Annotated in this window: 84 protein-coding genes, 1 other RNA gene and 1 pseudogene (2 of these 86 cut by a window edge); 28 read left to right on the forward strand and 58 right to left on the reverse strand. The window is 42.7% G+C overall.

Annotated elements, in window-relative coordinates; all coding sequences use genetic code 11:
* Positions 1-1844 carry the 3' portion of a right-handed parallel beta-helix repeat-containing protein gene (locus NG22_RS11265; protein WP_157601025.1) on the forward strand. It extends 166 nt beyond the left edge of the window, so the window shows 1844 of its 2010 coding nt (coding positions 167-2010); its start codon lies off the left edge, out of view; the stop codon is at positions 1842-1844.
* Between the two features lie 287 nt (positions 1845-2131).
* Here NG22_RS11265 and NG22_RS11270 read toward each other — a convergent pair whose 3' ends face one another.
* From NG22_RS11270 to NG22_RS11295, 6 genes are all read right to left on the reverse strand, one after another.
* Positions 2132-2560, reverse strand: a complete 429-nt coding sequence (locus tag NG22_RS11270; protein WP_053405820.1) for a DUF4279 domain-containing protein — start codon at positions 2558-2560, stop codon at positions 2132-2134.
* Positions 2547-3074: a hypothetical protein gene (locus tag NG22_RS11275; protein ID WP_053405821.1), complete on the reverse strand. Its 528-nt coding sequence runs from the start codon at positions 3072-3074 to the stop codon at positions 2547-2549. The genes NG22_RS11270 and NG22_RS11275 overlap by 14 nt, the downstream gene beginning before the upstream one ends.
* A gap of 54 nt (positions 3075-3128) precedes the next feature.
* Complete coding sequence (locus NG22_RS11280; protein ID WP_053405822.1) at positions 3129-3665, reverse strand: GNAT family N-acetyltransferase; 537 nt, start codon at positions 3663-3665, stop codon at positions 3129-3131.
* Positions 3666-3980: 315 nt separating this feature from the next.
* Positions 3981-5009, reverse strand: coding sequence for a tyrosine-protein phosphatase (locus NG22_RS11285; protein ID WP_053405823.1), 1029 nt, complete (start codon positions 5007-5009; stop codon positions 3981-3983).
* Positions 5010-5133: 124 nt separating this feature from the next.
* Positions 5134-7989, reverse strand: a complete 2856-nt coding sequence (locus tag NG22_RS11290) for a TonB-dependent receptor (RefSeq protein ID WP_053405824.1) — start codon at positions 7987-7989, stop codon at positions 5134-5136.
* Between the two features lie 212 nt (positions 7990-8201).
* Entirely contained in the window at positions 8202-9257 is a 1056-nt protein-coding gene (locus NG22_RS11295) for a helix-turn-helix domain-containing protein (RefSeq protein WP_053405825.1), read from the reverse strand.
* 184 nt (positions 9258-9441) lie between these two features.
* Here NG22_RS11295 and NG22_RS11300 point away from each other — a divergent pair, with 184 nt between their 5' ends.
* Positions 9442-10131, forward strand: coding sequence for a hypothetical protein (locus NG22_RS11300; protein WP_053405826.1), 690 nt, complete (start codon positions 9442-9444; stop codon positions 10129-10131).
* Positions 10132-10208: 77 nt separating this feature from the next.
* On the opposite strand, the gene NG22_RS11305 is transcribed toward NG22_RS11300, so the two are convergent.
* The 4 genes from NG22_RS11305 to NG22_RS11320 all read right to left on the reverse strand — a co-directional run bounded on the left by NG22_RS11305 (position 10209) and on the right by NG22_RS11320 (position 13380).
* Positions 10209-10652 carry a cupin domain-containing protein gene (locus NG22_RS11305; RefSeq protein ID WP_053405827.1) on the reverse strand — a complete coding sequence of 148 codons (444 nt, stop codon included), beginning with the start codon at positions 10650-10652 and terminating at the stop codon, positions 10209-10211.
* An 89-nt stretch (positions 10653-10741) separates the two neighbouring features.
* Positions 10742-11131, reverse strand: a complete 390-nt coding sequence (locus NG22_RS11310; protein ID WP_053405828.1) for a hypothetical protein — start codon at positions 11129-11131, stop codon at positions 10742-10744.
* A 228-nt stretch (positions 11132-11359) separates the two neighbouring features.
* Positions 11360-11881 carry a DUF4269 domain-containing protein gene (locus NG22_RS11315; protein WP_053405829.1) on the reverse strand — a complete coding sequence of 174 codons (522 nt, stop codon included), beginning with the start codon at positions 11879-11881 and terminating at the stop codon, positions 11360-11362.
* Between the two features lie 146 nt (positions 11882-12027).
* On the reverse strand, positions 12028-13380 hold the full coding sequence (locus tag NG22_RS11320) for a sulfatase-like hydrolase/transferase (protein WP_172674368.1): 1353 nt from the start codon (positions 13378-13380) through the stop codon (positions 12028-12030).
* A 370-nt stretch (positions 13381-13750) separates the two neighbouring features.
* Between NG22_RS11320 and NG22_RS11325 the strand changes: the two genes are divergently transcribed.
* The 3 genes from NG22_RS11325 (at position 13751) to NG22_RS11345 (ending at position 23251) form a co-directional block, all read left to right on the forward strand.
* Entirely contained in the window at positions 13751-18568 is a 4818-nt protein-coding gene (locus NG22_RS11325) for a RecQ family ATP-dependent DNA helicase (RefSeq protein ID WP_053405831.1), read from the forward strand.
* Positions 18569-19286: 718 nt separating this feature from the next.
* A complete protein-coding gene (locus NG22_RS11340) occupies positions 19287-21275 on the forward strand; it encodes an alpha-amylase family glycosyl hydrolase (RefSeq protein ID WP_172674369.1) in 1989 nt (662 codons plus the stop codon).
* Entirely contained in the window at positions 21158-23251 is a 2094-nt protein-coding gene (locus tag NG22_RS11345; RefSeq protein ID WP_072159064.1) for a starch-binding protein, read from the forward strand. The genes NG22_RS11340 and NG22_RS11345 overlap by 118 nt, the downstream gene beginning before the upstream one ends.
* A gap of 330 nt (positions 23252-23581) precedes the next feature.
* On the opposite strand, the gene NG22_RS11350 is transcribed toward NG22_RS11345, so the two are convergent.
* Positions 23582-23857, reverse strand: a complete 276-nt coding sequence (locus tag NG22_RS11350) for a DUF3781 domain-containing protein (protein ID WP_053405836.1) — start codon at positions 23855-23857, stop codon at positions 23582-23584.
* 19 nt (positions 23858-23876) lie between these two features.
* Positions 23877-24161: a hypothetical protein gene (locus NG22_RS11355; protein WP_157601026.1), complete on the reverse strand. Its 285-nt coding sequence runs from the start codon at positions 24159-24161 to the stop codon at positions 23877-23879.
* Between the two features lie 56 nt (positions 24162-24217).
* On the opposite strand from NG22_RS11355, the gene NG22_RS11360 reads away from it, so the two are divergent.
* Complete coding sequence (locus NG22_RS11360) at positions 24218-24427, forward strand: hypothetical protein (RefSeq protein WP_053405838.1); 210 nt, start codon at positions 24218-24220, stop codon at positions 24425-24427.
* A 716-nt stretch (positions 24428-25143) separates the two neighbouring features.
* Here NG22_RS11360 and NG22_RS11370 read toward each other — a convergent pair.
* The 8 genes from NG22_RS11370 to NG22_RS11405 all read right to left on the reverse strand — a co-directional run bounded on the left by NG22_RS11370 (position 25144) and on the right by NG22_RS11405 (position 35980).
* A complete protein-coding gene (locus NG22_RS11370; RefSeq protein ID WP_053405840.1) occupies positions 25144-26118 on the reverse strand; it encodes a hypothetical protein in 975 nt (324 codons plus the stop codon).
* A gap of 555 nt (positions 26119-26673) precedes the next feature.
* A complete protein-coding gene (locus NG22_RS11375) occupies positions 26674-28023 on the reverse strand; it encodes a nuclear transport factor 2 family protein (protein ID WP_082305066.1) in 1350 nt (449 codons plus the stop codon).
* Between the two features lie 103 nt (positions 28024-28126).
* Positions 28127-28591: a nuclear transport factor 2 family protein gene (locus NG22_RS11380; protein WP_053405841.1), complete on the reverse strand. Its 465-nt coding sequence runs from the start codon at positions 28589-28591 to the stop codon at positions 28127-28129.
* A gap of 123 nt (positions 28592-28714) precedes the next feature.
* On the reverse strand, positions 28715-29629 hold the full coding sequence (locus NG22_RS11385) for a helix-turn-helix domain-containing protein (RefSeq protein WP_053405842.1): 915 nt from the start codon (positions 29627-29629) through the stop codon (positions 28715-28717).
* 283 nt (positions 29630-29912) lie between these two features.
* Positions 29913-30191 (reverse strand): hypothetical protein, encoded by a 279-nt coding sequence (locus NG22_RS11390; protein WP_157601027.1) that lies wholly within the window; start codon positions 30189-30191, stop codon positions 29913-29915.
* A gap of 287 nt (positions 30192-30478) precedes the next feature.
* Entirely contained in the window at positions 30479-34096 is a 3618-nt protein-coding gene (locus NG22_RS11395; RefSeq protein WP_072159065.1) for a M1 family aminopeptidase, read from the reverse strand.
* Between the two features lie 13 nt (positions 34097-34109).
* Positions 34110-34994, reverse strand: coding sequence for an ABC transporter ATP-binding protein (locus NG22_RS11400; protein WP_053405845.1), 885 nt, complete (start codon positions 34992-34994; stop codon positions 34110-34112).
* A 491-nt stretch (positions 34995-35485) separates the two neighbouring features.
* A complete protein-coding gene (locus tag NG22_RS11405; protein ID WP_157601029.1) occupies positions 35486-35980 on the reverse strand; it encodes a hypothetical protein in 495 nt (164 codons plus the stop codon).
* Positions 35981-36788: 808 nt separating this feature from the next.
* Between NG22_RS11405 and NG22_RS11410 the strand changes: the two genes are divergently transcribed.
* Positions 36789-40235 carry a DEAD/DEAH box helicase gene (locus NG22_RS11410; protein ID WP_053405847.1) on the forward strand — a complete coding sequence of 1149 codons (3447 nt, stop codon included), beginning with the start codon at positions 36789-36791 and terminating at the stop codon, positions 40233-40235.
* Between the two features lie 413 nt (positions 40236-40648).
* On the opposite strand, the gene NG22_RS11415 is transcribed toward NG22_RS11410, so the two are convergent.
* The 3 genes from NG22_RS11415 to NG22_RS11425 form a co-directional block, all read right to left on the reverse strand.
* Positions 40649-41743, reverse strand: coding sequence for a J domain-containing protein (locus tag NG22_RS11415; protein ID WP_216597622.1), 1095 nt, complete (start codon positions 41741-41743; stop codon positions 40649-40651).
* A 714-nt stretch (positions 41744-42457) separates the two neighbouring features.
* The gene (locus NG22_RS11420) at positions 42458-42949 is read right to left on the reverse strand and encodes a GNAT family N-acetyltransferase (RefSeq protein ID WP_053405849.1); all 492 of its coding nucleotides are present in this window, start codon (positions 42947-42949) and stop codon (positions 42458-42460) included.
* A 123-nt stretch (positions 42950-43072) separates the two neighbouring features.
* Complete coding sequence (locus NG22_RS11425; RefSeq protein ID WP_053405850.1) at positions 43073-46564, reverse strand: starch-binding protein; 3492 nt, start codon at positions 46562-46564, stop codon at positions 43073-43075.
* 381 nt (positions 46565-46945) lie between these two features.
* Between NG22_RS11425 and NG22_RS11430 the strand changes: the two genes are divergently transcribed.
* A complete protein-coding gene (locus tag NG22_RS11430; RefSeq protein ID WP_053405851.1) occupies positions 46946-48640 on the forward strand; it encodes an AraC family transcriptional regulator in 1695 nt (564 codons plus the stop codon).
* A gap of 819 nt (positions 48641-49459) precedes the next feature.
* On the opposite strand, the gene NG22_RS11440 is transcribed toward NG22_RS11430, so the two are convergent.
* The 3 genes from NG22_RS11440 to NG22_RS11450 all read right to left on the reverse strand — a co-directional run bounded on the left by NG22_RS11440 (position 49460) and on the right by NG22_RS11450 (position 52180).
* The gene (locus NG22_RS11440) at positions 49460-49990 is read right to left on the reverse strand and encodes a hypothetical protein (protein ID WP_053405853.1); all 531 of its coding nucleotides are present in this window, start codon (positions 49988-49990) and stop codon (positions 49460-49462) included.
* A gap of 106 nt (positions 49991-50096) precedes the next feature.
* A complete protein-coding gene (locus tag NG22_RS11445) occupies positions 50097-50933 on the reverse strand; it encodes a leucine-rich repeat domain-containing protein (protein WP_053405854.1) in 837 nt (278 codons plus the stop codon).
* Positions 50934-51493: 560 nt separating this feature from the next.
* On the reverse strand, positions 51494-52180 hold the full coding sequence (locus tag NG22_RS11450; RefSeq protein ID WP_053405855.1) for a hypothetical protein: 687 nt from the start codon (positions 52178-52180) through the stop codon (positions 51494-51496).
* A 345-nt stretch (positions 52181-52525) separates the two neighbouring features.
* Here NG22_RS11450 and NG22_RS18140 point away from each other — a divergent pair, with 345 nt between their 5' ends.
* Complete coding sequence (locus tag NG22_RS18140) at positions 52526-53518, forward strand: DUF4276 family protein (protein WP_253275684.1); 993 nt, start codon at positions 52526-52528, stop codon at positions 53516-53518.
* A 38-nt stretch (positions 53519-53556) separates the two neighbouring features.
* Complete coding sequence (locus NG22_RS18145) at positions 53557-54243, forward strand: RluA family pseudouridine synthase (RefSeq protein WP_253275685.1); 687 nt, start codon at positions 53557-53559, stop codon at positions 54241-54243.
* Between the two features lie 67 nt (positions 54244-54310).
* On the opposite strand, the gene NG22_RS11460 is transcribed toward NG22_RS18145, so the two are convergent.
* The 5 genes from NG22_RS11460 to NG22_RS11480 form a co-directional block, all read right to left on the reverse strand.
* Positions 54311-55765 (reverse strand): hypothetical protein, encoded by a 1455-nt coding sequence (locus NG22_RS11460; protein ID WP_053405856.1) that lies wholly within the window; start codon positions 55763-55765, stop codon positions 54311-54313.
* A gap of 81 nt (positions 55766-55846) precedes the next feature.
* The gene (locus tag NG22_RS11465; RefSeq protein WP_216597623.1) at positions 55847-56761 is read right to left on the reverse strand and encodes a hypothetical protein; all 915 of its coding nucleotides are present in this window, start codon (positions 56759-56761) and stop codon (positions 55847-55849) included.
* Positions 56762-56796: 35 nt separating this feature from the next.
* Positions 56797-57591 (reverse strand): hypothetical protein, encoded by a 795-nt coding sequence (locus NG22_RS11470; RefSeq protein WP_053405858.1) that lies wholly within the window; start codon positions 57589-57591, stop codon positions 56797-56799.
* A gap of 3 nt (positions 57592-57594) precedes the next feature.
* Complete coding sequence (locus NG22_RS11475) at positions 57595-58167, reverse strand: hypothetical protein (protein WP_053405859.1); 573 nt, start codon at positions 58165-58167, stop codon at positions 57595-57597.
* A gap of 7 nt (positions 58168-58174) precedes the next feature.
* The gene (locus tag NG22_RS11480; RefSeq protein ID WP_157601035.1) at positions 58175-59629 is read right to left on the reverse strand and encodes a hypothetical protein; all 1455 of its coding nucleotides are present in this window, start codon (positions 59627-59629) and stop codon (positions 58175-58177) included.
* A gap of 1209 nt (positions 59630-60838) precedes the next feature.
* Here NG22_RS11480 and NG22_RS11485 point away from each other — a divergent pair.
* Complete coding sequence (locus tag NG22_RS11485; RefSeq protein ID WP_253275723.1) at positions 60839-62353, forward strand: family 16 glycoside hydrolase; 1515 nt, start codon at positions 60839-60841, stop codon at positions 62351-62353.
* Positions 62354-62492: 139 nt separating this feature from the next.
* Here NG22_RS11485 and NG22_RS11490 read toward each other — a convergent pair whose 3' ends face one another.
* The 9 genes from NG22_RS11490 to NG22_RS11530 form a co-directional block, all read right to left on the reverse strand.
* Positions 62493-63590 carry an ISAs1 family transposase gene (locus tag NG22_RS11490; protein WP_053405862.1) on the reverse strand — a complete coding sequence of 366 codons (1098 nt, stop codon included), beginning with the start codon at positions 63588-63590 and terminating at the stop codon, positions 62493-62495.
* Between the two features lie 216 nt (positions 63591-63806).
* Positions 63807-64691, reverse strand: coding sequence for a hypothetical protein (locus NG22_RS11495; protein WP_053405863.1), 885 nt, complete (start codon positions 64689-64691; stop codon positions 63807-63809).
* A 193-nt stretch (positions 64692-64884) separates the two neighbouring features.
* Positions 64885-65289, reverse strand: a transfer-messenger RNA (tmRNA) gene (gene ssrA / locus NG22_RS17425).
* A gap of 490 nt (positions 65290-65779) precedes the next feature.
* A complete protein-coding gene (locus NG22_RS11505; protein WP_053405865.1) occupies positions 65780-67132 on the reverse strand; it encodes a DUF58 domain-containing protein in 1353 nt (450 codons plus the stop codon).
* Positions 67133-67146: 14 nt separating this feature from the next.
* Positions 67147-68127 (reverse strand): MoxR family ATPase, encoded by a 981-nt coding sequence (locus NG22_RS11510; protein ID WP_053405866.1) that lies wholly within the window; start codon positions 68125-68127, stop codon positions 67147-67149.
* Between the two features lie 2 nt (positions 68128-68129).
* A complete protein-coding gene (locus NG22_RS11515; protein ID WP_053405867.1) occupies positions 68130-69308 on the reverse strand; it encodes a DUF4350 domain-containing protein in 1179 nt (392 codons plus the stop codon).
* 1 nt (position 69309) lies between these two features.
* Positions 69310-69975, reverse strand: a complete 666-nt coding sequence (locus NG22_RS11520; RefSeq protein ID WP_053405868.1) for a hypothetical protein — start codon at positions 69973-69975, stop codon at positions 69310-69312.
* A 36-nt stretch (positions 69976-70011) separates the two neighbouring features.
* Positions 70012-70797, reverse strand: coding sequence for a hypothetical protein (locus NG22_RS11525; protein ID WP_053405869.1), 786 nt, complete (start codon positions 70795-70797; stop codon positions 70012-70014).
* Positions 70769-71806, reverse strand: a complete 1038-nt coding sequence (locus NG22_RS11530) for a stage II sporulation protein M (protein ID WP_157601039.1) — start codon at positions 71804-71806, stop codon at positions 70769-70771. The genes NG22_RS11525 and NG22_RS11530 overlap by 29 nt, the downstream gene beginning before the upstream one ends.
* A 59-nt stretch (positions 71807-71865) precedes the next feature.
* Here NG22_RS11530 and NG22_RS11535 point away from each other — a divergent pair, with 59 nt between their 5' ends.
* Positions 71866-72612, forward strand: a complete 747-nt coding sequence (locus tag NG22_RS11535) for an RDD family protein (RefSeq protein ID WP_053405871.1) — start codon at positions 71866-71868, stop codon at positions 72610-72612.
* A 274-nt stretch (positions 72613-72886) separates the two neighbouring features.
* On the opposite strand, the gene NG22_RS11540 is transcribed toward NG22_RS11535, so the two are convergent.
* Entirely contained in the window at positions 72887-73858 is a 972-nt protein-coding gene (locus tag NG22_RS11540; protein ID WP_157601041.1) for a hypothetical protein, read from the reverse strand.
* Between the two features lie 194 nt (positions 73859-74052).
* Between NG22_RS11540 and NG22_RS11545 the strand changes: the two genes are divergently transcribed.
* A complete protein-coding gene (locus NG22_RS11545) occupies positions 74053-75873 on the forward strand; it encodes a DNA polymerase III subunit gamma/tau (RefSeq protein ID WP_053405873.1) in 1821 nt (606 codons plus the stop codon).
* Between the two features lie 789 nt (positions 75874-76662).
* Here NG22_RS11545 and NG22_RS11550 read toward each other — a convergent pair.
* Positions 76663-77928: a leucine-rich repeat domain-containing protein gene (locus tag NG22_RS11550; RefSeq protein WP_053405874.1), complete on the reverse strand. Its 1266-nt coding sequence runs from the start codon at positions 77926-77928 to the stop codon at positions 76663-76665.
* A 160-nt stretch (positions 77929-78088) separates the two neighbouring features.
* Between NG22_RS11550 and guaA the strand changes: the two genes are divergently transcribed.
* From guaA to NG22_RS11580, 6 genes are all read left to right on the forward strand, one after another.
* On the forward strand, positions 78089-79618 hold the full coding sequence (gene guaA, locus NG22_RS11555) for a glutamine-hydrolyzing GMP synthase (RefSeq protein WP_053405875.1): 1530 nt from the start codon (positions 78089-78091) through the stop codon (positions 79616-79618).
* 199 nt (positions 79619-79817) lie between these two features.
* Complete coding sequence (locus NG22_RS11560) at positions 79818-81605, forward strand: ABC transporter substrate-binding protein (protein ID WP_053405876.1); 1788 nt, start codon at positions 79818-79820, stop codon at positions 81603-81605.
* An 11-nt stretch (positions 81606-81616) separates the two neighbouring features.
* Positions 81617-82909 carry a glutamate-1-semialdehyde 2,1-aminomutase gene (hemL, locus tag NG22_RS11565; protein WP_053405877.1) on the forward strand — a complete coding sequence of 431 codons (1293 nt, stop codon included), beginning with the start codon at positions 81617-81619 and terminating at the stop codon, positions 82907-82909.
* A 268-nt stretch (positions 82910-83177) separates the two neighbouring features.
* Positions 83178-84164, forward strand: a complete 987-nt coding sequence (locus NG22_RS11570; RefSeq protein WP_157601043.1) for a hypothetical protein — start codon at positions 83178-83180, stop codon at positions 84162-84164.
* A gap of 247 nt (positions 84165-84411) precedes the next feature.
* Positions 84412-85044 carry an SIMPL domain-containing protein gene (locus tag NG22_RS11575; protein WP_301280976.1) on the forward strand — a complete coding sequence of 211 codons (633 nt, stop codon included), beginning with the start codon at positions 84412-84414 and terminating at the stop codon, positions 85042-85044.
* A 79-nt stretch (positions 85045-85123) separates the two neighbouring features.
* Complete coding sequence (locus NG22_RS11580) at positions 85124-85354, forward strand: hypothetical protein (protein WP_053405880.1); 231 nt, start codon at positions 85124-85126, stop codon at positions 85352-85354.
* A gap of 765 nt (positions 85355-86119) precedes the next feature.
* Here the strand turns inward: NG22_RS11580 and NG22_RS11585 are convergent.
* Positions 86120-87739, reverse strand: coding sequence for an MFS domain-containing histidine kinase (locus tag NG22_RS11585; protein ID WP_172674372.1), 1620 nt, complete (start codon positions 87737-87739; stop codon positions 86120-86122).
* Between the two features lie 346 nt (positions 87740-88085).
* Between NG22_RS11585 and NG22_RS11590 the strand changes: the two genes are divergently transcribed.
* Positions 88086-90449 (forward strand): TonB-dependent receptor, encoded by a 2364-nt coding sequence (locus NG22_RS11590; RefSeq protein ID WP_053405882.1) that lies wholly within the window; start codon positions 88086-88088, stop codon positions 90447-90449.
* 476 nt (positions 90450-90925) lie between these two features.
* Here NG22_RS11590 and NG22_RS11595 read toward each other — a convergent pair whose 3' ends face one another.
* The 7 genes from NG22_RS11595 to NG22_RS11625 all read right to left on the reverse strand — a co-directional run bounded on the left by NG22_RS11595 (position 90926) and on the right by NG22_RS11625 (position 96858).
* The gene (locus NG22_RS11595; protein ID WP_053405883.1) at positions 90926-91789 is read right to left on the reverse strand and encodes a fructosamine kinase family protein; all 864 of its coding nucleotides are present in this window, start codon (positions 91787-91789) and stop codon (positions 90926-90928) included.
* Positions 91786-92262: a low molecular weight protein-tyrosine-phosphatase gene (locus NG22_RS11600; RefSeq protein WP_053405884.1), complete on the reverse strand. Its 477-nt coding sequence runs from the start codon at positions 92260-92262 to the stop codon at positions 91786-91788. Before NG22_RS11600 ends, NG22_RS11595 begins: the two co-directional genes overlap by 4 nt.
* Before the next feature lie 6 nt (positions 92263-92268).
* A complete protein-coding gene (locus tag NG22_RS11605; protein ID WP_053405885.1) occupies positions 92269-92985 on the reverse strand; it encodes an RluA family pseudouridine synthase in 717 nt (238 codons plus the stop codon).
* Positions 92986-92997: 12 nt separating this feature from the next.
* Positions 92998-94074 carry a cell wall metabolism sensor histidine kinase WalK gene (locus NG22_RS11610; RefSeq protein WP_053405886.1) on the reverse strand — a complete coding sequence of 359 codons (1077 nt, stop codon included), beginning with the start codon at positions 94072-94074 and terminating at the stop codon, positions 92998-93000.
* A 100-nt stretch (positions 94075-94174) separates the two neighbouring features.
* Entirely contained in the window at positions 94175-94864 is a 690-nt protein-coding gene (locus NG22_RS11615; protein WP_053405887.1) for a response regulator transcription factor, read from the reverse strand.
* Positions 94865-94981: 117 nt separating this feature from the next.
* A complete protein-coding gene (locus NG22_RS11620) occupies positions 94982-95812 on the reverse strand; it encodes a DUF3108 domain-containing protein (protein ID WP_053405888.1) in 831 nt (276 codons plus the stop codon).
* A 17-nt stretch (positions 95813-95829) separates the two neighbouring features.
* Positions 95830-96858 carry an aminopeptidase gene (locus tag NG22_RS11625; RefSeq protein WP_053405889.1) on the reverse strand — a complete coding sequence of 343 codons (1029 nt, stop codon included), beginning with the start codon at positions 96856-96858 and terminating at the stop codon, positions 95830-95832.
* A 281-nt stretch (positions 96859-97139) separates the two neighbouring features.
* On the opposite strand from NG22_RS11625, the gene recA reads away from it, so the two are divergent.
* On the forward strand, positions 97140-98180 hold the full coding sequence (gene recA, locus NG22_RS11630) for a recombinase RecA (protein WP_053405890.1): 1041 nt from the start codon (positions 97140-97142) through the stop codon (positions 98178-98180).
* A gap of 692 nt (positions 98181-98872) precedes the next feature.
* Here the strand turns inward: recA and NG22_RS11640 are convergent.
* Complete coding sequence (locus NG22_RS11640; protein ID WP_053405892.1) at positions 98873-100120, reverse strand: ABC transporter permease; 1248 nt, start codon at positions 100118-100120, stop codon at positions 98873-98875.
* Positions 100121-100273: 153 nt separating this feature from the next.
* Here NG22_RS11640 and queA point away from each other — a divergent pair, with 153 nt between their 5' ends.
* Together queA and NG22_RS11650 are read left to right on the forward strand one after the other, a co-directional pair.
* Complete coding sequence (gene queA / locus NG22_RS11645; protein ID WP_053405893.1) at positions 100274-101326, forward strand: tRNA preQ1(34) S-adenosylmethionine ribosyltransferase-isomerase QueA; 1053 nt, start codon at positions 100274-100276, stop codon at positions 101324-101326.
* 65 nt (positions 101327-101391) lie between these two features.
* Positions 101392-102069: a 2-C-methyl-D-erythritol 4-phosphate cytidylyltransferase gene (locus NG22_RS11650; protein WP_053405894.1), complete on the forward strand. Its 678-nt coding sequence runs from the start codon at positions 101392-101394 to the stop codon at positions 102067-102069.
* Positions 102070-102130: 61 nt separating this feature from the next.
* Here NG22_RS11650 and NG22_RS11655 read toward each other — a convergent pair whose 3' ends face one another.
* Entirely contained in the window at positions 102131-102352 is a 222-nt protein-coding gene (locus NG22_RS11655) for a DUF2795 domain-containing protein (protein WP_053405895.1), read from the reverse strand.
* Between the two features lie 158 nt (positions 102353-102510).
* On the opposite strand from NG22_RS11655, the gene NG22_RS11660 reads away from it, so the two are divergent.
* On the forward strand, positions 102511-103398 hold the full coding sequence (locus tag NG22_RS11660) for an N-acetylmuramoyl-L-alanine amidase-like domain-containing protein (RefSeq protein WP_053405896.1): 888 nt from the start codon (positions 102511-102513) through the stop codon (positions 103396-103398).
* Positions 103399-103785: 387 nt separating this feature from the next.
* Here the strand turns inward: NG22_RS11660 and NG22_RS11665 are convergent, their stop codons facing one another.
* The 4 genes from NG22_RS11665 to NG22_RS11680 form a co-directional block, all read right to left on the reverse strand.
* Positions 103786-105060: an MFS transporter gene (locus tag NG22_RS11665; protein WP_053405897.1), complete on the reverse strand. Its 1275-nt coding sequence runs from the start codon at positions 105058-105060 to the stop codon at positions 103786-103788.
* 17 nt (positions 105061-105077) lie between these two features.
* Positions 105078-105881: an N-acetylmuramic acid 6-phosphate etherase gene (murQ, locus tag NG22_RS11670; protein ID WP_053405898.1), complete on the reverse strand. Its 804-nt coding sequence runs from the start codon at positions 105879-105881 to the stop codon at positions 105078-105080.
* A 4-nt stretch (positions 105882-105885) separates the two neighbouring features.
* The gene (locus NG22_RS11675; protein ID WP_157601044.1) at positions 105886-106740 is read right to left on the reverse strand and encodes a hypothetical protein; all 855 of its coding nucleotides are present in this window, start codon (positions 106738-106740) and stop codon (positions 105886-105888) included.
* A gap of 135 nt (positions 106741-106875) precedes the next feature.
* Positions 106876-108129: a DUF349 domain-containing protein gene (locus tag NG22_RS11680; RefSeq protein ID WP_053405900.1), complete on the reverse strand. Its 1254-nt coding sequence runs from the start codon at positions 108127-108129 to the stop codon at positions 106876-106878.
* Between the two features lie 209 nt (positions 108130-108338).
* Between NG22_RS11680 and ettA the strand changes: the two are divergent.
* The 3 genes and pseudogenes from ettA to radC all read left to right on the forward strand — a co-directional run bounded on the left by ettA (position 108339) and on the right by radC (position 111369).
* Positions 108339-110020: pseudogene (gene ettA, locus NG22_RS11685) on the forward strand (energy-dependent translational throttle protein EttA).
* A gap of 271 nt (positions 110021-110291) precedes the next feature.
* Entirely contained in the window at positions 110292-110543 is a 252-nt protein-coding gene (gene rpsT, locus NG22_RS11690; protein ID WP_053405901.1) for a 30S ribosomal protein S20, read from the forward strand.
* A gap of 121 nt (positions 110544-110664) precedes the next feature.
* The gene (gene radC, locus NG22_RS11695; protein WP_053405902.1) at positions 110665-111369 is read left to right on the forward strand and encodes a DNA repair protein RadC; all 705 of its coding nucleotides are present in this window, start codon (positions 110665-110667) and stop codon (positions 111367-111369) included.
* A gap of 354 nt (positions 111370-111723) precedes the next feature.
* Here the strand turns inward: radC and ltrA are convergent, their stop codons facing one another.
* Positions 111724-113013 carry a group II intron reverse transcriptase/maturase gene (ltrA, locus tag NG22_RS11700; protein ID WP_053405903.1) on the reverse strand — a complete coding sequence of 430 codons (1290 nt, stop codon included), beginning with the start codon at positions 113011-113013 and terminating at the stop codon, positions 111724-111726.
* Positions 113014-113694: 681 nt separating this feature from the next.
* On the opposite strand from ltrA, the gene NG22_RS11705 reads away from it, so the two are divergent.
* Positions 113695-114588: an IS1595 family transposase gene (locus NG22_RS11705; RefSeq protein WP_053403861.1), complete on the forward strand. Its 894-nt coding sequence runs from the start codon at positions 113695-113697 to the stop codon at positions 114586-114588.
* 139 nt (positions 114589-114727) lie between these two features.
* On the opposite strand, the gene NG22_RS11710 is transcribed toward NG22_RS11705, so the two are convergent.
* On the reverse strand, positions 114728-115343 hold the 3' portion of the coding sequence (locus NG22_RS11710) for a NeuD/PglB/VioB family sugar acetyltransferase (RefSeq protein WP_053405904.1). Its footprint extends 20 nt past the window's final position; 616 of the gene's 636 nt are visible here — the last part of the coding sequence; the start codon falls outside the window, past its right edge; its stop codon occupies positions 114728-114730.

Here is a 115343-nt window from a genome sequence, read left to right on the forward strand (position 1 = left end):
ATGCAGAAAAAGGGAAAGACAAAAACAACGGTCTTTCCGAAGGAAAAGCGATCAAATCGTTAGCGAAGCTGGCCAAAATGAATCCCACTTTCGGAGATCAGATTCTTCTAAAAGGTAATCAAACGCATGACGGCACCATCGAATTGATCAACCTGAACAAGGCAGGTAAAAGCAAGAAAAAAATCCATATCGGTAGTTACGGTTCCGGAAAAGCCACTATCAATTTCAGAGGCTATCCGGCCGGAATTTGGGTTCAGAATACCTCCAATGTCATCATTACCGACCTGAAAATGACAGGAGATGGTGGACCGAACAAAAACACCTTGATGATCCGCAAGAATGAAAAAAACGGGCAACAACGTTATGCGATCCGCATTCAGTCGGATAACACCCACCCGAATAGCCTGATGGAAAACTTCCTGATCTATAATGTGGATATTTTTGATGTGTTTTTATTAAATGATGCCGAGCAGTCACGTGCATGCCGGCAATGGAACATGAATGATAATGCTGGCTGGGGCTGGGGGATCTTCGGTCAGGTATTGAAAAAAGGACAGGGAATAAGTAATGTTGCCGTGCAGCACGTCACGGTGAGCAATGTCAGCCAAATGGGTATTCGCTTCAAGGGCGCCGGAAAAATCGACGGTTCTGCACCACGAAATGTGAGTGATGTGCGCATTGAGCACTGTACCGTTTACCAGTCCGGCGGCCCGGGTATGCAATTCAACCGATGCAATAACAGTCACTTGAAATACAGTCGTATCACCGAATCGGGCAACCGCAATGACAAAAGAAAATGGGGTCGTGGTAGTGGCATGTGGACCTGGGGATTGCAGAACTTCCTTTTCGAATATAATACTTTCGAAGGCGCACAGGGAATTGCCGATTGTTGCGGCGCACATATCGATTTTAACTGCAAAAACGTGGTGATCCAGAAATGTTTGAGTCGTTATAATGCCGGTGGATTTATTGAAGTTCTTGGACTAAACTATAACTGTTCCTACCGATATAATGTCAGCATCAACGACGGATGGAGAAACCTGAAAGATCCGGAGCAGAAATTCTGGGGCAAGGTTGGAACACCGGGTTGTATCGTCACCGTAAACGGACATAATCACGATAAGCAGTATAAAGGTCCTTATCAAACTTATATCTACAATAACACTATAATTAGCACCATAGAAGGAAATAAACCTTACCAAAACCCGAATGTATTCAATATCTCCACTTCCAATGAAGGGTTGGTAATGATGAATAACATTCTGTGGTTAGAGGAAAAAGCCAATAATGGCTGGTCGATGCACCGCTGGAAAGATGGCGCTGCCTACGATGCCGCTTTTGACTTTAAAATTTCCGATGGTCCTCGTAAAAACGGAAAAATCAGCAAAGGCATGGGACAGTCCTATCCTGCAACCGTGCGTCCGATGAATGAGGCCGAACTGACCAAAATGGAATTGATCATGCGTGGAAACCTTTACCGCTTGTACAATGAAAACGGCACCGACAAATACAGCAAGGTTTCCAATGCACTGGCAGAGGGCTATTGGGATGAGAATGCCCACGGCGGATCTCCGGAATTCGTGAACGAAAGCGGTTCTGAAGCGGCGGACTTCGTCCCACAAAACAAAGCACTGATCTCCCTAGGAGAAGCGATTCCAAAGCTGAAATCCGACAAAACTTCCTATGGCATTTATTTCGACGGACTGGAAATGAAGACCGACTTCTTCGGCAACCCGATCAAAGGTAATATTATTGGGGCAATTGTTCCGAATGCTAAAATCAGAGACTGGACGAAAGTCTATGAGCAAAACGACAAAGTGGATGATAAAAAAATGTCGAAATAATATCTAATTATTAACGAACAACTTTTTCATAGTTATATAGAACAGAAAGCCCTTACGGAATGGTAGGGGCTTTTCTTTTGGATGACTGTTGATTATAGGATAAATGCAGGGGGCAATACTGGCAATTATCAATATCTCCTACCGGATATTTCCGGAATAATCCGTTGAGTATATGTAAAATAGGCAATTGCCAGCTACAAACTTGTCAAACCGTTACGATTTTGAAGCGGACTACAACCGTTGAATTTACTACTATTTTGCATATTCATTGTTGTGCGGTCTTTTTTTTAGACCCTTGAATCAAACCTATAAATATCAACGTCTGTTTTTGTTTTAGTTTTGAATAGAAAATCTATAGTTTCTAAATCATGTCCTAAATATGGAGTTGGTTGGTCAGGATTCATGTCAATATCTAATACAATCTGCAATACAGAATCAAGCCGATACTTTTGTTTCAATCCATTAATTATGTCTATTTTATCTTTCAACTGATAAACAATCTCATTAACAAGTTTATCAACATCAAGATATTCTTTCCCTTTCTCTGTTGATAGTTTCCAACAGGAAAATGCTAACTCTTTCTTATATTTCCCTTTATCACCAGTCTGCCAAGATTCAGTTGGTTCAATAGCTAATTCCGATGAAACCTTGTCAGGAGAAAAATTATCTCCAACAAGCGAAAAGTACACATGTGTATTATACTTATTTTTGCTCATCCTTAATTTCAATTGTTAGTTTATCAGCATCAAGTTCCATTACCAAATGTCTGTCCCAATTTGTAAACTCATCACAAGTAAATTCAAGTTTTCTCTCCTTCCACTTTCTGAATTTAATCATATCCATCTCAATCGGACTTGAAATGTTTACTGTTTCCTTTAATCTATTGTTAATCAGATTAATATTATAATGATCAGCTAATATAAAATCACCAGCCGGTGAAGTAGTCAAGTTATGATATTGAGGTTGGTCTTCAAATTCAATCAGGTCACCATTTTTATTTTCAAGTCGGAACAAATAGTCCGATGTTAAAACTAAAGTTTCATTCTTATTCTCCGATATCGCAACTTGTATTGGAGCACCTCTAAATTGTCCAACCCACTCATTATAGTCCGAATCAGTAAATTTAATCCATGTCCAGTTGGAGGAATTCCAAGGACTCGCATTATCATATATTCTTTCCTCGAATTCTCCTGAGTATGGTTTATTTACTATTTCAGCTTTTTTAATCATTTTATTCTAAGTGACTCGCTCTCCCTTAAATGCCGCACAACGCTACTATATAATTTACTTTTGAACTAACCACTCCTCCCTTGTCAGATTATACCAATGATGCGGTTCGCTATCATACTCAAAAGTATCGACAAATTTAAGTCCGGATTTTTGTAAAACGTAATTAGAGACCGCATGTCGGATATCCGCCGCCCCACCAATAGCCGCATAGCCCAGGGTTTCAAAACCATAATCGACAGACATCTTCGCGGTAAGAGAGGCAATTCCTCTTCCCCAAAATTTACGACGCAGGCGATAACCCAAATCATAATAAGGTTGTCCCGGGCGCAAAACATCTTCATACTTCAGGCCGGTCCAGCCGACAAATTCCTGACTGGCTTTTTCAATAATGGCCCAGCGGCCAACGCCAAATTGTTCATACTGCCCCATGATATAGGCCACAATATCCTCCGCTTCCGCCATGGTTTTTATGGGATTGTTACCGAGGAATTGATGTACTTGCGGATCGGAATCCAACAGGAAAATCCCCTCCACATCGGAAGTTTCAAAGCGTCGAATTTGATAAAGCGGAGTTTCAAAAATTGGGGCCATAGCATTTTAATTTGGGAAATGATCTCATAAAAAAAAGGCCTCCTGAATAAGAAGACCTTTTATAAATATAGATAATTCCTTTTGCTTAGCGCGAGTTTAAAGCTGAATTATTCACCGATTGATATTTCTAGCCCCCACCTTAAGCTATGCATTACTTACGCCATTCGGGTGGATTTTTTAATCAGCCAGCCCAGACTTGGGTGAGCATATTTTTTCTGAATTCATCTGCTTCCATGTAAAAATTCCAAACAGGAAAAATTCTTTCATTTTTTCCCTTATGCGGCCAAATGAGGATTATAGCATGAATAAGCCGGCTTAATACAGATACTTCGCTTTAAGAGACAAGATATCCTCCTGCGAAACCTCCAGGGCTTCTGCCATAAATTGCTCTACGCTGCCATACTCCAATGCCATCTGATCAAAAGCCGCCGCTAAACAGTCTCTTCTCACGCTCATCATCACACGCATCAAATCCTGAGAAACTCCTGTAAATGCAAATCGCTTTATCAATTCTTCATTCTTCCCATGACGATAGTGATTAGACATTTCGTACTCATCCAAAATGGTTTCCATATCCACTCCCAAAGCATAAAGCGTGAGCGCGGAGCAAAGTCCGGTGCGGTCCTTCCCTGCAGTACAGTGAAAAACCAATGGCTGCTCAGTGTCTTTCAACAATTGAAAATACTCTTTGTATCGGTAGGCCCAGTCTTTTACCAAGTGGCGGTTTACATCCGTCAGCATCTGAATACCATCCTCAGCGGTTAAAGTATTATCTTTCAACATCGCCTTAAATTCCTCCATATTCCCCGGACTTATCCAAAGACTATGCTCAGTGGCTCCCAGCTTAGCTGAAAACTCATCCTGACTTTCTTCCCGCTCTTCTAGGCTTCTGAAGTCCACCTTGGTGGCAATATTCAAAGAGGAAAGCTTTTGCCAGCCCTTCTTGTCCACATTCTTTAACTCTCCGCAACGATAGATTGCCCCCCATCTCACCTGGCGACCATCCTTGGTTTTTATGCCCCCAATATCACGAAAATTGGGCTCTCCGCTTATGGCCAGGTTACGCTCGGAAACCCAAAGAGAATCATTGCCGGATACTGCTAAAAAAACAGCCCGCTTTTCCGGCGCATAAGCAAAATCCTGCTGGTTTTTCAGGCTCCCAATCGCCTTGCCATTCAGGAACAATTGCCATTCTTGTTTGCCGAAATTTTCGAAATGGTAACCTTCTGCTGTTCTGCTCACATAGATCTCTTCAAAAAGCGTTCGTTCCGGTGTCTCCTCTGCAGTATATCGTCCGCAAGCCATCATCGTCAGGGCAGTGATTGCCAATAAAATCTTTCTCATTATAAATTAAATCAGGGATAAAAATTCAGGTAATAGCACCTGCGCATCAACGCAAAACGAAAAGGCAGGTGAAGTGCCGGACGGAAGCATGCTCCATCCGGACTGACCATTAAATATGGTAGGATTAGAATAAATTGAATCGCATTCCCAGCTGACCGCGAATACCGTAGTACTCCACTTTCTCCGGTCTATCGGATACCCCGTGGAAATACACCAATGGAGAGTTGGTCAGGTTATTCAGCTCGGCATAGATCTTCACGCGATCGCTCACCGAATAGGCGGCGGAGAAATCCAACATGAAGTTTTTATCATACCACTGGTAATGCGCCGCTCCGGCTTCCAGGCGATATTCTGAAATAAAGGCACCCTTATAGTTGGCGGCCATGCGCAACATCAAGCCATTGCGCTCATAATAAAGAGAGGCATTGTAAATGTGTTTGGGTTGGTTTTTCAGTGGCTCATACACCATGGTACCATCTGCCAATGGCATCTCCAGCTCCGAAGCCGTATAGGTGTAATTCATGTCAATGCCAAAGCCACTGGCCCAACCGGGCAGGAAGGTCAATCGCTTGGAAAAAGCCAATTCTAAACCGGCTAACCACCCACCATTGGAGTTCTCCGGACGATGGAAAGTGGTTAGGGTACCATCGACCATTTCCTGTGATGCATTGGTATAGATTACATCATCCAGTTGCTTGAAGAAAACACCTGCCGACATCAGCCCAATATCCTGAAAGAAATGCTCCACCATCAGATCAAAATTATGCGCATAGGTCGGACGCAAATTCATATTTCCACCAGAGACCATCGGTAAGCCATTCTGCCCCATATTCGTGGAAGTAGAAGGATTCAATTGGGAGAAGTTCGGACGGGCAAAGGTGCGAGTGTAGGCGGCACGAAGATTCGTTTGCTCATTGGCCGCATATTTCAAATGCCCCATTGGCAATAGAGAATGATAGTTATTTTTCGGGCTTACCGCCGTCAGTTGTCCTTCTTCATCCATATCGTAGCCATCCATCTGAACGGCCGTGTGCTCATAGCGCATCCCTCCAACAAAGTCTAACTTGGAATTGATATGCCATTCTCCCATCATATAACCTGCCGTCACCTGCTCGCGGGCAATCGTATTGGAAAGTAATAAATTATCCGTATTCGTCAGATCCATAAATGCTGCCTGACCTTCAGGGCTATTGACCCAGTTGGCCGTTTGATCCAGCTCTCCCATCGTCATATGTGGCAACAAAACATCGCCATAGGGAGAACCCATTTCTCTAAGGTAACTATTGCGTTGCGGCAGAGCCTCCGTCTCAAATCCGGACAGCGGATACACCGGCATACCTGGGATTCCCAATCCTGCCATGGAAAGGTAAAGCGCCTGACCGGTGGTCATCTCATGCTCCTTGACTCTGTACTTACCGCCAAATTTAATCTTGAAGTTCTCCGTTAATTGATTCTGTAAATTCATTTGGAAAACCTGATCTGCCTCACGCCCTTCAACGCCCATTAGGATCAGCATATTCAAATTCATCAATTCAGGATCCAGCGCCACTTCATTATGAGGTAAAATGCTTCCGGCGCGGTCACCCACCCCATTCGGAGAATCCATCGCCAAGTATTTGAAACCATCATTGGAACGCCCACCATAGCTCACATCATTCTGACGGAAATAAGTAAAAGGCAATCCGTAATCCATATACTCATTATCCAAAGGCGTCCCCATCAATGAACCTGTTTCGTAGTAGGAACCTTTCCAGTCCAGCTTCCAGCCCTTGCCCAATTGGTGCTCTCCTTCAATTTCTCCTCCAAATAAATCCGTATAAGCATCATTACGTCTGGTTAGCATTTCTGCATAGTCTCCATCAAAATTGAAGGTGTACTGACGCGTTTTATAATCTTCTCCCATGCGGTTAAAGGTTCCGCGGGCATATAAATGGTGATCTTCATTGATTTCATAATCTGTGGCCAGATAAGCACCGATCGTGGTACGTTGGCCACGGTATTGACGCAATTCCATATTGCTAATGGAGTAAGTTGGCGCCTCTTCCACCATATAATTATAGTTGATGTTTTGGTTATCCTGCGTCACCCCGCGACTCCAGGATGAAGCCGAGGCGATCAGGCCCAACTTCCCATCTAAATAACGATCCTGAAATACTGCAGAGAAATTATAGCCCGGTTGCTGTCCTTTTTCGTTATAGCCTGCGCCCAAACTAATGTCCAGACTCTTCTCCGCAGCCATTCTGCGTGTTTGCAAATTAATGCTTCCGCCAATGGCATCTCCCTCCATATCCGGTGTCAGGGCTTTCGTCACGGAGGCAAATTCAATCAATTCCGAAGGAAATACATCCAGACCTGTGGAGCGGGTACCTCCGCTGTAAGTAGAACCGGCCGGCAACCTGCTACCATTAATCAACATGGCATTCCACTCCATGGGCGTACCACGTACGATGGCCATTTGTCCCTCACCACGGTAACGGGTAATGGAAACCCCCGGAACACGTTGCACCGCCTCTGCCGCATTTCTGTCGGGCAACTTCCCGACCGCATCCGCTGCCAAAACATTACCGATCGCCAACCCTTTCTTTTGCATACTCAAAGCACGCATTTGGGAAGGCAAATAATTACTTTGTACAATGACGCCCTCCAGTTCCATGGAAGCTTCATCCATTCTGATTTCTCCAAGGTTCACGCGATCGCCCGCCGGTATGGTAACCTGCTTTTTCAGTTCCTCATAACCGATAAAGCTGAAGATGATCACCTGCTCGCCGGCAGGAACATTACTAAAATAGAATTTACCCGAAGGATCTGTAATTGTCCCCATAGCGGCGCCCTCCAGGCGAATACTTACTCCCGGCAAGGCACCAGTGGCATCCTGTACATCTCCAATCACGGCTCCTTTATCCTGGGCGAAGGCAAAATTACGCCCCGACAGGAAGGTCAATAGTAAAGTTAAATAGTAGAAATACTGCTTCGATTTCATCTTATTTGGTTTTAAATGATGCCCGAAATAAGGATCATCATTTAAAAAAATCGTCCATTTTAATTATCACCCTCAAAAAAGGTAAAACCCAATCAATAAACACCTACTACCCGCTAAAAATCAGAAACTTACACCATATTACGAAAGCATTAACAAATCATTTTGACAATGTACTTTTACCTTTTCCGGCAAAATGTAACCCAAAATTCTGCTTAATTTCTCGCCGACATCCGGTAATGACTTGGGGTATGTCCTGTCATTTTTTTGAAATAAGCATTGAAAGTCGCCTTAGTATTGAAGCCACAATCAAAGGCCAAATGCAGCAGCTTTCTGCCAGGGTTTTCTTCAATCAGACGCATGGCCTCCCGGATTCGATACTCATTGACAAACTGATAGAAATTTTTACCTAAATGCAGATTCAAAGACTCCGACAAATGGTGCTTGGGAATGCCGGTTTTTTCAGATAAATCCGCCAGGGAAAGCTCCTGATTTAAAAATATTTTTTGTTTGGTCATTAATGCTTCAAGCTGCCGGACATATTGCTGCGCCTGTTGCGGAGTCAGGGCCGAGCGTTCATACTTTTCCACCTTTTGCACGGGTACTTCCTTATCAGGCATGGGCTCCTGCGCTGACTTCCATTTCTGCACCTGTTTCCGTACTCCCAGTTCATATCGCAAATACTGAACAGCCAGTGTAATAAAACAAATATAAAACCCCCATCTCAGATAGGAATCGGGAACCAGGTGCGTCCAGCTAAATAATAGAAAAAAAACAACCGTGCCGAAAATGGGGATCATCCCTTTTAAAACCTTTGCAGGATAATGGGATTGCTTCAGAAGAAAAAAAAACAAGTAGGAAAAATAGCCGAATAAAGAAACAAACATCAAAAGAACTACATAGGACCGGTAAAACTCTATATACATTATTTCTTTGGTCAATAACGTCATGGCTCCCACAAAGAGGTAAATCACACCAAAAAATAAAGCTGGAAAAAAATGAAGTCGGTTTAAGCGCTTTTTTTGATATTGAATTCTCACAAAGTCAAGAATCAAGGGGCCATAGGCAAAATTAAAGCAGGTGGCGAAATAGTGAAACATATATTCATTATGCAGAACATACAGCAGAAAACCCTTTATTGTAAAATGAAAGGAAAGAAAGATGAGTAAGATGATCATGGGGCTTTCCTTCAGCCGGACCGGTCCGCGGTCAAAAATCAAAAAAAGCGAAAAGATAAACTGAAATATTCCGATGGTTAATAAGGTCTGCATAGTCTTGGTTTTGAAAAGGCAAATTAACCAATGAAGTTTACCTGCATTTTATGATGATGTTGTCAAGTGGATAATGTCGCGAGCTCAGGTACTTTCCTTCCATTTTAGCTATCAATTTTAAAAATATCATTTCAGTGGATATTTTCATTAATTTGGCCCACCTAAATCACCCTACTTTCTGTTCATGAAAAATTTCCCGGCAGTCAGGCCACTTCCTTTTGAGGTTTATCTTTATACGCTGATTTTCCCAGCTATTTTGATCGGGGCATTCATCAACAACGAGCCTCAGTTAATTCCCCTGCTCCTGCTCCTCCCGCTAGCTTTTTATCGGCTCAAACGAAACACAGGGGTTCGGGAGATCCCCTTTTCAGGTGGAAAAAGGAGAATGAAAGAGGTGATCAGACGCACAAATTGGGAATTACTAGCCTTTCCCCCTACTGAAAAAGAAGGATGGACAAGCCTGAATGTTTATGAACGAACACCAAGAATATCAGAGGTATGCCGGGTAAAAATACTGGAGAAATCATTTTTAATTCAGCCTTATTCGGAAGGGCCTAAAGCATTTGTGATACTTTTCCGCCGCCCCAAATTAATTGAATCGAGCCTAATCCGTCAGGCCCGTGAAGTCGAGAATGGCAGACCGTTCGACGAACGGCTACCCGAAATCCGGGCGACAAAATTAGCCAAAGCAAGGCGCAGATCCTTTGATCTGTTCTTCCTTTCGGTCATTGCCTTCTTCCTGTTCATCATCATTTATGCCCTGACCTGTCATCCAGATAACCCTGATACTGTTTTAGGGATTCTACTTTGCCTGATTGGCATTTTCATTATGATTTTAGTCAAATATCAACTAATAAAAACAAGGGATTATTAGTAGCCCAACAGTATCCTTTCACCAAAAAAAGTCCGGCGATCAAACCGGACTCCTGTGTATCATAGATTTATTATCACCTAACTTTTCTCCTGCTCATAAATATCAAATTCCGCCGATACCGATGTCATCAATTCTGCATCCGCAAAATCACTGTCAGACATTTTGGAGAGTTTTTCCAAATACTGGTCAAAACGACCGTTCTTGAAAATCGTCAGCATCTTCCCGCCTTCCTTACAACTCGCTGCATGCCATACATGAGGTGGCACCGTAATCGAATCTCCGGCCACAAGATCCACCGTTTCATCATCAAAAATCAATTGTACTTCCCCTTCCAGTATATAAAATACCTCCGTCATGATTTTATGATGGTGACGCCCCAGGTAAAAACCCGGCTTCAGCGTATCCTCCACAAAACACAATTCTCCATTGGTCTTCAGGGAAGATAATTTCACATAACAATGGTCCTGAGCATAATCATAATTATCGCCTTCTCCTTTTCTGATAAGTTCCTTTTCCTTCATAAAGTGTTTTTGTAATGAGTAATGAATCGGTCCGCATGTCTATTCATTATACGAACCTCATTACTTACTACCACCCGTCCCTTGAATTGTTACTGAACAAAAGTCAACCGATGGTCTTCCTCAAAATCGGCAATGCTGATCGGCGCCTTACTTTTTAGTAGTTGAATCGCACGCTCATCCCGCTTATACTTCACGCCCACGGTATAATTTTCGAATTGATAGACAAAAACCGAGCAATCGTACAACTCATACTTCATCTCCAATGGCTTTCCCCAGCTCCCCACATCCTGCACCACCTTGAAAGTTTTATAATAAGCCTCCTCTTCCGTCTCAAAGCGTGTCGATTCCAAATAATAAGCATGCCCGTTAAGCTCCAAATGCCGTTTACTGCTTAACTTCCCATATTTCATAAGGCCCTGTCGATCCCCATAAACCAGCACGAGGACCATGATCAAAACTAAACCTACAAACCACCACATACCTTATTATCTTCTGGCAACCTTTTAATTTGTATATACAAACATGACGCCAAAGCGAGCTAATTCAAAAAGCTATTTTGGGGCGCCTCACAAGTTCGGCCGGGCTGGCGCAGCTCGCTCTTTTTCCGAGCCGCTACGCTTGAAGGCTGGAAAAAGGAGCTCAAACAAACCTGCTTCATCCCTTCGCCAAAGTGCTTCGATCTTCCATTCCGCAAAACGAACAAACACCTATTTTTCCAACTCCAACAAAGCTAGATAAGGATCGCCCGCTAAACCCAGCAAATACGCAAAAGCCGGCTCCGTCTTCATGCCCTCCGCTTTCATGCGAATCACTTCTGCTTTAAAGCGCGCGCCCCTTTCCTGTAAAATTCGATATTCCACCAACATATGGCGAAAAGCATGTTGCAGCGCGGAAGGATATTGTTGTCCGAAGATTTCAACGGGAATGCCTTCCAGGGTAAAATTCGCGATCGTCGAAGTCCTGCCCTGGAACATTTTCGTTTTTATTTCAAAGCCTTCCATCCTCCCAAAGGTCTCCTTCAAAAAAGAGGCAAAGTCCTCATGATCCCCGCACTCACAAATGATATCTAAATCACTGCCGGGCAAATCAATTTCAATAGGAATTGTTCCAGCCAGTAAAGGCGCATAGGGTTTCAGTTTTTCGAAAACCTGAAAAGCCGTCAGGGCATCATAAGCCCTTTGCTGCCTCGAATTTCCCGTCTTCAAATAATCGATCTGCTTAAAGTCCATCCAACAAATATTTTCGACCTCACTAAACTACAAAAATATTTTCCCCCTTCATTTCTCTCCCAAATGTGCGCTGCCATTTTCATAAAAAAAGCCTATCAGACATGTTCCATCTGATAGGCTTTCTATTTTACAACATTCCAAAAATGCTATTTGGCTCTACTATTAAAAGCCTCCAAATCTCTCTTACATGGCCAGTCAATATCTTCATAAACCCCAATCTCCCGACTTCCCGGATAACCCGTCGCCACTTCTTTCTGCCAGTCATCCCCGGCCTGAATCAACTCCTCCACCAAGTTCGCATAGGCGGGATCATTCCCCAGGTTATGTTTTTCAAATGGATCTGTTTTCATATTATAAAGCTCCACTTGCTGATTGCGTAGACGCAACAATTTCATATCTCCACGGCGAAAAGCCATTTTCTCCCGATGCATCCACACCATATCACGCGCTTCCGCTGGCTTATCCTCCACCAAATTAGACCAAAAAGACTGCCCGTCGCTTTCCCACTTTTCCGGATAGGGAACCTTCACTGCCTCACAAATCGTAGGGAACAAATCCTGAATAAACATGGGCGTATCATTGGTCAGTCCGGCCTGCAGTTTTCCTTTCCAATAGAAAATCGCCGGTACGCGAATGCCGCCTTCATACAGCAATTCCTTATGTCCACGGAAAGGACCATTCACCTTACCCTGCTTCATGCCAATGCGCTCGCCACCATTATCGGAAGTAAAAATGATCAGCGTATTCTCTTCCAGATCGTGCTTCCGCAGTGTCTCCATAATTTGTCCCACTCCTTCGTCCATGGCTGTCACCATTTCGGTATAACGGCGCATATAATCGGTGGAATCCATTTTCCCATCTGCCCGATAAGCATAGAAATCATCTGTTCGGAGCGCAGGATCATCCGGCCCCTGCATGGGTACATGTACTGCCGCATGCGGAATGTAAGCGAAGAAGGGTTTGTCCTTATTCTCCTCAATAAAATCCACCACCGCATCATTCAATAAATGGGTCACATAACCCTCCCGGTCTACCGGCTGGTGATGCTCATACCAGTCCACTTCGCTTTCAGTATTATGCTTGGAAATAAAATCTATATTACCATCTAAAAATCCGGTAAATTCATCAAATCCAGCGGAGGAAGGCAAGTACTTTTCTCCGGACCCCAAATGCCATTTCCCAAAAATTCCGGTCGTATATCCGGCCGTCTTAAAGGCTTTTTGCATCAAAGGATTCTCTTCCGGATCCAGCCCCTTATCCCGTTCACAATAATAGTAAATGTGATCCAGCCCAACGCGCTGCTGGTACCTTCCGGTGAGCAGGGCCACACGCGTAGGGGTACATACCGAACTGGCCGCATAAAATTGCTCACACTTCACCCCATTTTTAGCCAAGGCATCCAGTTCAGGTGTTTTCACGCCTATGCCGCCATAGCTACTTAAACCGGCCCAACCGAGGTCATCCGCTAAAATAACGATTACATTCGGGGGATTATCCACCTTATTCACACAGGAACACAGAAATAGGAATAAACAAAAAAATTGAGATAAACGCTTTAATAACAACATCGCTAACAGTCTTATTTTCAATTAAAAACAAAATCGAAACTTACGAATAAATCATCCCACTTGCGTTAAAAAACAGTAAAAAAAACATTGACATATTCATGGATAAAATTTACGCCTACTTAATGAATTTTGAAAAAATCCATACCCCATATGGATATATCCAAGTCAACAAGAGCAGGTCTTCCTCACGCCGGTCTCCTTCAGAATAAAAAAAGAAAGCTTACTTCCAGACCCTCAATGCGAACCGCTTCAAACCCTAAAAAATATTAATTAAATTGACAACGAGATTGAAGATTTACCCATGGAGCAGCTCACATTTATAGACTTAGAAATCAGCCCGCAGCAAAATAAAATCCTAGATATTGGCGCTATCAATACGGAAGGACAACACTTTCACGAGGGCGCAATTGGGCCATTTTTCCATTTCCTCTCCAACGCCAAATTTATTGTGGGCCATAACATCCTCCGTCACGATTTCCCCTATCTTTCAGGAGCTTTGTCAGACTTCAGTATTTATCAGTCAAAAATCATTGACACCCTTTTTCTTTCTCCACTCCTATTCCCAAAAAGACCCTATCATGCCCTTTTAAAAGATGATAAACTGCAAACGGAAGAATTAAACAATCCCCTTAATGATGCAAAAAAGGCCCGGGATTTATTCTGGGAAGAAGTAAATGCTTTCCGACTCCTTCCAGCGGAACTGCAACAAATTTACTTTCAGTTACTGCAAGCACTGCCGGAATACGCTGCCTTTTTTCAATACATTAAGCTGGAGTTCGAACCCTCCTCCCCGCTTATTCCATTAATCCGGGAATACTTCCGGGATTTGATCTGCGAAAACAGTACACTGGAATACCACATTCAGCACCACCCCCTGGAACTGGCCTTTTGCCTGGCGCTGATTCAAACTCGTAGCAGACATTCCGTCAGTCCGCCCTGGGTGCTCAAAAATTATCCAAAAGTGGAACAAATCATGCGACGCCTACAAAGCACGCCCTGCCTTTCCGGTTGTGCTTATTGCCATCAACAGCTGGATATACACCGCGGACTGAAGGAGTTCTTTGGCTACGATGAATACCGCACTTTTGATGGAGAAGCCCTGCAGGCCAAAGCCGTTCAGGCAGCGGTATATCATCAGTCATTATTGGCCGTCTTCCCCACAGGAGGAGGGAAATCCATCACCTTTCAGGTTCCCGCCCTGATGGCCGGAGCTAATGAAAGGGCGCTTACGGTAGTCATCAGCCCGCTGCAGTCGCTGATGAAAGATCAGGTCGATAATCTGGAAAAATCAGGCATCACCGTCGGGGTCACCATCAATGGACTGCTGGACCCTATCGAACGCGCCAAATCCATTGAGCGGGTAGCTGATGGCTCGGCTTGTCTGCTGTATATCTCCCCGGAATCCCTTCGCTCCAGGACGATCGAAAATCTTTTGCTGGGTAGAAATATCAGCCGGTTTGTCATTGATGAAGCCCACTGTTTCTCCTCCTGGGGGCAGGATTTCAGGGTAGACTATCTCTATATCGGTGATTTTATTCAAAAATTACAGCAGATCAAAAATCTGGAAGCGCCCATAGCTGTTTCCTGCTTCACCGCTACGGCCAGACAAAAAGTGATTGAAGATATCCAGCAATATTTTGAGGATAAACTAGGACTGGAGCTGGAACTCTTTACCGCCGGAACAGGCAGAAAGAATCTCCACTATCAGGTATTTGAAAAACCTGAAGAGGAGGAAAAATACCAGGCGGTGCGTGATCTTTTGGCTGAAAAAAAATGCCCCAGCATTATCTATGTTTCCCGTACACGTCGCGCCTATGAATTGGCCGAGCGCCTGAGTCGGGATGGTTTTCCTGCTTTGGCTTACCATGGGAAGATGCCGGCAAAGGAGAAAACCACCCATCAAAATGCCTTTATTGCCGGGGAAATTCCCACCATCGTAGCGACTTCCGCTTTTGGTATGGGAGTGGACAAAAAGGATGTCGGCATGGTGATCCATTATGAAATTTCCGATTCCCTGGAAAACTATGTACAGGAAGCAGGCCGGGCCGGAAGGGATCAGTCCATGGAAGCGGACTGTTTTGTACTTTTCAATGAAGAAGACCTGGGCAAGCACTTTGTTTTGCTTAATCAAACCAAACTTTCCATACGGGAAATACAGCAGGTATGGAAGGCGATCAAAGACATTACCCGCTTCCGGGGAACAGTATCCAACTCTGCATTGGAAATTGCCCGAAAAGCAGGATGGGACGATAGCGTTATGGAAATCGAAACGCGTGTCACCACTGCCATTGCGGCATTGGAGGAAGCCGGATATTTACGCCGCGGCCAAAATATGCCGCGCGTATTTGCCAATAGTATTCGCAGCAAAAATGCCAATGAAGCCATTGAGAAGATTAATCAATCTGAAAAATTCAATCCCAGACAAAAAGAAAAAGGAGCCCGGATCATTAAAAAACTCATTTCCAGCAGAAGTCGAAAGGAGGAAGATGGAGCAGAATCCCGCATCGACTATATCAGTGACCACCTGGGCATTGTAAAGGAAGAGGTTATCAATATCATTAACCTGCTAAGGGAAGAAGACATCCTGGCAGACGCCAAAGACCTGACCGCCTACGTACCGGTAAAAAATGCCCAGCGGGGCCCGACAGCTCTCTTAAAGTCATTTAGCAAAATTGAACTATTCCTATCCAAACAAGTCAGTCAGGAGGAACAAATCCTGCACCTCAAAAACTTAAATGAAGAAGCTGAGCTTGCCGATATAAAAGAAATTTCCCCACAGCGAATCAAGACCATCCTTAATTTTTGGGCGATAAAAAACCGGGTACAACAAAAGCGATTACCCACCTCGGCCAACCACATTGCTACCCTTAGTCTTTACCCGCCGAAAGAGCTGAAGCAGTGGATTGAAAAACGCCAGCAGCTGGCAGCCTTTATCCTGTCCACCCTTGTCAAAAAAAGCCTCCAACTACCTGCCACTTCAGATCAGAGGGAAGTCCTGGTAGAATTTTCCGTGCAGGAGCTTCGGGATCAGTACGAATACAGTCAGCTTATTTTTGGACAAAAAACCAGTATTGCAGAAGTGGAAGAAGCCCTGTTTTTTCTTAGCAAAATCAACTGCCTGCAAATTGAAGGCGGCTTTATGGTGGCCTACAATCGCCTGACCATTGAGCGGCTGGAAACGGACAACCTTAAACGATATACCAAAAACGACTACCAGAAGCTGCAACAGTTTTACGACAGCAAGGTGCAGGCCGTGCACATTGTGGGGGAATACGCCCGAAAAATGATCGACAACTATCACGATGCGTTGCAGTTTGTCGAAGATTATTTCCAACTGGAATACCGCAAATTTCTCAAAAAATATTTCCCCGGTAGCCGCCTGGATGAGCTTCAGCTGAAGATGACTCCCAAAAAATTCCGGGAACTATTTGGGGAACTCTCCCCCGCACAACTGGACATTATTAAGGACAACGAAAGCAAACACCTGGTAGTGCCTGCCGGGCCAGGCTCCGGAAAAACCCGCCTGCTGGTACACAAGCTGGCTTCGCTATTGCTGATGGAGGATGTCAAACATGAGCAATTATTAATGGTCACTTTCTCACGGGCTGCGGCTACCGAATTTAAAAAACGGCTGCTCAAGCTTATTGGCAATGCCGCCGGCTATATTGAAATCAAAACCTTTCACTCCTTTTGTTTTGACCTGTTGGGAAAAATGGGAGACCTGGAAAAATCACAAAATATCATTCAACAGGCGGTTGAAAAAATTAATGCCGGAGAGGTAGAACCCAGCCGCATGACTAAAAGTGTGCTCGTGATTGATGAGGCCCAGGACATGGATGAACAGGAATTTCAGCTGATTCAGGCACTGATGCGCCATAATGACGAAATGCGCGTCATTGCGGTAGGAGACGATGATCAGAATATCTACGAGTTCCGTGGGGCAAGTGCCCAATACCTGGAGCAGTTTATCCATGACAACAAAGCCATCCGTAAAACACTGCTGCGAAACTACCGCAGCAAAGCCAATCTGGTAGATTTCAGCAATCAATTTGCGCAGACCATCGGCCATCGGCTGAAGCAACAGGACATCGTCGCACATCAGACCGACTTCGGCGAAATCAAGCTCACCCGCTACCAACATCACCACCTTTTCCAACCGGTGACCGAAGCCCTCATCAATGGAGATATTCAGGGCAGCACCTGCCTGCTTTGCATCAGCAATAAGGAAGCCCTTCAGCTCACTGGCCTACTGCGTGCTGCCGGCCTGAGCGCCAGTCTTATCCAGACCAATGAACATTTTCACCTCCAGCATCTGGTAGAGATTGATGCTTTCCTCCAACTTCTCAAAACCCATCCCGGCCAACACTTCATCGCGAACGAGCATTGGGAACAGGCCAAAACAAGCCTAAAACACCGCTTTTCAAAAAGTGACAAGCTTGGACTGTGCCTCAACATATTGAAAGACTTCGAGGCCACCAATCCCAAAACCAAATACCTGACCGATCTGGAAGTTTTCCTGAAGGAGTCTCGTTTGGAAGATTTTTATAGCAGCAAGGGCAGTAATATTTATGTCTCCACCATTCACAAAGCCAAGGGAAAGGAATTCGACAATGTCTTCCTGATGCTGGACCATTTCGTCCCTAAAACCGATGCCGACAAACGCATGCTTTATGTCGGGCTAACACGCGCAAAAAAACGACTGGAAATCCACTACCATGGGGATTATTTTGAATCCATTCAAACGGCCAACTTGCAAAAACATTTTGACCGCCAGCAATACCCGCTCCCTAAAAAGCTCATCAAGCAGCTCAACCACAGGGAAATTTGGATCAGCTTCGCCGCAAATTGCCAGCCGGCCATCAACAGGCTGCAAGCCGGTGATACTTTATTACTTCACCCTCAGGGTTGCCATAGCCCACAGCAGGATACGGTAGTGCGCTTTTCCAAAAGCTTTCTACAATTTCTACAAGACCTTCAAAGCAAAGGCTACAAGCCACATGCCGCCAAAGTAAATTTCATCGTCCATCACAAAGAGGACAACCGTAGCTATAAAATTGTGCTACCCGAAATTACCTTCAAAAAAAATATGCCTGTAGCAGCATCCATTCCGGTCACCTAAAGCCCAAAAAGCATTCGGGGCCCTCGCATGCGCTCGCCGGGCTGGCGGCAGTCGCTCTTTCCGGCGGGCAGTTTTCCTGAAATCCACCAATGCCTGCCCGCCGGAAAGGAGCTCCAACAACCGGCTTCGCCGCTGCCTTCATCCCTTCGCCGGGGGGCGGTGAACTGGTATAAATTGTGCCATGATCATTCATAGGGTGCACCGGGGTTATGCTTCGCCGGCAGCGCTGGCGCTGCCGCATTGGAGTGAGCTCCTTAGGTAGAGATTAGTTATGATGTGGAGACAAGGCATGCCTTGTCTGTACCCATTTTGAGAGGAGGGGTAGTATCGTATGGAATTTGGATCTTATTGCGGGAGAGAAAAAATCGGAATCCTTCCGATGTGGAGGCGGGCGCCGGCCCAAGGATAGAGGCGGAGGCGAAGCCGGTTGTTGGAGCTCTTTATGGGCGGGCCAGGCATTTGGAAAATTCAATCCAACTGGCCCGCCCATAAAAGCGACCGCCGAAAGCCTGGCCGAGCGGATGCGAGGGGGCCCCTGCAAATAATCCACAATACGAGAGTGTCGCGTCCCTTTTTATGAATTGGGACGTGTCAGATTACGCCTGAAGGCTGTTTTTTTGAATTCAGTGCGCAAGGAGGATGGAAACTGAATTAGGTTAGGCCCATGATTTTTTCGTCGGAAAGTTCCGGCACTTACCTACCCAAAAAAATTATGAAGATGAAATGTTTACGTTTTTGCCTGTTGCTGCTAGGCAGCTGGATGCTGAGCGCTCCGCTCTCCATGGCACAGACCGACTTCCGGGAAGAGACAATTTACTTCCTGCTCACCACCCGCTTTTTTGACGGGGACCCGTCCAATAACCGACCGAATGAGTGGAGCTCCTACAATGAAGATCCGGAGGTAAATCCGGGGATTACAGATCCGCAGGATGTCACCTGGCGGGGAGATTTCAAAGGGCTGATTCAGAAGCTGGATTACATTCAGGACCTGGGCTTTACGGCCATCTGGATTACGCCGATCGTGCAGAACTGGAGTCCGCTGGATTATCATGGTTATCATGCCTATGATTTCACGAAGGTGGATCCGAGACTGGAATCTCCAGGCGCTACCTTTCAGGACCTGATCAATGCAGTACATGCCCGGGACATGAAAATTGTGCTGGATGTGGTGACCAACCATTCCGGACGGTTCGGAGTAAAGGGCCTGTCGGAGATTAAATACAATACGGACCCTACACAGCCCTGGGGACAGGACAGCAATGGCAATGTCCTGCAGCCCAACCCGAATTGGGAATATGACGGGATGACGCCCAACCCTGCGGACGGGAAAATCTGGAGCCGCGCCAATATCCCAACCATGCCGGCCCCTTATAATAATGACTTGTCTCAATTCAACTGGCCCTCGACCGAATCCTATGTAAACACTACGGATCCGGACTGGTACCACCACAGTGGCAATGGCTTTGCGCAGGGCTGGGACGATACGGAGAACTTATACAACCGTGCCCTGGCGGGAGACTGCCCGGACTTTAACACCAGTAGCCCGGTAGTCAGGGAATATTTGGTGAATGCTTACAAAACTTTCATTGAGATGGGCGTGGATGGTTTCCGCTGGGACACCATCAAGCATATGGACCGGGAGGATGTGTTGTACTTTCTGGACGCCTTCAAAGCGATTAATCCGGATTTATTTGTCTTTGGAGAGGTGGCACAGAAGCGACATGAATTGCATAATGTGGAAGAGATCAACCCGCATTGGTATACCTGGCGGGGAGCGGTGAATAATTCCGCACCTTCCGGCATGGCGGTGATCGACTTTTATGCCCAGGCCTCTTTCCACGATCCTTTTGAATATGGTGGAAGCTTCTCCGGTGTGCAGGCTGCCGACCGCTATGATCACCTTTATGCCGATGCTTCCACCAACTTACTTTGGCTGGACAATCACGATTTCGGGCCGAATAATGACTGGAACAAACGCTATGGGGGCACTGATGAAAATCTGGCGGCCTGCCTGAATTTCATGTTCACCTGGCGCGGCATTCCGATCGTGTATTACGGCACCGAGATGCGCTTTAAATCCGGGACCTTTGCTGACATCCATGACTCGGAAGGCATCAAAAAATCCATCAATGAAACCGGCCGGGCCTACTATGGCGACGTCATGGATCAGGCACCCGGCCATAAAATCTACCAGCATATTAAAAAGCTGAATGCCATGAGAAAGGCCGTACCGGCATTGCAAAAAGGAAGCTGGCGATGGGATGGCAGCCAAAGCGGCAATGGCGTTGGCTTTGTGCGGGTACATGGCGACAGCGAAGTGGCGGTAGGTCTGGCCAAAGATGGTTCGGCCTCCTTCCATTTCAGCGGACTGACCGACGGCCTGTACCGGGATGCGGTAACCGGCAAAGAGTATATGGTTTCCGGTGGAAGCCTGAGCTGTACCGTTGCTTCCGGTTCTGCCGCAGTGTTTGTGCGCAATGGTCCGGGAATGATCGGGGCCAATGGTCCTGGATTCTTTGAGGCGGGAGAAGGCGGACCGGGCAAACCTTTTGTAAGTGCCAGCCCTTCCCCGGTCGCTATGCTGATCCGGTGTCCGTCAGCCTATCTGCCAGCCTGGGTGCCGGTGGCCCTTACCGCATTTATTATACGACAGATGGCAGTCTTCCTACCACCGGCAGCGCGTCCTTCAGCAGTGCGATTCCGGTGAATGCTGACACGGACATCAAGGCCATCGCCATTGACGGGGAAGGACAACAATCTGAAGTCATGACCTTCAGCTACCGCATCGGGGAAATTCAGGGACTGGAAGTTTATTTCAAAAAACCTTCCGACTGGAATCAGGTGAATGTCCATTACTGGGAAGAAAGCCCGGCCGGAACTTTGCCTGCCAGCAACTGGCCCGGTCCGCTGATGACTGCCCTGCAGGATGACTGGTACCAGTATGTTTTCGAAGATACGGAGTCCGTAAATTTACTTTTCAGTGATAATTCCGCCAATAAAACCGCCGACCTGTTCCGTGATAAAACCGGCTGGTATAAAGAGGGGCAATGGTACGATAGTTGCCCGGATTGCAGCCCGGGACCCGTGGATCCTCCGGTACTAAGCCTTTCCGGCAGCGGAGCCACAGTAACGCTTTCCACTACCAACGGAGGACAAATCTATTACACCACCGATGGCAGCACGCCGACCAATCAAAGTATGGCCTACACCGGAACGGTGCAGTTGAGCGGAAGCCCCGGCAACACCGTTACGCTGAAAGCCATTGCCATCAACAGCGCCGGCAATTCTGATATCGAAAGTTATAGCTACACCTTCCCGCAAAATGGCGATGGCATGACGGTTTACTTCAAAGCAGATTGCAGTAATCCCGGTATTTATTTCTGGAGTCTGCAAGGAGGCAGTATGACCACCAGCTGGCCCGGCGAAAGCATGAACCCTTCCGCCAAATACGAAGGCTGGTATGAATTTTATCTGGATGGAAGCTGTACAAATTTGATTCTGCTTTGCGGTGACAGTAAAATCACCGGAGATGAAATGAATATCTGCGGAAATGTATGGTATGATAACGGCTGGGTACCGGAGCCCGTGCCGGTTGAAGATACCCTTGCCCCGACAGTCAGCATCTCACCCGATGGCGGACAATTCAGTGGGTCCGGAACTGTAACCATCACGGCCACCGACAATATGGATCCGAACCCCACCATTTACTACACCCTCAATGGCAGCGAGCCGGATACGGGATCTTCCAGTGCGCAAAACAGCATCAGCCTGAGCATTGATCAGAATACCACCGTCAAAGCCATGGCTGTGGACAATGCCGGAAATGCTTCTTCCATTTACAGCGCGGACTTTACAGTAACTACGCCAGAGGGCGAATTCACGGTTTATGTAAAGGGTTACCCTATGATCCACCATTGGAATGCCAGTCCGGAAGGGAGCCTGGCGAATAGTAACTGGCCGGGTGAAAACATGTCCCAAAGCAACGGCTGGTATGCTTTCACCTTCCCGGAGAGTGTGAGCTCCACCCAACTGCTGTTCCATGATAACAATGGAAACCAAAGCGAGGACTTGAGCAGGGACCGTAACGGCTGGTACCGGAACGGCCAGTGGTATGATACCGAACCCGATGACACCACACCCAACGGCCTGACCCTACACCTGAAAACAGACTGGACCAGCCCGATGCTGCATTACTGGAATGCTTCTGACGGCTCTGCCTCCAACTGGCCCGGTGTCCCTATGAATGCCGAAGGCAACCAATGGTTCAGTTATACCATTGCTGATATTACTTCCACCCAATTGCTTTTCCATGATGGCAATGGCAACCAGACCGCTGACTTAAACCGCAGTACAGAAGGCTGGTATTTTAACGGGCAATGGTATGACAGCAATCCGGAGGCGAATAACCGCATACTGACGGTAGAACCGGCCACCGCTGTTGACCTTTTCCCCACGCAGGTACGACAGTATTTCTATCTGCAGGTGGAAAGTAAGCAGGTGCAAACGCTTAGTGTGGAAATCCTTAGCCTGAACGGCGCAAGATTACTTCCCGCCCGGCAAATGCAACTCAAAGCCGGCACTAACCTTCTCAAGCTGGATCAGCTACAACTTCCAAAAGGATTGCAGCTGGTGAAAATACAGATGGGCAATGAGGTGATCCTGAAGAGAATCATCGGACTGTAAAACTTTATTAGTGTTAAATTTTGATTGGCGTCACCTCGTGAGGGGTGGCGTTTTTTTTGGGCCCTCGCAATCGCTCGGCGGGCTGGCGGCAGTCGCTCTTTCCGGCGGGCAGTTTTCCTGAAATCCACCAATGCCTGCCCGCCGGAAAGGAGCTCCAACAACCGGCTTCGCCGCTACCTTCATCCCTTCGCCGGGGAGCGGTGAACTGGTACAAATCGCGCCAGGATCATTCATGCGGTGCGCCGGGCTTATGCTTCGCCGGCTGCGCTGGCGCTGCCGCCTCCCTTTTCGTAATCCTGCGAAAAGAAGGAGACCAGGCGTGCCTTGTCTCTACCGGAGGTCATCCAGGCGATCCACCGTAATCACGCGATAAGTATAAGCATTAATAGTAATCCGGATATTATGCTGGGCATTGGACACATAAAAATTCTTCCCTTTCCTATGAAAATTTTCTTCCGGGCTGTCTTTTAGGATGGCATAGAGCTTTTCCTCTATCTCTGAATTTGAATCGGTGGTTCCAAGTTTTTTATTGATACGACCGTAGACTAAGGGCGTGTAGCATATGCCCCTGATAATCAAACGCTTCGCAAATGTAATTACAATCATTATTACTATACCGCTAATTTTACTTTACATACTTTTGAAATATAGCATAACCTGACATCACCAATAGCATCCCTATCCCAAAATCCAATAAGAGATTTGCAAGGGACCAATGATAGTTGAAATCAGGACAATCCACCAGCATCTCCTGATAGTAAACCAGGGGGAATCCGATTTTGAATTGAATTCTGTCAGGTCGAAAAAGAAAGCTATGCAATTGAGGAATAACCGTCATGAAAGAAATCGAAAAGAACAACATAAAGGAGGCGATCAAGCCTGACAAAAACTTCACTAATATATTTTTCATAGACGGGGACTAATCAGGAGCTAATACACAGGACTTTTTGGGTTACACTAAATATCATGCGTTCTTCTTTTATGCTGTATTTCAATTTAGGAAAATTTAAAGGAGGACGTGCTGAATATGAGAATCATTTTACCGGAATAAGGGGTGGGCATGAATTAGGTTCATATTTAATCATGCCGGCAAGGAGCATGTTTTCCCGAATAAAGGAGCGTAGCCATATTCCCCGTGGTTGGGTAGAGCCAAGGCATGCCTTACCTCAGGGATAAAAGATAGTTCCCCGTCCATTATTATTATTTCCTGAATAATGGTTTTGCCTGGAAGCCAGATTAGTTGTGGTGTGGAGACAAGGCATGCCTTGTCTGTACCGATATTGAGAGGAGGGGTAGTATCGTATGGAATATGGGTTTTATTGCGGGAGGAAAATTATCGGAGTCATTCAGATGCAGAGGCAGGCGCCGGCCCAGGGATAGAGGCGGAGGCACAGCCGGTTGTTGGAGCTCTTTAGAGCATATTTAAAAGCACTCCATCCGGCTGCAAATTGAAATTATTGGAAGCGATTTTGGATAATTTCTCAACAATAGCGATGCTATTCTCTCAAAATATTCCTTTATCGCTTCTGCAATAATCAAATTTTCGCTGCGAATTTAGGCTTTTAAACATGCTCTTATGGGCGGGCAGGCATTGGGGGGAACTACCTCATTGCCCGCCCATAAAAGCCACCGCCGAAAGCCTGGCCTAGCGGATGCGAGGGGGCTCCTATTATTAACCCGGATTATTCAGGCTTAAATCCTCGTTTAGCTGTAAGGCGGAAAAAATGAAGGAATAGTTTCCTATTCCGAGTTTTTTCCAACGAAACAGATGAATGAGGAGAAAACAAGCTTCCCCAAATTTGGGCTATTATAAACCAAAGAAAATAATTTATAACAAACTAAAAATAAGCCAATTACGCTTAACCGGTTAATTTAGCGGTGAATAATTCGGGTTAGGGAGTCACCTCCATATATTGACGAAAAAAAGTGGCAATTTCCTGATTCATTTCCAGACTGGTCGCATGCCCGATATCAGGATAAGTTTTAAAAACCGCCTGTACCCCCTGCTGTTGATACAGGGTTTGTACTTTTTCCCAACGGGGCATCATTTCTTCCCCCAATAGCTGAAAAATCAGCTGACGTTCCTTTTGAGAATAGGCATCATCATATTGAGCGGCATCATTATTATCCTGTCTCCCCATAAACCAAAACTGGGGTAATTCCCTGAAAGTCATTAAATCCAGGGAAGGATAATCAGCTTTATCGATATCAGAAATCCCCATAGGAAATGACAATAAATCACCCTCTAATTCATGAATTGGCAACATTAATAGACTATTCATTCCACCACCACAAACAGCCTTCAACCGATCCGGATGAAGCATCGAAAACCGATTTGCAAAGGTAGCAGAAGCTGAAAAACCTGTCATAAAAAACTTTGATTCCATAGAATAGTCCGCGGACTTTAATACTTCAAGCGCATGATGAACCATCGCCAACAATTGAAGGTCCAATCGTGCCAGATTTCCTTCCTTTAATAAAAAAGTTTCCTGATCGTAGGCATGCGTATAAACTGTCCAATCCGTAGCGGAACGCGGAAAAACGGGCACGAGCAAGGGAATCTTTAACTGCTGAGAAACGAAATTCCCCACAGAACTTTTTGTTGCCGCTCCATAAGCATGATGCAGGTGATGTTCATAATCATCACTTAATCCGGTATTGGTCCCTTCCACCAATAGCACGTTACTTTTACTTTTTTGCGTATCCTTAGGAATAAATAGATAATAATCAAAATTAAACCCCTCTTTCGGGGCGGCCTTAATATGATATAAGGAGTCTTTTCCTATTTTGACCTCCGGGGTCTTCCCAATGGCACTGGCAGAGTGAAGTAGCAGCCAACCGATGAAGATCACAATAATTCTGTTCATGATGGGGTGGGAGTGATGGTTAATGTTAATTGATGAGAAATAATCTATCTACATAATACCGAAAAGTGACCATAAGGTCTAAAGGTATATGATTAACGGTTAAAATGGCATCCTATTTCCAAAAATTACCCCTCTTTAAAATAGGTATGTCGTTTACCCATGAAGTGGCAGGCGCTAGATAGTTTTAATTTAAACAGCAAGGAATTTCCACGAACTGATGAATCTATTGAAGATTAAAAACAGGAAATTGATTTGGAAAAAATTACAGGAGTGGTCAATAAATGCAACCACAAATTACAGCAAAACCTATAAAAAACAACACAAAGTCATGATCATCAAAATCATACAATACCCCTATTCGTATTTAAGCAGCTACATTTCATATCAATAAAAACCCGATAATGCCCAATGTCGGAGTATTTTTAACTGGCAAGTCACAACTCCCTCAAATTAATACCGTCTATTACCAGCCCGGGTGGATTCTATAAAAAATCCCGCAAGCGCATCGCCCACGGGATAATATTCTTCGTAATGCTGAACACAGCATGAGGTTCCTTATAGTTTAGCGCCGAACCAATCTGCTCCCTTTTCTACTGCCAGGCTCACTTCTTCCGGCTGATCATAGAAGTTAAACTGTTGCATGGGCGATTCCAGATCGGTATCTATCCAAACCAATTCTTTATCGGTTGTTTTGATGTCGTTGAAGAAATTTTTGGTATACTGTGGCAATACGCAACCGTCCGAATGAATCATCAGGGTAGAGGCGGCCAGATTTGGCGCGTAAGGCATGGGATCCAGTGTCAACCAATCTTCCCAACTCATGACGGCGAATTTGTCATTACTCCATTCCTTCACTGCTCCACGCTCGGGATTCAGATAATAATCGAAAGGACCGTACATGGCAGCTACAGGATTGGTAGTGGAAATGGTTTCGATATATTCCACAAATCCTTCTTTGGCAAAAACTTCTTTGGCCTTTCTTGCCGCGGTGACTTTCTCATTCACGCCTTCTTCCCCTCCATAGAATAGTTTCACTGCTTCCGCATCATGCAACCAGGAAGCTGCAGTCACTACCGCTTTAATGCGGAAATCCTCTGCGGCCGCCATCAAAGTATACATAGAACCCGCACAAACGGCAAAAGCTCCGATACGATCATTATCTACTTGCGGGAGCGTTTCCAGAAAGGATACCGCATTTTTGATATCCTGCACCTTCATCGTCGGATTCTCCCAAAAGCGTGGTTGACCTTCACTTTCTCCATAATTTCTGAAGTCAAATGCCAAGGTGATAAATCCTTTTTCCGCGAATTTTTCCGCATATAAACCTGCCATTTGTTCCTTTACTGTTGTCCAGCTTCCGGATACGACAATGGTAGGATATGCTTTTCCTTCCTGATAATCTGCAGGGTAATACAGGTTCCCCACTAAATTAAGTCCTTCGCTATTGAAATTTACCTTTTCCATTTTGGTTTCGTTTTGAGATTTAATTTGATCAATAAGTCCAAAGCCCTGAGCGGCCACTATGGGATTAAAGATTTCTACATATTCTTCGATCAAGCCGGCTTCATTGAATTTGAAAGTGGCGTAATAATCATTTTTATACCACCCGGCATCACCCTTCAATTTGATTCTTCCTTCAAATTTCACCAGCACCATTGCCGGATCTTCCATGGCATAATTGTACTCGATTGGGAATTCCATCCCATCAAAATTGGGGAAAACGGGCTCCCAATAGGCTTTAATAGCCTCCTTTCCCACCGCACCCTCAGAAAATAAGCCTGAAGCATAAGGGTTACGATGGACCCCGTTTTCCGCAAATAGTTCGGCTACTGCCCCGGCATCTTCTGTCTCCAGGGCCTGGAAGAATTCCTTTACCTGTAGTTTATTTCGCGCTGCTATTTCCATTTTATTTTTGCTTTTTTCCCTGAGAATTTACGATTGAAAGAAGTCACTGATGCCAACACCACTGCTAATAACAGCAGCCCGGTGGAGGTTAATATTTTCATGCCTACTTCGCTTTTTCCATGGCTTTGACCGGTAGCCCGGTATTACCATCCTGATATTTAAAATTGAACTTCATTTTGATGATTTTCCAGGCACCGGCCTGCTTATGAAGATCAAAATCATAGGTCCCGACCACCGTCCATACATTGCCGGCTTCATCAGTCAGAAAGTGTGTGGCGGTGCCATAACAAAAAACATGTGCATAGCCCCCCTCCACTGTGGTTAAAATATTGCCCAACTGATGATGAGTATATTCAAAGCCCGGTAGAATGGCTTTCCAGCTATCAGCAATTTCCTGCGGACTAAGTTTAGCGGCAGGGCTGCCACTCATACTCGAATAGTCCAATTCAACTTCTGGAGCGAAAAGCTGATCTAGTGCATCCCAATCCCTTTGATCCGTGGCGATGAAAAGTTGCACCACCGTATTATTGACTGTTTCCATTTCCTGTGCCTTTAGTGTGAATGACATCAAACTCAAAAATAGAATCCCGAATGTCCTCATAAGTGTTTGATTTGGTTAACATTTCAAAGGTCAGGAAACCGGAAGGAAAGGAGCTTAGGAAATCAAAGCAAAAAGTATGAATTTCAAAGGTTAATGATTTTTTCTGTAGCTCAGGGGTGTTTTTCCAGTGTGCTTCTTGAAAAATGCGCTAAAATTGTTGGGAGCGTCAAAATGAAGGCTGTAGGCAATTTCCTTTACACTTGCGGTGGTTTGTAAGAGTTCTGCTTTGGCCAATTTTAATACATGGAAGTGAATATGATGAATAGCAGTTTGCCCACTGATGGATTTGACTACCGCATTTAAATGGTTGGGATGCACATTTAGAATCTCGGCATAATAAGAGGGGGAATGCAAATTGGCGCCAGCCTCAAGCGCAGCATCGGGGTAAAAGCTGGTTTTGATTAATTTTTGAAAACGTGCTAAAAGTTTAATATCCGCAGATCTGATTTTTTCATGAGCGCTCTCCGCATCAAATTTCTGATTGAATAATCGCTTCACTTGATTGAGCAACAGCAGGATATAAATCTCAATAAAATTAAATTTATCTTCTCCACTACCTTCGTATTCTTTCTGAATTTTCTCGTAGATGGGCAACAGATTATTCAGGTCTTCTTCCTGAATTTCAAAAGGGATGGATTCATCAATTTTCAGAAAAGGAAATTCATCCAAAAGCTTTTCAAAATGATGTGAGCCTGCGATAAAATCCTGCGATATCATCACATAATAACCCGACCAATCCGGTACGATATCCCAGGAAAGAATCTGGAAGGGGGAGTTGAAAAAAATGGTAACACCCTCCGGAAACTGATCATGATAACCCGTAATGGCTTTTCCCCCACCATCCGCCTTTAAGGCAATGGAGTAGAATTCATGTCGAAAAGGCTTCATTTGGGGAATGACCTTTCCCATATTATCTTCAAAACTGCGAATGTCAAAATGCGGGTGAAGCGGAGCAGACAAGCCTATCGCCTCACAATATTCGGTAATGGTTTTGAAGTGTTGCAAATCCTGATCTTTTGACCGAAGGTAATAATATTTCTATTATTAAAACAACATTAAGGAATAAAGGACTATTTCTGAAAGGCTATTCCATACAAAAATTCAAATGTAAAACAAGGCGAAAAAACATTAATCGAAACTATGAAAACTTCAATTGAAAGGGCTTCTGTTAAATTTATGTTTCCCGAATTAATAACATAGAAGACACCATGTAAGGCGGAGCATACAATGCTATATCCATCGCCTTAAATGAGAAGCACCAGGCCCTATTCTTCCTCCAATTACTCGCTTAATTTTCAACAGCCTCGAATCGAGCTAATCCGAAAACGGCAAAATCCTTTTGGCTTTTCTGTTTATAGACCACTCTTAAACGTCCCAAATCCATGCCATTATCTGATAACATTTCATATCTGATGACCTCCTCTCTTTGAATTTCCAACACCTTATATCGTCCAAAAGCATTCAATAGGATCAGATTCAAGGAATTTTCTGTGAGCTTTATTCCGACCACATAGGACAACTTCAGTCCAGAGAGGCTTACCAAGGTGGAGATTATATAGGCTTCCATTGAATAAGTGGCGTCCAGAAAGCGTTGGGAAAATAAGTAGAAAAGTCCAGTCAATAACAGGGGTAGGAAAAAGCACCTTTTCCAGAAATAGATCAGGAATTGATTTTTGATGTTAGGCGTCATAAGCATTCAATGATCAGTGCTAATGATATTTTATAAGTTATCATATTCACCAAAAAAATAAAATTTCCTATTCAAATAATTCCACCGTAGTCATTACCACAATCAAAAAAAAGAGTGGCTAAAATACATAACCACTCTTTTTAAAATGCATTCTATCCGTATGCTTAAATATCGTTTTCCACGATGAGATCAGCCTTCTCCTTGAGCTGATTCACCCTTTTGACATTATCATCCACCACCTTTTCAATCATGATCTGTCGAGGATCAACCGCTGCCTTTAAAGGCTGCTCATCCAATATCAGACGAACCTCGTTCTTTCCTTCCTTCACTTTTACCCGTTTTCTGAACGCCAGCTCCTTTTGCGCCTCATCGGCAAATACCCCCACATCAATCCAATCCTGCATCGGTACTTCCAGCTCATTACCTAAAGAATCCGCCTTGATCTTTTTGGCCGTGAAAGTCAAATCCAGTTGATACTGATCATCACCATATGGCTTTGCCTCTGCAGTTTCCATACGGAAATCATAAAGCGTAATTTCTTTTAACAGATCCGTTACTAAATACTGCAAGGAGTCCGGCGTATAATTTTCTAAATGTCTTAAAAAGTCCAGTGAGGTCGGATACGGAGGTTCCGCATAGCGAAATTCTGCCAGAAAATCCCGCAGGGCATTGTTAACCTGCTCTTCCCCCAAATAATCCTGCAGCGCATACAAAACCACAGAACCTTTACGGTAATGCAAATAGCCCTGATTCTCCACCTTATACAAAGGCAATTCCTTTTCTCTCTCCATAGACCTTCCCCCCAGGTAACGGTCCATATTGTATTTGAGGAATTCCTTCATTTCCATATCTGTGGAAGCTTGCTTCATCACCATTAATGCAGAATATTCCGCAAAGCTTTCGGTAAGCATTGTTCCTCCTTGCATAGGAGCAGAAACAAGCTGATGCGCCCACCACTGATGTGCCATTTCATGGGCTACCACTTCATTCACAAAATTATTCTCGCCTTCTTTTTCCAAATCGATGATGAATCCCATGGATTCGGAATAAGGCATCGTTCCGGGATAGGCCTGAGCATAATCTCCAAAGCGGGGAAATTCTATAATTCGAGCTTGTTTATGGGTATACGGACCGAAATTTTTACTGTAATAATCTAAAGAATTCTGAACAGCGGTAATCATACGGTCTACATTCTCTGGATGCTCTTCATTGTAGTAAATTTCGATATCAATACCATTCCATTTTTTACTACGCACCGCATAATCAGCAGAAATGAAAGCATTAAAACGCTGAGAAGAATGATCCACCTTATAATGATAATGATTTCGGCCATCCCTTTCTTCCTTAGCAATCAAACTTCCCGCAGCTATCGGAATCTGGTCCGCCGAAGTGGAAATGAAGGTTTCCATAGGAATCCAGTCGGATTGTCCATTGGTGAGGTAATTCTTGTTCCGCGTTTCGATATCATTTTGATCCAAAACTGCTGCCCGAAGTCGTTCCGGAAGTCCTTTCTCTTTCCGGGTATGGCGATCCTGCAATTCCTTTTGCGCATCATATCCAATGGTTGGTATAAACTGGAAATTCATGATAAAGGTCCCGTTTTTCAAAATGCCTCCATTCGACACACTATTCTCAAATCCCCTAGCCGCATAGGACGTGTTGATTTGAATTTTCATGCTGTCTCCCGGTGCCAAAGGCTGCTGTAAAGTATAAATACAGAAACCATTTTCATCCATAAAGGATAACTCAGCATGAGGAATATTGAATACCGGATGATACGATTTATCGAAAGTAAAAATCAAGCTATCTACCGGGGCTTCATGAGCATTATAAATCGTCCAGTCTACCTTCGCCTTCATCGCTCGCTCATGGGGAAATAAATCTACATGATAAACAACATCTGAAATCTTGGGCTGAGGAAAACCGCGGTATTTGCTATATTCTTTTTCATAATTCACTGCCAATTCCTCCAGCTCGTCACTTGTTTTATAGGGGTTTAAAATTTGTGTATTATAATAGATCCATCCACCAACAAAAACCCAAATCACGAACAAAGAAGCGCCACCCATCATTACCCTAGCCGATAATTGTTTACTGGCAAAAATCATCCTCTGCTTAAATGTCTGCCCTACTTTATCCTGAAAGAATAAAGACGCTTTCCAAAGGATGATACCGGAGAGCAATAACCAAAATGCCGAAAACCAAATATTGGCTTCCAGAGAAGGACCGAAGCCACTTAGGTCTGAATACTTGACATAAGGCAGCCCGCCAATACTCAACATCTTACTTTCCACTTTCAAAATGGCCAGGATAATATCGGTACAAAAATAAAGCATCACCGTAATAAAATAAGCAAAATACTTATTGCTCATCATCACCTGAATAAAAATCGCAATCACCAACCAAATCACATTAGAAGCGAGCATATTGAAAATCAGACTTCCAAAATAAACGGAGGGCTTAATCAGGTAATAGCCGGAGATCAACTGATAGGCGATTGCCAGCAACACTAAAGTCGTGGCCAGTAAAACATACGTTCCCAATACAGCGGAAACCTTGGCCAATAGATTGACAAAATTCAATTTGGGGCTGGCCCCCATTACCTCATTTAGTCTGGCATCACGGTCCTTCCAAATTAATTCCCCGGAGTAAAAAATGGAAAATACAATTAACATTAAAGCCAACGAATTCTGAACCAAGCCTGCCATTTTATAAGTCACTGGAAAACTCTGCAATCCATAGTATTCAAAGCCCTGCAAAAGGTCCGCCACAAAGAGAGAGAGACTGAACAATACCATCACCTTAAATAAGGTGCTCTTCATCAGACTTTTAAAATCCATTTTAAACGTACTGATAAATTGCGAAATAGCATATCCTTTATAAAACTCCTGATGAAAAACCGGCATGCTCAATGCTTTTGCTGACGGGATCTTTTCCTCCTGTGTCTTTTTTGAGGATTTTTTACCGCTGGCCACCGTTTTAAAGCTGAAGAAATAATAGCTGATCAGCAGCACCAAAACACTGACTCCGGCCCACAAAAAGCGATTCAACACTAACCACTTTTCCAGTGGCACCCCGATGGCGTTTTTATCGGCAGGTGTGAAATAGCGGGTTGCATGGAAATAGGATCTCACCCCTAAAATATCGAATAAAGACGCCAGATTTTGATTCTCCAAATCAGACATCAAAGTACCGGCGACCAGATAAGCCACTAAAATCACAATAATTCCAATAAAGGAATACATGGTATTTTTGAACCGATGTGCGAGCGCATACACCACAGCGCCGGCCATTAGCATATTCGGAACCGCGAAAATCAAAAAGCCAGATGAAAAGGCAGCCCATGGCACCGGCCCCAGGCGGTCTGCATCTGTCCAACCAACTGCCGGCCCCATAAAGGTTCCGATGATCACCCCCAGGTAAATCCCCAATATCGGAATCACGGACAAACTCCAGGCGGCTAAAAATCGCCCCCAGTAGTAGGCCCCGCGATTGATGGGCTTGGAAAACAAAATTTCATGAAAGCCATTGTTATAATCCCTTAGTGCCGCATTATTGAAAAAAGCCGCCGCTACCACCAGTGCAAAAACACTGAGTACAAGGGTAAAAATCACCACCGTAGTGGGGCTGTTGCGGTATACATTTCCAATTCCACCACCGATCATCACCTTATCACTCATGACAGCAGTGGCGCTCAACAAAGCAAAAAGAGAAAAGAAGATGTACACCATCGGTCGCTTTACAGCCGACCGAAACTCTTGTTTAAAAAAAGTATAAAACATGATCTATTCGACTTTATAATGCGACCTCCTGTTCTAATAATTCAGCAAAAAAGGCGTCTTCCAAAGAAGCTGGAATCGACTTGAAGCCCGCTCCAGGATTTACCTCGGACAGCACATGCACCAAGGGCTTCCCGGCCACCATTTTATGAGAAATCAACTGATATTGAGATTCGTAAGCCTCCAATTCCTTCCGGTCAATTTGTTTCTGCCAAACCTGACCCTCCCATTTGCCCAAAGCCTCCTCCGGTGCACCATCAAAAACGATCCTCCCTTTATTCATAATGGCCATTTTGGTGCATAATTCTCGGACATCCTCTACAATGTGGGTGGATAAAATCACAATGACTTCCTCTCCCACATCCGCCAATAAATTATGGAATCGGTTACGCTCTCCAGGGTCCAGACCGGCAGTAGGCTCATCGACAATCAACAGCTTCGGACTACCAATCAATGCCTGGGCAATCCCGACTCTCTGTTTCATTCCACCGGAAAAACCCTTTACATACTTATCCTTGTGCTCATATAAATTAACCTTATTCAAAAGATAGTCTACCAACTCCTTTCGTTCCTTTTTATGGCCAATCCCCTTGAAAACGGCAATATGCATTAACAACTCCTGCGCGGTAACACGCGGATAAACCCCGAACTCCTGAGGTAAATACCCTAGCACCTGCTTCAATTCCTGCGGTTGTTCGAAAATGTTGATATCATCCAGCTTTGCACTGCCGGAATCGGCATCCTGAAGCGTTGCCAGGGTTCGCATTAAAGAAGACTTCCCTGCTCCGTTAGGTCCCAAAAGACCAAACATTCCGTTTTCAATCTCCAAAGAAACATTATCCAGGGCTTTTACCCCATTCGGGTAAACCTTGACCAGGTTTTCAATTTGTAATTTCGGCATAAGTATTAAAGGTTAAGTCCATAGCAGGTCAATTAGTACTTGCTATAAGATATATATAATTATAAATGTAAAAAATAGGACTTAACAATAGGCCAATTAGTACACTAACGGTAAACTCCTAGTGACTAACGGTCTACTTAACCCCAATTATTTAACGCGTGATTTCGTTGTCCAATCTTAACAACTTATTATCAGCTCATTAGGGTTGTATTTTCTGAATCTTTAATAACCCAAATTGGGTAAATGGGCTCTCTCCCCAATCATATGCATCATTTCAAAAAACTCGAAATAGGTACCTATTCCGTCATTTTTCCTGCCCTCAAGCTAAACGTGGATGTATGCTGATTAATCGAAGTTGAACAAAAAAGCCTGTCAGAATTCCCAACAGGCAGTGTTAAACTCAATTTTTTTGACAGCTTCCAGCACTAGAAAGGCACATCTTCCTATACTCATTTATAAGCTTGACTTTTATATATGCTTGAAAACGGTTTTTAATCTTCTTGTGGTTCCTCCTCAAGCTTTCCTACTAGTCCATCTTCTGTTTTACAACCATTATAATTTATCTGATAAATATAATTATTATAATCTTCTTTAAAGATTCCACTTTCCCGGACATCCGGCTTCCAGAAGGCTCCATTTATCCCATCAACAGCTATTCCCCAAGGCAATGGAATGCCATTGAGCAAACCAGTCCATCCTAATAAAGACCCAGTAAATGCCCAACCACGAAAAACTTTCCGGTGGTAGTTCACCATTTGAGCCTCACAGTCCTTTTCACTTATTTTCAGAGACAGCTTATCCGCATCCTTACGAGGTACCAGCACTGTGGCGTCTCCCATACCCCGAACGCTGCCCATATATTCAATTTTAGCATTAGGGTGATCAGGCACCACAATTCTAGCACGGTATTTCCCACCTCCAAACATTGTGGCACAACTAGAAAAAAATAAAGGAATCAAAAACAGTAGGTAAAGTAGTCTTTTCATGGCTTTAATAATTAAAAACATAAAATATATAATTACATAATAAAAACCAATGCTGCTATTAGGATTGGAACCAAATATGCAGGAAATCCACCTCACACTGACCTGTTACCATCGACTAAATAAATGAAATGATTGATGGCACATTTTTATACGGAAATTGGACATCACCCCCAAATTACTATTTAAGTATACTTTAGGTGAATATTACTTTTTTTATCCCCTCAATTTTCAAAAGTCTTTGAGAGAAATTCAAGTTTGTGCTGTGCCCCCAATTATTCACCGAAAAACCCCAACTCTTAACAAAATAAACTCTCTACTAAGGCATTACATCTGGATTTGCTGATTTTTAAAATATCCAAAATTTGGTTAAAATTGCTACCCCCTCATTCATCTGCTTCCTTGAAATAAAAAGAAATAGGTGACTATTCCTTCACTTTTCCGCTATGTAGCTAAAGGAGAATCAAAGCCAAAATAATTCGGCTTAACACGCTCTCATCATACTGATTTCGGATTTTTGCTCTACTTAGAGCATATTTAATACCGCACCATCCGACTACAAATTCGAATTATTGGAAGCGATTTTGAATTATTTCTCAACAATAGCGCTGCTATTCTCTAAGCATTCTGAAAACAAGATCATATTGAAAATACCTATGAATTTTCCCAGAAATACCCGCCTAATAATTCTTATGTCCAGCAAATATTGAGCAAAATCTAAAAGGATGCTTATTTTTGAATATTCATTAGGTATTAGAACTCCTTTCAATCATTCCTACATTGTAGGGTATAGATTTCTCTTTTAATAATCATGGCAAAAAGAACCATTTACGGCAAAACCCCTTGGGGAAAACAATGGCTTCAATCTCTTGAAGCAGTAGACTTTAGTAACCGACTTCCTCGAGGAAGGTCTTATGCTGGCCGTGGCATGGTAAAAGATATTCAAATTAATGGAAGGAAAATCCTGGCGAAGGTAGCTGGTTCTCGCCCGCGACCGTACAAAGTCGATATCGAAATCCCGCAAATTAGCCCAACGGTGGCGCAGCAAATCGATGATAAAATTAGGGAGGAAAAACTATGGCAGGTGGCTTTGGCCAATCAACAGTTTGCGCCAGAATTTTTGGAATGGCTGGGTACTATTAAAGGTGTTTTTCCTAAAAAATGGGATGACTGGAAGATGAATTGCAGTTGCCCGGACTGGGCCGTACCCTGCAAGCATTTGGCTTCTGTGATTTATGAATTATCCCAGGAAATAGATCGCAATCCATTATTACTATTTTCATTGATTGGCTATGAAACTCCGATCCAAATTAATGAGACGGATGATCAATACCATCATCAATGGACGGACTTTTGCCAGGAAGAAGAAAATACCATTGACCCACCTATAGCATTTAAACTGCATGAGATCAAAACCGAAGGAATTGGCCTGATCGATATGCTGGCCAGCACCCCTCCTTTTTATCACAAGGATTTCAAGAAAGAGTTAATCACCTTTTATAAATCTGTCAAAAAAATCCGCTTTATTGAAAAGGATAGAGAGGAGGAAAGGTCGGAATTATTCCAGGAGTTTAAGAAAAGGGGAAATATCTCGCTGGAACTATCTGAACAGGCTGAACTTACCGCCCTTGCCTATCAAATTGAGGACACCCATATCCTCATCAATGCAGATGACCAAGCGTTTATTGCTTTTTTGGACGAAATACATCCTGCTGATTTACCCGCATTTCATCCCAAAATTCAATGGCTGCAGAAAGCCTATATGCTGGCCAAGCATTTGGTGCAACTGCAATTGATCCGCCCGGCACTTTGGCAACAGCAGGGTGCATATTCAATACTTTGGGGCCCGATGCAAAGTGAGCCAACTGTTGAAGCTGCCCTTGAGGCCCTGACTCATGAATTACCCGCAGGGCTTATTGACCTGGAGCCGGAAAAATACCCACAACTTACCGCCAAGGGGAAACTTCATGCCTTAATGTGCTTCTTGGTGGAAGCGCTCATTCAGCCGGCCATGGAACAGGCTCCGGACACCGAAGACATTGATCGTTTATTCTTTCGAAAATCATCCTTTTCCTTTGACCGACTGGAACACCAGTCGATACCGGAGGCCATTGCACTTTGGCTCAGACCCTGGGAGGGTCTAAAGAAAACAGAGCATTACCTGCTTCAAATTGAAGACAAGGTGAACTGGCTGGAAATTTGCCTGAAAATCGCCCCCTTAAATCATCTGGAACTAGCTCAGCCACTCATTGAGGCTTTAAAGCTGGATTTGCCGATAAAGGTTTTACAAAATCTGGAATGGCTGCACCGTCGATGGGCTCCACTGGCTAAATTGTGGAAAGCCCCCTCCATTCAATTCGAAAATGATCCATTGGCGCTTCAGCAATTGTTGCTCGAAATCCTGCCTGAACTGGAGCGTCTCGGGATGGAATTACAACTGGATAAATCCCTTAGAACCATCATCCGCCCGCAACTTTCCATGCGTGTAGACAGTTCTTCCACGCGAATTCAATCCTTCTTCTCCATGGATGACTTGTTCTCCTTTAACTGGCAGATGGCATTAGGAGAGCAGTTAGTGGATCCGGAGGAATTTTTCCGACAGACCGAAAATATGCAGGGCATTGTCCGCCTTAAAGATCAGTATGTATTCATTCAGAGTAATGAAATAGAAAAGATTAAAAAGCGACTGGAAAAAATCAAAGCCCCTAAGCCTGTGGAGCTTTTACAAATTGCCCTGAGCGGAAAATTTGAAGGAGCGGCCATCGAACGAACGGAGAATCTGATAACGCTTATCGAAAATCTGAAAGCCCAGCAATCTTTGGACACGCCAGCACTTTTATTAGCGGAATTGCGCCCCTACCAGCTGGATGGTTATCATTGGTTATATAAAAATGCCAAACTTGGAATGGGCAGTATTTTGGCTGATGATATGGGATTGGGTAAAACTTTGCAAGCTATCACCTTCTTATTAAAATTAAAAGAAGAGCAAAATCTACATCAAAAACAACCTGCATTAATTGTACTCCCCACCGGGCTCTTAAGTAACTGGGCGCACGAATTACAGCGTTTTGCACCCTCCCTGAATTTTAGCATTTTCCATGGACAAGAGGCCATTGAGGGTGACTTTGACCTATTGCTCACCAGCTATGGTATGCTTAGGAATAAGACGCCGCTATTCAAAAAAATTAAATGGCAGGTGATGATCATTGATGAGGCCCAGGCGATCAAAAATAGTAATACAGCGCAAAGTAAAGCCGTCAGAAGTATTTCCGCTAAAATAAAAATTGCCCTGAGTGGAACACCGGTAGAAAACAGCTTAAGCGAATACTGGTCTATTATGGACTTTGCCAACAAAGGTTACCTGGGTGGGCTCACTGCTTTTAAAAAGAACTTTGTAAAGCCCATTGAGCTTAAGCAGGATCAGGATCAACTGGCTATTTTCCGGGAAATATCTGCGCCCTTTATCAAAAGGAGACTTAAGACAGACAAAAGCATCATCTCTGACCTACCGGATAAAATAGAGGAAAATAGATATATTAATCTAAGTCCCGAGCAAAGTAGCTTATACGAGGCGGTATTAGCCGAAAATATGGAAAAAGTCCGAAGCCTCTCGGGTATTGAAAGAAAAGGAATGGTATTAAATATGATTACCGCCTTAAAACAAATCTGTAACCACCCTGCGCAATACACCAAAAGTGGATCAAAAGAAAGCAAGCTTTCCGGTAAAGCAGAAGTGCTGTTGCCCCTGGTTCAGGAAGTAATTCAGCGAGGTGAAAAGATCATCATTTTCACGCAATACCGCACTGCCGGGGAATTGATGCAGCATTGGATTTCTGAACACCTTGGCCTGGATGCCAACTTCCTGCATGGTGGTTGTAGCCGAAAGGAACGAGACCATATGGTGGAGCAATTTCAGCAAAACCCGGATCACAAAATATTATTGCTCTCTCTGAAGGCTGCCGGCACCGGACTAAACTTAGTGGCCGCTTCTCATGTGATTCACTTTGACCTTTGGTGGAATCCAGCGGTAGAATCTCAGGCGACCGACCGTGCCTTCCGTATCGGTCAAAAGCAAAATGTGATGGTTCACCGCTTTATTGCCACCGGAACTTTTGAGGAAAAAATCAATGAGATGATCAATTCGAAAAAGGACCTTGCTGATAAAGTGATGGAAGGAAATACGCAGAAATGGCTTGGAGAAATGTCTGATCAGGAACTGGATGATTTCTTCAAACTCAACAAAAACCTTACGGTCTAAATTATTATCAGGAGTAGCTTCCTACTACTCCTGATGCTGACTCCTTTATTGCTTTGAGCGTGTTTAAAAGCACACCATCCGGCTGCGAATTCAAATTATTGGAAGCGATTTTGGATAATTTCTCAACAATAGCGATGCTATTCTCTCAAAATAATCCTGTATCGCTTCTGCAATACTTCAAATTTTCGCTGCGAATTTTGGCTTTTAAACACGCTCTTACTATTAACTCAGTAAATGAGCAATCTTGCAAGAATCACTATACTCAAAGAAAAATCACCTTTCAAACGCATTTTTCGTTGCCTTTACCCAACATCTTTACGACCAAACTACCTGAACACTATATATTTTATCCGAATTAAATATTTAATATAAAGCTAAATACTTACCTCTAAACAGATCTATTCCCGGAAAAATTACCAGGGTAAATCTTCGAAAGGCCACTCTTCGTCCTCCTCTTCTGCGCTCATAAATGCCTCAAATAGATCAAAAGGATTTGACCTCAGCCTAACCTCCTCATTTAATATTTCACAATGCTCCAACAAGGCCTTTCTGGTCTTCATCCTACTCACTTCAATCGCACACTCGGCTACAGCTTCCATATACTCCACCTTCATGTCCTTAATTTCTTTTTTTCCGGAGCGAAGACTTTCTAAAATGATTGATGAAATAGACTCATATCGAGGGTGATGACACATAGAATGAAGCTTTTGCTTTAATTCCTCAATCTGCTCTTTCAACACCTGATTATAAGCCTTTAATTGTTTATCTGTCAAATTTTCTAAATGGTCATTTTCGGCCATCAACCATTTCATTTCCAACCGCAGCAAAGAGGGTAAATCTTTGGTTTTATAGGCCTCGGTCACTTCTTTCATCAACTCCTCTTTTTCTAATCTATCAGCTTCTGAGCTGGCCGTATCCGGATGAAGCATTTTGGCCAAAGCGTGATAAATGGATTTAAGGGACCGTAACTTCTCTTTTTCTTCTTGCTGCGCCTCTAATTCCTTTTCAAGTTGACGCTTAGTTTTCTTTTTCGTCTTTTTCTTTGATCCTTCCTCCTGGATACGCCCCTCTATTTGAGCTTTAATTTTGGCTTCCATTTCGGCCATTTTTTCCGGTGATTCCATATCTTCCTTAGTCATCCCGGAAAAATCCATATCCACCCCAAACATATCAGACATCATCTGCTCCATTTCTCCAAGCATATCCTGTGTTTGCATCTCCATTTCCTCCTCAAAAGTATGGGGACTATGTCGGTTAAAAATGGCGATCAGCTCCTCATCCGGATCCTCCAGACTAGAAAAAATGACATTCAAACTAAATAAAGTAGCCTCATTAATCGTCTGCTTTTGCCCCTTATTATACTTAAAAGTTTGATAAATTTTATCCATCTTTTTTACCAACAAAATCTGCTGTTGGGTCAGCTCCTGTTTATGAGCATATACCTCCTTTTGAAAAAGGGCTAACAACTGTTCGAGTCGGTCCTCCTCCTTTGCTATTTTCTTATGCAAATTCTCGATTTGCTTCGTAAACCGATTAAATGCCCTTTGCTCCTTTGAGAGCGTTTCTTTGCTTTTGTTTACTTGAAGAGGTATTATTTTAGACATAACTATTTATTATTCAAATGATTAAAAGTCAAGAAAACTGACTCGCCGGAAAGATTTATAACAGCCACAAAATTACAAAGCCTTTTTGAGATTGAAAATAAAAAACGATTAACCTGTATTGGATAAGACTTCCGTCCGGATTTTTACCTTCAGTCCCTTCCACTCAGCCAGATTCTCAATGGCTTATCATACTTTTTCAACCCCAATCTTTTGAGTGCATAACGAGCCAAGGGCAATAGTGGCATAACTCAAATCTCATGATATAAAAGTGTAAGGAAGACCACAGAAGGAAGAATTTGTGAAATGGAAAATATAGCTACTCTCCTGTGATTATGCACTCATATACTTTGTATCTTATTTAAAACCTATAAGACTGAATATCAATCAAGTTGAGTCTGTTTTTCTGAGAAAGGATCGGACTAATCAGTATTCAATGTTTCAAATAGGATGGTAAACCCTGAAGTGGTTTTCGTGAAAGAAAATGTATAATGAATGAGTTTTGCAAAAATCCTTTTAAGTATTTTTATGTAAGGAAGTGAATTATTCTAGCGAAACTGGTGCCTGTTACTATTTTAATTTCGTCTTTTAAGCAGAATTACAGTACATGCTTAATGCGGCTTACTCCACCCCTACCACTTCACTCCTGCGCTCCATCAACACCACATCCCGCCAACGGCCCTCCATTTTCCCAACCCTTTCTCGAACACCTAACTTTCGAAAACCATATTTAAGGTGCAAGCGAATACTCCCCTCGTTTTCCGGAAATATCCCGGATTGCAATGTCCAAATATTGGCCATTTCAGAAGACTGAATCAAGGCCTTCATCAATTGGCTCCCGAACCCTCTCCCATGGTATTCCGGTGCAATATAAATGCTTACTTCTGTTACCCCTGCATAGACGCATCTGCTGGAAACCGGAGAAAGAGCGGCCCAACCCACCACTTTTCCTTCTTCTACCCCAACTAATCGACATTTCTCCAAATGACTGGCATTCCACTCCTCCAATTTTGGTGCCGTTTTTTGAAAAGTCGCATTACCAGTATCCATTCCCTGCTGGTAAATCCGTGCCACTTCTTCCCAATGTTCGGGCAACATTTCTATTATTTCCATTCTTATGCATTTTATAAATAATCAGCACCTAAATAAGAAATAAACAGGATTAACTCAAAATAAAAAAAGGCGAAAAGGAAAACTCCCTTCGCCTTTACTTTATTCATCCTATTTATTTATCGATTAATATTTCATCACCTTGATCAATCGCTGGCTGTCTGATGCCGGCAATCGAAGCAAATACATACCGGTAGGCAGGGCAAGCGATGTGGCAGCCTTACCACCAAAAAAGGTCAATGTTTTTTCCTTTAATAAACTTCCCTGCTGACTATACACCTGCAACAAATAACTTCCTTCCAGCCCCTGAACATGTAACTGAAGCTCATCACGGAAAGGGTTTGGATAAGCAAACACTTCCGGTTGCAGCCTAACAAACTCCCGGTTATTGGGAGCGCTCCCCCAGCCGTTATCATACCAAGACTCCTCACAGACATTTACCAGATCTTCGGTTTGCGCCCCTCCATTATCATTAAAAATAACATTCGCGCATTCCACTGCCTCCAAAGTATAAGACCACCAACCATTCCCCTCATCATCCATAGGAACACCCGGCCAGCTGGTGGTTAAGTTGGTTCCGGTGGTATTCCAATAGTAGAGATAAGGACGCTGCCAATTGTTGTTATTTTTATAATGAACAGTCAAACCTGTTGGAACATCAAAGGTAAACTGAGCTTCTGCAAGCTCAGAAATACCATTAGCGTTTACGGCAATGGCTTTTACGGTAGTGGCCGACGTTAATGTAAAAGCATTGGAATATACTGCTGAGGAGGTGGTCGGTGTACTACCATCAAGGGAGTAATAGATATCCGCCTGCTGATCAGAAGATAAAGTAACAGCAACACTACCGGATGGAAAATTACCCCCATTCGGTGCAATACGCACCAGCGGTACTTCCGGCAGGGGGCAATCACCCGGACAACTGTTGTACCATTGATTTTCAGAAAGAACATACCAGCCCTCCGTATTACGGAAGAGGTCATCGGTCTGATTGCTGCTACCATCATTAAACACAATGCCAACCTCCACACTTTCATCCACCAAATAAGCATACCATGCTGTACTTCCTTCCTGACTCATTGGAACACCCGGCCATGCCGGGAATCCTGCAAGTGCTGAATTGGCATTCTTATCAAACAGATAAACATATACCTGATTCCAATTATTCGTGTTTTTAAAATGAATATTAAAAGTATCCTCCGGTTCTTCTATAGTAATTGTATAGGTCTCATCCACCTGATTGGAATCTCCGGCACTATTCACCGCCACCGCTCTTAATCTGCTGCTGGCCGTAAGATTCAAACTACCCGAATATACCGGACTGCCACTACCTGGCTCACTTCCATCCAAGGTATAGTAAATAACGGCGGAAGCATCATCTGCCGATAAAGAAACGGTCACCGAATTAGCATACGTCCCTCCTACTGGGCTTATGGATAACACCGGTGGCTCATCCGGTTCAGGACAATCTCCCGGGCATTCATCATACCAGGTACTGTTACTGTAATCATACCATCCGGTCATATTCCGTTGCAGATCATCCGTCTGACTTCCTCCCGCATTACTGAAAATTACACCGAGATTAATGACCTGCTCCGTCTCCACCCTATACCAAGGGGTATTGGGTACAGCGGTCATACTTATTCCCGGCCAACTATCAAAACCGGAAATAGCAGCGTTCGCATCAAAGTTCCAGATATATAAAGAAGGATTACTCCAATTATCCGTATTTTTAAAATATATAGTAATTGGTTCCGGATCGCCAATCGTATATCGACCACTCCAAATATTTGAGGTATTTCCATCACCATCCACAGCCAAAGCCTTCAAAGTGGTATGCGCTACAATATTGATAGGAGCACTATAAACCGAAGAAGAGGTGGTTGGCGTGCTTCCATTGGTGGTATAATATATTTTCATACCATTAGGATTAGCCGTAGTCGTCGCACTTAAACTCACGCTCAGCGGATCAGCATACTGCCCAGGCGCGGGATTGGCGCTTACCAATACCTCTTCTCCCACTTCAAAAGGCTGCCCGATTAATAACATGCCATAAGAGGTTTGGAAAATAGCATTCCCACCACTCACCTTGGCCGTTGCTCCGGAAAAATAATCTTTCAATAACGTACCATCTCCCCAGGTTCCGCGAACATTCAGAGTATAAGGATTTGCATTCTCTTCAATGCCCATCACCACCATCGTCTTATCTCCGGAAGTGGAACGTCGGAAAATATAAGGCTGATCCGATAATTTCTCATGGCTACCCGCCCCCACAGAAAGATGTTCCCGGCGAAATCTCCCCAGCTTTTGCCAGTGGTTGAGCATATCCATATTGTACTTCGTATTGGCGATATCATTCCAATTCATAAAGGACCGATAGCCGGCATCCCCATAAGTTTGAGGAGAGAAAAAAGGACGAGCAGACTCATCTCCATAATAAATTTGCACGCCACCCGGCGCCAACATTAAGGTGGTTCCTGCATAAAAAAGATTATCCCGATTGTAAGGGGAGACATCATGGGAGGCGATATAACTTAATATATTAAATCCGGCATCATTATTCACGCTGTTAGCATAATCGGAAAAAATCTGATCCTGCGACTTACTGTCCAAATCAGTTTTAAAAGCGAAATTGATGATATTGTCAAAACCATTACTGAAATAATAATTCTTCCCATCATACACCGATTGCCCGAATACCTCACCCGTCATCCAGAAGTCCAGATCATCCGGCTTCTTGCCCGGATTATTTTGCTTCCATTCCCGTAAAGCCTGCACACACTGCTCCTTCAGCGCACGCCAAACATCCACCTCCACATGCTTGGCCGTATCCACACGAAAGCCATCAATTCCAAACTCTCGCACCCAATCCACCAGCCATTTAATCAGGTAATAACGTGGAACTCTTGGATAGCCTGTACGGTTAAAAAAATCGTTCAGGGAGGCCAATTCCTGATCTTTTATCCCTTCATATTCCCATTTCGACACTAACCATCCCGGCAAATCCACATAACCGGAAGTCAGATTCGTCCGCATATCTGGCAAGCCTGCCAGCGGACAATAAATGGTCGCATCTCCCCCTTCACAGTCGGAGCGCACCCAGCTTGAGGGCCAGCCAGCATCCTGCCCCGTGGGGTAACCACTATGGTTCAAGACAATGTCCATCACCACCCGAATACCATGATCATGGGCGGCATCCACAAACTGTCGAAATTCCTCTCTCGTCCCCATATTGGCATCCATTTGCCGCCAATCCTTGGTCCAGTAGCCATGATAAGCCCAGGCATTTTCCGCTCCAATTGATCCATGCATTTGCTCATAGGGAGCCGTGATCCAAATCGCACTCACGCCCAGCTCATCAAAATATCCCTCATTAATTTTTTGGGTAACCCCGGCAATATCACCTCCCTGCCAATCCAATTCTCCATTTTGACTATTCCGTTGGCGTCCATAGGAGTAATCATTTCCGGTGTTCCCATTATTAAAGCGGTCGGTCAGCATAAAATAAACTGTGGCATTGTCCCAGGAAAAAGGCAGGCTTCTCCCGGATTGGCCCATCACCTGCCCGGACAGCAATAGCACCAGCAGTAGACCAAATAGGTTGGTAAACTTTCTCATAGTAATTTAAATTGAGCTAAAGCAGAAGCACTATTGATGTACTGCTGCATGAAAAAAAATCAAACTGCAACAAGAAGCCTCAGCATACTGATAGAGAAAAATGAGTATTACATTTTCGCATTCAAATGAAAGACCAGCGGTCTCACAAAGCACTATGCCTTACTTCCTGATTGCAAAATCAATATGAGTAAATCTGTAAACGCCATCGTTTTATAACTTAAAAATGCTTGAAGCGTCCCACTTCCTACCGACCCATTTCATGAATTGAGCCGCAAAAATCTCCCCCATCATAAATAATTACCATTTTTATCATGGCTTGCATCGAATAGTTTTCTTTTTCTAATGAAATATTTATTTTAGGTAGTAGTCATTTTTTTACTTATGAGACCCACTTTTTACACGAGCCTTCTCCTTCTATTCCTCCTTACGTGGCAGCCTACTCATGCCCAGCATCAGGTACAGTTCATCATTAATCACCTACCGGAGTACAGCCCGGAGGACGATACCCTATACATGGTAGCCGATTTCAACGATTGGGCACAGCAGCAAAATCAACAGCAATTTCTCCCTTATCCGGATGGCACTTTTCGGCTCACGCTTTCCGTTACAGACCTCAAGGAATTTGAGTACAAAATTAACAGGGGAAGTTGGGAATCTGTAGAAGGCAACCACTTTGGCGATTACCGAAACAATCGGATTTTTAAAAAATCCGCCGGGGTCATGAGCCAGGAAATCACTATCAAAAGCTGGCAGGACCTGCATAAAGTGCATCACCCTCCACTGGAAATTACCATCAATGAAATCCCGGCCAACACCCCCAAAGGCGCGCCCTTATTTTTATCCGGCACCTTAAATGCCTGGACTCCTGACGATCCCGATTTTCAATTTCAGCAAAAAGAAGATGGAACCTATTACCTGCAACTGCCTCCCGGCTTCGAGACTTTTCGATATAAAATTACACGCGGAAGCTGGCGGGCCGTTGAGGGAAGGGCTGATGGAGGCATCATGAATAACAGGATCTGGGACCAGTCAGAAAATACCACCAAAGTCATGAGCAACCTGACCATTTCCAGCTGGGAGGATTTAAGTCCCTGGCCCTGGATCAAAATTATTCTGGTGGTTTTCCTCCTGGGGATACAGGTACAAAGCGTCACACACAACTATATCCACAAACACCGTTCTTATATTGATATTTATAGCCTCCTGGCCATTATATTTCTATTTTTAGGCGCCATCCGTCCAATAGCGGACCCCTTTCCGTCCATCAGCTTGGTGCCCACAGCCCTGGCCATGTTATTACCTATCCAATTAATCGGCAAGCGAAAACGGCCCACCCTTTGGTATGGCTTATTGCTCTTAAATATCTGCATCTTTTCATTATTGTGGATCAGTGATTTATTAAATATCTACCAGGGAAATATTTTCCAACTCTCTATTATATGGAAAAACATCGCTTTCTCTCTATGTTTCCTAACATGGGGATACTATCTACAATATCAATTTCCATCCAAAAAGATAAGCATCTGGATGGCAGGCTCTTTTTCCCTGTTCTTTTTTATCCTCAGCGGGCCATTGAATGTATTCCAGCTGGATTCGTATTATCTTTCTGAATACTTGCCTTATTGCTTTTGGCTTCTGGTCAGTTTAACCCATTTTTTCCAAATTTTCAACACAAAAAGAGGACTGAAATCACCCAGGCAAAAGGAAGAGCAGGAAGGCTTACCGGAAAAGCTCGTGGAAATGTTGCATAAACACATGCATGACAAACAGGAATACAAAGACCCGGCACTAAGCTTAAGCTCCTTATCAAAATCATTAGGGACCAACAATCAATACCTATCCAAAGCCATCAATGAACAACTAGGAAAAAGCTTCCCGGACTATATCAATGAATTAAGAATTGAGGCCTTCATACAGGCCGTTCATGAAGACCAAAACCGGAAATACAGTTACCTGCAGCATGCCTTGCAAGTGGGCTTTAACTCTAAATCCTCCTTTAACCGATCCTTCAAAAAAATCACTGGCAAAAGCCCCTCCGCTTATTTTGAAGAAGATGAAATATCATCAACCTCCTGAAGGCATGTTTAGCACGTATTTAAAAATTAAAATTCATAGCGAAAATTTGAAGTATCCCCTCCAATAATTCTGATTTGAAGTCGAGTGCTGCGTTTTTAAACGGGCTCTTAACCCGGATTATTCATGCTTAAAACCTCGTTTAGCTGCAAGGCGGGAAAAATGAAGGAATAGTTCCCTATTTCAAGTTTTTTCCAACGAAGCAGATGAATGAGGTGAAAGCAAGCTTGCCCAAATTTGGGCTATTAATAATTTAGCAATAATGACCCTATCAGACTAAACATAAGTCACTTAAGACGACTCACTAAATCTAGCGGTGAATAATTCGGGTTAAGCAGGGTGCTTGGGGGGCTGCTGCCGCTTAGACGTCAGCACCGGGCTCGCGCGGCTCACCTCATCGGCCTTTTGGGCCGCTGTGGTTCAAACAAACCCGCTTCATCCCTGCCCCTGCCGGGCTATTCGCCCGGATGGGATCTCGAGAACTGCCAGCAGAAGGATAGAGGCATTGTTGAAGCTCTTTTTGCAGCCTAAAAGCGTAGCGGCTCGCAAAAAAGCGACTGCCGAAAGCCTGCTAGCGAGCCTGGGCGAGCTACTGCCCCAAAAACAAATGCTTCCACATAGCAGGTTGAAATACAAAATATATAATAAATTATTCTTCACTCCTATCTTATCCCCCAATCAGCAAAAACATTCACCACAGTTTAATAATAAGGGCTTCCATCTGAAGCCCAAATTCTGAGAGGGAATAATTCGCATTAAAAGTAGCATTCACCTGTATACAAACATAGATACACTAAATAAAAATGATATTATCCTTACTTACTAAGCTAGTTTTCGCGCTTCCAAGGTATCAATGAGCGCAAAAAATAATAAAGAACATGAAAACCTTAAATTCTCTTGGGGGTCTACAGGCTGATAATCCTTAAATATTTTCCCCTCTTCAAACATGTAAAAAGCCAATACGCCACTATTGGGATATCGATTAATTTTAGCCTGCAGTATATCATTTTTTAATTCTTCATCCTCTTCTTGTCGGGATAGAACGGAAATAAAATCAAGATTGGGTTGAATAAAGGATACATATTCATCAGCATCTACCTCTTCATCCAATACCCCTCCGGTATCGGAAAAGTACTCCACCAGCGTAATGAGCATGGCATAAATAGCATGTTGCTTTTCATCTCTCTCTTCAATAGCCAGTGCCTTAACCAGCTCGTCAATAAAAACTTGCCGGAGGCCTATTTCATGGATTTGAGCCAAAATTTGAACTTTGGGTCGGTGTTTCACCAGCGTAAATCGCGCTTCCAAAGCTTGTACATTGGCCAGGAGTTCAGGAGGGAAGATGTCGGACATTTCAAAAAGTATTTTTGCTTTTTAAACTCCTCCCGCTCGTTTTCAGTTACAGCTCAACAGACCAAATACAACCTTGATAATCGAAATAGACAGAAACAGGACGAACTTATCGCATCACCTCAATTCCTTTTTGCTCAATGGATTTGATAATCTCAAACTGTTCTCGATTATAGGAAAAGTCAAGATCGTTATCCTGCAAATCAAGATGATAACTTTGATTATGCGTTTTATCACCATATTTTCTTCGCCCTTTAAAAGCTCCGTTTTCTGACAATTCCTTTAACACCCGAATATCCTTCACCTTATTCTGACTCAGATTCAACTGCCTTAGTTGCGTCATTGCTGCCAAGGCATCAATATTTCTAATTTTATTCCGGCTCAACATCAAATAGTGAGGATTAAACCCTTTCAAAAAATCAATCTCTTTTAAGCCGCAGTCCATCATGGACAAGGATTTTAATTCCGGATTTATTTTTTCAAAACATGAAAAGTCTCTAAATCGAAGCCCTGCCAACCAAAGTGTTTCCAACTCTTCCAAACCTTCCAAAGGGCATAAATCCGTGACCCGACTATAACCCAAATTCAAGTCTTTTAAAAACGTCATTCCTGCCAATGGACTAATGTCTCGTACGGAGGTATACCAGCAATCCAGCTTACGCAACTCCTGTAATTGATTCAAGGGCGACAGATCATGCACCTCAGTATATCGAATATTCAGCTCTCTTAAATATTTAAAATATTGAATTGCTCCGATATCTCTAACCTTATGGGCTTTATTCCTGGGCTTAGCGGACAGATCCAATCGGTCCATCGACTCGGCATCTTTTAAAGTAACAGGAGTACCTACCGGAATTCGCAAGGCTAACCTTACCTTGGTTTCAAACACATTATCATGAAAAACAATATGCCCTTCCTCATTTAAATAAGACTTTTCTGTAGCCATTGATGACCACGAACAACAAAAAAATAATAGTATACAAAAAAATGCTTTCATGTCTATTTTGGTTTATATCAACAAAATAGACATATCAAACACAACCCTCGTTAAAAAGCAATTAGATTAATATGGCTCTCAAAACACGATAGCCATTCCTTGTTTTCCAATAGCTTTTATCCAAAGCCGGCTTATTTCATACTTAGCCCCAATTATACATGCGTAAATCCCCCTTTAGCTGCAAGGCGGGGAAAATGAAGGAATAGTTCCCTATTTCAAGTTTTTTCCAACGAAGCAGATGAATGAGGATAAAGTAAGCCCACCCCAATTTGGGCTAATATAAAATCGCAAGAACTATTTTAACAGAATAGTATAAAGCAATTTACACCAAACGCCTGAATCTAGTAATAAATAGTTCGGGTCAAAAAAGGTAAAACCAGGCTACTTCATAAGTAACCTATTGCTATTAGATATACGGGCTTTATTTATTGGGACAAGAAATCATCAATAATTCGATCGTGATCCAATATTACCCCTCAGCAGCAATCAATAAAAGCGGTGCTTATCAATTAATAACTTTCCTTCTTCTTCTCAAATTGCAGCGTATCCGGGTCATCACTGATATAAAGGGCGTCCATTCCGGATTGCATGACCAATATCTTCCCAAAAGCTTCAGGCAACTCCAGCTCTTGTGCCGTTACCCATCGTCCCTCTCCATAAACGGCAATTTTTTCTCCGGGCTCCAAAATCCCTTCGTGATATTTGAAGCTCTTATTCATCCCAAGCCAGTTTTCATCATCATGACCATGATTTTTTAAATATTGTTTTAATTTGGGACTGGCGTCATTCAGAAAACCGGAATCAAATTTGGCATCCTTTACGATATAAGATCTTTTTTCCGAAGCTTCAATGATTGCAAAATGATCTCCTTCCTTGATCAGAAAAGGGATGCTTTTTTGATCATCTATCACTTTCACCCATTTGGAGCTTTTCCCCTGGCTTTTTTTCTGCTGTACCTCCACATGATATTCAGCACAAGCTCTTCCGGACAATGGTGCTTTCAAGGCCTCATTCACCGGTACGACCTGACCCACAATACGAGCCGTCTGTCCGTTACGAAAGTTTTTGATTTTTTTTAGAGGAGCCTTTTTTAATTTTCGTTTAACAATGGCCTTCTCGGTAAAAAAATGAGAAAAGATGATAAACCCGAGGATAATGAATCCTATAAACCCAAAAAATATATATTCAACATTCATGATATTTAATTACTTCAACAAAATCAGATACATGCTCAATATATTATAAACAAATAAAAACCCCAATTAAATCAACTTTTCCTAATTTAATATTTTCGCAAAAAGTGGGTTTATCCTTCATCAGCGTGTACTTCATTGCCAACGCATGGAACAAAACCTGAAAGATTGCCGAGGTCATCCCTTTTATTTTGTAAAAATAACATCGCTATTATTGAAACATTATCCCAAATCACATTCAATTAACCGAATGATACATGCCTAATTCCGCTTTTTCCCCAAGCTTACACCTCACTACTATCGGTGTCCTGTACAGAAATGCTGGGATTTGGGAAAAAAGGCCTAATTTTGGCTATTGAAAAGGAAACGCATAAGAGAGCTGAGATGACCATTAATCCTTCTGATAAAGACCGTTTAATACATGCTTTGCCTAAAGAGGCAGAGAACATAACATTACCTGAAAAATTTACTTTTCCATTTAACTACCAACCGCATGCACTCTGTGTATTGGCGGCGGAGGAGTTGCAGGCCTATTTGGCCCAAAAGGAGGAGTGGCAGGAAGAGCTGAGTCTGGAAGGAAACAATGAACGTGTGGGCAAAATGTTTGGGGTGATGATTGTGCGGGATAGCCATGGTCAATTGGGCTATTTGGCGGCTTTCTCAGGAGCTATTGCGGGTAAGAACCAATGGCCAGGATTTGTCCCCACACTCTATGATCGCTGGGATCCCAATTCCTTCTTCAAAATCGGGGAGCAGGAATTAAATGCCATCAATGAGGAGGTTGTCCAACGGGAAAATGATCCGGCATTTCGAGTCGCTATTCAGGAAATGGAAGCCTTGCGTATTTCCGGCACGGCACAGATCGAAGCCTTCCGACAAGAGGTTAAAGACCGAAAGGCCGAAAGAAGAGCCAAACGGGCAGAAGCGGAAAGCACATTGTCGGAAGAAGCATATTCGAAACTTTTGCATGAAGCAAGTTTAGAAAGTCAGGCGGATCGCAAATGGCTGAAGGGGGCGATTAAACAGGAGCAAAAAAGAATGAAAATTGGAGAAGAAAAAGTAGAGGCGATGCGTGCTCCTATTTTAGCTTTGAAAGAGGCGCGTAGGGAAAAGTCCAATGCGATTCAACAGCAGATTTTCGATCAGTACACCTTCCTCAATGCCCGAGGTGAAAAGAAAGAGGTGCGGGAGATTTTTGGAGAGGAATTACCTCCGGCGGGTGCGGGAGATTGTGCCGGACCAAGGTTATTACAATATGCTTTTGCGCAAAATCTAAGTCCGATTGCCATGGCGGAGTTCTGGTATGGGCCTTCCCGAAGACCATCATCCGAAAGCATTTGAATTATTATCCGGCTTGTAAAGGAAAGTGCGGCCCGATCATGGGGCATATGCTTCAGGGATTGGTGATGGAGGAGGATCCGCTTCCTGCCAGAATTATTGTCCCGGATCATATTGAGGTCTTGTATGAAGATGATGTATTAGCGATAGTGAATAAGCCTTCCGGATTTCTATCTGTTCCCGGAAAAAGCCATACCGATTCCATACTGGAAAGGATCAAACAGCAAATGCCAGATGCGGAAGGACCGATCATTGTACACCGACTGGACATGGATACTTCCGGCCTAATGGTGGTAACAAAAAATGAAGAAGTCTATAAAAATCTACAGGAACAATTCACCAAAAGAACGGTCAAGAAGCGATACACTGCTTTACTGGAAGGTTATGTAAAAAAATCGGATGGTTATATCGACCTGCCGCTACGTGTGGACCTTGATGACCGCCCAAGACAGATGGTCTGCTACCAGCATGGAAAAGCCGCCCGCACCAAATTTGAAGTGAAGGAACGTAAAAACGGCCGAACACTGATTCATTTCTATCCGATTACCGGACGTACACATCAGCTGCGCATGCATGCGGCTCACCCCGACGGGCTGGATTGCCCGATTGTAGGTGATGATTTATATGGGAAGGTGGCCGAACGCCTGCATCTGCATGCGGCTTATCTGGAGTTTGAGCATCCGGTGAAGAGGGAGAGGATGAGCTTTGTTTTAGAGGCGGAGTTTTAAAAAATACGTATAAAAAAAACGGACTGTCCGGGAAGAGGACAATCCGTTTTTTTTTGAAGGCATTTATTTAATAGGTGCCTATATAATTCCATAAGGGGGTTTCATCAGGTTTTAAGTTGGTATAATTCCCGGTTAACTCCAGTATAGATTGATATACATTTCTAGAACCATTAGAGGTATACTGCACTAATTGATCCTGTGCAAAATAGCTTCCGGAAGTCCATAATTGTAATTTATTTGGCCATGCTCCTTCACATATCCCTAATAACAACCACTTATCATAGTGATAAACTACATGCCTGGTATTGTTATCATAATTTATATTCGGACGATTAGCATTATTCTCGGTTAAAAGTTTCACATAATTATCTCTGGAAAGAGAAGTGTTATTGTCCGGGTGAATATCACTTCCTTTTGACTTATGGCTTTCCAAACAAATCCAGGTAAAAGTAACCTCCGAATAACTTTCCCACTGATTATAATCATCAGAATATAATCGTTGACGTACGGAAACTAAATCGCCTCTCGTATAATCTGTCTTATCCATCCACAGATCTGGACAATCCTCCGGAGGCACCACAATAATCAGATATGGATTGATCAGGGTCATGAACCAATCCTCAGGTTGAAAATCCGTGAACTGATAGGACGTCTCATAATTCCCTCCCACACTAACGGTTTGAGAACTTATTAAAGCACCCACTGCATCCGAATTGGGATCACTATCCTTTTTGTATACAAAAGTATCATCCTCCGAAGTTTTCGCGACCGGAACATACTCAACTGTAATATCTAAATCCTCCCCTAAATAATCATCCGGTAATAAAATGACAGCCAGACCATTAGTGACCGTATAATCACTAATCAGTATATTTCCGGAATGAGCTATCGAAAAGGATCCGGCATATGCTTTATTAATATATTGGTCACTTTTATCTCCGTTCACAGGGATCATTCTGGCAATCTCCAAATACAGTTTATTATAACTCCCCAGCACTCCATCAATATGCTCATAGCCTATATCAGTCAGGCTTCCTCCCGCTGTGCTGGTTAAAACAAAATAGATATCTACAGGAACAATACTATTGGCCGAAATGGTAAATTGAATAGGACAGGGATCTCCCACATAATCATCCGGGACATCCTTACCCTCAATCGGGACATATCCAATAAAATCGCCCTGACTATTAATTAATGCACAAGAATTAATCACATAATCACCGACCGGTAATAATAGTTTTTCTGAAGCAATACTGCCATCCGAATAAATATAAGCGTCAACCGTATATTTAACGTTGTCACCGATACTACTACAATCCCCATTTAAACAAGGGGCTATTTCATACACAATGGATCCGTTTTCCTCCACCATGGCTACCGCAGCCTGCCGGCCGTTTTCATGCAGATCCAGCTTCATCGTTAGAGACATTTCTCCCTTAGAGTTTAAAGGGGATTGCTCATCGATATGACAACTGATGAAAAGGAGGGTCAGTAAGAGAAAAGAAAAGACCGATCTTATCATTGGTATGAATTTAATTTTAGTGAAAAAATAGAAATATACACCCCAGGAATAGGGTGTATATTCATGCTATTTAAATATTAATTATTGACAGATGATGTCGAATACGTCGTTATCACCAGGAGTTAATGGATTAGTAACAACAGTTGGTTGCGTACTAGGGCTATCTGCTTTTCCATGGTAATTGATCTTGGCAATTGTTCCGCCATCAAAAGAAACCGTCACTGTTTTGCCTTCAGGAATACCAATCTTCCAGAATCCATTAGTATAGAATGAACTGGTTTCATCTTCTTCAAAATAAACGGCTCCTGAAACGGAATCTTCAATTTTCAAAGTACCTGCAACCGGAACCCACTTCCCTGTTGCATCTAAGGTTGTAGTTGAAATTTGAAAATCATTGCGCCTCACAATATTACCCTCATGGATAATACCGTTCATATAGCCGAAATCTGTAGCACTATTTCCTCGCACGTCTACCGCAGCGAATTCAATATTTAACAACTCATTCGCATTGACAACAAATGTAGCCGGAAGTTCGGTCACAAATTCAGCAGGATCTACACCTGAGGCCGGTGTTAAGTTTGCAGTCCAGTTGGCTAGATTTGACCCAGTTAAAGGGGTAATAGCCAATAAATCATTAGCATTAGTATCCTTTGTTCCTGATATTAGATCATAAGCAGCATCTCCATATAATTTCACCTCTGTAATCTCGATGCTCGTCCCGTCGGCAAAAGCAACCTTATCTGTTGTCACAAAAGCAGTTCCTGCACCAGGATACAAGTCTGAATCCATGGTAAAGGTAAGGGTTGTCGGTGTTCCTCCAATTTCGTAAATCACCTCCATGGTATTTACCTGTGGCAACACCTCCGCAGAAATACCAGATACACGTGCAGTGGTATGATTCGAGTGCAAAGCGGAATTAAATGTAATCTCCCCATTCCCTACCAATTCATCCTCAGTGGATTTACAAGAAAACAGACCTGCTACTACCAGTAGCAACGTCAATAATTTTGCTGTTAAGTTTTGCATAAAAATTAATTGATTTTTGAAAATATAATATCGATAATATCGTTTTGATCATGTATCCTCTCAATGGGATAATCCAGGTTCAGGTATTGCCCCTGATCCAAAACCAATCTTGCTTTTTCCACTTTTAGATTTTGGTCATCCGGCGTGAAAAATATGGTTGTCATGGTTCCTTTAGGTACTCCTATTTTAGAAAATCCGCTATCTAAACCTTTCTGCTCTACTAAAATAGCGCCCTCTTCATTCTCAATCCTGATGGTTCCACTTACCGGAATCCAAACTCCCTTATCATCAATCAGGGAGGCGGTAATGGTAAAGTCTGTGCGTTCAACAATGCTGATTCCCCAACCCGCATATCCAAAATCAGCTTCCGTAAAACCATTGGCCAAAACTACTTCTAGCACTTCCGAATATTGTTGATTAAAACTCCTTACAATCCCGTAGGGCAGAGGGTCACGCACATATGGCGCCAGTTTGGCAGAATCCATGGGGATGGCAGCCACCACCATTCCATGTTCACTCATTAACTCCACCTTAAAGAGCTCGCTAGGGCCAATCAGCCCTTTAGAATAAGGTACCACTACACTGGTATCCGTAGGATGGGCCAATAACTTTTGCGCCAATATTTTATCCGAACCCTCAGACTGAATAACAGCATAAGCCACCTGATTTACCCAACTATAATCTTCCTCATCAATAAAAAAAGTATACTGACAATCAGGCGACTGGGGATAAAACAATTCTTCCTGCTTACAAGAAACCAGTAAAAAAAACGCAATATAAAATATATATTTTAACCTCATATTCTAAAAAGTTAAACCAGCTCCAAAGGTAAATCCATTGAAAATATGGTAACCGGTATACAAATAAACCGGGGTTCGGCCTCTTCTGCTTCTGTTCCAGTCATTCAGTTCATACATCAGACCGGCCTCAATGGCATAAGTATAGGCACTTTTGAAATCTGTATAGGGCACTTCTATTTCAGGATAGTCCGGATGCGCCATAAAACCTTTTTCATAAGTCGCCTTCGTTTGAATTCCGGGGGAAACCACCACATGAATACCCTTTACTACTTTATAGCCAAAATTCACCAGCATATCAGCCTTTATCACTGTTTCTGCTCCCTTTGTCACCTGACTCATTCGTCCGGTTAATCCCATTCCAAAATCCTGATTTCGACCATATCTGCCTGTAGACAAAGGAAAATACACCTGCGCACCAAACTTATGATCAGTAGTGTATTGCATGCCCACAAACACCAAAGAACTTTTCAAAGATCGCCGATTTCGGTTATAACTTCTCCTCGGCGGGGCGGCTGCCAACAATTCTGTTAATCCGGAAAAGAACAGAACGAACAATATAAAATATCTAATTTTCATAAAAATATCAGCAGCTAATGTTGGTGGTATAGGTTGTTAATTGCTTCCAGCCTGAATGCCTGTCCGGGCGATTATTACTACTATCTCCGGCACTTCCTTCATTAGGTATATCCTGAGTGGCGATATAGACAAATCCGTTATAGTGAACTATTTCACCTTTTTGGTAATCGCCGAAATCATACACATAAGTTACCCACAGACTCGGCTCCGTCTGGTATCGGTACGGCCATTCTTCTATATCAAGGGACCAATTCACCTTTGAGAGATCCCCCACACATATTCCTTTAAATTCCCAATCAGAAGTCTCTGCTAAACAGTAATAGATGGAGCGCCCCCTTTGCCCCCAAAGTTGATCATCGGTCTCTGTTTGAGAGTTAAATCTGACCGAGGGAGGTGTATCTGTAAAATGAGTATTCTTCTCCCACAACCAATAAAAACTCCTTCCATCACAAAGAGTAAAATGGTATGAATCCGCCTGAGTAGTAACCTGATCCCCGGTCTCATACTCATCCGAGACCTGATTTAAACGCATCAGAGAACATTCGTCTAACTCACAAGCAGGACAACTATTCAAAATGCTTAAAAACCACAAATCTTCCTCTGCTCCAGCGGTGGACAAATCAAATCTAAAAGAAATAGTATTTCCAGAAGGTAAACCCGAACCAATCTGCTCCCCATAACCTTCCCCTCTGTTCCTCAGATAATTAAAATATTCAAAAGTAGATTGACAGTCCACACAGGCCGAAAAATCGAGGGACACATTCAAAAATTCGGCATCATTTGGAACATAAAAATTAGCCATTCCCCATTCAAAAGACTTGTCAATAACATTGAACTGTTGCCCCGCCACTACATAGTCAATATTGAAATGTGCCGCTGCTATGTTCAAATCGAAGCCGGAGGAATTATTGAAAGTACTCAGTTTAAACTCTGTGATCACCAATCTAAAATCGGAAGAATTATCCTGTCCGGTAAAATCACCATACCCCACATCCTCCAGATTAATTCCTTTTGCGTTCATAAAGGGCAATTCCTTGGAGTAAATATCATTTCCGCTAATGGAAAAGCTCAATGGCAATACCCCTTCCGATATGGGCACTATTCCAACCACAGCATTAGGGTCCAAAACCTTTGCAGCATTAAAATCAAATGCCGCTTCATCATTCAAAAGAAATGCCCTTGAAATAGTATAATCACCCTTTGCTAACAATAACTTATTCGATAAAACCCGGCCATTTTGAAAGTAAGCCGATAAACCCACCAGCTTTTCATTACCGAATAAATCATTATTCTCAAATTTAGAAAATTCAAAAATAACCGCTTCCACCTCACTCAGGGAAAGATTTTTTAGCCTTGAATTATCCTCAAAAAGATCAAAACTAAGCTGTAATCCTCCCTCCTCCGCCATATCTTCCCTTGGAGGAATACATGCGGCCAAAACCATCAGGCTAAGGATTAACAAAAAATTAAAGATTGCTTTAAAAGCGTGCATACAAAAGGTTAATGGGATGTTGACGAATCGGAGGCAAACCTATTAATTTTTGGCGGACTATTTAATCCTATAAAAAGTATAGTAATAGAAGAAGCATGAAGAAAATCAATCTATAAATGAACCTATTTCCTCCCTAAATGGCACAATTAATGATCTAAAATCAAATGTTTTATTCAACTATAAGTGTTTTTTATATAACGCAACCAATACCAGGTCAAAATATTTATAATTTTTATTTAAAAATAAACTGTTTTGTTTAAATTCAATCATTTTAACCAAGATGTAACGTTTTTTTAAAAAAAGATACTAAAAGTCCTTAATTCCCACTTACAATAGTCCTTCTAATTCAAACAAAACCCTTTTTACATTCCCGACTAAACTCCAAAAAATTCAACTTCCCCCTTAAAAAATGCCAAATATTTAAAAATATCTCAAAATGCCACAGAACCAACACCAAAAAACGAGAGACTGGTTCCAACCTCTTTCAAATTTAATTCCAGTATACGCAAAGTACCTTTAGCAAGAAAAAACAACTACAAACACTTACAAATCAACAACTTAACCTAAGCACCCTCATCCAATGACCACTCCCTACTCATCCTAACCAAGACCAAATCTTCTTCTTACCGGTCCTTAATTAAGAAAAATCGCGCTAAAGACACTTGACAACACTCAATAGCTTTGTTTAACACTAAACCTAATTTCGCGTTTAGAAAACCTTAAATTGTGTTTAAAAGCGAACCAACCGACTGCAAATTCGAATTATTGGAAGCGATTTTGGATAATTTCTTAACAATAGCGATGCTATCTTCCCAAAGTAATCTTGTACCGCGACTGTAATAATCAAATTTTTGCCACAGATTATGGCTTTTAAATACGCTCAAAACAAGTATAAAGACACCGAACCACCAACAAAGATAGAAGGGAAAAGTCGCTGAAAATGAAGCCATTATCTCACAAACCCTTAGTGAATTACACTTTCTATCAAACACATTTTTTAACCGAATAGCACGATGTATCGATTTGTATTTTTAATCTTGTTCTTTTTTACCGTCGCAAACACTTTTGCTCAAAACACGCTATCACAAGGGCGTTGGACCTCCATTGAAGCCAAAGGAAAATGCTCGGCACGTCATGAAGCTTCTTTCGTAGCCCATAAAGGGAAGTTTTATCTGCTTGGTGGTCGGGGGGGTACAACCGGTGGATGTATTTGATCCTGAAAAGCAGCAATGGGAAACCAAATGCAAAGCCCCAATGGAGATTCATCATTTCCAGGCCGTGAGCTATGGTGATGCCATTTATCTGGTGGGTGCTATGACGGGAAAGTACCCCAAAGAGGAGCCACTGAGCCACGTCTGGAAATACTACCCAGCCACCGATGTTTGGGAAAAAGGCCATGCCATTCCAGAAGATCGGAGAAGAGGTGGGGCTGGGGCGGTGCTGTATCAGGACAAAATATACCTGGTATGTGGCATTGAGCTCGGGCATACCAGTGGCACCAACAACTATTTCGATGTGTATGATCCGAAAACAGGCTCATGGGAAGTACTGACCAAAGCCCCGCATATCCGCGATCATTTTTCAGTCGTTATTGCTACCGATAAATTGTATTGCATAGGAGGGCGCAATACCAGCCATCATCTGCCAGATCAATTTGGTGCCTTTTTCGACGCAACGGAGGCGACAGTAGATGTTTATGATTTCAAACAGCAACGATGGTATTCCCTTGCTGAAAAATTACCTTATCCCACTGCCGCCGCGGGCGTGGTGGTTTTCGAGGATCAGATTATCTATATGGGCGGAGAGTCCGCTGCTCCGATTGCCACGCAAAAAACACAGGCCTTAAATCTGACTACTGGGGAATGGACCGAATATGCGCCGATGCTCACCGGCAGACACGGGTCTTCCGCTATCCTGCACCAGGGGGACATCTATTTTGCCGCCGGCAGTCCTAATAAGGGAGGTGGGAACCTGGCAACCATTGAGCGATTTTCCATCCAACATGATTGGCAGGCCCTATTTAACGGAAGTGATCTGGAAGGCTGGGAAATAAAAGGGGATCAAGGTGAAAAGCAATATTGGTCAGTAGAACAGGGGGCCATCGTTGGTCATACTTTCGAAGCACACGCGCCCATCTGTCTGCAAACCACCAAAAGCTACAGCCACTTTGAGTTACGCCTCCAATTTCAATCTAGGAGGGGGAACAATAGTGGTGTGTACATCAGAAGCCGATGGGACGAAAACGCAAAAGGTAAAGCAAATAGTACTCCCCAAATGAAGGGCCCACGGATTGATATCGCGGCTACTTCCTCTTGGAAAAATGGACTGATCTGTGATGAAGCCGATGAACATCGCCGATGGCTGTATCCGGAACTGGCGGATCATCACATTACGAAAGAGGACTGCAAAGCTACTAATGCGGTATACTTTGAGCCGGAAGGTGTTCTTTCGTGGAACGATCTACGAATTGTCTGTACCGGCAATCGGATCAGGACTTACCTCAATAATCACCTGATCGCCAACTATGACGGAACGGACGTTTTAGATTCTAAAATCTATAAAAAGCTAAAGATTTATCAGCAAGGACATATCGCCCTGCAGTTACCGCAAAATCCTTCCGGTACGATCCGTTTTAAGCAAATTGAAATCCGGGAGCTCAATCAAGCCACATCTCGTCCGAACTCTTCTTTCTGACCAGCCCTGCTCAGCCCTACTCTTCATCACAAGTCATCAAAAAAAACGGTAGGATTTAACAAGCTGCCCTCTTATCCCGAATTATGAATGCTCAAACCCCCGTTTGGTTGCTAGACGGGAAAAAGTTAGGGCAAACGCATCAGGAGATGATGGATATAAGGTAGTTATGATCCATTGAAGCCTTGTATCTCCTCTTTTTCTTACTGAGTTTATCATCCATTCTAGAAATTCTCTGCAGTGCGATTTTTCGGAGGATATTTAAGTTTTCAGCGGAATGATCCTTTCTGGCTCTACAAGCATCCTCATTAAATGTCACATCCAAATGCCAGTGCAGTTGATTCTCTATGCTCCAATGTCCTCTTGCCAATAAATTGTAGTATTTTGGATCTGAAATTTCTTCAGAACTCATGTAGAATCTAACCTGCTTACTTTCCTTCCCTTTAACATTTCGATTACTCTCAATCTTAACAATATTTTTTAGCCCTTCCCAACCAGTTAATTGCTCCTCTTCCGGCAAAGATGCCATTGAAATTATAGTGCATTTACGTTCTTCTTTTCTTCCATGCCCTTCTTCAATCATTAAGTCAAATTTGCTAGGATTGTGGAAGCGGAATGCATCTTCAACAATCTGATAACTGTTCCTCTGGTTTTTTTTAAGCGAAAGAAAGTATTGAGCATCACAATCTTGTGTTATTTTTTGAGCAATCTCCCTTTGACACCCTATCGCATCAATACTCACCGTAGCGCCGGCCAATTCTATGCTATCAAGTAATTCAGGAATGGCTGTAATTTCGTTGCTTTTATTTTTAACCTTTTGTTGGCCTATGCAAATATTATTTTCACCAACCCAAGCACTTAATATGTATAAACCTTTATTCCCTTTTTGATTTGGAGAAACTCCCCTTAATTTTTTCCCATCTAAAATCACCTGCTTTTCATTTACAACGTCCAGTAATTGTTGCCCATCTTCTTTGAGACTATTCAGCAATGAGTCTGGTCGTAATCTTTGTAGAACTCGATTAAAGGTATCATGAGATGGGATACCATTCGATAAATCAAGGCACTCGGCTAGCCATTCATAATTTTGCTCTCCGAAAATTACCATATCTTCAAAATCTTCGCCATTACAAATCATTGTTGCTAAGGCGATAAAAAGGATATTTTCTAATGGATGAAGACATCTCCACTCTTGGCGAGGGTCTTCTACTCCTGAAAAAATAGTCGTGGGTGTATTCATAGGGCAAAAATAAACCAATTTCTCAATAGTTTTTAACTTGATGCGTTTGCCCTAGGAAAAAGTAAGGAATTTTGCCTATTTCAAGTTTTGTCCAGGAAAGCAGATGAAGGAGGTAAAAGCAAGCTTGCCCAAATTCGGGCTACTAGAAACTAATAAAACACAACAAGCTAACAACAAGCAACTTAACTCAATGGATTTGACAGCACTAAATTCAGATTAAACCTCTTTTGTCTCCTGATGGGCATTAAACACTGCTAATAATTCTTCATGTTGATCAAAAGGTACAGCATCCAAATTTATCAAGTGAGCAGGCCCTTCCAACAACCCTAACTGCAAAAGCATCATTCTATCATTAAAATAAATAGCGCTATTGCAGACATCCTTTAGAAAAATTTCCTTTCTGGCCCCTGTCATCCGATTTTCTCTTACGATCTTATACTCATCAATGATCAATCGATTCCAATTGATCATCAGGTTTATAATCACCAAAATCAAGGCCGCCACACTACAAAATCCAGCCACCATTGGAATGGATATGAGTAAACTTAATAAGGCAGCGGTACCGAAAATTATAGTGTTGCTCATTTTCCACCAGGGCATGGTAAAGGTATATCGCATTCCTGCTTTGACCGCAGGTGGGCAATAGTCCTCAGCTGCAAACTTTTCCAATAAAACTGCCTTTAAATAATTAATATTTTTATAAAAATCAACATAAATATAATAATCCTGCCCTTGAGCGCTGAAATAAATAACCGGATATAAAACCGGAACAATCCCTAAGCTAAACCATGCCTGTTGCCAGAGAAAAACCTTATCGATTTTTTGCCAATCAATTTCCTCCTGCCCGATCAATAGCCCTTTTGCGGTCAATGTGACTGAGGGCACCTGTTTTATTTGTTTTCGAAAACAATAAACCGCCCATGCGGTAACCAATGCACTTACCGTCAAAAGGAAATAATCCCTTCCCTCGAAACTGTTACGCCCGTGCTGATACATTCCATTTATTATTAAACCAATAAATATCAATGGCAACAGTAAATAGGGGATATTAAATAAATAAAAGCGGTACTTCTTAATGTCAAATTTTTGCTCGTCGCTCATATAAACAAATATTCAACTTATACATGAGAAAATTAAAAACCATTTTCTCCAAATTTAATTGACAGGATAAAAGTCCAAAAATTGAATGCGACACCCAAGTCTATCCAATTGCTACTGGGCATCAAAGTCGAAGTCAAAAAAAAACAATAAAAAACCCCTCTCAGCGTAGCTCAGAGGGGTTTTTAGAAAATGATTGTGGAGTCGGCGAGAATCGAACTCGCGTCCAGAGAAGGTGATTGTCGAGCCTTCTACATGCTTAGTTTACACTTAAATTTTCGAACGAGGGCAGGAGGAAAACATCCAACCGTTCGTCTTATCTGCTAGTATTCGGATTAGGATCGCAGCATCTCCCTCTCCTATTTTCTTATAAACGACACCCCAAATCCAACCGTAAGAAACCCCAGTTGGTGGGATGTGGCCCGGGAACTATTAGCTCAACCGCATAAAGCCTGCTATCATACTCTAGGAGTTATGATTAGGCAGCCATGGCAAAGTTAGACTCGCCAATTATGATGTGCGTAAATTTATCACGGAGGTACACGCTCCCCCGACATGCTTATACTCGCAACGACTCATCCTGTCAAAACCGATCGACCCCTATCGGATCCATCATGGTAAAATGGACTGCAAAGATGGGATAAAACCGCTTAATATGCAAATCCACATTGATTTTTACGAAAAAGCTTTGCATTTGGATATGCCAGAGTACGGACCAGTGCTGGCTGAAGGATGGAGGCAGCGGCGAAGCCGGTTGTTGGAGCTCCTGTGGCCGGAAGACCGAATAACTATTTTTTTTCAAAACCTTCCGGCCGCAGAGCGACTGCCGAGAGCCTGACCGAGCGTGCGAGGCAGCCCCTAAGCCGAATTATTCACCGCCAATTTATTAACCCAGCACAATTGATTTAATTTCAACCCCTTAAAACATATTTTCTTTGAATTACAATTGCCCAAATTTGGGCGAGCTTACTTTCTCCTCATTCATCTGTTTCGTTGGAAAAAACTCGAAACAGGAAACTATTACTTCATTTTTTCCGCCTTACAGCTAAACGAGGATTTAAGCATGAATAGTCCAGGCTAAATACCTTCATCTAAATCATCCCCCTTGCCTTAAACTCCAAATACTTGTTCAGCGCACTCACTGTCAGGTTTTCGGGGGCCGTGAGAATCGGGTGAATACCATATTGGCGTAATTTTTTCACCATAAGCTGTTTTTCATTGGCCATTTTTTCAACCACCCCTCTTAAATAGGCACCGGACTCGTCCACCACTTCTTCCTCCAGAAAGGATTCAACCTCTGTATTGGTAAAGAGTACCACCACCAGGAGGTGCCGGGCGGCCATTTTTCGAAAATAAGGCAACTGACGTTCCAGGCTAAGCTCACTTTCAAAGTTGGTAAACAGCAACACCATCGACCGCTGACTCAACTGCCTTCTCAGGTGGGTATAAACGCTGGAAAAATCAGTTTCTTCAAAGGAAGGCCTGAACTTGTACAATTGCTCTTGCAATGTATTAATAATCATAGGTTGCCTGGAAGGTTTTATCCAGGAACGCTGGGATTGATCATGACAATGAAGCCCCACCAAATCCTTTTTCTTATAGGCGACATTCAACAAGACTAAAGTGGAATTAATCGCATAATCAACCAGATCCATACCATTGAAGGCTGCTTTCATATTTCGACCACCATCAATCAGTGCGACCACCTGTTGTGCTTTTTCATCCTGATATTGATTCACCATCAAATCAGCCTTGCGCGCAGTGGCTGCCCAGTTTACATTTCGAATATCATCTCCAATGATATACTCTCGAATTTGATCAAATTCTTTCTGCTGCCCTATTCTTCTGAATTTTTTAACGCCCCCAAAAGAAAAGGCCGTATTCTGTGCCATTAATTCATACTGACGCAAATGCACGAAAGAAGGATAACAGGCCACTTCCTGTGGACTGGCCAATTTAAAATGCCTTTCCACTAAGCCTAAAAAGCCCTGAGCCACGACTCTTAAGTATCCGAAATGATATGCTCCACGCTCCACCGGCTGCAATAAATATTGAAATTGCTGCTGTTGTTGCTTTGAAAAAGCGACTTGCTGCAGAGGGATTTCCGCCGAAATCTGATCCGGAATTTCATCTTGCCATTGAAGGGTGATTGGAAATCGATAAGTGGAGTTTAAGCTCACTTTTACCGGATTAGTATCCCCGTTCGAAAACCTATTGGGAAGCTGTCGCTCCCCCTGAATATTCCCGGTAAAGAATAATAATATGAATTCAAAAACAGTTGTAACAACCCATGCCAGTAATAATAATTGACTCAACCAATACAGGGGAGCTATCCAAAATCCAAGCACACTCATACTAGCCACCACAGCCGCCGCCAGATAAAAACGCATGCTAAAGTTGAGCTGATACAGCTCCTTCCATATACTATTTAAACGCTCCATCATGATGCCTGAAATATCTATCGTGGTGCCTCTACCGCTTTCAAAATCTGGTCAAGGGCCATTTCAACGGTGTACCCTTCCATTTCTTTCTCCGGTGTCAGCATCACCCGATGGCTCATCACGGAGGAAAACACAAATATCACATCTTCCGGCGTCACGAAGTCACGGCCATTCATAATGGCGTGTACCTTGGCCGATTTCATAATGGCTAAAGAAGCACGCGGAGAGGCCCCATAATATAACTGGGCTGATTTTCTTGATTCCTGCACCAGCGCGGTAATATAGGCGAATAATTTGTCGGCCACGGTCACCTGCTCTACCAAAGAACGAATTTCTTTTAAATTTTCTTTCGAAAAAAACGACTGCACCTCCACATTAGACGAACTTAACTGCCCCAAATGGTGCCGCTTCAGAACCTCCTGTTCTTCCTCTGCTGTTGGATACCCCACCGAAACCTTGAACATAAATCGATCCAGCTGTGCTTCCGGAAGCGGGTAAGTTCCTTCTTGCTCAATCGGGTTTTGGGTGGCTAAAACCATGAAGGGGTAATCCATCGGGTAGGTAGTGCCATCATTAGTAATTTGTCGCTCTTCCATCACCTCGAAAAGCGCGGCCTGCGTCTTTGCCGGGGCACGGTTGATTTCATCAATCAAAGCCATATTCGTGAAAATAGGCCCTTTTTTAAACTGAAAAACCCCTTCTTTCTGATTATAGATGGAAGTACCCAAAACATCTGAAGGCATTAAATCCGGAGTAAACTGAATACGGGAAAAATCGGCATTCACCATGGAAGCCAAAAGCTTGGCGGCTAATGTTTTTGCTACACCAGGCACACCTTCCAGCAATACATGTCCATCTGCCAAAAGGGCGATAATCATAAGGTCCACCACTTTATCCTGCCCCACTAGCTTTTGCCCTATCTGGCTTTTCATCTCCTGAATTTTATTTCTAACATCGGAGATGTATAATCTATTTTGAAAAACTGAAGGTGTATCCATTATTATTTCTTTTTATAAAATTCATTAATTGTCTGATTCAGTGACACAAAGTCCGGAGCGGAAGTATCTCCTCTAGATAAATCTATCTCATACCAAAGCCTTCTGAGAAAAACTTCCGAGTGCCCACTCTTTTCTGCCAAAGCATCAAAGTATAAATCATTTCGGTCGTGAGAATCCAATAAGTAATGTGTCTTGATGTAATCTTTTAAATAATTTTTCCGGTGCTCAAAAATGGCTCTTTCCGCATTTTTGTACTGAAACAATTTTGCTAAGGTGGTCGCATAATCCCTGCTCATATTGGTTTTATAAGCATGTGGCTTCCGGATGCGTTGCCTCCGTTGTGCTCCCAAAAACAGGAAGATCAAAGCGGTCGCAATCAAAATATTCCAGGCCACATTTAAGGCTTCCGAAGCCCTCACAAATTGAAGGGGAGACTTGTCCGTGGCGGGCCCTAATAGCTGATATTCGCTCCAGTACCAATGCTCCTGTGGAAAATGATTCGCCAGCTCATTGATTAACTTCCTTTCTCGATCATGAATCAGGTGGTAATTAGAAAACAGACAAGGCAACATATTAATGATAATACGCCCGTCTCCCACCTTTCCTTCCAGCAAAAAGTAGCGCTGATTTTCCTCTACCTGCCCCAGAACTTGCCAATCAATGGAGGACTCCTCCTTAATTTTAATCGCATGAACGAAATCTGCTCCGGAGACCTTCACCTCCTCCTCCAGCAAACAAATATTTAAGGAATCAGTGAGCCCCTGCACTTTATCGGAAAAGTCCTTGAACAACACCTCCGGCAGAAACTCACTTTTCAAACCTAGTGTATCCAGAAAGCTATTGTTTATTACCTGGGCGGAAATCAGAAAATGCTTCCCGTCTTTAGCTTCTCTTAATAGTTTGGAATACTCGTGTTTCTCCAGCTCCATCTTGGGAGCCAGCATAAAAACATTTGCTTCTCCATCTGGTAAATCATATTCATAAATCGACTTTCTAAAGAAAACAGGCCGGGAACCTACATACCATTCCTCCAGCAGGCGATTCCAGACATAGGTGCCATAGGGTGATTTTTTATAGTTGAGGTAGTGTTTACTCCAATCATGCTTGGGGGAAGCGAAATAATAATATACCCCCAGCCCTAAAATCAAAAACAGTAAGGCTATTTTAAACGACTTTGGCATATTACTTTTTCAATTTTCTTTCAAATTCTACATACACCTCAAGGGCCGTTTGATAGGTATTCCGATCCGCTTCATAATCGCCATAGCAAACGTATTGGAAAAAATAACCCAAATCATTGAAGCTTTGCTTCAAGTCCAGCTGAGGAATTTGTTTGGCTATCTGAGAGTGAATTTCCCATTGTTGAAAATCAATCACAGCTCGCAAGGACAACATTTTCAAACTCTTAATATATAAATAGCGGGTAGCGGATTTAAAATCCTCCTGCTCCACAGCCTTTCGAAGCAAATGCTCCAAATCTTCATCATCAATTTGCAACTGCTGCGGGACAATAGATTTTCGCCGCTTTTTTGTTCCTTCTTTTCGGGATAAAGACAGCCAGTCTCTTTTATAGGCCAGAAATATCAAAATCCCCAGGGCCAGAGCAATCCAAACCCATTTGGAAACCGGATGCTGAAAGGCAACCTTACCAATTGGTCTTAGCAAATCAGCGATATATTCCTTCAGGCCCTCCCACCAAATTTCTAATGCCGTAGGCTCCCGAATGACTGGCGCCTGATATTGAAAGGAGGCATCCGCCTTGATTTCCTTTACCGTTTCCGGTTTGAAAGCCTGCTGCCCCACTGCCGTAAAAGGAAAAATAAATAGTAAAAATAATAATCTATACATATAGAAAAGAAAGGGAGCCTCTACTCCCTTAGGCTGTTAAAAGCTTGAAATTTCATCCTCGATTCCCATTGGTTCCTTCATAGCCAAAAGGTGATAATAAGTCAGCACCATCCCGACAATGGTTAACATATTAATTAAATTAGACACCACGGTCATCACGGGATAATACACATATGCCCAAAGGCCGACCTCAATGCCTGAGAAAATGCTCAAACCCATTTGAGCGAGCAAGGGCAAGGAAGCCAAAACTCCAACCACCCAAACGATCAGACCAATAATAATAAAAAAGCCAAAGGTATTCCACCAGTTATCCCTCACCAAATAACGGCTTTTGGAAAAAGCAGCCCCAATCCCCAATTCCTCAATGATTTTCGCAGGAAGCACCACAGACCAGGCAACCGCTAAAAATATCCCTGGAATAATTAAAAACATGAAGCCCAAAACTACTCCAAAACCCAACAAAATAGAAATTCCAACATAGGCCCAAAATTCATCTTTGGCATAAGCATAAACCGTTTCCGAATCACCCAGCGTGCCATTTTTTTGATAAAACATCATCGCCACTATCGTTTGTAAAGCCATGATGATCGATCCCACATTCACCATAATTCCTCCCACACTAGCGATGAGGCTAATCAGATTATCGCCTCCTGAGGCGGTCACTAAAGCACTAAAATTTCCTAGCCCCAGTAAGGCACCTAATACAATTAAGGGTAGGGAAGTCTTGGAGTAAATCTTCAGCAATCCACTAAAATTCTCTTTATAAAAAGAAAAAGTAGCATCTAGTCGCTGATCAATTGAGCGTACTTGTCGTAAATTCATCTTCCTGTTTTTTTAAGGTAAAAAAAATCAATATTGGTCTAATAATATATACTACTAGGATATAAACCGCTGATAGGGTAACGATCACAGCTCTTAGAAAATAAGACCATTCGGTATGTCTGGTCATCACTCCCTCAATGAAGCCGGCCATCATAAAAACCGGGATTAAACTTACGATCACTACCAGGGCGGATTTCCCTCCTTTTTTCAAGGCATCCAGCCTGGATCTATCTCTGGGAAAAAGCCAGGAGGCTCCCAATTGTATCCCTGCCCCTCCGGCAATAACAATCGCCGAAATCTCCAGAGTACCATGTAGCCAAACGGTAAAAAAGTAGTCTTTCCAATCAATATGGTCCAATAGAAATCCCTGAAAAGCCCCTAACATCACCCCATTATGGAATAAAATATTCAGGGTACCCAGGCAGGCGAAAATACCCACGGTAAATGCGTTAAAACTCACCATAATATTATTGACCGTTATCCCACTCACCATTTCTAGCTCTGAGGAAGACTTATACACCGCCATTGGATCCCCGTTGGCGATATTATCCAGGGTCATGTTCACATAACTATCCCCTAAAATGACCCGAACAAACTCACCATCATGGGCGCTTGAAATAATTCCGATCAGAAAGGACAGGAAAAAAAAGGTAAAAGAGGTAAGATAAGGGATGGGATGCCTGGCGATCGCCATCGGTAAAATCTCCCACCAATACCGAATGAAATAAGTAAAATCAACATCACGACTTCTATAGATATGATAATGAAGCTCCCTTAATAATTGATTTAAATAACGCTTGGATTCCCCTTTTGGATAGAAAGTTCTGGAATAGGCTAAATCATCATTGGTTCGGACATACAATTCAGAAAGTTGATCCGGATCAGCTCCTTCCTCCTCTTTTAAAACCCGTTTAAGCTTATTCCAATGCTTCCTATTTTTAAATATAAAAGTGGCCTCTTTCATTAATCTCAACAAATAAATACCGTCCAAATTCTCGATATTTTGCAATAATATCAAGTTTATGATATATTTATTTTTTTAAAGTATTTATCAAAAAAAACCACCCCATGGAACAGTTCGATTTTGCCACCTCTCAGGGAGTAGGAATTTCAAATGAAATTGCCGGAATAGGCTCAAGGATAGGCGCATACATTATTGACTCGGTTGTAATTGGGGTGATTATCCTAGGAATCTCTTTACTTTTCGGTTCTTTGTTTGATTCCGAAAATTTTATTCTCATTATATTTTTGCTCTGCCCGCTACTATTTTACTCTCTGCTTATGGAATTTTTTTTTCACGGCCAAAGCTTGGGCAAAATGGCCATGAGCATTCGGGTAATCTCAGAAGACGGACACCGCCTTTCGGCCGGACAGTGTTTCAGCCGATGGATCTTCCGGATTTTGGAAATCCATACCGCTTCAGGCGCAGTGGCTATTTTAGCCGCAGGCATCAATAAAAAAAACAAACGGTTTGGGGACATGGTCGCAGGCACTTTGGTGATCAATGATAAAATGCAGGCCGGGGAAATTTTCAAAATGCCGGAATTCAAAACCGACTACCTGCCCTACCATCAGGAAGCGGCATTAATGACGGATCTTCAGGCGAATATTCTACAGCGGGTGGTGAACCTCACCTCCGATTCTCCCCAACGTCACCAGATCCACCTTAGGATGAAGCAGCAAATCAAAAAAGTTTTTAATATTGATCAGGAGACCCTTGCCAAGCCGGACTTTTTGGAGGAATTTCTTCAGGATTATTACTTCTATTGCTGGAAAATTGCTTACGATCAAAATCAGGCCCTTTATAAAATGTAGGGAATTATTAAAATAAGACTTTCTAATACACTTACGATAAAGAAGGTTTCTTAAAAAACACCTTTTGCTCACTAAAAACATAAATATATGTGTTTAATTCGAAAAACACCGTTTTCGACAATCTAATAATTACCCAATCATTCGATTACCGATTTAAAAAAGGTGGATGAAATCTATTATTTTATTAAAATTAACGATACCATTTCCCCTATCCATAAACCAAATCACGAAACACTCTAAATTAAGTGAGTCAATCTGAATTATACCCAATTCATCAAGCCAGCGAGTTTACCAGTTCCTCCAATTCATCTTTTTTTGTCACAGGCCCCCTAAGATACAAGTAATGAACCATAGGAACGAAAAATAAGGCTGCTCCACAAACTAAAGCCCCTATCGAATAAAAAAGGTTTTTCACCTCTCCCAAAATTTGGTCACCAAAAAAAGAAGAGGCGATTGAAAAAAACAAAAAGAGGGCAATCCAAGCCCCTAAAAAAAAGAATACCACCAGCATAAAAATGATAGTATAATATGAAACTGTACTCAACCACCTTCCTTTCAACAACTTAAACACAGCCTTCAATAATTGAATAAAGGTAAAGTCGCCGTCCATATTCAAGGGTATAATCATTGAAAAAATCGGAATTACACCAAAAGTCACGACTACTAATGCAAAACAAAAAAACCAATAAAATACCCGCTCAAAGGAATCAAAAAAGAAAAACAGCAAAATAAAACTTACATGAAGTACAAGTATTTGACTCATTTTCAAACTAAAATTAATCACCAAATACTTCCGCATATGACTCCAACTCTGTGTGAGTGAAGGAAAATAACCATAGTCTTCCAAATAAAAAACAATACTATTTGCCTGAGAAATCCCTATAATGATAGAGGCAAACACCCCCAAATAACCGGAAAGAAAACAAAACATGTGAATAAAATCCACCCCAACATGAAGACCTGAAACTCCTAACAAATCCAAATTCCCTACTAAATCAGCTATTTTTCCTCCAAATTGAATTACTGATAAACTCAAAACAAAAACAGGAGCTGCTCCGGTAATTAAAATTAACCACACTTTCCAGAAAAACTTAAAATACAGGTCAAAAGGCGCCCAAAGCCGATCCTCCAAAAAAATCAGATTAAAATGATACTGATTCATGCCATTATAATGTTCAAACAACAAAATTACTTCCTCAAAAAATAGCCTCTTAAGAAAAGCCGCTAATCTAGATATTATTTCCACGCCTACGCAAATTATTCTTACACTATTGATGAAAATCAATTTTCAAAAATCAATTTCGGGTACTTAGGCATGAAATTTTAAATAATTGATTCCCCTCCTAAATCCTCTCCTTAAAAACTGAATAGCAAATCCTCTAGAAATTAGAAAGACCTTGCCTTTCCATTTTTAAGGAAAAGACCCTATCTTCGTCCTTAATGGAAAAATTCGTTGTTTCTGCCCGAAAGTATCGTCCGGCCACTTTTGACAGTGTGGTTGGTCAACAGCACATCACCACTACGCTGATCAATGCCATCAATAACAATCACCTGGCGCAAGCCTTTTTGTTTTGTGGTCCGAGAGGTGTGGGAAAAACTACCTGCGCCCGTATTTTGGCAAAGACCATTAACTGTACCAATCGTACGGAAAGTGGAGAGGCCTGCGGACAGTGTGAGTCGTGCCAGTCTTTCCAGAACAACGCTTCTTTTAATGTACACGAACTGGATGCCGCCTCGAATAACTCGGTGGATGATATCCGTAATTTGGTGGATCAGGTGCGCTACGCACCACAATCCGGTCAATATAAAGTGTATATTATTGATGAGGTTCACATGCTTTCGAATCAGGCCTTTAATGCCTTTCTGAAAACTTTGGAGGAACCACCATCCTATGCCATTTTTATTTTGGCGACTACGGAGAAGCATAAAATTATTCCCACCATCCTTTCCCGCTGTCAGATTTTTGACTTTAACCGCATCACGGTTGGCGATATGACCTCCCACCTGATCAATATTGCGGCCAAAGAAAATATTGAAGCGGAAGAAGAAGCCTTGCATTTAATTGCCCAAAAGGCAGATGGTGCTTTGCGTGATGCGCTTTCTATCTTTGATCTGGTTTGTACTTTTGCGGCTGGCGAAAAAGTAACTTATAAAAGCACGGTGGATAACCTCCACGTACTGGATTACGATTATTACTTCAAACTGACATCGCTTTGCCTGGAGGGGAATCACACAGAGGTACTTCTTACTTTTGATGAAATTCTGCGCAAAGGTTTCGATGGACATAACTTCATCGTTGGATTTGCGGAGCATGTGCGAAACCTGATGGTTTCACGTGATACGGCTACCACCAAATTATTGGAAGTCTCAGAATCTGTTCAGGCAAAATTCGCTACTCAGGCGAAGGAAGCACCGCTTTCGTTTTTGCTGAGTGCGCTTAATCTGCTAAGTAATTGTGATCAGACCTTCAAAGGAGCCAAAAATCAAAGGCTCCACGTTGAACTCTGCCTGATGAAGCTGGCACATTTGAACAAGGCCATCTCACTCGGAAGAGCTTCCGCGGTGATTGAAAAAAAAAAATCTGAGCTAAAAGCAAAAAGGGGAGCTAAACAGCCTGCACCAACGGCGGCCGCTTCAACTCCCACTTATGCGGAACCCACACCAAGCCCTGTACCAGTAGCAAAAGACGCTGAAAGCCCCGTTTACAGCCAACAGCCGACACCACAGAGTCGTCCGAGTGTGAATCGGGCGGTAAGTGCTCCGGTGGGTGCCGTAAAAAAAGCGGGAGGTCTTCCTTCCTTGGCGGATTTGAAGGCCAGAATCGACCAAAAGAAAAATACGCCCAAAGAAGATATTCAGGCGCAGCAAGCAGCAAGCCATCAGCCTAAATTACAGAATCGAGCCTTTACCGCAGAGGATGTAAAGCAGGTTTGGTCCTTTTTTGCAGAAGACTTGCGCAGACAGGATAACCAAACGGCCCTGTCTGTCATGGCACAGCAGTGGGAATTAAATGGCACTACCATTACCCTTCGCCTTTCCAGTGTGCTGCAGGTAGATTTGCTGGAAAAATTCCGGGTAGATTTGGTTCAATTCCTAAAGACCAAGCTCGACAATGGAAATCTTCGTCTGGAAACCGTCATTGTAGAAGGAGAAAGCAAGAAGATGATCTACACCCCGAAGGAAAAATACATTCACCTGATGGAAAAGTACCCTACTTTGGATGAATTAAGAGAGAAATTGAATTTGGATTTTGACATGTAAAGCCATTTTCGGAAAAAATATAAAAAAATGCGCAGGCCTGAGGTTTTGCGCATTTTTTTATATCCATGCCACCCATACCGAAGGATGATGGCTAGCGTGGATTGAAGCTTTTTTTGCCCCAAAAAGGAAACTTGAACCACCAACCCCAACACACAACAAGAAATTTATGTTCAACAAACTGAGAGCATTTCCCACCACCACTGGTCTTAGCGTCCTCGCTAAGACCCTAAATCAAATGAGCGTCCGCTCATAATCCCACCTTAGATTACCCACAAACCACTCATCTATTGAAAGATATCACTAAAACCAGTTGACTGAAATAGACAACCAAGCACACCTTTCTATCATTTCATAATGCTAAACACGCTTTTCCTTTTCATCCAGATAAAAGACGAGTAATAAAATCAAGGGCGGTTTTTGTGATGGAAGATACCGAAGCAGACTGCATTACACAGACAAATAAAAATCATTTACGAAAATTAGAGCAATTCGTGGCTAAAAAAACACTTCAACAAAAAGAGCTTGTTTAAAAGCCACAATTCGTGACGAAAATTTGAAGTATTCCAGCAGCCATACCCGATTATTTTGAGAGAATAGGAGCGCTATTGTTGAGATATAACCAAATCACCTCCAATAATTCGAATTTGCAATCGGATAGTGCGGATTTAAACTCACTCTAAACCTCAATTCGCCCATTCCACCCAATAAGGGTATTCCTTTTTTTCGACAAAAAACAAAAGCTCCTACCACCAACCCGGACTGGTGAAGCGGATTGACCCCTTGAAAAAATTAATAATCCAGCATCACGCCCATTTCGGCACATTCGGCCCGAAACTCCTGCAACTGGTCCCCCTGAATCGGATTTCCCTTCATGAGCAACCACAAATAGGTATCACTTTCTTTGGTCCAATCCTGGGCGGGTTTATTCGCTATTCTGTTAAAGGAGAGATCGCATTTTTTCAATTGGGGAACTTCAAAAAGGGTCAGGGGAAAATATTCAAAGGCATTATGGCTCAACACCAAAGTTTGCAGCTGCCTCATTTTGCCTACTTTAAAGTCTAACTCATAAAGTTGATTATGATCCAGGTCCAGTTCTTTTAACGCGGGCAACTCCTCCAAAGCCTCCAGGCCATTTTGGAATTGATTAAAAGCCAAATTCAATACCACCAGGTTGCCCAGGAAACCAAAACCCACCTCGGGCAATGTTTTCAGGCCATTCTGCGAAAGGTCCAGTTTTTCCAGAGTCGTCATGCGGCTAAGGACATTAGGCCAGGAATCCAACTCATTTCGGCCAAGCCCTAAATAGCGCAATGGAGGAGTTGTTTTCAATCCTTGATTCAAATCCTGAACGTTCAACCGATTATTCCCCAACTCCAAATACCTTAATTCCGGAAGGCGCTCAAATCCTTCGGGTAATTTCCATATTAAGTTGGATCGCAAATCTAACTTATTTAAAGAGGGCATTGACATCCAACGCTCCGGTAACTCAATGGCATTTCGAGCCAAATCCAACTGCTTTAATTTTTTCAGCTTTTTCAACTGATTCGGAAATTGCTGCAGGGCATTATCAGAGAGGATCAGTTTTTCCAGATTTTTTAATTTCGTGATCGACATAGGAGCAGACTCCCAGGCATGAAAACGCATTTCCAAATATTTCACCTGGGGTAAATTTGAAAACCTTGGAGGCGCCAAAGACTCTCCCTGCTCATAAACCGGAATCATGCTGGAGGGCGAAAGTGGCTTCTTCCCTCCATTAAATATGACACGTTCCAATTTTGTCAAATCCTTCATCCACTTGGGAAATTGAATAATTCTGGTTTGAGAAATATCCAATGACTCCAGATTAATACAATGAGCCACCCATTCAGGCATGCGGTATATAGTGGAATCATGCAGATTCAAATGGCGAATGGTATCCTTCCGATCGGAACTGACGGCCCTCAATGTTTCGGACCTGAAATAATAATTAGAGGGCACCACTGACTGCCCCCTACTCTCCGAGCAAAGGATCAGCAAAAACACTAGAATGGCAAAGCCTGGTAAAATTTTATGCATTCAATCAGCTGGCTTTAAATCTTATAACAAAAACCTAATTTTTTCACAATTAGGTAAATCTTTTAAGGAAAGCCAAACCTGCTTCCAACTGTTCGATATAATAGTGGAAACTTAGCCTTTAATTTGATGGTGGTTTTAAATCAATCTATTATTTTTGCGCATGGCTGAACAGATTCTCATTATTGATTCCGGATCACAGGTTACGCAGCTGATTGCGCGTCGCATCCGTGAAATGAATGTTTATTGTGAAATCCACCCTTTTAACAAAGTTCCTGAAATTTCAGAAGACGTTATTGGTGTGATTCTTTCCGGCAGTCCTTGTTCTGTAAGACAAGAAGATGCCCCTCAATTAGACACTGCAAAATTCCGCGGTAACCTTCCAGTACTAGGCATCTGCTACGGTGCACAGTATTTAGCACATGCCCACGGTGGAGTAGTCACTCCAAGTAAAATCCGTGAGTACGGACGTGCCCATCTGGAGCAATTTGATGCTCAGAATCCCTTGATGAAAAATATCTCGGAAAAATCTACGGTATGGATGTCTCATGGCGACACCATCACTTCCCTTCCCGAAAATTTTGAAATTATTGCCTCTACTGAGTCTGTAGACGTAGCCGCTTTCCATGTAAAAGGAGAGCAAACTTACGGTGTACAGTTTCACCCGGAAGTAACACACTCTGAAGAAGGGGAGCAATTGTTGAAAAACTTTGTGGTAGACATTTGTGGTGCAAGCCAAAACTGGACGCCGGATGCTTTTGCAGATACCATGATTGCTGAATTAAAAGAGCAGTTGGGAGATGACAAAGTCATCCTTGGTTTATCCGGAGGAGTAGATTCAACCGTAGCTGCGGTACTGATCAATAAAGCGATTGGTTCGAACCTGCACTGTATTTTCGTAAATAACGGTTTGCTTCGTAAAAATGAATTCGAAGAAGTTCTGGCTTCTTACGAAGGAATGGGCTTGAATGTAAAAGGCGTTGATGCCAGCCAGCGTTTTTATGATGCATTGGAAGGATTGACTGATCCAGAAGATAAAAGAAAGGCCATTGGCCGTGTATTCGTTGAGGTATTCGATGATGAGTCTCACAAAGTAGAAAATGCAAAATGGTTGGGTCAGGGTACTATTTACCCGGATGTGATTGAGTCTGTTTCTGTAAACGGTCCTTCAGCAACCATTAAGTCTCACCACAATGTGGGTGGACTACCTGATTATATGAAATTAAAAGTGGTGGAGCCATTGAGAAGTCTTTTCAAGGATGGGGTTCGCCGCGTAGGAAAATCTTTGGATATTGATCCTAAAATTTTGGGTCGTCACCCATTCCCGGGACCTGGTTTAGGAATCCGTATTTTGGGTGAGGTGACTGCTGAAAAAGTTCGCATCCTGCAAGAGGTGGATCATATCTGGATTAACGGATTGAGAAAACACCACCTATATGATTACGTATGGCAGGCGGGATCGATGTTGCTTCCGGTACAGTCTGTAGGTGTAATGGGTGATGAGCGTACTTACGAATCCGTTGTTGCCCTGCGTGCGGTAACTTCCGTAGATGGTATGACAGCAGACTGGGCTGAATTACCACATGAATTCCTAAAAGAGGTTTCCAATGACATCATCAACCGCGTAAAAGGGGTGAACCGCGTAGTGTATGATATCTCTTCCAAGCCACCAGCAACCATTGAGTGGGAATAATTCCAATTTGATAACAATAAAAAACCGCAGGATGTTAAATGCTGCGGTTTTTTTATGGCTTTTGCATTGCCTGAAGACACTTTTGGGATCAATTTAACAGGGGCGTTTGGATCAATGCTCAAAAAGGAAGAAATTTACCTGCAAACGAATCTTTTTTTCGTCTTCTTTTTAAGAAAAAACTAACGTTATCTCCTATAACATGAAGAAATTATACTTTTTGGCCCTAACCATCCTTACCTTTTTTAATGGAGCGGCTTTGGCACAAAAAAAGAGCAACCAGGAAACACTACAGAGAGGTAAAGATTTTTATAAAATCCGGAAGTATGCCATGGCTATGGAAGTGCTTCGCCCATTGACTGACAGTGAGGATGCAAATATGGAAGCCTACGGGCAGTTTTATTATGGATTATCCGCTTATGAAGCCGGCCAAAAAGAAGTGGCGAGAAATATGTTCCGACAGTTGGTCACGGAACACCCGAACTGGAAGTCCATTGACGAAGGCCGGTTTTGGTTAGGGAAATGCTATTTGGAGGAAGAAAACTACCCTTCTGCTTTTGCTAATTTCGCCAAACTGAAATCCACTACCATCCAGGAACAGGCACAAGCCTATGCGCTGATCCAACTTCAGGAAAAAGATGTATTCACCCTGCAAGGATTACAACAACGTTTTCCAGGGGAAAAAGCAGTAGCCGAAGCCCTGGCGAATCAAATCTACGCCCAGCCCATCAACCAACAGGACCGCCCCCTACTTGCCCAATTAATTACGGAATACCAATTAAACCCGGAAAATTATGCGGCCTCTAACCTTAGAAAAAGTGAGCGAAAAGACGTTTACCATATCGCGGTAATGCTGCCTTTCCGCTTAGACACCACCCATTACAATAACCGAAAAGATTTTGTCTGGGAGTTGTTTGAAGGCCTGGAAATGGCACAAGGACGCCTGAAAGGCATGGGCATCAATGTGGAACTGCATGCTTATGACACCAAAAAGAAGGCCGAAATAACTGCCCAGATTTTAGAACAGCCGGAAATAAAATCCATGGACCTGATCATTGGCCCGCTATATCCCGGTCCATCCAAGGAGGTTTCTGATTTTTGTTTCGAACACCAGATCAATATGGTGAATCCGGTCTCTCAAAACGAAAAAGTTATTGGTGACAACCCTTTTAGCTTCCTTTACCAGCCGACACCAAAAACGCAAGCCATTGCCGCCGCCAATTTTATGGTACAACGTACCGACACTTTGAATCGCAACGCCATGATTGTTTATATGGACAATGCGGCAGATTCAACTATGGCTTATCAATACAAAAAAATTGTAGAAGAAAATGCTACTTATCAGGTCAACCATCTGTTGAAATTAAAAAAAGGCAAGGAGCAGGAAGCTTTAAACTTTTTTACACAAAAGGAAGAAGTACCCATTGCCGACAGTTTACTGGTTAATATCCTGGAGGAAAACCCTGATGCTCCCACAACAGAGGAGCTGTTTGTAATTCGTCCGGATAGCCTGGACCACGTTTTTGTAGCCTCTGAAAATAAAGCATTGGCAGCCAATATGCTTTCCGCTTTAACCACCAGAAACGATCAGGTATCACTTTTGGGAATGGCTTCCTGGATGCAGGATAAGCAAATTCCATTGGATGCCATGGCGCGATTAAATGCCTACTTAATCGCCCCAACCTATATCGAAACCAACAGTGCTCAGTACGACCGTTTTTCTGACCGATACGTCAAACAAGCCAATCGTTTCCCTTCCCGTTTTGTGGACCTGGGCTATGAAACCCTCATCTGCTTCGGACAAATGATGGCCAAATATGGCAACCTACCACAACAGGAAATGGAAGACCAGGTCATCAAAGGAGTGCTTACCGACCAAAATCTTTTTTACCTGTCCAATGACAATCAGGTGGTGCCCATCCTTCACTTCCAGGATGGAGAGCTGATTTTAGCTGATGATGGAGTGGTAAAGGCAATTATTGAAGAATAAAATTTATTGATATGTTGATAAAAGAAAAAAGCCAAAAGCTATTCAGCGAGGCTCAAAATTATATTCCCGGTGGAGTGAACTCTCCTGTACGTGCCTTTAAAGCCGTTGGAGGAAACCCTTTATTTATTGATCATGCCAAGGGGGCTTATATGTATGATGTCGATGGCAACGCTTACATCGACATGATTAACTCCTGGGGCCCGATGATTTTCGGCCATGCGGATGAGCAGGTACTCAAAGCTGTTCAGGAAGCCATTCCATCCTCCTTATCTTTCGGCGCTCCCGGAGCCGCTGAGGTAGAAATTGCAGAATTAATTACCGACCTGGTTCCTTCTATTGAAAAAGTAAGAATGGTCAACTCCGGTACGGAAGCCACCATGTCCGCTATTCGCCTGGCCAGAGGCTATACCGGTCGTGAGAAAATGATCAAGTTTGAGGGATGCTATCATGGGCATGGCGACTCCTTTTTAATTGCAGCGGGCTCAGGCGCCATCACCATGGGAGAGCCTAACTCTCCCGGCGTTACAGTGGGCACAGCAAAAGATACCCTTACCGCTCCTTTCAATGACCTGGAAGCTATTCGCACTTTAGTCAACGCCAATAAAGACCAGATTGCAGCGATTATCCTAGAGCCGGTGGCAGGAAATATGGGCTGCGTACTTCCTCAGGAAGGATATTTAGAGGGCTTAAGACAAATCTGTGACGAGGAAGGCATTGTGCTGATCGTCGATGAGGTAATGACCGGATTCCGCCTGGCAGCAGGTGGGGCGCAAGAGGTGTTCAATGTAAAAGCCGACATTACCACCCTTGGAAAAATCATTGGAGGCGGAATGCCTGTTGGTGCTTATGGAGGTAAAAAAGAAATTATGGATTTTGTATCTCCACAGGGACCGGTTTATCAGGCCGGAACACTTTCGGGGAATCCTATTTCAATGGCAGCAGGTTTGGCACAGCTGAAAAGAATTAAAAATGACAAAGATTTGTATCAGCGCCTTACCGAAAAAACACAAAAAATTGCTGATGGAATTGCTGCACACTTAAAAGCCTTAAATCTCAATTACTACACTTCCCAGATTGGCTCTATGTATACTTTGTTTTTCACCGAAAATGAAGTGCACAACTTTGAGGATGCCAAGTCCTGTGATTTAGAGAAATTCGGTAAATTCTTCAATGCCATGCTGGAAGAAGGGGTTTATCTACCTCCAAGTCAGTTTGAAACCTGGTTCATCTCAGATGCGCTCACCGATAAAGAAATATCAAAAATTATTGATGCTGCTGGAAAATCCCTTAAAGCAATCCACTAAAAACACAAAAGTGATGCCTGAAAAAGCATCACTTTTTTTTCTTTTCAAATAATACCTTACACCAGAAAAAGTCTATTTTTAGAGGATATCTTTCCTCTCTAAAACATTGAATGGAAAGGGAATCAATTTTAATAATTCCTTACTTTCATGACTTTTCCCTACTTTATTTGTATTAATAATGTATATTTGAAATCATTGTAGTTTATTTTACATTAACCCAACCTCTGTGCTTATGGCGCGGTACAACCTTTTACCAATCATCACTCTGATGATTTTTTCTTACATCCCTTCTTGGGGGCAAACTAAAAGTGTCACCTATGAAGAGTTGTATGATGAACCTTACGAAATTAACAAGCTATTCATGAAGCTGCAGCCGGTGATTGCAGAAGTGGGTAGTGCGAATATGTATGTCGGATTTGGGCTTGAGGCCGAATACTATCACGAATCGCTGTTAAACATCAAAGCTGATTTCAGAAGAGCCTATGGAGGACCTTTTGATCTGATGCAAAATCTTTCCGCTAGAAATAATATTCAGCAGGTAAATGGGATTTCAACTTCCACCCATTCTTCTATGGCCGGTGAAATTATTGGCACCTACCATATTAAGGACTGGGAGAAGGATACGGAGACCAAAATGATTCTGTACAGAAGCAGTTACCGCCGTGGAAACAAGTGGAAATCCAAAGTTCCGGATCACATCAAAGTCCCATCCAAAGTAAGAAAGATATACGGAGCCCGTTTAGGCCCTTATTTCCAGTCTGGTGGTATTGATGTGGGCACAGCCATGAGGAAGCAAGGCATTGAATCCATTAACGTTTTACGTGAAGGGGTCGATGCACAACCCTTATCCTCTGACTCCACCATGTACACCAACCAATCCGCTTTTGGTTTTGCTTTGGGAGGCTCTTTAACCTGGATCAAAAACTTTGCAATTAAGCCCACAAGGACATATTCCTCTACAGCCAGTGATATGATCATTTCGGTTTATGCTGATATGCTGATAACCCCCTGGACCAACATTGAAAACCTCAGCTATGATGGAAATGAGTACGATCTCTCTCCGATCAAGCATAATAAATTTGGTTTCCGTCTAGGAGCTGATGGTAAATTCAACCGGGAGTTTGGTTGGGGATATGGCATTGAAATTGGTATGCGCCCTCAGGTCTCCAAACAGATGTTTTATACTGCGGTGAAGCTTAGCATACCGATATTTAGCACCAACCTCAACCACGAAGTAGAAGCTTTTAGTAAATAACACTTTCTACCTATATAAAATGAAAGGTGATGATCAATATTGTTTGATAATCACCTTTTTTTATTTCAAAAATTATATAATATTCAAAATAGGCATGAGATTATTTCGGAAATTATCCGCTTTTGGATATTTTTGCACCGTAACCACACTATTAGTTCCTATGAGAATTACCGCAATAATCCCGATTTTCCTATTGATGTGTGCGACCGCATTTGGGCAAATCAAAAATCCACGGGAAAACACCATTATGATTTCAGGCCAAGGCACTTATGCTGCCAGTCCGGACTGGGTGAAAGTCACCGTATCTGTGGAAGGAAAAAATGAAGCCTTTAATTTAGCCTTTGATCAGCTCAACCAAATTAGCCAGAAACTCCAGCAGGCTTTAAAAGATCAAGGCATCAAAAATGATCAAATTTTCACTTCCAATTATCAAATTGAAAAGGATTTTCAATACAATCCAACCACCCGCAAAAATGAGGATATGGGCTTTTTGGCCAAACATCAAATAAATGTTGAAATACCTCTAAACAATGACCAACTAAAAAAGATTATTACAACAGTAAGCAACACTGAAGGCAATGCTCGACTCACTGTTTCTTTCTCCATAAAAGACTTAGAATCAGCTAGAAATAAAGCATTAACACTAGCTGTTCAGGATGCTAAAGCGAAGGCACTCACCATTTGCAAGGCGGCAAACCTTTCCCTTGGTGAAATAAAACAAATCGATTATGGTCAAACATACAGCAGGCCTGTTCCTTACGCATCAGTTACCATGGATGCAATGAAAATGGATAGAGGCGCTTACAGCGATCCGGGCTTTAACCCCAAGGACATTAGTGTAACGGAAAATGTAAATATTTTGTACAATTTGGAAAAATAATTTCGGATTTGGCCTACTATTTGCACTTATACAAGTATAGATTAAGCTTTCCCATAATTAAGTATAACCAATATTCCCCATGAAAAGATCTTTAACCCTATTCAGCGTTTTCCAAATCGCCGCTTGGGGGTTGTTTTTTTCACAAAATGAAAATGAGGAATTTGTTTCCTCTGAATTAACACAAGCGGAAACTGCTATTGTCAGTTTGAAAACGAATGATGCTTATGCGGGAGCGGAACCTTTATCTTCTTCTCCTGACGCAGCAGTGATTTCAAAAAGAAATCAAGAATGGAATATATGCTTTTTTTAGCCATTCCTTTCTACAACAAAAGGCTTCAATTATGAAGCCTTTTGTTTTTTCAGCCTATTCCACTTTTTCATTACTACCCTCCTCTTATTGGTGAATTCATTTGAAAATGTTTAAAAGCCAAAATTCGAATTTGCCGCCGAATGACGTGCTTTCAAACACGTTCTTAAGCAAAATCTAAATCACTCAATCCACAAACCAGCTGATTTACAGTAAATTAATAGATTGTTTTTTTACACAACCCTCCTCCGTATTGGATCATCCAATTCACTCAGCATTTTCCACTTTTGAAGAAATCTAAAAATGGGCGATTTCCCTATTTTTACGATTTGCAGCTTAACCCCAATTTTTCATGCTTAAAACCTCGATTTAGTGCAAGACGGGAAAATAAAGGAACAGCGAACAGCGCCCTAGTCTGAGTTTTTTTAACGTAGCAGATGATGGAGGAGAAGGCCGGCTTAGTCAAATTTGAGCTATGATAAAATCAATAAAACCAGCTGCAATGCACTGATTTTAATTCATTTTGAGTGAGCGACTAGACCTATCAATGAATATTTTGAGTAAAATCACGTTATTCTATGGAGCTACTGAAGCAGATAGGCCTGCATTTGGATTAAGAATTGAAAAACAGGAATAAGCCTAAGCAAGAGGCCGCCACAAATGAATACCACTCCTGATCCTGTACACTGATAACAGGCCATGACATTCTCACATAAGCGGTTCCGGCTCCGGCTCCTTTCATTGGGAAACTTTCCAAACAGAAAATGACTACCCTATTAAACTGATAGCCTGCTTCGTATCCGCTACCGATTCTATTTGCTCCTGTAGAGGAAGCTTAATTTGAAAATTTGTACCCTGCCCTTGAAGGGAATCTACTTGAATGGTTCCATTATGCAAATCAACGACCTGCTTTACAATGGACATCCCCAGGCCGGTAGATTTCTGTCCCAACAAACCCTTTCTTCCTGCCTCAGTAAAACGATCAAATAATACGGGTAATAACTCCTCGGGAATACCTATTCCGGTATCTTGAATAGACAAAACAACTTCCTTTTCATCAAGGGAAAGTGACATTTTCACCTTGCCGCCTCCCGGAGTAAACTTTATTGCATTTGTCAATAAATTATCAATTACACGCCCCATTTTTGAAACATCAATGGCACAAAAAACAGGATGAGTGGGTAACTCTATTCTTAAAATCAAACCATGCTTTCGCATTTCCTCCTGATGCAAATAAGCCGATTCGTTAACAAATGCCCTTAAGTCAACAATTTTCTCTTCCAGTATTACCAGACCTTCTTCAAACTCTGAATGTGTCAATAACTCCCGGATTAACTCCTGCCCTTTGGTGGCATTCTGACTGATCAGGTCCAGGTATTTTTGTGTATTGATACGATCCGTTCTGAACGACATGCCCACCAGCTCACTCAACCCTTCTATACGGTTTAACGGCCCGGATAAATCATGCGCTACCGAGGCCAAAATCTTATCCTTGAGGGCACTTACGCGTTCGTACTGATCTAATATCTGATGTTCATTGGTTACATCACGAACCGCCCCCAGAATACAATTTGGGTAGTCCTTGGAACGCATGGTCTTTAAGGACAACCATTTCTCCCCACGCACCGTGTTAATTTTCACCTTTAGTTCGTTATGCTCCTCCGCATTGGGTTTGGCGCTCAACTTAACTAAGCTCTCTTTCAACCAATTAATATTCTCTTCATCCAACAGATCCTGAAGTTGCTCGAATCCGATTTTGGTGGGAACACTTAAATCAAATACATTATACAGTCCTCGTTCCCAGACAAATTCCGCTTTTTTATAATCCAATAGAAAGCCATAAACATCGATATTTCCAGCAATCTGAGCCCATAGCTTGTTATCATAAGCCAATATTTGATTTTCCTTATCTCTGGGCACCAAAACCAAATACACCGTTAAATAACAAAAAGCGACCGTGATTAAAATCATATAAGAAATCATCAAGGACTCCTCATTCACCCCCAGCTCTTTAAACAGTAAATAGGCCGCAAAAAGCACCTGAAGAAACCCAAAAGCACTTACTACCAATGACTTCCTTCTGGAAGACAAACTATTCCCCCACACTCCCAATGGGAAAAAAGAAATAGCGACCACCGCCACACTAAAGATGATTAATGACTCTACCTCTACAAAATCAAAAACCAAAGCAAATATTAAGTAGCAAAGGGGGGACATGACCATCGCGAGCACTGCTAAAAGTGCATGCGAAAAAAAACGATCAAAAATAATAGCCATAACGGCACCTGTAGATAAAAACCCAAAGAACAGGTTCACCGAGCTTATCCAGCTAAACATTTCAGCTGAAACCGTACTATTCACCAATAAGACCATTAGTGAAAAAGCCATAACCCAAATTGCAGCAAAAGTGGTTCTGGAGGTGCGGTTAATTAAATGACTAAAAAAATCTATCAAATTCATGCCTGCTGGCTAAAATATTCCCTTTTCTAGATATAAAGATAAGAATCCTCCTTACATATTAAAAAAAAAACGCAGCTCCATTATTTATTTTTAGCATTGAAATTATCGGACACTTTTCGTCCACCAACGAACAAAATTGTCCGCATTCGGACACCTTCAAACCGGGCGCTTACCACTTATACAGGTTTTTGACCGATCCTCACCGAATCTCATTTTGGCACAAGATTTTCCTATTAGTAAGGGAAATAAATCAGATCCTTTATCTTAATCGAAAATGAAAACCTACTTTTACCTTAGCCTCCTATTACTTTTTCCACTTACCCTTTGGGCTAATAATGAACCGGAACACGCCGCCGTCAAGGGTAGTTTAAAAGGAAAATTAATCGACCCGACCACCAGCGAACCGATCCCCTACGCCACCATATCCCTTCAGCAGGAAGAAAAAAATATCACAGGGGGGATAAGTGATGAAAGTGGAAATTTTGTCATCAAAAATATTTCAAAGGGAAAATACGAAGTCCTTTTCCAGTTTATGGGATATGAAACTCATCAACTAACACTGGATTTTGTAAAAGGAAGCATGAACATAAATTTGGGGGAAGTTGGATTATCACCTTCCAAAAAGCTTTTGGAAGAGGTCACCGTTGAAGGACAAAGAGTAAAAATCGAACAACAGCTCGGAAAGAAGGTGGTGAACATTACGGCTGAATTAGCGGCGGGACACACCAATATTTCAGATGTATTGCAACAGGTTCCGGATATTAATATTGACGGTGAAGGCAATATTTCTTTAAGAGGAGATAGCAACGTTCGTGTACTCATTGACAATAAACCCACTCAGCTGTCCCCTGCCGAAGCTTTAAAATCTCTGCCTCCCAATTTAGTAGAGCGCGTGGATGTCATTACCAATCCATCCGCTAAATACGATCCGGAAGGGATATCAGGAATTATCAATATCATTACAAAAAAGAACCGGATCCAGGGTTTTAATGGAATGGTAAGAGGTGGTGTAGGTACAGGGGATAAATACAATGGCGGTATGAACTTCAATTACCGTGTGGGCAAATTCAATGTTTTTGCCGAAGCCAACTTTTCTAAAGAAAGGTGGAATCATGAAAGGGGATTTGAAAGAACTTTTGAGGAATCCGGCGCATTTTTAAAGCAGGACCAGGAAATTTTCAGAAACCAGGGATTCCAGCAGTATAAAGGAGGACTTGATTATTTCATTGACTCTGTAAATACGCTAAGTGGATATTATCAATACTTCAAATGGGAATCCACTTCCAACCAGCCTTTTACCCAGAGCTTAGAGCAGGCGGGGCTGCCCACTATTTTCAGAAACGGCAAAGGCTTTTCGGAGAATATGAATGAAGGAAATCAATTTGATTTGAATTACCGTCGGGAAATAAAAGATGGTTATTTGGAAACAGATTTATGGTATATGGACGGACACGGCTTCTTCAATAGTGCCAACACTCAAAAAGATGAAACCGGAGGCGTAGTAAGTCAGAACAATAACAACCTTTTTACCTTTAACATTTTTGTCCCCACACTGGATTTCAGCAAAAATATCAGTGAAAAGGCTAAGATTGAACTTGGGTATAAAGGAGAATACACCGATGCTTTTTCCAATTCCACCAACAACAATGGAGAAGAAAATGTGGACTTTGGCTACGATTATTATGACATGATCTCGGCCGTTTACACTACTTTCTCCACTCAAATTAAAAATATGGAAGTGCAGGCTGGTCTGAGAGCAGAACACGCCCTTCAGCAGGGAACCATTCAGTTAAGTGAGGGCGACACGCCATTTACCAATGAATATTTCAGCTTGTTCCCCACTTTGTCCCTTCAACAAAAACTGGGAGAGAAAGCGAATTTAGGCTTCAGCTATAGCCGAAGAGTACGCCGCCCCAATATTGATGAAATTGCACCTTTCGAAGTTTATGAAAACCCTCAGAACATTCAGCGAGGTAACCCGGACCTGAAGCCTTCCTTCACCAACTCCATGGAACTTTCCTATGGTTACCGCCCAGAGAAATTTACCATTTCGACCAGCGCATATGTTCGTTTAGGGAATGACATTATCAGAAGTTACTCCTTTTTTGAGGAAGAAAGCCAGGCCAATGTGACTACTTCTCAAAACCTGGGATCCGTAGAAACTTATGGCGTTTCAGTGAGCGGAGATGTGAACATCACCAAATGGTGGAATTTATCCGGTGGAATTGACTTGACCCATATTGATTTCAATGACACCACTTATACCATCCCCAACCGCCCGGACCTGAATCTGAGCGCCAAGCTGAATGCCACCTTTATGCTGCCATGGAATTTAAAAATTATTGCCAATGGTAATTACGATGGCAATAATTACGGCTTACAAAATGTTTCCAATCCTTTTTATGCCATGTCCATGACCGTGAGCAAGGACATTTTAGAAAAGAAGGGAAATATCTCTTTCAGGGCTCAAAACCTGATCTATTCTGGCTGGTCCAATAATGTTTATGGCTTGGGATTCCATGAAGAAAATTATTGGAACAGTGAAAACCCCGTATTCTACCTCAACTTCTCTTACCGATTTGGAAATATGAAGGCAAGAGGAAGAAAACGGAGCATCCACACACAGAAAAGTCTGTAGAAAGCCCGGATTCTAAAGCCGAATTAATTATGCTAAGCCAGATTATTCAAGCTCAAATCCTCCTTTAGCTGGCAGGCGAGAAAAATGAAGGGATTTTTCCATTTCGAATTTTTTCCAAGGAAACAGATGAAGGAGGAGAAAGCAAGTTTGCCCAAATTTGGGCTATTTTAAACCTGAGACAATGATTCATATTCACCTACCTACCTACCTACCTACCTACCTACCTACCTACCTACCTACCTACCTACCTACCTACCAGTTAATTGCGATTAGATAGTGAATTTAGCGGTAAATCATTCGGGCTAACCAAATTTAGGCTGTTCATAAACCAGCAACTCCAACCGCGACACACTGATAATATATTATTTACAGCAAGTCACTAAATCTAAGGGTGAAGCATTAGGGTAAAAAGGGTCCTGAATATTTCTGTAAATCCTTTGGGTAAAGGCCACCATTCTTCTGGTGGCTTTTTTTATCTAAAAACTCCGCAGAATCGAACTCACCTGTTTCCAATAGGATCTCCCGAATAAATTCACATGCACCATCAAAGGATACAGATTATAGTAATCCATCCTTTGTTCCCAGCCCGCCGGCATGCTCATTTCTTCCTGATATACCTGATAAAACGTTGGAGAAAAACCGCCAAAAAGCCGCGTCATGGCCAGGTCTTGTTCCGCCCAGCCATAATAAACAGCAGGATCAAAGATTACAGGCTGATTATCCAATGCCGGCATTTTATTCCCCGACCATAAATCTCCATGTAACAAAACCGCCGGTTGATCCGGAATCAGTTGTCTGATTTGTTTAAAAAAAGCGTCAAAGGCCTTGGATTCCGCTGTCGAAATGACGCTCTGATCAACGGCCAGCTTGACTTGAGGCATTAATCGATGCAGAATAAAAAATTCATAGCCATCCCTTACTGAAGCATTTTTTTGAGGAAGCGTACCGATAAAATTATCCTCAAAAGCGCCAAAACAAGGGCCTGATAGCTGGTGAAGCCGCGCCATTCCATGCCCCAAACGCTGCCAGAATTCAGAAGTCTCCTCGCCTCTTTCCACAAACTCCATCAGCAAAAAAGCATGCTCGCCCTCGGTGGTCAGGCCATACACTTTCGGCACTTTTATACTTCCTTTCCGCAATGCTTCAAGCCCTGCCTTTTCACTTTCAAACATCGCCAACCGGCCGGCCTGATTCACCTTCAGAAAAAAATATCCATCTCTGGTTTTTAAATGATAAGCCTGATGAATATCTCCTCCGGAAACCGGCAAAACCTCAGAAAGCACAACGGCCTTACCCCTGATTCGGGATAAGGCCGCTGTAATATTTTCACTGCTCATCATACCAGCTGATGTGCTTCTTTCAGAGATTGTAATAGTGCCTTATTTGAGCGCATCAACAAATCAAAGACATGCTGAAAGCCTTCCGGCCCGCCATAATAAGGATCCGGCACATCCTGACCGATGCCTTCCTCGTCAAAATCCCTTAACTTCCCCAATTTGTAATCTCCCTTACCATTTTGAAGGGCCTTCACTTTTCGGAAATTAGCATCATCCATGGTCAGCAAATAATCAAACTGCTCAAAATCCAGCGTACTGAACTGTCTGCCTCTATGGTTGATTTCAATGCCATTTTTTCGGGCATTAGCCAAAGTTCGCTCATCCGGTGTTTCCCCGATATGATAAGCAGCCGTTCCGCAGGAATCAATCTCAAATTTATCAGAAAGGCCCTCCTCCTCTACCAACTGCCTCATTATGGCCTCTGCCAGGGGAGATCTGCAAATATTCCCCAGGCAAATGTAAAGAACCTTAATCATTGAATACTAGTATCTATTTTTCTCTAATTGCTTAACTGCTACTGCAAAATCTTTAGGATAGGGAGCGGATATTTTCATTTGTTTACCCTTCGGATCTTTAAACTCAATGGCAAAGGCATGCAAAGCAAAGCGCTTTAATAAAGGCTGCTCTTCCGTTCCCTTTTTTAAGTTGAATTTTCTTTTCAATTGTGAAAGCAATAATGGAGATCCTCCATAAGTTTCATCGCAGGAAATCGGAGCCTTCAGGGTAGAAAGGTGAATACGAATTTGGTGCATTCTCCCCGTATGCGGAATCGCCTCCACCAATGTATGGCCTTTATAGGCTTCCAGCGTATTGAAAGTGGTGTGGGAAGGCTTTCCCTTTTCAAAATCAATCTTCACAATCCCCTTGGTTCCGGGATAAATCGGAAGAGTGTTTTCTTTTTGGTCAAACTCATGAATACCGTCCACAATGGCATGGTAAATCTTTTTCACCTTACGTTTTTCAAATTGAACCGAAAGATGACGATAAGCATCCGGTGTTTTGGCAATCATCAATACGCCTGAGGTTTCTTTATCCAGACGGTGACAATTTTGCGCCGTTTCACAATACTCTCTGGCCATGGCCAGAATATTAGTATAAGATGCCCGATCTTCCAAAGTAGCCACATGAGGTGGCTTGTTGATGGCAATATAATCCTCATTTTCAAAGATAATGAGATCTTCAAATTTCACTTTCTTCATAACAAAAGCGCCTTATGCACTTATCATTTCAATATTCAATTCCTCTTCTTTAAAAGGCTTGCTATGCAATACAAAACTAAAAGTAGATCCTTTTCCTACCTCAGTCTGCACATGACACTGCGTGCCGTGCGCCTGTAAAATATGACGAACAATCGCCAATCCCAGACCATTTCCCCCTTTGGATTTTGCCCGGCTTTTTTCTACCCGATAAAAACGCTCGAAAATTCTTTTCACATCTTCCTCCGGAATACCGAATCCATTATCGGCCACAGAAACAAAAACCTTTCCATCTTCTTCCAACAGGGTCACTTCCACCAGGCCGTTATCATTGTCCTGATATTTGATGGCATTCACCACCAGGTTGGTCATCACATGGCCAATACGTCTTTTATCGGCATAAACAAAGACGTTATCCTTGGTAGAGGTGGAGAATTTTAAATCAATATTTCGCTTCTCCGCCTTATTATCCAACTGGTCAAAAATATCTTCCACCTGCTCACGCAGATCATATTTTTCCACCAATAATTTAGCATCACCAGACTCCAGCTGAGAGATGGATAGTAAATTATGCACCATCTTATCAAGCCCATCCAGACTTTTTGCTGCTTTTTTCAAAAATCGCTTTAAGATCACCTCATCCTCCATCGCTCCGTCCAAAAGCGTATGCACAAATCCCTGAGCAGCAAAAATAGGCGTCTTCAGCTCATGAGAAACGTCCGCTAAAAATTCCCGGCGATAAATCTCCATTCTTTTAAGATTTTCAATCTCTTTCTGCTTCTCTGAGGCGTAATCCAGAATTTTTCTGTTCGCCATTTTAATCGGATTGGTAGAGGTATTATTCTGTTCTTCAAAAAAAGAAAGATTATCCGACTTCAAATTATCCAGCATATCGTACATTTTACTCAGCTCCCGGAAAACCAAAAACTCCAGCGTAAACATGATTAAGATATAAGAACAAGAAAAGGAGATGCCCAAAACCACCAACAGGGCCATTTCCGAAACATCTTTTACCAGGGAAAGGAAAAGCGTTGTAACTACGGCGATCACCACGCCCAGCACCGAAGCAACACCACGAGAATTGTAAAACATTGGAATAAAGTTTATCGATCTTATTTCAAGACCCTATGATAAAAAAAAATCTGGCAAAGAAACAAAGCCTTTGCCAGATTTTCTCCCTAAAGATAGGGCTTTAAAATATATCTTCAAATTTATAGCCAACGCCTTTTACCGTTACGATATATTGATCTCCGATTTTCTCCCGCACCTTCCGGACATGGACGTCCACCGTCCGGGCTAAAACATAAACATCAGCACCCCAAATATTCCGCAACAGCTCTTCTCTGTTAAATACCTTTCCCGGATGGGTGGCCAGAAAATACAACAATTCAAATTCTTTTCTGGGCAAGGTAATTTCTTGCTGATCCACAATCACCGTATAGCTGTCCCGATCAATCTGTAGCCCACCAATACTGACCTTATCCGCATTATTCACCTGCTTACTTTCTCTTCGGAACAAAGCCTGAATCCTGCTTAACAAAGCCCTTGGTTTTATTGGCTTATTAATGAAATCATCCGCTCCTGCTTCAAAAGCAGCTACCTCGGAATACTCCTCCGAACGCGCCGTTAGAAAAATAATGAAAGTACTCTGAAACTCCGACATCTCTCTCAACTGACGACAGGTTTCTACCCCATCCTGATCAGGCATCATTATGTCCAAAAGAATTAAATGCGGATGGAATGACTTCGCTTTTTCTATTCCTTTTTTCCCGTTCTTTGCGGTTTCAACTTCATAACCTTCTTTGGTAAGATTATATTCTAAAATTTCGCGAATGTCGGATTCGTCATCCACTATCAACACCCGGTAGCCAGTTTTTGCCATGAAAAAGAATTGTTTTGGTCGGTTAAAATTAGAGAAAATGATGGACTTAAAAAACTATCACGCCAAGAAACGAGCTACGCATTTCATAAAATGAAAGAATCCTTCATTATTTTATTATTAAGGTTTTGCAAACACCTTATTACGTCCGGGGTAATATTTCTTAATCGTCACCTCTGCGGACCCTACCACCAGACGGGCTTTCACCTTAATCGGAATCTTATGCTCATCATCGGATAAATAGGCGGTAATCGGACTATCTTTTTCAAACGTCTCATTATCCGGCATCACCGGCACCAGAATCAATGCCTTCTTTTTCCCCATATCGGTCTTCACCGTAGTCCGTCCATCAAATCGAATGCGCATCCGGTAGTTTTTCTTATCAAAAAAGCCATTAAACTCCATGATGGTACCCTCGGGCACCTGCGAAAAATCTATATTCCTTAAATAATAAAAACCACTGATGATATCGTGAACAGCATTCGGGATAAAGTAATTCTCCTGCCCTTTTAAAACGCCCGTGTGCTTATCGAGCTTTTCCAGCGTAACACTGTCCATTTCATGATGAAATTTCAGGATCTCTTTATGCCGGTGGTTAGCCTCCTGAATATCCATATAAAAACGCTGAGGAGCAAAGGTGGCGGTATCCACAAATGAACCCCACTTATCTTCAATGCGGACCACTTTTCGCCAGAAGCCCACCGTCCGGCCCGTCACCTCCATTTTATAGCAAGGCCTGCCGTTCACATAATCCACCTGATTATCTACCCGCATGACTGCCTCGCCGGCATTGATAAACCCATAATGCACGCGGTAAGTGATCCGCTCTCCCAAATCATAAGCCACCACCTCCGATAGCGGAAAGCTACTCCCGTCTTTCACCCGGCTCGTGGAATCCGGATGATTAAAAGGCAAAATCAGCAATATTAAAGTCCAAAAAACAGGCATCATTTCTAAATCAAATTCAATTACATTGATGGATACTTTAATTTATAATCCTCCAGCAATAACTTCACACTCCCCTGATACTTTTGCTGCAACTCCCGCTCCAGCTCGTCATAGTATTCCCTATATCGTACGAAAGACATGAAATATGCGTTGTTGGGCTTACGATCCCTAAAAAGACCCCGGTAATGGCTTCCTTCACTAAAACTGACGGTATCCAGATTTTGACAAATGGCATCGATCATCTCCTGCTTTTGAATCGATTTTTCTTCCTGAGCTAAAGCAGGGTCAAAACTTTTATATAAACCATCCAGCGCTTTGGCTCCTCCGAGCATATAATTTACAAATTTCCGCTCATCTCCCCATTGGTTGATATACGTTTTATACGGATCACTCTCTTTTCCGTATCGCTTTTTCAGAAAACGGATAGCCCCCTGATGCCCAATGAAAGTGGCCAGGTTTTCATTGAACTGCACGCTATCTTTTACAAATAGAGTACCGTGGGTCAACTCATGCAAAATCAATTCTGCCAGTTCACCATCCCCATTATTTAAAAAATTAGACATTACCGGATCAGAAAACCAACCCAGAGTGGACCATGCGGAAACCGTCCGGATGCTGGTATCTTTCCCCAGCTCATCCATTGCCGCACGCTCTTTCCTGGCCTTCTCCAAATCAAAAAATCCTTTATAGGGAAAAGTCCCAACCAAGGGGAATTTCCATTCCACCGGCTTCAGGGCAAAAGGCTCACAGGCACTCACAACCCAAAGGGTGGGTTTTCCGCCCTGATCATACATCTTGGTATAATTCTGATTCTCGAAAATCCCCAACTCCTGAAAACCGAAATCACGGACCTCCTGAATAAGCCGTAACTTACTTTTTAAAGAGTCTGGATATTGCTCATCCTCAAGATAATCCTCGATAGGGGAAGCCTTCAACAGGACTTTCAACTGCCCCTGCGCCTGCATTAAACCATAAGCAATCAGCTCAGCATAAAGCAATGCCAAACCAAATAATACCAACAGGACTCCTAGAAAAATCTTTTTGAACATGTGAAATTTTAATCTTTATCCTACATCAATAATACAAAAAATAGCAATAACCCATCAAAGAAAGGTATTTTTATCCCCATGCATTCCAAAACATCCGCTATCGATCAAGGTTTGAATATAAATTCCAATAATCAGGTGGTATTACCGACATTTTAAAGTCGTAATTTTCACACAAAAATCAGAGAAAGCTTTGGCTTTGAAATTATCTTTCTTAAATTTCCAATCAGAAAGGAATCCAACATTCCGATTATTATAGCTGAATAAAAATAACCCTATATATTATGAGCGACGATAGACTCGAAAAGATGAAGTCACTCCAGGTGACCCTTGACAAACTGGACAAAGCCTATGGTAAAGGCACGGTTATGAAACTAAGCGATGAGCGTGTTTCTGATATCCCTGCTATTTCCACTGGTTCCCTTGGTTTAGATATCGCCCTTGGAATTGGCGGTATTCCTCGTGGTCGAATAGTGGAAATTTACGGACCTGAATCATCCGGTAAAACCACCCTTTCTATGCACTGCATTGCAGAAGCACAAAAAAGTGGCGGAATTGCAGCCTTTATTGATGCCGAGCACGCTTTTGACAAAGTGTATGCGGAGAAATTAGGCATTGACACCGAGAACCTGCTGATCGCTCAGCCTGACAATGGAGAACAAGCATTGGAGATTGCCGAACACTTGATTCGCTCCGGCGCTATCGATATCATTGTCATTGACTCCGTAGCCGCTTTGGTTCCAAAAGGAGAACTGGAAGGCGATATGGGAGATTCCAAAATGGGACTTCAGGCGCGTTTGATGTCACAAGCTTTGAGAAAGCTGACGGGTGCTATCAACAAAACCGCCTGTACCTGTATTTTCATCAACCAGCTGCGTGAGAAAATCGGGGTCATGTTTGGTAACCCTGAAACCACTACAGGTGGTAACGCTTTGAAATTCTACTCCTCTGTACGTTTGGACATCCGCCGTATTGGTCAGATTAAAGAGTCTGCAGACAATGTAACGGGTAACCGCACAAGAGTGAAGGTCGTGAAAAACAAAGTAGCTCCTCCATTCAAACAGGTAGAATTCGACATCATGTATGGCGAAGGTGTTTCCAAAGCCGGGGAGATTCTGGACATTGGCGTTGCATTGGAAATCGTGCAAAAATCCGGCTCCTGGTTCTCTTATGAGGGCAACAAATTAGGACAGGGACGTGATGCTGTGAAAAACATCATTCGTGATAATCCGGAATTGATGGAAGAGCTGGAAGGAAAAATCAGATCCAAATCAGGATTGGGCGGAGAAGAAGAAGCAACGGAAATTCCGGAAGCGGAAGCATAATCCACCATATAGATCAAAAAAGGCGATACCGAAAAGTATCGCCTTTTTTATTGGCCTGAAATTTAACCCGGATTATTCCCTCGTTTAGCTGTTAAGCGGAAAAAATGAAGGAACAATTCCCTATTTCATTTTTCTCCAAGAAAGCAGATGCTGGAGGAAAAAGCAAGCTTGCCCCAATTTGAGCTATTAATAATCAGAAAAAACACCAGTAATAAACTGAAGCAGTGCTTTTTCATAAAAAGCCAGATCAGCCATTCAATACCTTATTTTGAATAATCAATCGTTTCTTTTTCATTTTTTCTTGATAAAAAACGAAACAAAAAAATCAAGGCTGTGATCAATATCGGCGGGACAAAGAACCTGCTGACGGAATCCATCAAGGCGACATTTGGACAAGGTAGAAAACTGGTAAAGTATTGCAGAAATGTCGCTGTGATGCCTTCTGGTCGCCAGCAGAACCTTAGTCTACCACCCATTGATCAAGGCCGGACTGTTGATGTGGAAGATTTTATACCATAATGTCAATACTGTAAACGGTAGTAAGCTAACCCATAAACAGGTGCTCAAATTAAATAGCCCCCATTGGAAACTAAATTATTCCTATAATTTGCACATTTGTAGTTTTATGAAAAAACCGTGTAAACTGAAGATAAGCCCCTTGATTTGGTGATTTTTGCGGTGAATATTTCGGGCTATTGTCGAATCGCCACCACCGGATCCATTTTAGCCGCTACGCTGGCCGGAATCAATCCGGACACCAGACCGATAATGGAAGAGACCATCAATCCTACCAGAATATTTTTAAAAGAAAGGCTCAACTCCAATGATCCGGTAGGCGCATAGGTTAACCCATAAACCAGTACCAGGCCAGCAGCCCCACCGGCCAAGCTCAACAATACTGCTTCAAACAGAAACTGAAATAAAATATAAAACCTTTTGGCGCCCAGGGCTTTTTGAATCCCGATCAAATTGGTCCGTTCCTTCACAGACACAAACATGATATTGGCGATTCCGAATCCGCCGACCAGAATGGAGAACAAACCAATCACCGCCCCGGCTAAGGTCAGCACCCCGAAAATATTCTCAATCGCTCCTGCAATCACTTCCGGACGGTTTACGGCGAAATTATTCTCGTCTACGGGCTTCTGCCCTCTCAGGCGGCGCATCATGCCAACCAGTTCCCCTTCCAGCTTTTCCAAACCTTCATCCTCGGGAAATCCCTTTATTACAATGGAAGCCCCTATCCCATTCTTTTTACCTACATAATATACTTTTCGGAAAAAGTTAAAAGGCACAAAACAAGTCTTATCCTTATCTATGAAGCTTACCAGGTTCTCCCCTTCCGAAGGCAATACCCCAATCACTTTACAAGCATTACCCTTGATCATCACCGTTTGCCCCAACGCATTGCCCAAAGGAAAAAGCTGCTGCCCCAAATCATGCCCAATAATCACCACTCCGCGCCCATTACTAGCTTCCAATTGTGTAAAGAACCTGCCCTGCTCCAGCTTTAAATCCATCATCTGGTCATATTGATGAGAAATCCCCATTAACATCATCCCACTGGCGCTGTTGTTATCCTTTTTGAATGTTACCCCATCTTTCATGGCCTGAATGGCAATACCGGAAGCTCCTTTAAGGTTATCCTCCAAAAAACGGAACTCTTCATAAGTAGGATGAGGACGTTGCAAATATTTCCACCAGGGATATTCCCCACCTACCCCCCAGGGCCATTTTTCCACATAAATGAGATCTCCGCCTAAAAAATCCAAACTCTTTTTTATCCCATTTTCCAGGGAATCCACTAAAGTAAAAACCCCAATGATAGCGAAAATACCGACTGTCACCCCCAGCAGGGAGAGGATTGTTCTCAAAAGGTTAGATTTCAAAGCGGTGAGTGCAGAGCGAAAGCTCTCCCAAATCAGAAAAAGTGTCTTCAATGTTTTATGTAGATTAGTAGGAAGTTATTTGCAATAAAAAAAGAAAATTACAAAAAACTACATTTCATAGCATCCTTTTACTAAATTTGCATCTTGCATTTCGTATGCAAAAACCAGAAGCAGTTTCCAAACCATAAATTTTGCTGAATATACATGAAGTTATCAGAATTCAAATTTGAACTTCCTTCCGATCTGATCGCCCTGCATCCTTCTGATAATCGTGATGAGTCCCGTTTGATGGTACTTCACCGCGATACGGGTAAAATCGAACACAAAGTTTTCAAGGACATCATCGAGTATTTCGATGAAGGTGATGTTTTTGTCAACAATGACACTAAGGTTTTCCCTGCACGCCTTTATGGTAATAAGGAAAAAACCGGCGCTCAAATCGAAGTTTTCTTACTTCGTGAATTAAATAAGGATCTTCACCTTTGGGACGTTTTGGTAGATCCTGCGCGTAAAATTCGTGTTGGCAATAAGCTTTACTTTGGTGATGGTGAATTGGTAGCTGAAGTAGTGGATAACACCACTTCTCGTGGCCGTACCATTCGTTTCCTTTGGGATGGCGAAGACGAAGCTTTCTACAATCTGATCGACTCTTTGGGTGAAACACCACTTCCGGATCCAATCATTGAGAAGAGAAAAGTAGCACCGGAAGACCGTGAGCGCTACCAGACCATCTATGCGAAAAACGTAGGTGCGGTTGCAGCTCCAACTGCAGGATTGCACTTCACCCCTCAAATCATGAAACGTTTGGAAATCGTTGGAGTCGACATCGCTTCCATTACGCTTCACGTTGGTTTGGGTACTTTCCGTCAGGTAGATGTGGAAGATTTGACCAAGCACAAAATGGATTCAGAGAATTTCCGTGTGGGACCTGAAACAGTGGAGATGGTCAACAAAGCATTGGATGCGAAGAAACGTGTTTGTTCCGTAGGAACCACTTCTATGCGCGCTTTGGAATCTTCGGTATCGGCAAACGGTCGCTTGAAGCTGAATGAAGGATGGACGGATAAATTCATCTTCCCTCCATACGATTTCAAAATCTGTAATGCTTTGATTTCTAACTTCCATATGCCGGAATCTACATTATTGATGATGTCTGCGGCATTTGGTGGATACGAATTCGTTATGGAAGCATATCAGGAAGCTATCAAAGAAAAATATCGCTTCTTCTCCTATGGAGATGCCATGTTGATTCTTTAATTATAAAATACGGAAAAGAACGGCAGCTTCGGCTAGCCGTTTTTTTTTGCCATCAATTTTCAAGCATGAAAGAATACGTCATCATCGTCGCCGGAGGAAGTGGTAGCCGAATGGGCAGCAATATTCCGAAACAGTTTTTGGAGCTGGACGGGAAACCGATTTTGATGCACACCATTGAAGCATTTCTTCTATATAATGGGGCAATAGAAATCATCTTGGTATTACCGGAAGGACAAATCAGTCACTGGGAAGAGCTGGTCCACAAACACCAATTCAGCCCAAATTTCACCATCGCCAAAGGGGGGACCTCCAGGTACGCCTCGGTAAAAAGCGGCCTATCCAAGATAAAGGAAGAAGGCTTAGTGGCCATTCATGACGGGGTAAGACCATTTGTGGACACCGCTGTCATTCAAAATGCTTTTAAAACCGCCAAAGCAAAAGGAAATGCCATCACTTCGGTAGCCTTGAAAGATTCCATCCGAAAGGTTTTACCCAATGGGGGGAATCAAACCGAAGACCGCACGCATTACCGCACCATCCAAACCCCGCAAACCTTTCAAAGCCAATTACTCAAAGGGGCTTATGAAGTGACGGAATTACCCACTTTTACGGATGATGCCAGCGTAATTGAACATGCCGGTCACTCCATTCATTTAGTCGAGGGGTCTTATGAAAATATAAAGATCACCACGCCGGAGGATTTGTATATTGCGGAAGCCCTATTAAAAAAGCGCCACCGGTAGAAAGGTTTTTGACAAAAAAAGACTGAAGTGTTTACCTCAGTCTTTTTTTAATCTTGTCTTTCTAATATTCATCCTCATTAAAGAAGAAATCATCCTTCGTTGGATAGTCAGGCCAAATTTCCTCGATACTCTCGTAAGGCTCGCCATCATCTTCCAATTCCTGAAGGTTCTCCGACAATTCCAATGGCGCTCCTGAACGATTACAGAAATCGATCAATTCTTCTTTGGTTGCTGGCCATGGAGCATCTTCTAAATAAGAAGCCAATTCAAGTGTCCAGTACATTATATACCTCCTTTTTAATTAAATCTTGAAATATCTTTGCTATTCGAGTAATACTTAATTACACTAAGAAAATAGTCTCAGGGTTTTTAAGCTTCGGCAAAAATAGCAAAATTTATAAGCTAACAAAGCAAAGGATAAACAAATATTTTTATTAAGCAATGATAGAGTATTCACTTTTCAAGATTGTACATCAACATACTAAAAGCTGCCTCAGTTTAATCCTGATGCTGATTTGCTCAACCCCTGCCTTTGCGCAACTCACATGCAGTCACAAAGATCATACCACAATAGTACAAATTCTGCGGACAGCGGAAACGAAAAACTGGAGAGAACTCCCTGATGGAGAATCGCTTACTGAAATCGGAAAAGCATTCATCCCGACTCCCTATGTTGCGAACACTTTGGAACAGGGAATGAAGGAAGATAGCCTGATCATCAATGTCAGCGGAATGGATTGCACCACTTTTGTGGAACAGGTACTGGCCATGGGAATGACCATCAAAAAAAATGATCCGTCTTTTGAAAAATTCGGTCAATCACTGGAATGTATCCGCTACCGGGGAGGAAACAAGGAGGGCTATTTCTCCAGACTTCACTACTTTACCGACTGGATAGATGATAATGAAAATAAAAGCCTGATCGAAAACATTAGCAGGACATTAAGCCCGGAACAGCTTCCAAAAGACCTGAATTTCATGAGCACACACCGCTCAGCTTATAAGGCGTTAGCGGATAATGACTCCCTGTGGCACATGACCCAACAACTGGAAAAAGAGATTAACCAAAGAGACCACTATTTCCTTCCTAAAGATCAAATAAGGGAGCAGGCGAGTCAGATAAAAAACGGAGACATTATTGCCCTGGTTACCAAAATCAAAGGACTGGATGTTTCCCATGTGGGCTTTGCCTATTGGCAGGGAACCGAATTGCATTTTCTGCATGCGTCCCTAAAAAAGGGGGTCATGATTACGGAGGAAACCCTGAGTGATTATCTCGGAAAAATGAAATCAAACCGTGGGATAATAGTAGCCAGACCGGTCTATTAAGCCGAATTATTCACTGCTAGATTTAGTGAGTTGATATAAGCATTAAATAAATAGCGTTTTGCGGTTTATTTTATTGAATTATCAATAACTCAAATTTGGATAGGCTTGCTTTCTCCTCATTCATCTGCTTCGTTGGGAAAAACTCGAAATAGGAAAAATTCCTTCATTTTTCCCGCCTTGCAGCTAAAAGAGGATTGGAGTATGAATAATCCGGATTAAATCCTGCAGAATGGTTATCGAAGCACGGTATTTTGGCTGAGGGATAGAGGGATTGTTGAAGCTCTTTTTTGCAGCCTGAAAGCGTAGCGGCTCGCAAAAAAAGCGACTCCCGAAAGCCCGGTGCCGAGCCTGGGCGAGGTACAGCCCCTAATCCCTGCCTGTATTTGCCTACCCTTGCTTTTTCCCAAAATCAGCGGGAATTTTAAGATGCGGCAATAATAACAAAGCCGGAATCCCACAGAAAAACACATATAAGAAAAAGGCGGTATAGCCCAGCTGCGTCTGCAACCAACCACTCACCATTCCCGGGAACATGACGCCCGCAGCCATAAAGGCGGTACAAAAAGCATAGTGACTGGTTTTCAGTGGGCCATCCGCCAGGTAAATCATGAACATCATCAGGGCTGTAAAGCCAAAACCATATCCTAATTGCTCCAAAACCACGGCCAGCCCCACCCAAAGGATGTTTTCCGGTTGAAAATAAGCCAGCACCGCATAGCCCAAATTGGGAATGTTCAGACTGAGCGTCATCCAGAAAATCCACTTTTTCAGCCCGAATTTAGAAATGGCCCAACCGCCCGCAAGTCCACCGACGATCAAAGCCCCGACCCCAAAAGAGCCGTAAATTAACCCCTGAGCTTCATTATCGAGCCCTAAACCACCCACCTCCCGGGCATCCAACATAAAGGGAGCGACTAATTTCAACAACTGTGCCTCTCCCAATCGAAATAACAGAATGAACAACACGCCCATGGCGATATTCTTCTTCACAAAAAAAGAAATCAGGGTAGCCCTGAAGCCGGCAAGAAAATCAAAGCGTTCCGTTCTCTCCTGCTCGACCTTTGGGCAAAAAAAGTGGTGATACACGGCCAATCCGACTAAAAAAGCGCCCAGAATTAATAGCGCAGAAGTCCATACTTTCTGGAAATCATTTTGATAAGACTTGGCCAAAACCCCGGTCAGGTACACCAAAGGGCCCTGCATCAGAAACATTCCCAAACGATAAAAGACCGATCGCAGCCCCACAAAAAGGGATTGATCTTTTTCCGAAAGCCCCAACATATAGAATCCATCTGCGGCAATATCATGGGTCGCCGAGGTGAAAGCAATCAAAAATAAAAGGGCCATGGAAAGCTGAAAAAACCAGGGTAAAGGCAAAACAAAAGCCACTCCGGCAAACAAAAGCCCCATCAAAAACTGGGTAATGACCACCCACTCCCGCTTGGTTTTGTACAGATCAACAAAAGGACTCCAAAGAGGCTTGATTACCCAGGGAATATTCAAGAGGGAGGTGTAGGCCGCTATTTCTGTATTCTCCAGCCCCAGGTTTTTGTACATGATGACCGAAACGCTCATCACAAACATATAAGGAATGGATTCGGTCAAATACAAAGAGGGCACCCATTGCAAGCCCCTGGCGGTGGTTGATTTTCTTCTGTACAAAGCGAAAAAATTAAATGCTATTTAGAAAAATGGGCAGCCACGGCTTTCCGGACACTTCCGTGTGCCAACAATAAAGCCTCTGCCTTTCCATACTCCAGACCGGTAGCTTCCATGATCATTTTGGTACCACGATCCACCAGCTTTTCATTGGTCAGCTGCATGTCCACCATGCGATTCCCTTTTACCCGCCCCATGCGGATCATGCAGGTAGTGGAGATCATATTCAGTAACAACTTCTGAGCTGTACCCGCTTTCATTCGTGTACTACCCGTCACGAATTCAGGCCCTACCACCGCTTCAATTGGAATTTCAACCGCCTGACTCAATTTGGAACCGGCATTACAGGTGATGCCCGCAGTGAGCAGTCCATTCTCTCTTGCCTTGGCAATACCACCCAAAACATAGGGCGTTCTGCCGGATGCGGCAATGCCCACCAGCACATCATTTTCGTTGATATCGAAGGCTTTTAAATCTTCCCAGGCCTGCTGCTCATGATCTTCCGCTGCTTCCACGGCTTTCCGGATGGCCCGATCTCCACCGGCGATCAGGCCGATAACTTTCCCCTCTACCCCATAAGTAGGAGGAATTTCAGACGCATCCAGAATCCCCAAACGCCCGCTGGTGCCGGCCCCTATATAGAATAATCTGCCGCCTTTTTTCATGCGCTCCACCGTGCCTTCCACCAGTTTTTCCACTGCCGGAATCGCCAGGGCAACTGCCGCATGCACCTTGGCATCCTCTTGATTCATATTCTCCAAAATCTCTCTGGCACTCATTTGATCCAGGTGCTCATATAAAGAGGAGGATTCCGTTGTACTCATATAATTATAGTTCTGTTTTTTTCTGATGATATTTTAACAAAGACCGAATGGGCGTTTTTTCAACCAACTCCAGATTCAACCCTTCATTTTTCAAAACTTCTTTCAAAATGTGCTGAAAATGCCAGGCCACCCCGCCCACCATGCGCAATTCGCAAGGGGTCTTGATCACCAGTGGTTTTAAATATTCCTGGTAATATATTTCAAATTGCCCTTTGACCAAAGCCATAATTTCTGGCTTATGAACATGCTGCGCCAAAAACGGCACAAACTGCGCACAATAACGGTTAGCGGAAGAAGTTGCATAAAGTGCCTGAATAATTTCCGCATCCGTACTTTGGGCATACTCCCGAAAATCATGCAAAATCTCTGAAGACATTTTCTTACGCAAAATCTTCTGCAGCAATTCCTTTCCCAAAAGCGCTCCACTCCCCTCATCTGATAATAACCAGCCTAAAGAGGTGGCTTTTTCATCAATTCCTTCCCCATTATAATAAGCCGCATGTGCGCCGGTCCCCAAAATTCCCATCAGCCCTTTTTCTCTTCCGTAAAGCGCCCGGGCTGCGGCCAGCAGATCACTCTCCACCACCACCGTCGCCTGGGGAAAGCAATACCGCAAGACATTCCTCACTTTTTGAACATTCACTTGTTGCCCACAACCTGCCCCATAAAAGAAAATTTCCTTTACTGCACCAAAAGGCACCGGCCATTCCACGGAACGGATAATTTCCAGCATCTGCTCCCTAGATAATAATAGGGGGTGAAGCCCCTTGGTCTCTACGATTTCTTCAAAGGGTAAATTGGTAAATGCCCAGGAAGCCTTGGTTCCTCCGCTATCGACGATTAATTGGATATTGCTCATAAAAATTACCTTTCCCGATTTTGAGGCCAACAAAAAATGAACCCTTCAAGATAACAAAAATCAAAGAGGAGCCCATAAACAAAAAAATCCCACGTCGGAAAAACGTGGGATTTAACTCTATTTTTTCAAGGCCCCTTAGGCCAATGCTCTCAATTCTGTATTCAACTGATCCAGCAATTGCTTTTTCACTTGTACCTTGCGCTCTTTCAGATCGGTTTTGCTGTCTACCAACTTCCCGAAAGCCGAACCAAATTTCTCCGCATTCTCACGGTAAAGATTCAATTCATTCATATCACGGTTGTACAATTCTCTTAACATGCGAATCAATGACTTCAACTGATCTTCTTCCGACTTTTGTTGAAATCCTTTCACTTTCTGAGAAGTCAAACGATACAGGAATGCACGCTCGGTGACCATATCACAGGCATTAAAGAAACGATCGGCCATTTCTTTAAACTGACCTTTTGGTAAGCGACCGGATTTTTTCCACTCTTCCTGCAAAGCTTTCACTTCTTTCACCGCATCCTGATCAGCACGACCTGCCAAAGCTTCTACTTTTTCCAAAAGGGCCTGCTTTACTTCCGTTACTGCACCACGCTTTTCTTCTTTGCGCTGCTTACGGACAGGATCCAATTTGGCGTAAAGTGCATCAGTCTCCTTCTTAAAGCGCTCCCACAATTCATTGCGAACTTTTACCGGCACTACCGGCAATTGCTTCCACTCCGGAATCAAAGTAGAGAATTCAGCATCTACTTTTTGTAGATCTTCCTCTTCCAACAAGGCATGCGCTTTGGCAATCAAAGCCTCATAGCCTGCGGTTTTCTCCTCCAACTCTTGCTTACGGGATTCAAAAAATGCATTTCTCTTCTCGAAAAATTCATTCATGATCGCTTCCATACGACCCTCGATCTCTTCACGGCTTTCTTCCGCTACGGCACCGGTTTTCAACCAACGCTGCTTCAGATCTTTGAATTTTTCTCCGGCTTCCCGTAAATCTTCGATTTCCCGAATGACTTCCGCCTCTGCCAGAAGAGCAGTTTTAATTTCCAGGTTTTTGGCACGGTTACGGTCAATCAATTCCCGAATCAACACCTCGTACTGATTAAGCGTCTCAAAAAGAGGCTCATAATCACCTAAGGCATCAAATTCTGACAATTGCTTACGCAAGTGCACCAATTTCATTAAAAAAGACCCTTTATTCGTAGCCTCATCGATGGTTTTGGCCAGGTCGTCTACTTTTTGTTTTGCGAGTTCAAAGCGGTCTTCGAAATATTTAATCGAGGCAGCTTCATCTTCTTTCACGTCACCAATTTCGCGCTCAGGAAACTCGAGAAATCCATTGCGAAAAATTTTCCCGTCTTTGATGTACCCGTACTTGTTCGGTTCCAATGTATTGTGGATTAAGTTATCGTATTATAAGTACGTCTTTAAAATTGACTTTCGCAAAACTAATTAAATACCTTAAAAGAAACAGGGTTAAACCCAAAAATTAGCATATTTGCAATATTATATAAATGGAAACTTGATCCTGGCATAATACGCCAAATCAGCACTGTAAGTATCCATATTTAATAGGAAAAAAACCATACTATAGTATAATGAGTGATAATAAGATCATCTTCTCAATGGCGGGGGTTACCAAAACTTATCCCCACAAAAAACAGTTTTGAAAAATATTTACCTGTCCTTCTTCTACGGTGCCAAAATTGGTGTTTTGGGTCTGAACGGATCGGGTAAGTCCAGCTTGCTTAAGATCATTGCTGGTTTGGACAAAAACATTCAGGGTGAAGTAGTTTCTGATAAAGATTACTCGGTAGGGTATCTGGAGCAGGAACCACAATTGGATCCTGACAAAACGGTTAGAGAAATCATTGAGGAAGGTGTTCAGGAAGTGGTTGATCTTCTGAAAGAATTTGAAGACATCAATTTAAAATTCGCGGAACCGGAAATCCTGGAAGACCCGGACAAGATGAATGATTTGATTGTTCGTCAGGGTGAAGTACAGGAAAGAATTGATGCTTTGGATGGTTGGAATCTGGATAACCGATTAGAGCGCGCGATGGATGCCCTTCGCACCCCTCCGTCTGATCAAAAAGTAGGCGTATTATCAGGTGGTGAGAAACGCCGCGTGGCTCTTTGCCGCTTGCTATTAAAGGAGCCGGATGTATTATTACTGGATGAGCCTACCAACCACCTGGATGCGGAATCAGTATTCTGGTTGGAGCAGCACTTACAACAATATAAAGGTACGGTGATCGCCGTAACCCACGACCGTTACTTCCTGGATAATGTTGCAGGCTGGATTTTGGAGCTTGACCGTGGTGAAGGCATTCCTTGGGAAGGCAATTACTCTTCCTGGTTGGAGCAAAAAGAGAAGCGTTTGGCGATGGAGAAAAAGCAGGAAAGCAAGCGCCAAAAAACTTTGGAACGCGAGTTGGACTGGATCCGTATGTCGCCAAAAGGCCGTCAGGCAAAGCAAAAGGCGCGTATCAACTCTTACGACAAACTGGTTTCAGAAGAACATAAGGAGAAGGAACAATCATTGGAATTGTTTATCCCTGCCGGACCACGTTTGGGATCGAAGGTGATTGAAGCTCAGGGCGTATCCAAAAGCTTTGACGACAAATTACTGTACGAGGACTTAAATTTCATGCTTCCTCAGGGGGGTATTGTGGGAATCGTCGGACCTAACGGTGCCGGTAAAACCACGCTATTCAAAATGATCACCGGGCAACTGGCTCCGGATGCCGGAACTTTCGATGTGGGATCTACTGTAAAAATCGGTTATGTTGATCAGGAGCATGATAATCTTGATCCGAACAAAACCGTTTGGGAGGTAATCTCCGGAGGAAATGAATTGATGCTGGTAGGAGAGAAAGAAGTGAACTCCCGTGCCTACGTTTCTAAATTCAACTTCTCCGGTGCAGAGCAACAAAAACTAGTAGGCGAGCTTTCCGGTGGACAGCGTAACCGCGTGCACCTGGCCATGACTTTGAAAGAAGGCGCTAACCTGTTGTTACTCGATGAACCGACCAACGACCTGGACATTAACACCCTTCGTGCTTTGGAGGAAGCTTTGAATGAATTCGGTGGTTGCGCCGTAATCATTTCCCACGACCGTTGGTTCCTGGACCGTGTTTGTACGCACACCCTGGCTTTTGAAGGAGAATCTCAGGTAAAATGGTTCGAAGGAAGCTTCACCGAATACGAAGAAGATCGTATCAAGCGATTGGGCGGATTAATGCCAACACGTATTAAGTATAAAAAACTGACGAAATAAATAGTGTATTCCAAGAAGGGGCCACCCCTTCTCCCAGAAATTCATTTTTCCTGGAAACAGAATGTACTAACCTTAACATTTTCAAGGCGAAACCATGGTTTCGCCTTTTTTTCCTCACAATGTTATCCTATCTTTGCGCAACTCTCGCGTGAATGCGAAAAGTTGAAGATATTTTCGAGAATTATTTGATTAACAATCTCGAAAACACTACTTTTGCAGTCCTGTATTCTGAAGAGGAAAAAACAATTAAAAAAAATATATAAGTTAAAGCATGGCAAATCATAAGTCAGCGTTGAAGAGAATCCGTTCCAACAACGCAAAACGTTTGAGAAACAGATATCAACTAAAATCAACTCGTACTTTCATCAAGAAATTGAGAGGTACTAAAGATGCTGCTGAGGCGCAAGATCTTTTCAAAAAAGTATCTTCAATGATTGATAAGCTAGCTAAACGCAACATCATTCACAAAAACAAAGCAGCCAACAACAAATCTAAATTGGCGAAATTTGTGAACGCACTATAAGAAACTTAGAAAACCTCACTACTCAGTGAGGTTTTTTTATGCCTTTTCCAATCTTACATCAGCCATAAAAAGAAGCAAAAAACATTTTTTGTGATGGTAGCTTTTATTCAAAAACTACCTAATGACCTACCCTAGCCAACAAAACCAACCTATTAACCTCTGGGCAGAGGACGATCGCCCCAGAGAAAAGCTTCAAAATATCGGCAAGCAAAACCTCAGCAATGCCGAGCTACTGGCTATTTTACTTGGCAGTGGCAGTAGAAACAAAACGGCCGTACAATTAGCGGATGAAATCCTAAATGAGTACGAGAACAGCCTCCGGACACTTTCTCACTCCCAAATCAAGGAGCTCACCAAATTCCGGGGAATGGGGGAAGCCAAGGCCATCACCCTCATTGCAGCCATGGAATTGGGAGAAAGAAGATTGAGGGAAGAAGCGAAAAGCAGAACCAGAATCACCAAATCTATGGTAGCGTACGAGGCCATTCAACCCCACTTTTTAAACCTCAAACATGAGGAGTTCTGGATTCTTTGCCTGAACAATGCCAATGAGATACTGGAAATCTGCAAAATTTCGGAAGGAGGTTTAAGCCACACTCCGGCCGACCCCCGCATCATTTTTCAGAAAGCCATTGAAGTCAGAGCCACAAGAATCATCCTCACCCACAACCATCCCAGCGGCAATTTGTACCCCAGCCATTCCGACATCAATCTGACCAAAAAAATAGCCGAAGGCGGTAGAATTCTGGACATCATGGTGGTAGATCACCTGATTTATACCGACAATGGCTACTACTCCATGGCTGATGAAAACAAAATGCCCTAAGCCGAATTATTCAACACCAAAATCAGAAAATCAACTTATTTTCAACCAATAAATTTTATGTTTTCTGATTTAAGCCCGATTAATCACTGCTAGATTTAGCTCTTCACCCTAAGCAGCTTATCTCCAACCTACCAACCTAATAAAGGTATGCTTTTTAATTTTTTAATAACCCAAATTGGGCCCAGCTTACTTTCTCCTCAACGCTCTGCTTTCCTGGAAAAAACTCGAAATAGAAAGCTATTCCTTCTATTTCTCCGCCTTGCAGCTCAACGAGGATTTTCCGAGTAGAGCGGGTTGTTACCTCCCCGCTCCCTCACAGACCCGTACGAGCGGATTTCCCGCATACGGTTCCTCCTAAATTGGTTTCGCTTTCTGAAAGCTGTGATAGATTTTTGGTTTAAGTAGTGGCCTCCATTCTGTAATTAAGCGATTGTACCGCTCCCAATTCCATGCAGGACGTCCACCTCTGCGATTTAGCCATTTATGGAGCATACGCCTGACATGGTGATAATAAGCATGCAGACTTCTGCTATTGAAGGTGATTCCATAGTAATTATAGTATCCGCGTAATTTCAAATTCAATTCATTGATGATTTCATCGAGTTTACGATGCCGGTTTGACTTTATCCAGTCTTGCATTTTAGCGAGGGAGAGGTTCAGCTTTTTACTCGCTGTTTTTCTTTTCAATATCATTTTTCCGTTGCGACTTTCGCTTAGAAAATGTGTAAATCCCAGAAAATCAAAACCTCTTTCGCCTTCGCCTCTTTTGCTCTTTAGGTTAATGATCTTTGTCTTGTCAGGGTGTAATTCAAGATTAAATTTCTCAAATCGCTTTTGCAAAACATTCATTACCCGATCGGCGTCCGAAGCATTATCAAAACCCAATACAAAATCATCGGCATGGCGGACAATAGTACTTTTTCCCTTTAATAATGGCTGTATTTGCTCGGAAAACCATTCATCCAGCACATAATGCAAATAAATATTACTCAGCAAGGGAGATACTATCCCTCCTTGAGGGGTACCCTCTGTTGGATATTGCAACTGCTCATCCTCCAGTATACCTGCTTTTAACCATTTATTTAGCGTTCTGCGTATCACGCCATCTTTGACCCGTAAGTCAAGAAACTCTCGAAGTTGTGCATGATTGATGCATCCAAAGTAGTTCTTTATGTCAGCATCAATGATGTAATGCAATCCTTTAAAGCTTACTTCCCTAAACATATATTCCACAGCTTGATGCGCAGAATATCCATTCCTGAATCCGAATGAAAAGGCCTTAAATTCCTCTTCATAAATGGGGTTCAGGGTGCGGCGCACACTTTCCTGAAGTATCTTATCTTCAATGGTCGGGATGCCCAATGGGCGTTTCCCTGATTTTCCCTTGTCGATATAAACCCTGCGTATAGAAGGAGCTCGATACTTCCCCGTTTTAAATTCGGTTAATAGTGCTGGTATGCGAGTTTCAGATTCAAGATTGTAATGATACCAACATTTACCATCCACGCCCGGACTACTATTCTTGTTCAGGCTGTGAAAACAATCTGTTAGCATATTTTCGTCTATGAACTGGCTTACATTCGTCAATGCAGTGTTCTTGTGTTTTCTTGCTCGTGCTGCTATCTCTAATTCTACTGTTGACATCTTTTTAGTTGCATCCGGTGCTTGTTTTAATGTTTCTAAATTATCGACCCAATTTAAGGCATCCCCCAGGCCAATCAGACCCAGGTTTTCCCTTCCCTACTTACTGGCTTTCTTGGGTAAAGATTTCCCAGCTTTCAAACGGTACTATGGAGATGCTAAGACTGCCTTTGCCCATCTCATTCCCTGCGGTTTCCCTCGGTACTGATACCACTACGATATGCTCTCATTCTTAGCATCAGACATGGTGAGCATATAGACCATGCTGATTTGGAAATTTACGGTAGGGATTTCCATATTAACCCTTGTTTCGGGTGGAGGCAGGAGGCTCTCCCGTGTTTCCATGCGTGCCTATTGTACCTTTGACGTAAACCAAGACCCCGGTCGAATCAATGCTACTTGTCATTAATGCTACATTGATGTTGCACCAACTATGCTTAAGGTTAATGCTTCAACAATGAATTATATTTCGAGGCTAACAATACGCCTTCGGCACTCGCTGTATACGCTTCATGCTGGCATTTCTACCAACTATGCAATACTCGCTTACGGTGGCTGACCAACCTTTCCGTGCAGGATTTAATACCTGCAGGCACACTAAAAGGTGTTTCATTTTGTTTTTTAGAGGTCGGTAGGTAAACACATATTAAAATAGGTTGTTATAACTGTAAAAGCCATACAATCATGAAAATTTTCAAGGGACAGGATCTTATTGCCTTTACAACGAAATTCCAATCAGACTTAGAGTGCCAGGAATATTTAGCGGCACAAAAATGGGACCATGGTTATACTTGTAGAAAATGTGGCCATGGAGCAAGTCAGGTTCGGAAGAATCACTCTCGTACCTGCAATAAATGTAGCCATACAGAATCACCAACGGCAAATACACTTTTTCACAAAGTTAAATTTGGTATTAGAAAGGCATTTTTTATTTGTTTCGAAATGTCTACATCGACTAAGAGTTTTTCTGCCAGATATATGGCTAAAAGGTATTCAATCACCGAAAAAACGGCGAGAATGTTTATGCACAAAGTTCGGGAGGCAATGAAATCAAGTGAACAACATCCGATGCAGGGTACTGTCCACGTTGACGAATTTGTGATTGGAGGAAAGGAAAATGGGAAAATAGGCCGCAGCTATCATACAAAGAAGAAAAAGATTGTTTGTGCCCTTGAATTAACGGAAGATTTAAAAGTGAAACGGATGTATTCGATGAGAATAAAAGACTATTCCAGTAAGGAGTTGAGGCAGATTTTTGATCGTCATATATCACCAAATGCAAAGGTTACAGCAGATGAATGGAGAGGGTATGATCCAATTGCTGAAGATTATTCATTGACCCAGATTAAAAGTGAAAATGGGATGAATTTCAAAGCATTACACACGATGATTCATCAGGTAAAATCTTGGGTTCGAACAACCTTTTCATGGGTGAGCAAAAAGCACGTAGATCGGTATTTAAGTGAATTCAATTACCGATTAAATCGCTCACAAACAAAAGAAACGATCTTCCATAATCTGATTTCGAGAATGGTTAGGTCAGAAAAAATTTACCAGACCCAAATTTTATGCATTTAACTACCGACCTCTATTATTTTTTATACGCTTTCAAATCCCCACCTTATGGACTTGCACGGCGCAAAAGCATGAATAATCCGGATTAAATAAAAAAGCCCGACAATTGCCGGGCTTTTCCTATCAAATTAACATTTTCTGCTTATCCAATTGCTTTAGCCGGATTACCAAAAACCGTTTCTCCTGCCTTTACATCAGAGATCACTACTGAGCCCGCTCCCACACGAGCACCTTTCCCAATGGTAACCCCTGCTACGATGGTTACACCTGATCCAATAAACGCTTCCTCCTCAATGGTAACATCGGCATTGATATTAGAGCCTGTACCAATTTGAGCAAAATTTCCTACTTTAACCCCTGCGTCCAGATTTACGCCTGCGTGAATTACACAATGGCTTTCCACTTCCACGCCACTTCCGATAAATGCTTTGGCATTAATGAAATTCCCATAACCAAAAGAAGCACTATCTGAAATGATCGCTGCCTGATGAACCGCATTAGCCGGCTGAACTTTTCTTTTTTCATTCAGCATCTCTACCTGATTTTTGCGAAGCTCAGTTTCATCCGTAGCGATAAAAGCCTCACATTTTTTACCAATCAGCTTGGTAAACCCTCCGTCATCAGGGAAACCTAATACCGGAACAACATCTATTTCTGTATGGTGTAATGCTTCATTTTCATCCAAAAAGCCGTAAACCTCAATCTCATTGCTTTTAAAGATTTCCAGGGCTGCTTTACCGATGCTGTTGGCACCGAAA

Origin of the sequence: Persicobacter sp. CCB-QB2 (genome assembly GCF_001274635.1) — a bacterium.
In the GTDB taxonomy this organism is placed as follows: Bacteria; Bacteroidota; Bacteroidia; order Cytophagales; family Cyclobacteriaceae; genus Persicobacter; species Persicobacter diffluens.

What these genes read in the sequence shown, in the direction of transcription:
- NG22_RS11410 (WP_053405847.1), top strand. Translation starts at nt 36,789, where the DNA reads ATGGCAAAAAGAACCATTTACGGCAAAACCCCTTGGGGAAAACAATGG.
- radC (WP_053405902.1), top strand. Translation starts at nt 110,665, where the DNA reads ATGACCTACCCTAGCCAACAAAACCAACCTATTAACCTCTGGGCAGAG.
- NG22_RS11620 (WP_053405888.1), bottom strand. Translation starts at nt 95,812, where the DNA reads ATGATGCCTGTTTTTTGGACTTTAATATTGCTGATTTTGCCTTTTAAT.
- NG22_RS11400 (WP_053405845.1), bottom strand. Translation starts at nt 34,994, where the DNA reads ATGCCGAAATTACAAATTGAAAACCTGGTCAAGGTTTACCCGAATGGG.
- NG22_RS11570 (WP_157601043.1), top strand. Translation starts at nt 83,178, where the DNA reads ATGATTTTTTCTTACATCCCTTCTTGGGGGCAAACTAAAAGTGTCACC.
- NG22_RS11675 (WP_157601044.1), bottom strand. Translation starts at nt 106,740, where the DNA reads ATGAGCAATATCCAATTAATCGTCGATAGCGGAGGAACCAAGGCTTCC.
- NG22_RS11510 (WP_053405866.1), bottom strand. Translation starts at nt 68,127, where the DNA reads ATGGATACACCTTCAGTTTTTCAAAATAGATTATACATCTCCGATGTT.
- guaA (WP_053405875.1), top strand. Translation starts at nt 78,089, where the DNA reads ATGGCTGAACAGATTCTCATTATTGATTCCGGATCACAGGTTACGCAG.
- NG22_RS11580 (WP_053405880.1), top strand. Translation starts at nt 85,124, where the DNA reads ATGAAAAGATCTTTAACCCTATTCAGCGTTTTCCAAATCGCCGCTTGG.
- NG22_RS11490 (WP_053405862.1), bottom strand. Translation starts at nt 63,590, where the DNA reads ATGAATACACCCACGACTATTTTTTCAGGAGTAGAAGACCCTCGCCAA.
- NG22_RS11310 (WP_053405828.1), bottom strand. Translation starts at nt 11,131, where the DNA reads ATGTGGTGGTTTGTAGGTTTAGTTTTGATCATGGTCCTCGTGCTGGTT.
- NG22_RS11655 (WP_053405895.1), bottom strand. Translation starts at nt 102,352, where the DNA reads ATGTACTGGACACTTGAATTGGCTTCTTATTTAGAAGATGCTCCATGG.
- NG22_RS11495 (WP_053405863.1), bottom strand. Translation starts at nt 64,691, where the DNA reads ATGAGCGACGAGCAAAAATTTGACATTAAGAAGTACCGCTTTTATTTA.
- NG22_RS11525 (WP_053405869.1), bottom strand. Translation starts at nt 70,797, where the DNA reads ATGAATTTACGACAAGTACGCTCAATTGATCAGCGACTAGATGCTACT.
- NG22_RS11505 (WP_053405865.1), bottom strand. Translation starts at nt 67,132, where the DNA reads ATGATGGAGCGTTTAAATAGTATATGGAAGGAGCTGTATCAGCTCAAC.
- NG22_RS11615 (WP_053405887.1), bottom strand. Translation starts at nt 94,864, where the DNA reads ATGGCAAAAACTGGCTACCGGGTGTTGATAGTGGATGACGAATCCGAC.
- NG22_RS11470 (WP_053405858.1), bottom strand. Translation starts at nt 57,591, where the DNA reads ATGAGGTTAAAATATATATTTTATATTGCGTTTTTTTTACTGGTTTCT.
- NG22_RS11360 (WP_053405838.1), top strand. Translation starts at nt 24,218, where the DNA reads ATGCGTTCTTCTTTTATGCTGTATTTCAATTTAGGAAAATTTAAAGGA.
- NG22_RS11420 (WP_053405849.1), bottom strand. Translation starts at nt 42,949, where the DNA reads ATGGAAATAATAGAAATGTTGCCCGAACATTGGGAAGAAGTGGCACGG.
- NG22_RS11280 (WP_053405822.1), bottom strand. Translation starts at nt 3,665, where the DNA reads ATGGCCCCAATTTTTGAAACTCCGCTTTATCAAATTCGACGCTTTGAA.
- NG22_RS11275 (WP_053405821.1), bottom strand. Translation starts at nt 3,074, where the DNA reads ATGATTAAAAAAGCTGAAATAGTAAATAAACCATACTCAGGAGAATTC.
- murQ (WP_053405898.1), bottom strand. Translation starts at nt 105,881, where the DNA reads ATGAGTACAACGGAATCCTCCTCTTTATATGAGCACCTGGATCAAATG.
- NG22_RS11650 (WP_053405894.1), top strand. Translation starts at nt 101,392, where the DNA reads ATGAAAGAATACGTCATCATCGTCGCCGGAGGAAGTGGTAGCCGAATG.
- NG22_RS11595 (WP_053405883.1), bottom strand. Translation starts at nt 91,789, where the DNA reads ATGATGAGCAGTGAAAATATTACAGCGGCCTTATCCCGAATCAGGGGT.
- NG22_RS11450 (WP_053405855.1), bottom strand. Translation starts at nt 52,180, where the DNA reads ATGAATGTTGAATATATATTTTTTGGGTTTATAGGATTCATTATCCTC.
- NG22_RS11270 (WP_053405820.1), bottom strand. Translation starts at nt 2,560, where the DNA reads ATGAGCAAAAATAAGTATAATACACATGTGTACTTTTCGCTTGTTGGA.
- NG22_RS11405 (WP_157601029.1), bottom strand. Translation starts at nt 35,980, where the DNA reads ATGAAAAGACTACTTTACCTACTGTTTTTGATTCCTTTATTTTTTTCT.
- NG22_RS11585 (WP_172674372.1), bottom strand. Translation starts at nt 87,739, where the DNA reads ATGGCTTTTTCACTAATGGTCTTATTGGTGAATAGTACGGTTTCAGCT.
- NG22_RS11520 (WP_053405868.1), bottom strand. Translation starts at nt 69,975, where the DNA reads ATGTATAGATTATTATTTTTACTATTTATTTTTCCTTTTACGGCAGTG.
- hemL (WP_053405877.1), top strand. Translation starts at nt 81,617, where the DNA reads ATGTTGATAAAAGAAAAAAGCCAAAAGCTATTCAGCGAGGCTCAAAAT.
- queA (WP_053405893.1), top strand. Translation starts at nt 100,274, where the DNA reads ATGAAGTTATCAGAATTCAAATTTGAACTTCCTTCCGATCTGATCGCC.
- NG22_RS11475 (WP_053405859.1), bottom strand. Translation starts at nt 58,167, where the DNA reads ATGAAAATTAGATATTTTATATTGTTCGTTCTGTTCTTTTCCGGATTA.
- NG22_RS11610 (WP_053405886.1), bottom strand. Translation starts at nt 94,074, where the DNA reads ATGTTTTACAATTCTCGTGGTGTTGCTTCGGTGCTGGGCGTGGTGATC.
- NG22_RS11390 (WP_157601027.1), bottom strand. Translation starts at nt 30,191, where the DNA reads ATGGAAGCCTATATAATCTCCACCTTGGTAAGCCTCTCTGGACTGAAG.
- NG22_RS11705 (WP_053403861.1), top strand. Translation starts at nt 113,695, where the DNA reads ATGAAAATTTTCAAGGGACAGGATCTTATTGCCTTTACAACGAAATTC.
- NG22_RS11560 (WP_053405876.1), top strand. Translation starts at nt 79,818, where the DNA reads ATGAAGAAATTATACTTTTTGGCCCTAACCATCCTTACCTTTTTTAAT.
- NG22_RS11375 (WP_082305066.1), bottom strand. Translation starts at nt 28,023, where the DNA reads ATGGAAATAGCAGCGCGAAATAAACTACAGGTAAAGGAATTCTTCCAG.
- NG22_RS11515 (WP_053405867.1), bottom strand. Translation starts at nt 69,308, where the DNA reads ATGCCAAAGTCGTTTAAAATAGCCTTACTGTTTTTGATTTTAGGGCTG.
- NG22_RS11325 (WP_053405831.1), top strand. Translation starts at nt 13,751, where the DNA reads ATGGAGCAGCTCACATTTATAGACTTAGAAATCAGCCCGCAGCAAAAT.
- NG22_RS11575 (WP_301280976.1), top strand. Translation starts at nt 84,412, where the DNA reads ATGATTTCAGGCCAAGGCACTTATGCTGCCAGTCCGGACTGGGTGAAA.
- NG22_RS11370 (WP_053405840.1), bottom strand. Translation starts at nt 26,118, where the DNA reads ATGAACAGAATTATTGTGATCTTCATCGGTTGGCTGCTACTTCACTCT.
- NG22_RS11460 (WP_053405856.1), bottom strand. Translation starts at nt 55,765, where the DNA reads ATGATAAGATCGGTCTTTTCTTTTCTCTTACTGACCCTCCTTTTCATC.
- NG22_RS11550 (WP_053405874.1), bottom strand. Translation starts at nt 77,928, where the DNA reads ATGCATAAAATTTTACCAGGCTTTGCCATTCTAGTGTTTTTGCTGATC.
- NG22_RS11395 (WP_072159065.1), bottom strand. Translation starts at nt 34,096, where the DNA reads ATGTTTTATACTTTTTTTAAACAAGAGTTTCGGTCGGCTGTAAAGCGA.
- NG22_RS11350 (WP_053405836.1), bottom strand. Translation starts at nt 23,857, where the DNA reads ATGATTGTAATTACATTTGCGAAGCGTTTGATTATCAGGGGCATATGC.
- NG22_RS11355 (WP_157601026.1), bottom strand. Translation starts at nt 24,161, where the DNA reads ATGAAAAATATATTAGTGAAGTTTTTGTCAGGCTTGATCGCCTCCTTT.
- NG22_RS11305 (WP_053405827.1), bottom strand. Translation starts at nt 10,652, where the DNA reads ATGAAGGAAAAGGAACTTATCAGAAAAGGAGAAGGCGATAATTATGAT.
- NG22_RS18145 (WP_253275685.1), top strand. Translation starts at nt 53,557, where the DNA reads ATGGGGCATATGCTTCAGGGATTGGTGATGGAGGAGGATCCGCTTCCT.
- NG22_RS11285 (WP_053405823.1), bottom strand. Translation starts at nt 5,009, where the DNA reads ATGAGAAAGATTTTATTGGCAATCACTGCCCTGACGATGATGGCTTGC.
- recA (WP_053405890.1), top strand. Translation starts at nt 97,140, where the DNA reads ATGAGCGACGATAGACTCGAAAAGATGAAGTCACTCCAGGTGACCCTT.
- NG22_RS11430 (WP_053405851.1), top strand. Translation starts at nt 46,946, where the DNA reads ATGAGACCCACTTTTTACACGAGCCTTCTCCTTCTATTCCTCCTTACG.
- NG22_RS11600 (WP_053405884.1), bottom strand. Translation starts at nt 92,262, where the DNA reads ATGATTAAGGTTCTTTACATTTGCCTGGGGAATATTTGCAGATCTCCC.
- rpsT (WP_053405901.1), top strand. Translation starts at nt 110,292, where the DNA reads ATGGCAAATCATAAGTCAGCGTTGAAGAGAATCCGTTCCAACAACGCA.
- NG22_RS11605 (WP_053405885.1), bottom strand. Translation starts at nt 92,985, where the DNA reads ATGAAGAAAGTGAAATTTGAAGATCTCATTATCTTTGAAAATGAGGAT.
- NG22_RS11380 (WP_053405841.1), bottom strand. Translation starts at nt 28,591, where the DNA reads ATGTCATTCACACTAAAGGCACAGGAAATGGAAACAGTCAATAATACG.
- NG22_RS11300 (WP_053405826.1), top strand. Translation starts at nt 9,442, where the DNA reads ATGAAAAATTTCCCGGCAGTCAGGCCACTTCCTTTTGAGGTTTATCTT.
- NG22_RS11340 (WP_172674369.1), top strand. Translation starts at nt 19,287, where the DNA reads ATGAAATGTTTACGTTTTTGCCTGTTGCTGCTAGGCAGCTGGATGCTG.
- NG22_RS11590 (WP_053405882.1), top strand. Translation starts at nt 88,086, where the DNA reads ATGAAAACCTACTTTTACCTTAGCCTCCTATTACTTTTTCCACTTACC.
- ltrA (WP_053405903.1), bottom strand. Translation starts at nt 113,013, where the DNA reads ATGTCAACAGTAGAATTAGAGATAGCAGCACGAGCAAGAAAACACAAG.
- NG22_RS11440 (WP_053405853.1), bottom strand. Translation starts at nt 49,990, where the DNA reads ATGTCCGACATCTTCCCTCCTGAACTCCTGGCCAATGTACAAGCTTTG.
- NG22_RS11545 (WP_053405873.1), top strand. Translation starts at nt 74,053, where the DNA reads ATGGAAAAATTCGTTGTTTCTGCCCGAAAGTATCGTCCGGCCACTTTT.
- NG22_RS11290 (WP_053405824.1), bottom strand. Translation starts at nt 7,989, where the DNA reads ATGAAATCGAAGCAGTATTTCTACTATTTAACTTTACTATTGACCTTC.
- NG22_RS11625 (WP_053405889.1), bottom strand. Translation starts at nt 96,858, where the DNA reads ATGTTCAAAAAGATTTTTCTAGGAGTCCTGTTGGTATTATTTGGTTTG.
- NG22_RS11425 (WP_053405850.1), bottom strand. Translation starts at nt 46,564, where the DNA reads ATGAGAAAGTTTACCAACCTATTTGGTCTACTGCTGGTGCTATTGCTG.
- NG22_RS11445 (WP_053405854.1), bottom strand. Translation starts at nt 50,933, where the DNA reads ATGGCTACAGAAAAGTCTTATTTAAATGAGGAAGGGCATATTGTTTTT.
- NG22_RS11295 (WP_053405825.1), bottom strand. Translation starts at nt 9,257, where the DNA reads ATGCAGACCTTATTAACCATCGGAATATTTCAGTTTATCTTTTCGCTT.
- NG22_RS11535 (WP_053405871.1), top strand. Translation starts at nt 71,866, where the DNA reads ATGGAACAGTTCGATTTTGCCACCTCTCAGGGAGTAGGAATTTCAAAT.
- NG22_RS11315 (WP_053405829.1), bottom strand. Translation starts at nt 11,881, where the DNA reads ATGGACTTTAAGCAGATCGATTATTTGAAGACGGGAAATTCGAGGCAG.
- NG22_RS11660 (WP_053405896.1), top strand. Translation starts at nt 102,511, where the DNA reads ATGATAGAGTATTCACTTTTCAAGATTGTACATCAACATACTAAAAGC.